The sequence below is a fragment of the Paenibacillus sp. FSL L8-0502 genome (assembly GCF_038593055.1).
GTDB lineage: Bacteria > Bacillota > Bacilli > Paenibacillales > Paenibacillaceae > Paenibacillus > Paenibacillus polymyxa_D.
Window position 1 is genome coordinate 910,001 of sequence record NZ_CP151958.1, and the last position, 115,343, is coordinate 1,025,343.

109 protein-coding genes, 3 rRNA genes, 1 pseudogene and 2 riboswitches (2 of these 115 running past the window's edge) are annotated in these 115,343 nt (G+C 45.7%); of the genes and pseudogenes, 82 read left to right on the top strand and 31 right to left on the bottom strand.

What is annotated here, in order from left to right:
• From NSQ57_RS04035 to NSQ57_RS04060, 6 genes are all read left to right on the top strand, one after another.
• Positions 1-25 (top strand): 16S ribosomal RNA (locus tag NSQ57_RS04035) (it extends 1,531 nt beyond the left edge of the window).
• 403 nt (positions 26-428) lie between these two features.
• Positions 429-3,357: ribosomal RNA gene (locus tag NSQ57_RS04040) — 23S ribosomal RNA — on the top strand.
• A 153-nt stretch (positions 3,358-3,510) separates the two neighbouring features.
• Positions 3,511-3,627, top strand: a 5S ribosomal RNA gene (gene rrf, locus NSQ57_RS04045).
• The 16S, 23S and 5S rRNA genes sit together here, the layout of an rRNA operon.
• Positions 3,628-3,839: 212 nt before the next feature.
• The gene (locus NSQ57_RS04050) at positions 3,840-4,832 is read left to right on the top strand and encodes a ketoacyl-ACP synthase III (protein ID WP_340931329.1); all 993 of its coding nucleotides are present in this window, start codon (positions 3,840-3,842) and stop codon (positions 4,830-4,832) included.
• A gap of 129 nt (positions 4,833-4,961) precedes the next feature.
• Positions 4,962-7,097, top strand: coding sequence for a DNA topoisomerase III (locus NSQ57_RS04055; protein ID WP_341038748.1), 2,136 nt, complete (start codon positions 4,962-4,964; stop codon positions 7,095-7,097).
• A 98-nt stretch (positions 7,098-7,195) separates the two neighbouring features.
• Positions 7,196-7,333 carry a hypothetical protein gene (locus NSQ57_RS04060; RefSeq protein WP_016819760.1) on the top strand — a complete coding sequence of 46 codons (138 nt, stop codon included), beginning with the start codon at positions 7,196-7,198 and terminating at the stop codon, positions 7,331-7,333.
• Between the two features lie 181 nt (positions 7,334-7,514).
• Here the strand turns inward: NSQ57_RS04060 and NSQ57_RS04065 are convergent, their stop codons facing one another.
• Complete coding sequence (locus tag NSQ57_RS04065) at positions 7,515-8,675, bottom strand: type II asparaginase (protein ID WP_342425656.1); 1,161 nt, start codon at positions 8,673-8,675, stop codon at positions 7,515-7,517.
• Positions 8,676-9,089: 414 nt separating this feature from the next.
• Positions 9,090-9,218, bottom strand: coding sequence for a DUF4023 family protein (locus tag NSQ57_RS04070; protein ID WP_013369463.1), 129 nt, complete (start codon positions 9,216-9,218; stop codon positions 9,090-9,092).
• Positions 9,219-9,411: 193 nt separating this feature from the next.
• Between NSQ57_RS04070 and NSQ57_RS04075 the strand changes: the two genes are divergently transcribed.
• The 11 genes from NSQ57_RS04075 to purF all read left to right on the top strand — a co-directional run bounded on the left by NSQ57_RS04075 (position 9,412) and on the right by purF (position 20,102).
• Positions 9,412-9,675, top strand: a complete 264-nt coding sequence (locus NSQ57_RS04075) for a DUF1294 domain-containing protein (RefSeq protein ID WP_025719814.1) — start codon at positions 9,412-9,414, stop codon at positions 9,673-9,675.
• Between the two features lie 147 nt (positions 9,676-9,822).
• Entirely contained in the window at positions 9,823-10,257 is a 435-nt protein-coding gene (locus NSQ57_RS04080) for a universal stress protein (protein WP_029516040.1), read from the top strand.
• A 350-nt stretch (positions 10,258-10,607) separates the two neighbouring features.
• A riboswitch (purine riboswitch) is annotated at positions 10,608-10,709 on the top strand.
• A 148-nt stretch (positions 10,710-10,857) separates the two neighbouring features.
• Positions 10,858-11,343, top strand: a complete 486-nt coding sequence (purE, locus tag NSQ57_RS04085) for a 5-(carboxyamino)imidazole ribonucleotide mutase (protein ID WP_014279837.1) — start codon at positions 10,858-10,860, stop codon at positions 11,341-11,343.
• Positions 11,340-12,515 carry a 5-(carboxyamino)imidazole ribonucleotide synthase gene (gene purK / locus NSQ57_RS04090; RefSeq protein ID WP_165150836.1) on the top strand — a complete coding sequence of 392 codons (1,176 nt, stop codon included), beginning with the start codon at positions 11,340-11,342 and terminating at the stop codon, positions 12,513-12,515. The genes purE and purK overlap by 4 nt, the downstream gene beginning before the upstream one ends.
• A 2-nt stretch (positions 12,516-12,517) precedes the next feature.
• Positions 12,518-13,816: an adenylosuccinate lyase gene (purB, locus tag NSQ57_RS04095; protein ID WP_029516038.1), complete on the top strand. Its 1,299-nt coding sequence runs from the start codon at positions 12,518-12,520 to the stop codon at positions 13,814-13,816.
• A gap of 16 nt (positions 13,817-13,832) precedes the next feature.
• Positions 13,833-14,294, top strand: a complete 462-nt coding sequence (locus NSQ57_RS04100; RefSeq protein WP_318628461.1) for a hypothetical protein — start codon at positions 13,833-13,835, stop codon at positions 14,292-14,294.
• A 241-nt stretch (positions 14,295-14,535) separates the two neighbouring features.
• The gene (locus NSQ57_RS04105; RefSeq protein WP_029516036.1) at positions 14,536-15,417 is read left to right on the top strand and encodes a phosphoribosylaminoimidazolesuccinocarboxamide synthase; all 882 of its coding nucleotides are present in this window, start codon (positions 14,536-14,538) and stop codon (positions 15,415-15,417) included.
• Positions 15,418-15,475: 58 nt separating this feature from the next.
• Positions 15,476-15,721: a phosphoribosylformylglycinamidine synthase subunit PurS gene (gene purS / locus NSQ57_RS04110; RefSeq protein ID WP_013308797.1), complete on the top strand. Its 246-nt coding sequence runs from the start codon at positions 15,476-15,478 to the stop codon at positions 15,719-15,721.
• Between the two features lie 4 nt (positions 15,722-15,725).
• Positions 15,726-16,415 (top strand): phosphoribosylformylglycinamidine synthase subunit PurQ, encoded by a 690-nt coding sequence (gene purQ, locus NSQ57_RS04115; RefSeq protein ID WP_029516035.1) that lies wholly within the window; start codon positions 15,726-15,728, stop codon positions 16,413-16,415.
• Entirely contained in the window at positions 16,393-18,636 is a 2,244-nt protein-coding gene (gene purL, locus NSQ57_RS04120; protein WP_039272360.1) for a phosphoribosylformylglycinamidine synthase subunit PurL, read from the top strand. Before purQ ends, purL begins: the two co-directional genes overlap by 23 nt.
• A complete protein-coding gene (gene purF / locus NSQ57_RS04125) occupies positions 18,621-20,102 on the top strand; it encodes an amidophosphoribosyltransferase (RefSeq protein WP_029516033.1) in 1,482 nt (493 codons plus the stop codon). Before purL ends, purF begins: the two co-directional genes overlap by 16 nt.
• 300 nt (positions 20,103-20,402) lie before the next feature.
• Here purF and NSQ57_RS04130 read toward each other — a convergent pair whose 3' ends face one another.
• The gene (locus NSQ57_RS04130; protein ID WP_341038756.1) at positions 20,403-20,693 is read right to left on the bottom strand and encodes a hypothetical protein; all 291 of its coding nucleotides are present in this window, start codon (positions 20,691-20,693) and stop codon (positions 20,403-20,405) included.
• A gap of 126 nt (positions 20,694-20,819) precedes the next feature.
• On the opposite strand from NSQ57_RS04130, the gene purM reads away from it, so the two are divergent.
• The 14 genes from purM (at position 20,820) to NSQ57_RS04200 (ending at position 34,113) form a co-directional block, all read left to right on the top strand.
• The gene (gene purM / locus NSQ57_RS04135; protein ID WP_209950368.1) at positions 20,820-21,860 is read left to right on the top strand and encodes a phosphoribosylformylglycinamidine cyclo-ligase; all 1,041 of its coding nucleotides are present in this window, start codon (positions 20,820-20,822) and stop codon (positions 21,858-21,860) included.
• Positions 21,860-22,474 carry a phosphoribosylglycinamide formyltransferase gene (purN, locus tag NSQ57_RS04140; protein ID WP_209950367.1) on the top strand — a complete coding sequence of 205 codons (615 nt, stop codon included), beginning with the start codon at positions 21,860-21,862 and terminating at the stop codon, positions 22,472-22,474. The genes purM and purN overlap by 1 nt, the downstream gene beginning before the upstream one ends.
• A 130-nt stretch (positions 22,475-22,604) precedes the next feature.
• The gene (gene purH / locus NSQ57_RS04145; protein ID WP_342425657.1) at positions 22,605-24,152 is read left to right on the top strand and encodes a bifunctional phosphoribosylaminoimidazolecarboxamide formyltransferase/IMP cyclohydrolase; all 1,548 of its coding nucleotides are present in this window, start codon (positions 22,605-22,607) and stop codon (positions 24,150-24,152) included.
• A gap of 71 nt (positions 24,153-24,223) precedes the next feature.
• Complete coding sequence (gene purD, locus NSQ57_RS04150; protein WP_029516029.1) at positions 24,224-25,489, top strand: phosphoribosylamine--glycine ligase; 1,266 nt, start codon at positions 24,224-24,226, stop codon at positions 25,487-25,489.
• A 436-nt stretch (positions 25,490-25,925) separates the two neighbouring features.
• Entirely contained in the window at positions 25,926-26,381 is a 456-nt protein-coding gene (locus NSQ57_RS04155; RefSeq protein ID WP_342425658.1) for a DinB family protein, read from the top strand.
• A 344-nt stretch (positions 26,382-26,725) separates the two neighbouring features.
• Positions 26,726-27,136, top strand: a complete 411-nt coding sequence (locus tag NSQ57_RS04160) for an HAD family hydrolase (protein ID WP_342425659.1) — start codon at positions 26,726-26,728, stop codon at positions 27,134-27,136.
• Positions 27,137-27,311: 175 nt separating this feature from the next.
• Positions 27,312-28,058 (top strand): SDR family oxidoreductase, encoded by a 747-nt coding sequence (locus tag NSQ57_RS04165; RefSeq protein ID WP_165149917.1) that lies wholly within the window; start codon positions 27,312-27,314, stop codon positions 28,056-28,058.
• Positions 28,059-28,218: 160 nt separating this feature from the next.
• On the top strand, positions 28,219-28,566 hold the full coding sequence (locus tag NSQ57_RS04170; protein ID WP_019685981.1) for a winged helix-turn-helix transcriptional regulator: 348 nt from the start codon (positions 28,219-28,221) through the stop codon (positions 28,564-28,566).
• Between the two features lie 513 nt (positions 28,567-29,079).
• Positions 29,080-29,757, top strand: a complete 678-nt coding sequence (locus tag NSQ57_RS04175) for a TetR/AcrR family transcriptional regulator (RefSeq protein WP_342425660.1) — start codon at positions 29,080-29,082, stop codon at positions 29,755-29,757.
• Positions 29,758-29,856: 99 nt separating this feature from the next.
• Positions 29,857-30,714 carry a transporter substrate-binding domain-containing protein gene (locus NSQ57_RS04180; protein WP_165149921.1) on the top strand — a complete coding sequence of 286 codons (858 nt, stop codon included), beginning with the start codon at positions 29,857-29,859 and terminating at the stop codon, positions 30,712-30,714.
• Between the two features lie 85 nt (positions 30,715-30,799).
• Positions 30,800-31,447: an amino acid ABC transporter permease gene (locus NSQ57_RS04185; protein WP_165149923.1), complete on the top strand. Its 648-nt coding sequence runs from the start codon at positions 30,800-30,802 to the stop codon at positions 31,445-31,447.
• A gap of 14 nt (positions 31,448-31,461) precedes the next feature.
• Positions 31,462-32,211, top strand: a complete 750-nt coding sequence (locus tag NSQ57_RS04190; protein ID WP_342425661.1) for an amino acid ABC transporter ATP-binding protein — start codon at positions 31,462-31,464, stop codon at positions 32,209-32,211.
• 54 nt (positions 32,212-32,265) lie between these two features.
• Positions 32,266-32,691 (top strand): OsmC family protein, encoded by a 426-nt coding sequence (locus tag NSQ57_RS04195; RefSeq protein WP_342425662.1) that lies wholly within the window; start codon positions 32,266-32,268, stop codon positions 32,689-32,691.
• A 183-nt stretch (positions 32,692-32,874) separates the two neighbouring features.
• The gene (locus NSQ57_RS04200; protein ID WP_342425663.1) at positions 32,875-34,113 is read left to right on the top strand and encodes a serine hydrolase; all 1,239 of its coding nucleotides are present in this window, start codon (positions 32,875-32,877) and stop codon (positions 34,111-34,113) included.
• A gap of 63 nt (positions 34,114-34,176) precedes the next feature.
• Here the strand turns inward: NSQ57_RS04200 and NSQ57_RS04205 are convergent, their stop codons facing one another.
• The 5 genes from NSQ57_RS04205 to NSQ57_RS04225 all read right to left on the bottom strand — a co-directional run bounded on the left by NSQ57_RS04205 (position 34,177) and on the right by NSQ57_RS04225 (position 39,729).
• A complete protein-coding gene (locus NSQ57_RS04205; RefSeq protein WP_039272375.1) occupies positions 34,177-35,154 on the bottom strand; it encodes an iron chelate uptake ABC transporter family permease subunit in 978 nt (325 codons plus the stop codon).
• On the bottom strand, positions 35,151-36,155 hold the full coding sequence (locus NSQ57_RS04210; protein ID WP_165149927.1) for an iron ABC transporter permease: 1,005 nt from the start codon (positions 36,153-36,155) through the stop codon (positions 35,151-35,153). Before NSQ57_RS04210 ends, NSQ57_RS04205 begins: the two co-directional genes overlap by 4 nt.
• Positions 36,152-37,132: a helical backbone metal receptor gene (locus NSQ57_RS04215; protein ID WP_342425664.1), complete on the bottom strand. Its 981-nt coding sequence runs from the start codon at positions 37,130-37,132 to the stop codon at positions 36,152-36,154. The genes NSQ57_RS04210 and NSQ57_RS04215 overlap by 4 nt, the downstream gene beginning before the upstream one ends.
• A gap of 202 nt (positions 37,133-37,334) precedes the next feature.
• Positions 37,335-38,063, bottom strand: a complete 729-nt coding sequence (locus NSQ57_RS04220; protein ID WP_165149931.1) for a response regulator — start codon at positions 38,061-38,063, stop codon at positions 37,335-37,337.
• Complete coding sequence (locus NSQ57_RS04225; protein ID WP_342425665.1) at positions 38,056-39,729, bottom strand: sensor histidine kinase; 1,674 nt, start codon at positions 39,727-39,729, stop codon at positions 38,056-38,058. The genes NSQ57_RS04220 and NSQ57_RS04225 overlap by 8 nt, the downstream gene beginning before the upstream one ends.
• Positions 39,730-39,890: 161 nt before the next feature.
• On the opposite strand from NSQ57_RS04225, the gene NSQ57_RS04230 reads away from it, so the two are divergent.
• Both NSQ57_RS04230 and NSQ57_RS04235 read left to right on the top strand, forming a co-directional pair.
• The gene (locus NSQ57_RS04230; RefSeq protein ID WP_029517143.1) at positions 39,891-40,184 is read left to right on the top strand and encodes a putative quinol monooxygenase; all 294 of its coding nucleotides are present in this window, start codon (positions 39,891-39,893) and stop codon (positions 40,182-40,184) included.
• A gap of 44 nt (positions 40,185-40,228) precedes the next feature.
• Complete coding sequence (locus tag NSQ57_RS04235) at positions 40,229-41,053, top strand: aldo/keto reductase (protein WP_318628212.1); 825 nt, start codon at positions 40,229-40,231, stop codon at positions 41,051-41,053.
• 91 nt (positions 41,054-41,144) lie between these two features.
• Here the strand turns inward: NSQ57_RS04235 and NSQ57_RS04240 are convergent, their stop codons facing one another.
• Positions 41,145-41,798, bottom strand: a complete 654-nt coding sequence (locus NSQ57_RS04240) for an SdpI family protein (RefSeq protein WP_318628213.1) — start codon at positions 41,796-41,798, stop codon at positions 41,145-41,147.
• On the bottom strand, positions 41,795-42,106 hold the full coding sequence (locus NSQ57_RS04245) for an autorepressor SdpR family transcription factor (protein ID WP_029517140.1): 312 nt from the start codon (positions 42,104-42,106) through the stop codon (positions 41,795-41,797). Before NSQ57_RS04245 ends, NSQ57_RS04240 begins: the two co-directional genes overlap by 4 nt.
• Before the next feature lie 212 nt (positions 42,107-42,318).
• On the opposite strand from NSQ57_RS04245, the gene NSQ57_RS04250 reads away from it, so the two are divergent.
• The 10 genes from NSQ57_RS04250 to NSQ57_RS04295 all read left to right on the top strand — a co-directional run bounded on the left by NSQ57_RS04250 (position 42,319) and on the right by NSQ57_RS04295 (position 52,612).
• On the top strand, positions 42,319-42,930 hold the full coding sequence (locus NSQ57_RS04250; RefSeq protein WP_069012872.1) for an alpha/beta hydrolase: 612 nt from the start codon (positions 42,319-42,321) through the stop codon (positions 42,928-42,930).
• Positions 42,931-43,002: 72 nt separating this feature from the next.
• Positions 43,003-43,227 carry a small acid-soluble spore protein Tlp gene (tlp, locus tag NSQ57_RS04255; RefSeq protein ID WP_025721177.1) on the top strand — a complete coding sequence of 75 codons (225 nt, stop codon included), beginning with the start codon at positions 43,003-43,005 and terminating at the stop codon, positions 43,225-43,227.
• A 240-nt stretch (positions 43,228-43,467) separates the two neighbouring features.
• Positions 43,468-44,760 carry an ABC transporter substrate-binding protein gene (locus NSQ57_RS04260; RefSeq protein WP_340931356.1) on the top strand — a complete coding sequence of 431 codons (1,293 nt, stop codon included), beginning with the start codon at positions 43,468-43,470 and terminating at the stop codon, positions 44,758-44,760.
• 27 nt (positions 44,761-44,787) lie between these two features.
• Positions 44,788-45,750, top strand: coding sequence for a sugar ABC transporter permease (locus NSQ57_RS04265; RefSeq protein WP_029517137.1), 963 nt, complete (start codon positions 44,788-44,790; stop codon positions 45,748-45,750).
• A gap of 3 nt (positions 45,751-45,753) precedes the next feature.
• A complete protein-coding gene (locus NSQ57_RS04270) occupies positions 45,754-46,593 on the top strand; it encodes a carbohydrate ABC transporter permease (protein ID WP_029517136.1) in 840 nt (279 codons plus the stop codon).
• A 211-nt stretch (positions 46,594-46,804) separates the two neighbouring features.
• Positions 46,805-48,091: a threonine ammonia-lyase IlvA gene (gene ilvA, locus NSQ57_RS04275; protein WP_039272546.1), complete on the top strand. Its 1,287-nt coding sequence runs from the start codon at positions 46,805-46,807 to the stop codon at positions 48,089-48,091.
• Positions 48,092-48,313: 222 nt separating this feature from the next.
• Positions 48,314-49,288 carry a glycoside hydrolase family 43 protein gene (locus tag NSQ57_RS04280; protein ID WP_342425667.1) on the top strand — a complete coding sequence of 325 codons (975 nt, stop codon included), beginning with the start codon at positions 48,314-48,316 and terminating at the stop codon, positions 49,286-49,288.
• A gap of 201 nt (positions 49,289-49,489) precedes the next feature.
• Positions 49,490-50,575 carry an iron ABC transporter permease gene (locus NSQ57_RS04285; protein ID WP_318628218.1) on the top strand — a complete coding sequence of 362 codons (1,086 nt, stop codon included), beginning with the start codon at positions 49,490-49,492 and terminating at the stop codon, positions 50,573-50,575.
• The gene (locus NSQ57_RS04290) at positions 50,575-51,600 is read left to right on the top strand and encodes an iron ABC transporter permease (protein WP_340931360.1); all 1,026 of its coding nucleotides are present in this window, start codon (positions 50,575-50,577) and stop codon (positions 51,598-51,600) included. Before NSQ57_RS04285 ends, NSQ57_RS04290 begins: the two co-directional genes overlap by 1 nt.
• Positions 51,601-51,664: 64 nt before the next feature.
• Positions 51,665-52,612 carry an ABC transporter substrate-binding protein gene (locus NSQ57_RS04295; RefSeq protein WP_342425668.1) on the top strand — a complete coding sequence of 316 codons (948 nt, stop codon included), beginning with the start codon at positions 51,665-51,667 and terminating at the stop codon, positions 52,610-52,612.
• A 161-nt stretch (positions 52,613-52,773) separates the two neighbouring features.
• Here the strand turns inward: NSQ57_RS04295 and NSQ57_RS04300 are convergent, their stop codons facing one another.
• Complete coding sequence (locus NSQ57_RS04300) at positions 52,774-53,205, bottom strand: hypothetical protein (protein ID WP_340954302.1); 432 nt, start codon at positions 53,203-53,205, stop codon at positions 52,774-52,776.
• Between the two features lie 197 nt (positions 53,206-53,402).
• Between NSQ57_RS04300 and NSQ57_RS04305 the strand changes: the two genes are divergently transcribed.
• The 3 genes from NSQ57_RS04305 to NSQ57_RS04315 all read left to right on the top strand — a co-directional run bounded on the left by NSQ57_RS04305 (position 53,403) and on the right by NSQ57_RS04315 (position 55,682).
• Complete coding sequence (locus NSQ57_RS04305) at positions 53,403-53,702, top strand: hypothetical protein (protein WP_029517129.1); 300 nt, start codon at positions 53,403-53,405, stop codon at positions 53,700-53,702.
• A 271-nt stretch (positions 53,703-53,973) separates the two neighbouring features.
• Positions 53,974-54,798 carry an alpha/beta fold hydrolase gene (locus NSQ57_RS04310; RefSeq protein WP_029517128.1) on the top strand — a complete coding sequence of 275 codons (825 nt, stop codon included), beginning with the start codon at positions 53,974-53,976 and terminating at the stop codon, positions 54,796-54,798.
• A 92-nt stretch (positions 54,799-54,890) separates the two neighbouring features.
• Positions 54,891-55,682 (top strand): class III extradiol ring-cleavage dioxygenase, encoded by a 792-nt coding sequence (locus NSQ57_RS04315; protein WP_029517127.1) that lies wholly within the window; start codon positions 54,891-54,893, stop codon positions 55,680-55,682.
• Positions 55,683-55,754: 72 nt separating this feature from the next.
• Here NSQ57_RS04315 and NSQ57_RS04320 read toward each other — a convergent pair whose 3' ends face one another.
• A complete protein-coding gene (locus NSQ57_RS04320; RefSeq protein WP_029517126.1) occupies positions 55,755-56,678 on the bottom strand; it encodes a hypothetical protein in 924 nt (307 codons plus the stop codon).
• Positions 56,679-56,893: 215 nt separating this feature from the next.
• Positions 56,894-57,412 carry a DoxX family membrane protein gene (locus NSQ57_RS04325; RefSeq protein ID WP_029517125.1) on the bottom strand — a complete coding sequence of 173 codons (519 nt, stop codon included), beginning with the start codon at positions 57,410-57,412 and terminating at the stop codon, positions 56,894-56,896.
• A gap of 248 nt (positions 57,413-57,660) precedes the next feature.
• Here NSQ57_RS04325 and NSQ57_RS04330 point away from each other — a divergent pair, with 248 nt between their 5' ends.
• The 3 genes from NSQ57_RS04330 (at position 57,661) to NSQ57_RS04340 (ending at position 60,561) form a co-directional block, all read left to right on the top strand.
• Positions 57,661-58,755 (top strand): DUF3048 domain-containing protein, encoded by a 1,095-nt coding sequence (locus NSQ57_RS04330; protein WP_342425669.1) that lies wholly within the window; start codon positions 57,661-57,663, stop codon positions 58,753-58,755.
• Between the two features lie 188 nt (positions 58,756-58,943).
• Positions 58,944-59,558, top strand: coding sequence for a DUF47 family protein (locus NSQ57_RS04335; protein ID WP_007428879.1), 615 nt, complete (start codon positions 58,944-58,946; stop codon positions 59,556-59,558).
• 13 nt (positions 59,559-59,571) lie between these two features.
• Positions 59,572-60,561 carry an inorganic phosphate transporter gene (locus tag NSQ57_RS04340; RefSeq protein WP_029517123.1) on the top strand — a complete coding sequence of 330 codons (990 nt, stop codon included), beginning with the start codon at positions 59,572-59,574 and terminating at the stop codon, positions 60,559-60,561.
• A gap of 32 nt (positions 60,562-60,593) precedes the next feature.
• Here NSQ57_RS04340 and NSQ57_RS04345 read toward each other — a convergent pair whose 3' ends face one another.
• Positions 60,594-60,737: a hypothetical protein gene (locus NSQ57_RS04345; RefSeq protein WP_155271710.1), complete on the bottom strand. Its 144-nt coding sequence runs from the start codon at positions 60,735-60,737 to the stop codon at positions 60,594-60,596.
• A 63-nt stretch (positions 60,738-60,800) separates the two neighbouring features.
• On the opposite strand from NSQ57_RS04345, the gene NSQ57_RS04350 reads away from it, so the two are divergent.
• The 3 genes from NSQ57_RS04350 (at position 60,801) to corA (ending at position 64,502) form a co-directional block, all read left to right on the top strand.
• The gene (locus tag NSQ57_RS04350) at positions 60,801-62,249 is read left to right on the top strand and encodes an amino acid ABC transporter substrate-binding protein/permease (protein WP_029517122.1); all 1,449 of its coding nucleotides are present in this window, start codon (positions 60,801-60,803) and stop codon (positions 62,247-62,249) included.
• Entirely contained in the window at positions 62,242-62,970 is a 729-nt protein-coding gene (locus NSQ57_RS04355; RefSeq protein ID WP_029517121.1) for an amino acid ABC transporter ATP-binding protein, read from the top strand. The genes NSQ57_RS04350 and NSQ57_RS04355 overlap by 8 nt, the downstream gene beginning before the upstream one ends.
• Positions 62,971-63,542: 572 nt before the next feature.
• On the top strand, positions 63,543-64,502 hold the full coding sequence (corA, locus tag NSQ57_RS04360) for a magnesium/cobalt transporter CorA (RefSeq protein ID WP_029517120.1): 960 nt from the start codon (positions 63,543-63,545) through the stop codon (positions 64,500-64,502).
• 6 nt (positions 64,503-64,508) lie between these two features.
• Here corA and NSQ57_RS04365 read toward each other — a convergent pair whose 3' ends face one another.
• On the bottom strand, positions 64,509-65,024 hold the full coding sequence (locus NSQ57_RS04365) for a tyrosine protein kinase (RefSeq protein ID WP_165149959.1): 516 nt from the start codon (positions 65,022-65,024) through the stop codon (positions 64,509-64,511).
• 226 nt (positions 65,025-65,250) lie between these two features.
• Here NSQ57_RS04365 and NSQ57_RS04370 point away from each other — a divergent pair, with 226 nt between their 5' ends.
• The 7 genes and pseudogenes from NSQ57_RS04370 to NSQ57_RS04400 all read left to right on the top strand — a co-directional run bounded on the left by NSQ57_RS04370 (position 65,251) and on the right by NSQ57_RS04400 (position 71,453).
• Entirely contained in the window at positions 65,251-65,541 is a 291-nt protein-coding gene (locus NSQ57_RS04370) for a YerC/YecD family TrpR-related protein (protein ID WP_007428885.1), read from the top strand.
• Positions 65,541-66,329 carry a CbiX/SirB N-terminal domain-containing protein gene (locus tag NSQ57_RS04375; protein WP_209949971.1) on the top strand — a complete coding sequence of 263 codons (789 nt, stop codon included), beginning with the start codon at positions 65,541-65,543 and terminating at the stop codon, positions 66,327-66,329. Before NSQ57_RS04370 ends, NSQ57_RS04375 begins: the two co-directional genes overlap by 1 nt.
• Before the next feature lie 173 nt (positions 66,330-66,502).
• Positions 66,503-67,384: a diacylglycerol kinase gene (locus NSQ57_RS04380; protein ID WP_013308843.1), complete on the top strand. Its 882-nt coding sequence runs from the start codon at positions 66,503-66,505 to the stop codon at positions 67,382-67,384.
• A gap of 222 nt (positions 67,385-67,606) precedes the next feature.
• Positions 67,607-69,322: a 23S rRNA (uracil(1939)-C(5))-methyltransferase RlmD gene (rlmD, locus tag NSQ57_RS04385; RefSeq protein ID WP_342425670.1), complete on the top strand. Its 1,716-nt coding sequence runs from the start codon at positions 67,607-67,609 to the stop codon at positions 69,320-69,322.
• A 19-nt stretch (positions 69,323-69,341) separates the two neighbouring features.
• A pseudogene (locus NSQ57_RS04390) lies at positions 69,342-69,455 on the top strand (N-6 DNA methylase); the annotation flags it as partial.
• Between the two features lie 384 nt (positions 69,456-69,839).
• A complete protein-coding gene (locus NSQ57_RS04395) occupies positions 69,840-70,829 on the top strand; it encodes a tRNA-dihydrouridine synthase (protein ID WP_342425671.1) in 990 nt (329 codons plus the stop codon).
• A gap of 54 nt (positions 70,830-70,883) precedes the next feature.
• Positions 70,884-71,453, top strand: coding sequence for a hypothetical protein (locus tag NSQ57_RS04400; protein WP_340884425.1), 570 nt, complete (start codon positions 70,884-70,886; stop codon positions 71,451-71,453).
• A gap of 194 nt (positions 71,454-71,647) precedes the next feature.
• On the opposite strand, the gene NSQ57_RS04405 is transcribed toward NSQ57_RS04400, so the two are convergent.
• A complete protein-coding gene (locus tag NSQ57_RS04405) occupies positions 71,648-73,078 on the bottom strand; it encodes an aminotransferase class I/II-fold pyridoxal phosphate-dependent enzyme (protein WP_340954325.1) in 1,431 nt (476 codons plus the stop codon).
• A 187-nt stretch (positions 73,079-73,265) separates the two neighbouring features.
• Positions 73,266-74,222: an AraC family transcriptional regulator gene (locus NSQ57_RS04410; RefSeq protein WP_342426113.1), complete on the bottom strand. Its 957-nt coding sequence runs from the start codon at positions 74,220-74,222 to the stop codon at positions 73,266-73,268.
• 204 nt (positions 74,223-74,426) lie between these two features.
• Between NSQ57_RS04410 and NSQ57_RS04415 the strand changes: the two genes are divergently transcribed.
• The 3 genes from NSQ57_RS04415 (at position 74,427) to NSQ57_RS04425 (ending at position 78,163) form a co-directional block, all read left to right on the top strand.
• Complete coding sequence (locus NSQ57_RS04415) at positions 74,427-75,446, top strand: glycoside hydrolase family 88 protein (RefSeq protein WP_342425672.1); 1,020 nt, start codon at positions 74,427-74,429, stop codon at positions 75,444-75,446.
• A 12-nt stretch (positions 75,447-75,458) separates the two neighbouring features.
• Complete coding sequence (gene gnpA / locus NSQ57_RS04420; protein ID WP_342425673.1) at positions 75,459-77,633, top strand: 1,3-beta-galactosyl-N-acetylhexosamine phosphorylase; 2,175 nt, start codon at positions 75,459-75,461, stop codon at positions 77,631-77,633.
• Positions 77,634-77,791: 158 nt separating this feature from the next.
• Entirely contained in the window at positions 77,792-78,163 is a 372-nt protein-coding gene (locus tag NSQ57_RS04425) for a hypothetical protein (protein WP_342420173.1), read from the top strand.
• A 91-nt stretch (positions 78,164-78,254) separates the two neighbouring features.
• Here NSQ57_RS04425 and NSQ57_RS04430 read toward each other — a convergent pair whose 3' ends face one another.
• Positions 78,255-79,193 (bottom strand): YafY family protein, encoded by a 939-nt coding sequence (locus tag NSQ57_RS04430; protein WP_029517106.1) that lies wholly within the window; start codon positions 79,191-79,193, stop codon positions 78,255-78,257.
• Positions 79,194-79,335: 142 nt separating this feature from the next.
• Here NSQ57_RS04430 and NSQ57_RS04435 point away from each other — a divergent pair, with 142 nt between their 5' ends.
• Together NSQ57_RS04435 and NSQ57_RS04440 are read left to right on the top strand one after the other, a co-directional pair.
• Complete coding sequence (locus tag NSQ57_RS04435; protein ID WP_340954330.1) at positions 79,336-79,785, top strand: VOC family protein; 450 nt, start codon at positions 79,336-79,338, stop codon at positions 79,783-79,785.
• Positions 79,786-79,900: 115 nt separating this feature from the next.
• Positions 79,901-81,379, top strand: coding sequence for a YdiU family protein (locus tag NSQ57_RS04440; protein ID WP_342425674.1), 1,479 nt, complete (start codon positions 79,901-79,903; stop codon positions 81,377-81,379).
• Positions 81,380-81,482: 103 nt separating this feature from the next.
• On the opposite strand, the gene NSQ57_RS04445 is transcribed toward NSQ57_RS04440, so the two are convergent.
• From NSQ57_RS04445 to NSQ57_RS04470, 6 genes are all read right to left on the bottom strand, one after another.
• The gene (locus NSQ57_RS04445; RefSeq protein ID WP_342425675.1) at positions 81,483-81,899 is read right to left on the bottom strand and encodes a DUF4280 domain-containing protein; all 417 of its coding nucleotides are present in this window, start codon (positions 81,897-81,899) and stop codon (positions 81,483-81,485) included.
• 5 nt (positions 81,900-81,904) lie between these two features.
• Positions 81,905-82,435, bottom strand: coding sequence for a hypothetical protein (locus NSQ57_RS04450; protein WP_342425676.1), 531 nt, complete (start codon positions 82,433-82,435; stop codon positions 81,905-81,907).
• Positions 82,436-83,695, bottom strand: a complete 1,260-nt coding sequence (locus NSQ57_RS04455) for a pentapeptide repeat-containing protein (RefSeq protein ID WP_342425677.1) — start codon at positions 83,693-83,695, stop codon at positions 82,436-82,438.
• Positions 83,696-83,707: 12 nt separating this feature from the next.
• Complete coding sequence (locus tag NSQ57_RS04460; protein WP_342425678.1) at positions 83,708-85,123, bottom strand: phage baseplate assembly protein V; 1,416 nt, start codon at positions 85,121-85,123, stop codon at positions 83,708-83,710.
• Positions 85,120-85,800, bottom strand: a complete 681-nt coding sequence (locus NSQ57_RS04465; RefSeq protein WP_342425679.1) for a hypothetical protein — start codon at positions 85,798-85,800, stop codon at positions 85,120-85,122. Before NSQ57_RS04465 ends, NSQ57_RS04460 begins: the two co-directional genes overlap by 4 nt.
• A gap of 165 nt (positions 85,801-85,965) precedes the next feature.
• On the bottom strand, positions 85,966-86,841 hold the full coding sequence (locus NSQ57_RS04470) for an SDR family NAD(P)-dependent oxidoreductase (protein WP_209949980.1): 876 nt from the start codon (positions 86,839-86,841) through the stop codon (positions 85,966-85,968).
• A 197-nt stretch (positions 86,842-87,038) separates the two neighbouring features.
• Between NSQ57_RS04470 and NSQ57_RS04475 the strand changes: the two genes are divergently transcribed.
• From NSQ57_RS04475 to NSQ57_RS04485, 3 genes are all read left to right on the top strand, one after another.
• A complete protein-coding gene (locus tag NSQ57_RS04475) occupies positions 87,039-87,506 on the top strand; it encodes a MarR family transcriptional regulator (RefSeq protein WP_029517097.1) in 468 nt (155 codons plus the stop codon).
• Between the two features lie 48 nt (positions 87,507-87,554).
• On the top strand, positions 87,555-88,001 hold the full coding sequence (locus NSQ57_RS04480) for a GNAT family N-acetyltransferase (protein WP_342425680.1): 447 nt from the start codon (positions 87,555-87,557) through the stop codon (positions 87,999-88,001).
• Positions 88,002-88,383: 382 nt separating this feature from the next.
• Positions 88,384-89,763 carry an amino acid permease gene (locus NSQ57_RS04485; protein WP_061831603.1) on the top strand — a complete coding sequence of 460 codons (1,380 nt, stop codon included), beginning with the start codon at positions 88,384-88,386 and terminating at the stop codon, positions 89,761-89,763.
• A gap of 580 nt (positions 89,764-90,343) precedes the next feature.
• Here the strand turns inward: NSQ57_RS04485 and NSQ57_RS04490 are convergent.
• Positions 90,344-91,384 carry an NAD(P)-dependent alcohol dehydrogenase gene (locus NSQ57_RS04490; protein WP_029517093.1) on the bottom strand — a complete coding sequence of 347 codons (1,041 nt, stop codon included), beginning with the start codon at positions 91,382-91,384 and terminating at the stop codon, positions 90,344-90,346.
• 340 nt (positions 91,385-91,724) lie between these two features.
• On the opposite strand from NSQ57_RS04490, the gene NSQ57_RS04495 reads away from it, so the two are divergent.
• The 4 genes from NSQ57_RS04495 (at position 91,725) to NSQ57_RS04510 (ending at position 97,567) form a co-directional block, all read left to right on the top strand.
• The gene (locus tag NSQ57_RS04495; protein WP_029517092.1) at positions 91,725-92,141 is read left to right on the top strand and encodes a MerR family transcriptional regulator; all 417 of its coding nucleotides are present in this window, start codon (positions 91,725-91,727) and stop codon (positions 92,139-92,141) included.
• 383 nt (positions 92,142-92,524) lie between these two features.
• Positions 92,525-93,451: a hypothetical protein gene (locus NSQ57_RS04500; protein ID WP_342425681.1), complete on the top strand. Its 927-nt coding sequence runs from the start codon at positions 92,525-92,527 to the stop codon at positions 93,449-93,451.
• Positions 93,452-93,587: 136 nt separating this feature from the next.
• Positions 93,588-94,295 carry a hypothetical protein gene (locus NSQ57_RS04505; RefSeq protein WP_342425682.1) on the top strand — a complete coding sequence of 236 codons (708 nt, stop codon included), beginning with the start codon at positions 93,588-93,590 and terminating at the stop codon, positions 94,293-94,295.
• A 422-nt stretch (positions 94,296-94,717) separates the two neighbouring features.
• Positions 94,718-97,567 carry an S-layer homology domain-containing protein gene (locus NSQ57_RS04510; protein ID WP_342425683.1) on the top strand — a complete coding sequence of 950 codons (2,850 nt, stop codon included), beginning with the start codon at positions 94,718-94,720 and terminating at the stop codon, positions 97,565-97,567.
• 101 nt (positions 97,568-97,668) lie between these two features.
• Here the strand turns inward: NSQ57_RS04510 and NSQ57_RS04515 are convergent, their stop codons facing one another.
• Positions 97,669-98,343 carry an NAD(P)H-dependent oxidoreductase gene (locus NSQ57_RS04515; protein WP_342425684.1) on the bottom strand — a complete coding sequence of 225 codons (675 nt, stop codon included), beginning with the start codon at positions 98,341-98,343 and terminating at the stop codon, positions 97,669-97,671.
• Positions 98,344-98,487: 144 nt separating this feature from the next.
• Here NSQ57_RS04515 and NSQ57_RS04520 point away from each other — a divergent pair, with 144 nt between their 5' ends.
• Entirely contained in the window at positions 98,488-98,880 is a 393-nt protein-coding gene (locus NSQ57_RS04520; RefSeq protein ID WP_068938572.1) for a helix-turn-helix domain-containing protein, read from the top strand.
• A gap of 194 nt (positions 98,881-99,074) precedes the next feature.
• Complete coding sequence (locus NSQ57_RS04525) at positions 99,075-100,067, top strand: iron-hydroxamate ABC transporter substrate-binding protein (RefSeq protein ID WP_318628234.1); 993 nt, start codon at positions 99,075-99,077, stop codon at positions 100,065-100,067.
• 119 nt (positions 100,068-100,186) lie between these two features.
• On the opposite strand, the gene NSQ57_RS04530 is transcribed toward NSQ57_RS04525, so the two are convergent.
• The 3 genes from NSQ57_RS04530 to NSQ57_RS04540 form a co-directional block, all read right to left on the bottom strand.
• Positions 100,187-101,689, bottom strand: coding sequence for a stalk domain-containing protein (locus tag NSQ57_RS04530; protein WP_341071690.1), 1,503 nt, complete (start codon positions 101,687-101,689; stop codon positions 100,187-100,189).
• Between the two features lie 214 nt (positions 101,690-101,903).
• Positions 101,904-102,539: a cyclodeaminase/cyclohydrolase family protein gene (locus NSQ57_RS04535; RefSeq protein ID WP_069012904.1), complete on the bottom strand. Its 636-nt coding sequence runs from the start codon at positions 102,537-102,539 to the stop codon at positions 101,904-101,906.
• Positions 102,536-103,402, bottom strand: coding sequence for a bifunctional 5,10-methylenetetrahydrofolate dehydrogenase/5,10-methenyltetrahydrofolate cyclohydrolase (locus tag NSQ57_RS04540; RefSeq protein WP_029517626.1), 867 nt, complete (start codon positions 103,400-103,402; stop codon positions 102,536-102,538). The genes NSQ57_RS04535 and NSQ57_RS04540 overlap by 4 nt, the downstream gene beginning before the upstream one ends.
• A 113-nt stretch (positions 103,403-103,515) precedes the next feature.
• A riboswitch (ZMP/ZTP riboswitch) is annotated at positions 103,516-103,600 on the bottom strand.
• Positions 103,601-103,813: 213 nt separating this feature from the next.
• On the opposite strand from NSQ57_RS04540, the gene NSQ57_RS04545 reads away from it, so the two are divergent.
• From NSQ57_RS04545 to NSQ57_RS04580, 8 genes are all read left to right on the top strand, one after another.
• On the top strand, positions 103,814-104,875 hold the full coding sequence (locus NSQ57_RS04545; RefSeq protein ID WP_029517625.1) for a fatty acid desaturase: 1,062 nt from the start codon (positions 103,814-103,816) through the stop codon (positions 104,873-104,875).
• A 68-nt stretch (positions 104,876-104,943) separates the two neighbouring features.
• Positions 104,944-106,077 carry a sensor histidine kinase gene (locus NSQ57_RS04550; protein ID WP_029517624.1) on the top strand — a complete coding sequence of 378 codons (1,134 nt, stop codon included), beginning with the start codon at positions 104,944-104,946 and terminating at the stop codon, positions 106,075-106,077.
• A complete protein-coding gene (locus NSQ57_RS04555) occupies positions 106,074-106,673 on the top strand; it encodes a response regulator transcription factor (protein ID WP_029517623.1) in 600 nt (199 codons plus the stop codon). The genes NSQ57_RS04550 and NSQ57_RS04555 overlap by 4 nt, the downstream gene beginning before the upstream one ends.
• Positions 106,674-106,818: 145 nt before the next feature.
• Complete coding sequence (locus NSQ57_RS04560) at positions 106,819-107,439, top strand: deoxynucleoside kinase (RefSeq protein WP_029517622.1); 621 nt, start codon at positions 106,819-106,821, stop codon at positions 107,437-107,439.
• Complete coding sequence (locus NSQ57_RS04565; protein ID WP_013308920.1) at positions 107,439-108,080, top strand: deoxynucleoside kinase; 642 nt, start codon at positions 107,439-107,441, stop codon at positions 108,078-108,080. The genes NSQ57_RS04560 and NSQ57_RS04565 overlap by 1 nt, the downstream gene beginning before the upstream one ends.
• 197 nt (positions 108,081-108,277) lie before the next feature.
• Complete coding sequence (locus tag NSQ57_RS04570) at positions 108,278-109,279, top strand: Gfo/Idh/MocA family oxidoreductase (RefSeq protein WP_029517621.1); 1,002 nt, start codon at positions 108,278-108,280, stop codon at positions 109,277-109,279.
• 248 nt (positions 109,280-109,527) lie between these two features.
• A complete protein-coding gene (locus tag NSQ57_RS04575) occupies positions 109,528-110,964 on the top strand; it encodes a metallophosphoesterase family protein (protein WP_342425685.1) in 1,437 nt (478 codons plus the stop codon).
• A gap of 243 nt (positions 110,965-111,207) precedes the next feature.
• Positions 111,208-112,434, top strand: a complete 1,227-nt coding sequence (locus NSQ57_RS04580) for an RtcB family protein (RefSeq protein WP_165149979.1) — start codon at positions 111,208-111,210, stop codon at positions 112,432-112,434.
• Positions 112,435-112,585: 151 nt separating this feature from the next.
• On the opposite strand, the gene NSQ57_RS04585 is transcribed toward NSQ57_RS04580, so the two are convergent.
• Together NSQ57_RS04585 and NSQ57_RS04590 are read right to left on the bottom strand one after the other, a co-directional pair.
• Positions 112,586-113,476 (bottom strand): shikimate dehydrogenase, encoded by an 891-nt coding sequence (locus NSQ57_RS04585; RefSeq protein WP_029517618.1) that lies wholly within the window; start codon positions 113,474-113,476, stop codon positions 112,586-112,588.
• A 29-nt stretch (positions 113,477-113,505) separates the two neighbouring features.
• Positions 113,506-114,696 (bottom strand): MFS transporter, encoded by a 1,191-nt coding sequence (locus NSQ57_RS04590; protein WP_029517617.1) that lies wholly within the window; start codon positions 114,694-114,696, stop codon positions 113,506-113,508.
• 216 nt (positions 114,697-114,912) lie between these two features.
• On the opposite strand from NSQ57_RS04590, the gene NSQ57_RS04595 reads away from it, so the two are divergent.
• Positions 114,913-115,343 carry the beginning of a LysR family transcriptional regulator gene (locus NSQ57_RS04595; RefSeq protein WP_069012907.1) on the top strand. It continues 481 nt past the right edge of the window, so 431 of the gene's 912 nt are visible here — the first part of the coding sequence; the start codon lies at positions 114,913-114,915; the stop codon falls past the right edge of the window.

Below are 115,343 nucleotides of genomic sequence, written 5' to 3' on the forward strand. Positions count from 1 at the left end.
AAGGTGCGGCTGGATCACCTCCTTTCTATGGAGAATCGTTTCCTGCGATGGAAACATTCAAATTAGCAGGTATAACGTACCTGCGACCGGATATTCAATTCGGTTCATCACATTCGTGTGAATGAAATGAATATCCTGAACTTACTCACTCGTTGCTCAGTTTTGAGAGTTCAAACTCTCAAGCTTCGACGAATACTTCATTCACACATCCGTGTGGAACCGAAATATTCATCGGGTTTCGCTTCGATGAAGCGAATTGCACCTTGAAAACTGGATACCGAAACGAAATTGCGTTTTAGAATATTCCTTTAAGCTGATCTTGTGTAAACAAGTGAAATAAAGGTAGCAGGTAAGGAAAGATCTTTTGCCTTTGGCAAAAATCATTCTTTATCGAACATCGACATTTTCTTTTATCAAAGAAAAGTCTAGGTTAAGCTACAAAGAGCACACGGAGGATGCCTAGGCGCCAGGAGCCGACGAAGGACGTGGCGAACAACGATAAGGCCTCGGGGAGCTGTAAGCAAGCTTTGATCCGGGGATGTCCGAATGGGGAAACCCGGCTGTCTTCATCGACAGTCACTTTCTGCTGAATACATAGGCAGAATAGAGGCAGACCAGGGGAACTGAAACATCTAAGTACCCTGAGGAAGAGAAAACAATAGTGATTCCGTCAGTAGCGGCGAGCGAACGCGGATTAGCCCAAACCAAGGAGCTTGCTCCTTGGGGTTGTGGGACGTCTCACATGGAGTTACAAAGGAACCGGTTAGATGAAGAGGTCTGGAAAGACCCGCCAGAGAAGGTAAAAGCCCTGTAATTCAAAACTTGTTCCCTCCGAGACGGATCCCGAGTAGTGCGGGGCACGTGAAACCCCGTATGAATCCGGCAGGACCATCTGCCAAGGCTAAATACTCCCTGGCGACCGATAGTGAAGCAGTACCGTGAGGGAAAGGTGAAAAGCACCCCGGAAGGGGAGTGAAATAGATCCTGAAACCGTGTGCTTACAAGAAGTCAGAGCCCGATCTAGGGGTGATGGCGTGCCTTTTGTAGAATGAACCGGCGAGTTACGTTCCCGTGCAAGGTTAAGGTGAAGAGCTGAAGCCGCAGCGAAAGCGAGTCTGAATAGGGCGAATGAGTACGTGGACGTAGACCCGAAACCGGGTGATCTACCCCTGTCCAGGGTGAAGGTGCGGTAACACGCACTGGAGGCCCGAACCCACGCATGTTGAAAAATGCGGGGATGAGGTGGGGGTAGCGGAGAAATTCCAATCGAACCCGGAGATAGCTGGTTCTCCCCGAAATAGCTTTAGGGCTAGCCTCGGAAAGAAGAATCGTGGAGGTAGAGCACTGATTGGGTGCGGGGCCCGCAAGGGTTACCAAGCTCAGTCAAACTCCGAATGCCATAGATTTAGTTCCGGGAGTCAGACAGTGAGTGCTAAGATCCATTGTCGAAAGGGAAACAGCCCAGACCATCAGCTAAGGTCCCCAAGTGTGTGTTAAGTGGGAAAGGATGTGGAGTTGCACAGACAACCAGGATGTTGGCTTAGAAGCAGCCACCATTGAAAGAGTGCGTAATAGCTCACTGGTCGAGTGACTCTGCGCCGAAAATGTAACGGGGCTAAACACACCACCGAAGCTATGGCTTGATGCTTTGCATCAGGGGTAGGGGAGCGTTGAATGCGGGTTGAAGGTGTACCGTAAGGAGCGCTGGACTGCATTCAAGTGAGAATGCCGGTATGAGTAACGAAAAGATCTGTGAGAATCAGATCCGCCGAAAGCCTAAGGGTTCCTGAGGAAGGTTCGTCCGCTCAGGGTAAGTCGGGACCTAAGGCGAGGCCGATAGGCGTAGTCGAAGGACAACAGGTCGAAATTCCTGTACCACCGTAATCCGTTATGAGCAATGGGGTGACGCAGTAGGGTAGTGACGCGGACTGATGGATGTCCGTCTAAGCAGTGAGGCTGGTGTGTAGGCAAATCCGCATATCATTAAGGCTGGGCTGTGATGGGGAGCGAAAATTATAGTAGCGAAGGTCATGATCTCAGACTGCCAAGAAAAGCCTCTAGCCAGGAGAAGGTGCCCGTACCGCAAACCGACACAGGTAGGCGAGAAGAGAATTCTAAGGCGCGCGGAAGAACTCTCGTTAAGGAACTCGGCAAAATGACCCCGTAACTTCGGGAGAAGGGGTGCCTCGGTAGGGTGAATAGCCCGAGGGGGCCGCAGTGAAAAGGCCCAAGCGACTGTTTAGCAAAAACACAGGTCTGTGCGAAGCCGCAAGGCGAAGTATACGGGCTGACGCCTGCCCGGTGCTGGAAGGTTAAGGGGAGTGGTAAGCCCTTCGGGGCGAAGCTATGAACCGAAGCCCCAGTAAACGGCGGCCGTAACTATAACGGTCCTAAGGTAGCGAAATTCCTTGTCAGGTAAATTCTGACCCGCACGAATGGCGTAACGACTTGGGCGCTGTCTCAACGAGAGATCCGGTGAAATTTTAATACCTGTGAAGATGCAGGTTACCCGCGACAAGACGGAAAGACCCCATGGAGCTTTACTGCAGCTTGATATTGAATTTGGGTACGATCTGTACAGGATAGGTGGGAGCCGTCGAACTTTGAGCGCCAGCTTGAAGGGAGGCATCCTTGGGATACCACCCTGATCGTATCTAGGTTCTAACTTGGTACCGTGAACCGGTGCGAGGACAGTGTCAGGTGGGCAGTTTGACTGGGGCGGTCGCCTCCTAAAGAGTAACGGAGGCGCCCCAAGGTTCCCTCAGAATGGTTGGAAATCATTCGAAGAGTGCAAAGGCAGAAGGGAGCTTGACTGCGAGACCTACAAGTCGAGCAGGGACGAAAGTCGGGCTTAGTGATCCGGTGGTACCGCATGGAAGGGCCATCGCTCAACGGATAAAAGCTACCCTGGGGATAACAGGCTTATCTCCCCCAAGAGTCCACATCGACGGGGAGGTTTGGCACCTCGATGTCGGCTCATCGCATCCTGGGGCTGAAGTAGGTCCCAAGGGTTGGGCTGTTCGCCCATTAAAGCGGTACGCGAGCTGGGTTCAGAACGTCGTGAGACAGTTCGGTCCCTATCTGTCGTGGGCGTAGGAAATTTGAGAGGAGCTGTCCTTAGTACGAGAGGACCGGGATGGACGTACCGCTGGTGTACCAGTTGTTCCGCCAGGAGCACCGCTGGGTAGCTATGTACGGAAGGGATAAGCGCTGAAAGCATCTAAGCGTGAAGCCCCCCTCAAGATGAGATTTCCCAGTATGTAAGACCCCTTGAAGACGACGAGGTAGATAGGTTGGGGGTGGAAGTGCAGTAATGCATGGAGCTGACCAATACTAATCGGTCGAGGGCTTATCCTAAAGAATAAAACGCAAATAAGTTTCGGATCCAGTTTTCAGGGTGTAACCTTGAAGGTATGTACAAGTGACATACAACAAATGCATGGCTATTCGTTCACACGATATGTCGTGAAGCGAATAACCGTACGATAGAATTTGCGTAGCAAATTCATGTTTGGTGGCGATAGCGGAGGGGTTCCACACGTACCCATCCCGAACACGACCGTTAAGCCCTCCAGCGCCGATGGTACTTGGACCGCAGGGTCCTGGGAGAGTAGGACGTCGCCAAGCAACAAGCAAAAGAGACTATGATCTTCATAAGATCATGGTCTTTTTTTGCGTTAAAAGGCAGTGGGATTTTATTTAAATTGAGCTTGTTATAAGTTTAACTGGATAAGTGGATATTAACTAGTAATAAGAAGACGGTTTTAAAATAATTTAGTACCAGGTATTAGTATCTGGTGTTATAATGTGAATAAGGATTACAAAGGAGAGTGATCAGATTGTTGAATTCAAAAGCTAAGCTTACGGCCTTTGGCACTTATGTACCTGAACGGATTTTGACGAACGCTGACTTGGAGAAGCTTGTGGATACTAGTGACGAGTGGATAGTACAAAGAACGGGCATGCGTGAAAGACGCATTGCGGCTGAAGATCAATATGTATCTGATTTATGCATACAAGCTATTACACGTATGATTAACCTGTATGACGTAAATATAAACGATGTTGAGATGATCATTGTAGCGACGAGTACACCTGATTACTACTTTCCGAGCACGGCTTCACGTATTCAGGCTCATTTTGATATTCCGAATACAGGGTCAATGGATATTAGTGCAGCATGTGCAGGTTTTTCCTATGGACTTCATTTGGCAAATGGCCTTATTACGGGTGGTCTGCATCGTAAGGTGCTGGTAGTGGGAGCCGAAACGTTGTCCAAAATTACAGATTATACGGATCGGACGACGTGTATACTTTTTGGAGATGGTGCAGGGGTTGCGCTTGTTGAATATGACGAGGATGAAGGATCATTTTTAACTTCAGATATAGGTACTTATGGGCATGGGGGAGCACATCTTTACCGTGTGGGACTATCTGATCATTTAAATGGAGAGAAGCTGCAAGACCATGGATTTATTGCGCAGAATGGACGTGAGGTTTATAAATGGGCTGTTCGCTCTGTTCCAACTGGAATCGAACGATTATTGGATAAGGCAAATATGAAGAAGGAGGATCTTGACTGGTTTGTACCTCATAGCGCTAATTTGAGAATGATCGAGTCCATATGTGAAAGAAGTACAGTACCTTTGGAAAAAACGCTGACAAGCGTAGAATTGTATGGTAATACATCGGCGGCATCCATCCCGTTGGCTTTGCAGTGTGGTTTGGATGATGGACGTTTACGGTATGGACAACATGTGTTGTTATATGGATTTGGCGGAGGCCTCACCTATGCGGGTCTGCTATTAAAATGGAGTGTGCCTGATTTGTAAGTTATCTTAACCCATGTAGAAGTAATAGCAATAGTATGTACGATCATGTTAATAAGAGCCGTTGGTATTAGAATTTATCGTAAGATGGCAGGATGGTATAATTAACACTATGAGAGAAAGGAGCGTAACATGAAGGTATTGGTATTGGCAGAAAAACCGTCCGTGGCCAGAGAGATTGCACGTGTGATGGGTAGCCGCGAGAAGCATAAAAGTTATATAGAAGGACCCCAGTACGTGGTGACGTGGGCACTGGGACATTTGGTCGGCTTAGCAGAGCCGGAGGATTACGATTCTAAGTATGCGACCTGGAATTTGGAGGACCTGCCTATTCTTCCGAAGAGTTCAAAGTTAAAGGTGCTGCGCGAAAGTAATCATCAGTTCAAAGCTGTGCAGCAACTCATGAAGCGGCAGGACATTGGAGAGCTTATCGTGGCAACAGATGCTGCTCGCGAAGGAGAATTGTTGGCACGCTGGATCATCCAAATGGCAAACTGGAAAAAGCCCTTCCGGCGCTTATGGATCTCTTCGCAGACGGACAAGGCGATTAAAGCAGGTTTCGCAAAGCTATTGCCTGGTCAGCAGTTTGATCGTTTATATGAATCGGCTCGCTGTAGAGCTGAAGCAGACTGGATGATTGGTCTCAATGTAACTCGCGCGTTGACTTGTCGTTATAACGCCCAACTTTCGGCGGGAAGAGTCCAAACACCAACGCTGGGGATGATTATGGAGCGTGAGAAAGAAATTACCGAATTCCGTTCTCAGGAATATGATACTTTGACGGCGGACTTCGGCGATTTTCAGGCAACTTGGCGGGCAGAAAGCGGGGATTCACGCATGTTTGACCGCACTCAAGCAGAGGCTTTGCGCCGTAGACTTGAGGGGGCCAAAGGCACAGTTGCCAGTGTTAAAAAGAGCGAAAAGAACGAGCCTCACCCGCTAGCGTATGATTTAACGGAACTACAAAGAGATGCTAATCAGCGCTATGGCTTTTCGGCTAAACAGACGTCTAATCTGCTTCAGCGTCTGTATGAGCAGCATAAGCTGGTGACCTATCCACGTACGGACAGCTGTTATCTGACATCCGATATGGTGGACACACTTAAGGAAAGGCTCAGCAGTGTAGCAGTAGGTCCATATGCTTCCTTGGCACGTCCGTTATTGCGTAACAACCTACCAATCACAAAGCGAATTGTGGATGACAGTAAAGTCACGGATCATCATGCGATTATTCCTACTGAGCAGACATTATTGCTTAATCAGTTGAGCCCAGAGGAACGTAAGCTGTATGATCTGATTGCACGACGGTTTATCAGTCTATTCTATCCACCTGCACGTTATGATGCTGTAGCCGTATCAGTTACGGTGGAGCAGGAGACGTTTCAGGTAAAAGGCACAACGGTAAAAGATAGCGGATGGCGTGCTGTATATGACGCGAACCATTATGATATGGATGATGAAGAAGCAGAGGATGGGGAAAACAATGGACGGGGCGTTATTTTACCTGAGCTGCAAAAAGGAGATTCCGTCCGGTTACAGCGTTGTCTTGTACGAGCTGGGCGAACGATGCCGCCGAAGCGGTATACGGAAGCAGCCCTGCTCGCTCAGATGGAAAAGCATGGACTGGGTACTCCTGCTACTCGTGCCGATCTGATTGAAAAGCTTGTCAGCTCGGATACGATTGAGCGTCAGGGGAACGTGATGCATCCAACCGGGAAAGGTAAGCAACTGATTGAACTGGCAGCTCCACAGCTTCGAACGCCTGAGCTGACGGCACGTTGGGAAGCGGAGCTGGAACGGATTGCTCGTGGTCAAGGACAACCGGAACCGTTTTTGAATTCTATTCGTGCTATGGCGAAAGAACTGGTTTCCACTGTGAAAAATAGCAGTGCGGAGTACAAGCCTCATAATGTGACGAATAGTCATTGTCCAGATTGTGGTACAAAGCTATTGGAGAAGAAGGGTAAGAAAGGCAAGTTCCTTGTATGTCCAAGTGCGGATTGCGGTTACCGTCGTTCAGGGGAAAAACGTTTGTCCAATCGACGTTGCCCGCAGTGTCATAAGAAAATGGAAATGAAAGAGGGCAAAGCAGGATTGTATGTAAGATGCCTGCCCTGCGGCATTACCGAGACGTTGGATAAGGACAAGCAACGGGTAAACAAACGGGAACAGCAAAAGCTAGTAAGACAATTTGAAAAGCAGGAATCTTTTGGCTCCAGTTTGGGTGATTTGCTAAAAGCTGCGATGGAACAAAAGCAGGGCAAATGACAGATGACCATAAGCGCTGCAGTCAACATAATCAGTAGGTGCATGTCGGTATAAAAACGATCACTCCTTGGCATGGTAATCCGAGGAGGTGAGTATTTATGCCCAAACATAAACCGCTTAAAATCAATAATCAGCAAAATAAATCAAGCATACTGGAGGAGGAAATTGCTGCTCATCCAGAGAAGCAAGCGAAATATCCTCCAAGCTTGAATGGGATTCCCAAACAGCAGTCTTGATGCTGCGTGGGAGGGACGATGGATTACTGTATAGAACCAAGACGATTGGATATTAGATGAAGTAGTTATTAATGCTAGACTTGTCTTGCAAAAAAAAGCAGCAGTTACGGTGATCAACCGTAATCGCTGCTTCTTTTTCATAATAAGGATGTAGTATTTATTTAATTTGGGATAAATGCTCTTAGTATTCATTAAAGAAGGATTGAATTTGGTTAACATCGTGTGTTTGGGTCAAAGCAAGCATGAGCAAAATCCGTGCTTTTTGCGGATTGAGTGAATCGGTTGATACAAAGTTCGATGCCGCGTCTTTTGTTGACGGGGACACTACTCCACTTCCCACTCGGCTGGAGCGGGCAATGATTATTCCTTTTTTACCTGCGGCCTCTGCGCCTTCTGAGGAGGTCTTGGACAAGGAACCATTACCGGAACCAGCTACGACAATACCCTTGGCACCAGCTGCTACGGCTGCATCATACAGATAGCGACCATTGTTTTGATATTCGTATAAAATATCTACTTGTGGCAGTTGAGTCAGGTTAGAGATGTCGAATACAGAAGAAGTCGTATGCTTGTGTGTGGATTTGTTGTAGTAGTACACTTGATCACCCACAACAGCTCCAAGGTATCCCTGCTCTACAGACTTGAACGTATCGACTGCTGTTGTGTTTGTTTTGGTAATGTATCTTGCTGCACCGATACGGTCGTTCAACAGGACGAGTACACCCTGACCTTTAGAGGCCGAAGCCCCGGCGACTTTCACTGCATTATAGAGGTTGAAGGGACCATCGGCACTGATCGCAGTAGCTGGACGCATAGAGCCAACGACAACCACAGGCTTATCGCTTTTGATAACAAGATTGAGGAAATAAGCTGTTTCTTCTAATGTATCTGTACCATGTGTAATGACAATGCCATCTACATCGTCTTTGGCAAGCAGTTCATTGGTGCGTTTGGCAAGTTTTAAGAGGATCTCATTATTAACGTCGGGGCTACCTACATTAACAACTTGCTCACCACTGACATTTGCAATACTTTTCATCTCAGGAACGGCATTGATCAAGGTTTCCACACCCAACGCGCCTGCTTTGTAGCCGGTTGTATCCGTGTTGACGGCAGATGATCCTGCAATGGTCCCTCCTGTGGCAAGTATTTTAATATTGGGTAAATGATTGGTTTGAGGATTTCCGGATTTGTCCGACGTTGTAGTAGTAGAAGTAGGGGCAGTTGTACTGGTTGTAGCTGCTGTCGCAGCGTTGGCGGTAAATCCACCACTCCATAAGGTACTTCCGAGAATAAAGCTAGCCAACAGGGGAATCATCGTCATTTTTTTCATGTTAGTCATATAAAGCTCCTCTCCAATCTTAAACCTAATATTAATGATAGATTAACTGACAAATATTTTGTCGAATTACGTTAATATCACGAATTATAGGGTGTAAAATTGTTTTTAGTCAACAGTTATGTTAGGAAATATGACTTTAGAACTTATTTATTATAAATGTAATCGCTTTATTACGTGTGGTAGGTGTATGTAGTAAGATGAACAGTCGGTTGTTTAAGGTAAAGACCACGGCTGAATAAAAAATGTTTGCAAAAACAAAACAACAAGCAGAAATCTCATAAGGAGTCTGCTTGTTGTTTTTGTTGAAAGGTGAACAACTGAGTTTACCTTTAACTTCATTCAATGAGAATGACAAGGTAAAGTTGATATTTTACGTTAATAACATGGTTCTACAGCTGAATACAGATCCCATGATCAGGGGTTTTTGCTATGCTGTTTTGTCGGCAGGCTGGCGCTGGGAGTTCCTTTTCCTTGTTTACGGTTGCGTTCTGCCTTTTTAGCATTTTCTCGCAGCTTTTCAACGTATTCATGGGTGCTTTCCATTGCAGTTCCTCCTTTAAGACGAAATAGATGCACTCGGGGATCGCCCTTATGCCACCTTACTATTTCCGCAAAAACGCTATCCAAGTCAAGGGAGGCGTTGTTTCTGTAAAAGGGGTGGGGTTATAATGAGGGGAGAACGATATATAAGGCCTAATACCTGAACTTGGTACGGTGTGCAAAAGGGGGAGAGACATTGCAGACAGGCTTGTTGGTATGGCTGCTGTTTATCAATGCAGTAGGCTATCTGGTAATGTCGGAAGATAAAAAGAGAGCACGTAAACATCGTGATCGTGTACCTGAACGGACGTTGTTTTTCCTGGCCCTGATCGGGGGAGCCTTAGGCGTGCTAATAGCCATGTACCGTAAACGCCATAAAACACGGCATATGAGTTTCAGATTAGGTATTCCGGCGTTGCTATTCATGAACGCATTGTTGTATGGTTATTTTTTAAGGTAAGGCGAGGAGTTTAGCTTCTCATAGGGAAGTTTAATGATGAGTGAGAAGACTATTCCAGCCATCCAGTGATGTCATGGAATGAACAACAACAGGAGTACATATTTCAGGCTTTGAATCAACAAACCGAATGAGGAAGAGGTGCGTATTATGCTATTTTCAAAAGTATTGCTTGCTTATGACGGTTCGGATGCATCCAACAAGGCTTTGCTGAAGGCAGCCGAATTAGTCAAGACATCATCGTCCTCGCAGCTTGAGGTGGTAACCGCATTTGATTTTCCACGGATTTTTATGGGCGAAGGTTTGGCGCCAATTCCGGCTTCGATAAATAAAGAATATTACGATTTGGCCGAACAAACTACCGAAGAAGTTAAAAAGCGGCTTGCTGAGCAAGGTGTAGATGCCAAGGTGGAGCTCATTCAAGGTTCACCAGCCGAAGTCATTTTGGATTATGCCAATGAGAATGGCTTCGATGTGATTGTGATCGGTAGCCGCGGTTTAGGTGGTATCCGTGAATTTGTATTGGGTAGCGTAAGCCACAATGTGGTGCAGCATGCGCGTATTCCTGTGCTGGTCGTAAAATAACTGAATAAGAAAGTAAAAGTCGGTTTACTGCCTGTATAGGGAGTGCCGACTTTTATTTTTGTCAGTGGAATGCGGTACGCTCGCTGTTATCAGGATAGGTAATAGATAGCTAAACGTAATACAATAGTCCTGACCTGTGGGTATATAAGGGTGTTGATTTTGTTAAACACGAACATTCTATTGCATGATTATTGTAATGTTCGTTTTCAAGTTGACATAAGGTGTAGGGAATTGTTAAACTAGGAAGTGTATTGTCGATAAAAAATGAACTTTAGGTACAATTTAATAAGGTACACATGTTTGAGCCGAAACAGACCGCGATCATACTTGTAAAGAATATCGTCGGGTATGGAATAGGCACAATGCTAACTCGTATAATGCCGGGGATATGGCCCGGAAGTTTCTACCTGGAAACCTTAAATTTCCGGACTACGGGAGACATACGGCTGAAGCCGCATTGGATGCGGTGGAAGAGGCTTGCTTTTGGCTTGCCTTTAAGAGGCTCTGTCGTTTGTTTTTTCGTAGTCCGGTGTCTTGAAAATAACGTTATTTTCGAGTGCCGGATTTTTGGCGCTTATTGATAAACAGGGAGTGAAGGACATGTCAGTGCAGGTCGCTGTCATTATGGGCAGCACATCAGACTGGGACACCATGCAGCATGCATGTGCTGTGCTGGACGAGCTTGAAATCGGATATGAGAAAAAGGTAGTTTCAGCCCATCGTACACCGGATTTAATGTTTCGTTTTGCAGAAGAGGCCGCCGGGCGTGGATTAAAGGTCATTATTGCTGGAGCGGGTGGGGCAGCGCATTTGCCAGGGATGGTGGCTGCGAAGACATCCTTGCCAGTCATTGGTGTGCCTGTCCAGTCGAAGGCTCTGAATGGTCTAGACTCCTTGCTCTCCATTGTGCAGATGCCGGGTGGTATTCCGGTTGCCACTGTGGCAATCGGTAAGGCAGGCGCTACGAATGCAGGGCTGCTGGCCGCACAAATATTAGGCGCTTTTGACGAAAAGATAAGTCAGCGGGTTGTGGCAAGACGCGACCGTATCCGTGATGAGGTGCTGGAAGGCAGTGACTCACTATGAATGAGGCATGTGAATCTGCAGGTCGCATCCGTCCTCCAGGTACAACGATTGGACTTCTAGGAGGCGGACAGCTGGGCAGAATGCTTGTGCTAGCAGGGACAAACCTAGGATATCGTTTTGTGACGCTGGACCCTGCACCTGATAGCCCGTGTGGACAGGTGTCAGAACAAATCCGTGCTGCCTATGATGATGAGCTTGCGGCCAGAGAGTTGGCTGGTCGGTGCGATGTGATCACGTATGAGTTTGAAAATGTGGACGCAGATGTGGCTGCACTTTTGGAACAGGAATCCAGCGTGCCGCAAGGCAGCAGTCTTTTGTACACAACACAGCATCGTCTTCGTGAAAAGCGTTCTATTGAAGCTGCTGGTGTCCCTGTCGCTCCGTATCGTGAAATTAGTAGTCCTGCGGATATGGCCCAAGCGGTAGCTGAACTGGGTGTACCGTGTGTGCTCAAGACAGCAGTCGGTGGTTATGATGGCAAGGGACAAGTGGTCATTCGCCAACCGGAGGAAGCCTTAGCTGCCTACGAACAATTGGCAGGAGACGGTGCGGAACTGGTATTGGAACAGTTCATTCGTTTTCGCTGCGAAATCTCGGTGATTGTAGCTCGCAGCACGAACGGTGAAGCTAAAGCCTTTCCACCTGCGGAAAACATTCACGTGAACAACATTTTGCACACGTCGATTGTACCTGCGCGCGTGCCAGAACCTGTTCAGGAGGAAGCGCGAAAGTTAGCGCTGGCTGTGGCAGAGTCGCTGGGTGCGGTGGGACTGCTCGCTGTGGAGATGTTTGTCACCGAAGACGGACAATTGTACGTTAATGAGTTGGCACCACGACCGCATAACTCCGGTCATTACACGATGGAGGCATGCGCCACGTCGCAATTCGAGCAGCACATACGTGCGATTTGCGGTTTACCCTTGGGCAGCACGAAGCTGCTGACTTCCGTCGTGATGGTCAATGTGCTAGGTGAGCATTTGGAGGATGTGGTTCGGCGGTTTGTGCAATCGGATGTTGAAGCTGAAAGGTTGGATGTTGTACCCAAGCTGCATTTGTATGGAAAAAGTGAAGCCAAGCCAGGCCGAAAGATGGGACATATTAATCTACTGTGCCAGGATGCGGAACAAGCACTGGAATGGATTGAACAAACCAATATTTGGGGGGATAAATAGTCATGATCGAACGCTATAGCAGACCGGAAATGAGAGCGATTTGGACGGAAGAAAATAAATTTAAAGCGTGGCTGGAAGTAGAGCTGTGTGCCTGTGAAGCTTGGGCGGAATTAGGGGTTATTCCAAAAGAGGATACTGTGGCTCTACGTAAGAATGCAAGTTTTGATATTGAACGGATATATGAAATTGAGCAGGAGACAAGACATGATGTTATTGCTTTTACTCGCACGGTGTCTGAAAGTCTTGGAGATGAGCGCAAATGGGTACATTACGGTCTAACCTCTACAGACGTAGTTGATACGGCACTGGGCTACCTGTTAAAGCAGGCGAATGAAATCCTGGAACGCGATATCTTGAATTTTATTGAAATTTTGAAGGAAAAGGCATTGGCTTACAAGCATACACCAATGATGGGACGTACACATGGAGTGCATGCCGAGCCGACCACATTCGGACTGAAGATGGGATTGTGGTACGAGGAAATGAAGCGCAATCTGGAACGCTTTCGTTTTGCCGCTGACCAAGTACAATACGGTAAAATGTCCGGTGCAGTTGGGACATACGCCAACATTGACCCGGCTGTAGAAGAATTTGTATGCCGCAAGCTGGGTACCAAGCCTGCACCGATTTCTACACAGACGCTACAGCGCGACCGTCATGCCGAATACATGGCAACGTTAGCGTTGATCGCCACATCGTTGGACAAATTTGCTACAGAAGTCCGTGCTCTGCAAAAGAGTGAATTCCGTGAGGTGGAGGAAGCCTTTGCCAAGGGTCAAAAAGGATCTTCCGCGATGCCGCATAAACGCAATCCGATCGGAAGTGAAAACATCTCCGGTCTGGCACGTGTGATTCGCGGGCATATGGTATCGGCGTATGAGAACGTAACCCTATGGCATGAACGCGACATTTCGCATTCTTCCGTAGAACGCATTATTCTGCCGGATGCCACGATGCTGTTGAACTACATGCTGAACCGCTTTGGCAATATCGTGAAAAATCTGACGGTCTTCCCTGAAAATATGAAGCGCAATATGGCGCGTACGTACGGCGTACCGTTCTCCGGTCGTATTATGACGAAGCTGATCGATAAAGGCTTTAGTCGTGAAAAAGCCTACGATACCGTGCAGCCGCGTGCTATGCAGGCGTGGGAAGAGCAACGCCAGTTCCGCGATATCGTCGAGGCGACCCCGGAAATTACTGCCGTGCTCAGCGCAGACGAAATCGAGGATGCTTTTAACCCAGCCTGGCATCTGAAGAACGTGGATACGATCTTCAAAAAGCTGGGATTAGGGGAGTAGGAGGGAAGGTTGCTGCGTGGTGAGGCCGCTCTGCGAACGGATCATTCTTCCGATTGCTGTTGCCCCTGGATTCCTGAATTGGAAAACCTGCAAAGGTTGGAATCCAGAGGCAAAGGCAAGCGCTAATGCTTCTCCAGAACGATTCCGTCCGCTCCGCTGCTTCCAGCACCAACCTTCGTGTGGGAGCAGAACTTGGGAAGGTGCGGCACATAAGATGCCGCACCTCCCCAAAGGCGATGGAAAAGCGCGTTCCACTGCTTTCTATCGCAGGCAACGTTCTCGGGAGGGCTGCCGAATTTGCGCAGCAAACAGCCCGCTGCCCTCCCGAGAACGCGCAGGCTCAAGAAGTGAAGCCTTGAGCCACCGTATCCGTGCGCAGCGTAACACATGCGCACAACAGGCGAAGCCAGAATGCTCGCTGCACGGCATGCCGTGCTACGGCCACGGGCCGAATGGTATTGCGGCGGCATACGCGTAAAAACGCTATTTTGTACCGACGTAAAAGCGTTGCTGGATGAAAGCTTGTGCCAACAAGCCTTCATCCGGCGAAACGCGCTCATACCACTCGAGTCACATAATAAACGCCCTCACCCGGCTCACCAGCCAACCTTGCGGGAGTCCCGAGGGCAGCAGCCCTGGGAGTTCTCCCTGAGGGGAGGATTTAGGAGGGGCAAAGGTTGATTTAGGAGGGGCAACTTCTATGAAAGAGGTGTAATGAAATGTCATTGTCTACTGCCGAAGGTCTGATCCATGCGCCGCTCTTGTACAAAGGCAAGGTGCGTGAACTGTATGATCTCGGAGAGCATTTTCTGATTGTCGTGACGGACCGAATTTCGGCTTTTGATTATGTGTTAGAGCCACCCGTGCCCGAAAAGGGAAATGTGCTGAATAAGCTCAGCGCTTTCTGGTTTGAGCAGACGAAAGACTTGTTGGAAAACCATGTCGTGCACACTGATGTGAACAAGCTCGGGCATGTGATCGACGAACAGAATAAAGAGTTGCTGAAGGACCGGATCATGGTCACGCTGAAGGCTGAACGCATCGACATTGAGTGTGTGGTGCGCGGATATATTACCGGAGGCGGCTGGCGTCAGTATGAGCAGAACGGTGAGGTGAACGGCATTCCATTGCCAGAGGGGCTACGTAAAAATGAGCGCTTTCCCAAGCCTTTATTTACACCAGCTGCAAAAAATGATGTTGGACACGACGAGGACATTTCACTTCATCAAATGAAAGAACTGGTCGGGGTGGAACTAACAGGTGAGCTTGAGGAAAAGAGCTTGGCGTTGTACGAATTTGCACGTGCTTTCTGCGAGAAGCGGGGGATTATTTTAGCCGATTGCAAGTTTGAGTTTGGTCTTGTTAACGGTAAGGTGATTCTGATTGACGAGATTTTCACGCCAGATTCATCCCGTTTTTGGGCCCAGGAAAAGTATGAGCTGGATGTTGAGATTGACAGCATGGACAAGGAGCCGGTACGAAGCTATTTGGCATCATCTGGTTGGGACAAGAATAGCGAGCCCGATCCATTGCCTGCTGAGGTCGTAGAAGAAACAACTGCAAGATATACGGATATTTGGCGGCGTCTGACGGCACAGTAAATAGTAATCATAATTCAACCAATAGGATTCACTCATTCGGAGGAGGAACTGAAGGAACATGATGAAAGCAACAGTCTATGTCACGATTAAGCAAAGCGTTTTGGACCCGCAGGGGGTTGCGGTGCAAGGCGCACTGCATTCTATGGGTTTCGGAGAAGTGGACAGCGTCAGAATTGGTAAGTATATGGAATTGAATCTGGATACAACAGACCGCGAGAGTGCTGAAAAGCGCATCATTGAGATGTGTGAAAAGCTGTTGGCCAACACGGTCATTGAAGACTACCGCTACGAACTGGAGGGCTGATTCCATGAAATTTGCAGTTCTGGTTTTTCCGGGCTCCAACTGTGATATTGACTGCTATAAGGCGGTAGAGGACACGGTCGGTGAACCTGTCGATTATGTTTGGCATACTGCGACGGATCTGTCGCCTTATGATTGTATTCTTGTTCCAGGAGGCTTCTCCTACGGGGATTACCTGCGTTGCGGCGCGATTTCCCGGTTTGCTCCAGTGATGAAGGAAGTTGCGAAAGCGGCTGCCGAGGGCAAATATATTTTGGGTATTTGCAACGGTTTTCAAATTCTGACCGAAGCCGGTCTGTTGCCAGGGGCTTTACGCCGTAATCTGTCGATGAAATTCCTATGCCGGGATACGGTGTTGCAGGTTGCGAATAACCAAACACCTTTTACTAAAGATTACGCTGCTGGTGAAAAGATCGTCATTCCGATCGCACACGGCGAAGGCAACTATTACTGTGATGATGAGACGCTGGCTCGCTTGCAGGCGAATAACCAGATCGTATTTACGTATAAAGATAATCCAAACGGTTCCATGACGGATATCGCAGGGATTTGTAATGAACAAGGAAACGTGCTGGGCATGATGCCTCACCCTGAACGCGCGGTGGACGCATTGCTCGGAACGGATGACGGCAAACGTATGTTTACATCTATTTTGAACGCATGGAGGGATCGACATGGCGCAGCAAGTGTCCGCTAAGGAACCAACGGCAGAGCAGGTTGCCGAGCATAAACTGTACCAGCAGATGGGTGTGTCGGATAGCGAATATGCGTTGATCTGTGAATTCATGGGACGTCAGCCGAATTATACGGAGATTGGTGTATTCAGTGTCATGTGGTCAGAGCATTGTGCTTACAAAAACTCCAAGCCGTTATTGCGTCGTTTTCCAACGAGCGGTCCACGAGTGCTGATGGGACCCGGCGAGGGCGCAGGCATTGTAGATATCGGTGATAACCAAGCGGTTGTATTTAAAATCGAAAGCCATAACCATCCGTCGGCTGTGGAGCCTTTTCAAGGAGCAGCGACTGGGGTAGGCGGTATCATCCGTGATATTTTCTCCATGGGTGCAAGACCCGTTGCGGTGTTGAACTCTCTGCGTTTTGGCAAGCTGGAGAGCGACCGTGTGAAATATTTGTTCGAGCATGTGGTATCTGGTATTGCGGGCTACGGGAACTGTATCGGTATTCCGACTGTAGGTGGCGAGGTTGTATTTGATGAAAGCTACGAAGGCAACCCGCTCGTTAATGCAATGTGTGTCGGACTGATTGACCATGATAAAATCCAGCGTGGTGTTGCTAAAGGGGTCGGTAACCCGGTGTTCTATGTGGGCCCACCGACAGGTCGTGATGGGATTCACGGAGCGACATTCGCATCGGTTGAGCTGACAGAAGAATCTGAAGCGAACCGGACTGCGGTTCAAGTAGGCGATCCTTTTATGGAGAAGCTGGTTATGGAATCATGTCTGGAACTGATCGACAGTGGTATTGTGCTGGGTATTCAGGATATGGGTGCCGCAGGACTCACCTGCTCCAGCGCGGAGATGGCGAGTAAGGCTGGCAACGGCCTGGAGCTGTATCTGGATCAGGTACCGCAGCGTGAAGAGGGTATGACACCTTATGAAATGATGCTGTCCGAATCACAAGAACGGATGCTGTTCGTAGTAGAGCCTAAGGATGAAGCACAGGCACTGGAAATTTTCGAGCGCTGGGGCGTTATTTGTGCCAAGGTCGGTAAAGTGACGGATGACGGTCGTTTGCGTTTGTTCCATCACAATGAAGTGGTCGGAGATATGCCAGTGACGGCACTGGTTGATGAATGCCCGATTTATGACAAGCCTTCCGAAATCCCCGCTTATTATGAGCAAAATGCTGCTATTGACACACTTCGTTATGCAGAAGTGACAGATTTGAACGGTGCGCTGAAAAAGGTGCTGTCTTCACCAAGTGTAGCTAGTAAGAAATGGGTATACGAGCAGTATGACTACATGGTTCGCACGAGTACAGCCGTTCGTCCGGGATCGGATGCAGCTGTAGTAACCGTGCGTGGAACTCGTAAGGGGCTCGCCATGACGACAGATTGTAACGGACGTTATGTATACCTGGATCCAGAGGTAGGCGGACGGATTGCAGTTAGCGAAGCAGCACGTAACATTGTATGTTCTGGCGGCGAGCCTTTGGCGATTACAGATAACCTGAACTTCGGTAACCCTGAAAAGCCGGATATTTTCTGGCAAATGGAAAAAGCCGTAGATGGTATGGCTGAAGCTTGCCGTGTACTGGATACACCTGTTATCGGGGGTAATGTCAGCTTGTACAACGAAAATACCAAAGGCTCCATCTATCCGACGCCTGTTGTTGGTATGGTAGGTCTGGTACATGATACAGATCATATTACGACACAAGGCTTCAAAGCCGAGGGTGATGTGATTTTCTTGGTGGGGGAAACGAAGGCCGAGCTGGGAGGTAGCGAGTTCCAAGCTGTCGTACACGGTGTATCCGAGGGACGCCCTCCTGAGCTGGATTTGAACGTAGAGAAAAAGCTGCTGACTGCGGTACTGGGAGCGATTCAGGGCGGATTGGTACAATCTGCGCATGATTTGGCAGAGGGCGGATTGGCTGTAGCGCTTGCGGAATCCGGGATTAGCGGCGGATTGGGAGCACAGGTCAACGTAGAAACGACTTTGCGTCCTGACCATGCCTTGTTTAGCGAAAGCCAGTCCCGTATTTTGTTATCTGCATCGCCGGATAAAGCGTCTGCGCTGGAAGCACATCTACGTGGTTTGGAAGTGCCAGTTACCGTATTAGGAAAAGTTGAAGGATCACAATTGACAGTTGAGGTGAACGGACAACCCGCTTTGAACGAGGCAGTCGCCAGTTTGAAGCAAATCTGGGAGGATGTCATTCCATGTCTGATGAAATAACAGCACGGACGTTGTGGACTGGAGATTATTATAATGAAGGCTCTGGTAAAGAGGGGCTGTTTGATAAATTAAAAGAGGAATGCGGCGTATTCGGTGTGTATAGACACTCCGATGCCGCTTCCCTAGCATATTACGGGTTGCATGCGCTCCAGCATCGTGGGGAGGAAAGTGCAGGCATCTGTGTGAGCAGTGGTGACGAGTTCCATTATCATCGTGGTATGGGTCTTGTAAAAGAAGTATTCAATAAAGATTTGATGGCTTCGCTGACAGGCGATATTGCCATAGGACATGTGCGCTACTCGACAAGTGGAGACAGTAAGCTGACGAATGCACAGCCTTTGGTGTTCAAGTATCGTGATGGCGATTTGGCAGTAGCCACCAACGGGAATATCGTGAATGCTTTGCAAATCCGGCATGAGCTGGAGCAGGGCGGGTCTATTTTTCAAACGACCAGCGATACAGAAGTAGTAGCACATTTGATCGCACGATCGTCCAAGGATTTGGTGGAGGCCGCTAAGGATGCATTGAAGCGTATTGTCGGCGGGTTTGCTTTCCTTATTATGACCAACGACAAGCTGCTCGTGGCTTCCGACCCCAATGGTCTGCGTCCAATCACGATGGGCAGACTGGGAGATGCTTATCTGTTCGCATCCGAGTCTTGTGCCCTGGAAACGATTGGAGCAGAGTTGCTGCGCGATATCGAACCGGGTGAGCTGTTGGTGTTGGACAAAAATGGACTGCATGAAGATCGTTACACGGAAGAAAAGCACCGTAAAGCGCTATGTGCGATGGAATATATTTATTTTGCCCGGCCTGACAGTGACTTGAATGGTTCTAATCTTCATGCTGCACGCAAAAGAATGGGCAGCCAGATGGCGCTGGAAGCTTTTGTTGATGCAGATTTGGTTACCGGTGTACCGGACTCCAGTATTTCGGCTGCGATTGGTTATGCAGAGCAGACAGGTATTCCTTATGAGCTGGGCATGATTAAAAATAAATACACTGGACGTACCTTCATTCAGCCGAGTCAGGAGCTGCGCGAGCAGGGTGTGAAAATGAAGCTGAGCGCTGTACGCCGCGTTGTTGAAGGTAAACGAGTCATTATGATCGACGATTCTATCGTCCGGGGCACTACATCCCGTCGAATCGTGAATATGCTGCGTGATGCGGGAGCGTTGGAGGTACATGTACGTATTACCTCGCCGCCTTTCAAAAACCCGTGCTTCTACGGTATTGACACGCCGGATCGCCGGGAACTGATTGCTTCATCTAAAACCGTCGAGGAAATTCGTGAGGAAATTAACGCCGATTCGCTTTACTTTATGAGCGCCGAGGGTTTGATTGCCGCTGTAGGTGGATATAACGAACAGGATTACAAAGGCGGCTTGTGCCTAGCTTGTTTCGATAATGATTACCCGACTCAGGTAGATTTCAAAGGCGAAGAGAAGTTCGGATGTAGTTGTTAGTATAGGGAACAAAAGAGGTACTAGCGCCATATAATGCGGTTCTGAGGGGGCTACTCCGCGTGTGGAAGGTTCTTACGATCGCTGTTGCCGCTGGATTCCTGGATTGAAATAATCCCTTACAGGGTTGGAATCCAGCTGCAAAGGCGAACGCTTTCGCTTCTCCAGAATCCTTCCACCCGCTGCGTTTCTCAGGTATGCAGCATTATTGCAGCAGTGCCTGTACCTCTTTGGTTCCCACCAAGAAGAGGATAGGTAAGGCAGTTAAAAACTCATGGCATAACTATTTCATGCCATGAGTTTTTAGCGGAGCGGTGACTCGTAAAAAGTCACCCTGCTCTTGTAAGGTTGAGCCGCGAAGCGAAGCTCAATAGCAGGCAAGGCAAAGCTGCCTGCCTCAAAGGGCAAAGAAGTAAGCCGCCCGTTGGCGCTGCTCACTTCTTTGCCCGGCACGTCCCCGCCTTTGCGAAGCAAACAGCCCGGGACGTGCCCCCGCCGCCGTGAAGGCGGCAACGCACCAAAGCGTGTCCTTGTGAATTGCGGGAATGCCCCGCAATTCACAAAGGAAAGCACGCGACTCACAGCACGAACCATACACCAAGCAGCACCCAACCCTACGCATCTGACCGACTCTTGAGAGGTCCAGGGGGAGCAGCCCCATGGAATCCTCTCTGTTAGGGAGGACTTAGGAGGGTCAATCATTTGAAGGAGTGTTCATGAATGTCCGAAGCATACAAAAATGCAGGGGTAGATATCGCTGCCGGTAATGAAGCAGTAGAACGGATGAAAAAGCACGTTAAACGTACCTTCCGTCCCGAAGTGCTGACGGACTTGGGCGGATTCGGTGCGTTGTTCGGCCTGAATAAGGATAAGTACGAGGAGCCTGTACTCGTTTCCGGTACCGATGGTGTCGGCACGAAGCTGAAGCTTGCTTTCGCAATGGATCGTCATGACACCATTGGTATCGACGCGGTTGCGATGTGTGTAAACGACATTGTCGTCGGGGGCGCGGAGCCACTCTTTTTTCTGGATTACCTCGCTTGTGACAAGGTTGTGCCCGAGAAAATTGAAGCTATAGTCGCTGGAATCGCAGAGGGATGCCATCAATCGGGCTGTGCGCTGGTCGGCGGTGAAACCGCAGAAATGCCAGGGATGTATAGCGAGGGTGAATATGATATTGCCGGATTCACGGTAGGGATTGTAGATAAAAGTAAAATCATCAACGGCAGCTCCGTTGCCCCTGGAGATACCGTTATTGGGCTGGCCTCCAGTGGAGTTCACAGTAATGGCTTCTCACTGGTTCGCAAGCTGTTATTGGAACAGCAGGGCTATGATTTGCATGATGAAATCGAAGGCTTAAACGGCAAACTGGGCGATGTACTGCTGGAGCCGACGAAAATTTACGTGAAATCCGTTTTGGCATTGCTGGACAAGGTAAAAGTAAAAGGTATGGCGCATATCACAGGTGGTGGTTTTATTGAAAATATCCCAAGAGTGTTACCGGATCACGTCAATGTGGATATTGAATACGGCACTTGGCCGATTTTGCCAATCTTCCAGCTCATGCAGGAAAAAGGTGCAATCTCCAACAGAGACATGTTCACAACCTTTAATATGGGGATTGGCATGGTAATCGTTGTAGGCGAAGAGCATGCACAGACTGCACTGGAAGTTCTGAAGGAACAGGGCGAAGCTGCCTATGTGATCGGAAAAGTAACGGAAGGCAGTTCTATCGTGACCTTTACGGGAGCCGAGGTGTAATGAACGAGTACCGGATTGCTGTTTTTGCATCAGGCGAAGGGACGAATTTTCAGTCATTGGTGGATGCCGCTGCGCGAGGAGAACTGGGCGATGCCTCGGTAGAATTGCTCATCTGTGACAAGCCTGCGGCTCCTGCCGTAGCTAGAGCACAGAAAGCTGGAGTTGCGTGCCATACCTTTCGACCCAAGGAATATCCTTCTCGAGAAGACTATGAGCGTGAACTGGTGGCTTTACTGGAGCAGAAATCAATTGATCTCATCGTGTTAGCTGGCTACATGCGTTTGCTATCCAGCGTCATGGTCGATGCCTACGCAGGAAAAATCATTAATATTCATCCGTCACTACTTCCGGCATTTCCAGGGAAAGATGCTGTTGGACAGGCATTGACCTATGGTGTCAAGGTAAGTGGCGTCACCGTTCATTTTGTGGACGGGGGCATGGATACGGGAGCTATTATTGCCCAGCGTGTCGTGGAGGTTAGCGACCATGATACTGCGGAATCCTTATCCGCAGCCATTCAATCCGTAGAACGTCAGCTATATCCAGAAGTAGTTGGCAAATTAGCCCAAGGCAAAATCCAATTAAATGGTCGCAAAGTGATTTCACTTCTCTAAGAATGATTGTAATTTGTCATATCATTGTTATATCAAGGATGCTGTACAGGCATTTTCCGATATTTCTCGGGAAATAAAATGATAAAAGAGAATTTTGCAAAATTCTGAAAGAGCTAAAGGAGGAGACAGGGTGAGTATTAAAAGAGCGCTCGTCAGCGTATCGGATAAGCGAGGGATCGTGGAATTTTGCCGCGAGTTGTCCAAATTGGGTGTGGAGATCGTTTCGACAGGGGGAACGAGCAGCTTGTTGTCGAAGGAGGGCATTCCTGTCATCGGCATTTCCGAGGTAACGGGTTTTCCTGAAATTATGGATGGACGTGTTAAAACACTCCACCCTGCGGTACACAGCGGCTTGCTGGCTGTTCGGGATAATGAAGAGCATCAGCGTCAGATGAAAGAGCTTGGATTGGGTTATATTGATCTGGTCGTTGTGAATCTGTATCCTTTTGCGGAAACGATTGCCAAACCCGGTGTAACTTATGAGGACGCGATTGAAAATATCGACATCGGCGGGCCGACGATGCTTCGTTCTGCGGCAAAAAATCATGCTTTTGTCAGTGTGGTGGTTGATGCTGATGACTATAGCACAGTGTTGGAGGAAATTCGTAAGGATGGCGATACGGAGCTGAATACCCGTAAGCGTTTGGCTGCAAAAGTGTTCCGCCATACGGCGTCATACGACGCTTTGATATCCGATTATTTGTCGAATGTGACAGGTGAGCCGTTGCCTGAGCGTTACACTGTAACCTATGAAAAAATCCAGGATTTGCGTTATGGCGAAAATCCGCATCAGCAGGCGGCATTTTACCGTGAGCCATTGGCGGCAAAGGGTACACTGACAACAGCGAAACAACTTCACGGCAAAGAGCTGTCTTACAATAACATCAATGATGCTAATGCAGCTTTGCAAATTGTCAAAGAATTCAGCGAACCTACAGTAGTAGCAGTTAAGCATATGAATCCTTGCGGTGTGGGAATTGGCGGCAGTATTTATGAAGCGTACAGCAAGGCGTATGCAGCTGATCCAACCTCGATTTTTGGCGGCATCGTAGCGGCTAACCGGATTATTGACGGTGATACAGCAAATAAGCTGAGTGAGATCTTTTTGGAAATTGTACTGGCACCGGGATTTACGAAAGAAGCATTGGAGATTTTAACGAAAAAGAAAAATATTCGTTTGCTTGATCTGGGTGAGCTTTCCCGGTCTGAACAGGCAGAGAGCCGTTTCGTCGTGACTTCCATTGAAGGCGGCATGGTCGTTCAGCAAAATGACATTCACGCTGTAGACTCGGATGCACTTATAGTTGTAACGGAGCGGGCACCATCCGAGGAAGAACTGAAACAGCTTTTGTTTAGCTGGAAAGTGGTTAAGCATGTGAAATCCAACGCCATCGTACTGGCGGCAGATAATATGACCATTGGCGTAGGCGCTGGACAAATGAACCGTGTCGGTGCGGCCAAGATTGCTATCGAGCAGGCTGGTGACAAAGCAAAAGATGCCGTACTGGCATCCGATGCATTTTTCCCGATGGGCGATACGTTGGAGTTGGCAGCTAAAGCAGGCATCACAGCAGTTATTCAGCCGGGCGGCTCCATCAAAGACGAAGAGTCCATCAAGGTTGCTAACGAATACGGCATTGCCATGGTCTTTACAGGCGTACGTCATTTCAAGCACTAACTTGTATGAGTTGAGGATGCAGCAGCATTTTCACCTGAACAATCTTAATGGGAGCGGGAGGAATCACCTGAATGGATATTTTGGTTATCGGAGGGGGCGGCCGCGAACATGCAATTGTGTGGTCGCTGAAGAAAAGCCCCAAGGCCGGACAAATCTATTGCGCACCAGGCAATGCTGGTATCGGACAGTTAGCGGAGTGTGTGCCGATTCCGGTGAGTGACTTTGACGCGCTGACAGAACTGGCGGAATCCAAAAAGGTCGGACTTGTCGTGGTTGGCCCCGATGATCCGCTGGCAGATGGCATTGTGGATGCTTTTGAAGCGAAAGGCATTCCCGTATTCGGACCGCGTAAAAATGCAGCGGAAATTGAAGGTAGCAAAATCTTCATGAAGGATTTGCTCCATAAATATCATATTCCGACAGCAACCTATCGTAAGTTTTATACTTACGAGGAAGCACATGCATACTTGAAGGAGCAACCGATCCCGATCGTCATTAAGGCAGACGGACTGGCGGCAGGCAAAGGGGTAACGGTCGCTTACTCGATGGAGGAAGCGGAAAAGGCTCTCTCTGACATTATGGTGACCAAGGTGTTTGGTGAAGCCGGGGCACAAGTCGTGATTGAGGAGTTTCTGGCTGGTCAGGAAATGTCGATTCTCTCCTTTGTCGATGGTGAAACGGTTCGTCCGATGGCCGCGGCGCAAGACCACAAGCCTATTTTTGATAATGACAAAGGGCCAAATACAGGCGGCATGGGTACGTATTCTCCATTGCCTCACATAGCCAATTCCATTATTGAGGAAGCTATTGAGACGATTATTAAGCCGACGGCCAAGGCCATGGTTGCTGAAGGGCGTCCATTCCGAGGTGTATTATTTGCCGGATTGATGATTTCGCCGGACGGCAAGCCGAAGACCATTGAGTTTAATGCACGTTTCGGGGATCCGGAAACTCAAGTGGTTCTGCCTCGTTTGAAATCCGATCTGCTCGATATTTTTCTCGCTGCTGTAAATGGCACGCTGGATCAGGTGGAGATTGAGTGGAAGGATGAAGCGGCGGTGTGCGTGGTGCTGGCATCCGGAGGTTATCCTGCAGCTTACGCCAAAGGCGTACCTATCCACGGATTGGAACAGGTAGACGAAGCTATTGTATTCCATGCTGGAACGGGCATCAACGAACAGGGTGAGTGGGTAACGAACGGAGGACGCGTACTAGGCGTGGTTGGCTTGGGGCGTGACATTGCCGAGGCACGTGACAAAGCTTACGAACAGGCGGATCGTATTACCTTTGAAGGTAAACAAAACCGTACGGATATTGCGGCAAAAGCATTGCTGTAGCAGCAACATATAGGATAAAGAGAACCTCTGTGGAGGTTCTCTTTTTGTTTAAAGAAAATAAAGTTGTAGACTGAGCAAATAAAGCGTTTTCTTAGTGCTTGGATTAATATAAGGCTCCTTTAGAAGCACTACATGCTACCCGCGTATGTTCTTTAAATAATATTTGGCGCTGGAGCTTCCTTTTTTATTGAACTCCCATGAAAGTTAAAGCAGCTAAAAACCCGAAAAAGACAATAACAAAATAGACCTAGCCAAATGATTTTTTTTAAAAAAGGCACTGCCTGAGAAGAGTTATGAAATTAAAGTATCAAAGATTTTTCAAGGCTGAACGTAAAAATGAGGCTGGTGTAAAGGTTGTTTTAGTTCATTTAAATGCTTAAACTAACGGTTAATAGTAGGTTCAAGTAATCGATGAGACGAAGAGGGGGAAACCGAAATGAAGACGATCAAGTGCATGATGGACCACCTGTACTGGGCGGACGGACGCATCCTGGACGCGCTCGAGAAGAGTGAGACGAAGAACAAGGACCTTCTGAAGCTGGTTCGGCACGTCGCGGTCGCGGAACGAGTCTGGCTGTCCCGATTGCAGGGCAAGGGCAGCGCCCAATATTCGTTGTGGGAGGAAGCAGAAGACCTGACGGCGATCCGGACGATGTTCGAAGAAAATGCCGAGCAATATCGCGTCTATATTGAAGGACTTGAGGAATCCAAGTTGGACGAGATGATCGACTATGCGAATCAGAGCGGGGTTCCGTTCCAAACGTCCGTCCGGGACATCCTGTCACAGGTCCTCTTACATGGGCAATATCACCGGGGACAGATCAACCGGGCGCTTCGGATCGAATCGGCAGAGCCTGTCCAAGTCGATTACATCACGTTCGCGAGGCTCTAACAGGGCCTAATAATCACCATTACTCGGAATGGGATTGGCATGAACGACGGGTACGATAGCTCAACAAATTGCTTTTACCATATAAGAGCAACATGCTAATGTATATTAGCAGACGATGATGTTTTATAAGTGATAAGAACGTACACTGCCTTATTTAGGATCAAAGAGAGCCCATACCCTTATAAATTGGAAAATTCATTTGCTTCCAAATACGGTTATGGGCTTATTTACTTTTCATAAGCACTACACCACATTAGACTGCCGGTACTTGTTTAAGCTAACGGGCAGGATAGTTCAAATACGTGGTATCATGTGGTGAGTAATTAATGGAGCCCTCTTTTACAATGTTGAGAATGGGGGAAATCGTGGTCGGCTTGGAATGGGAAGGTTTGTATAGAGAATTGTTGGGAGATGGAAACCAATTGCTTATGGAAGGCGCAATGGATGTCTGTCATCGCTTATCAAAGACCCATCGAATGTTCGTAATCACGAATGGTATCACTCACACGCAAATCAAACGCTTGAAGCAGTCTGGGCTATATAAGTTTTTCGAGGATATCTTTGATTCGCAAAGCATTGGTTATCAAAAACCGAAGGGAGAATTTTTCAATTACGTCATAAGTCATATTTCAGATGGTGGTCTTCAGTCGGGCATTGACACCTGTTGGGTCAACAGAACCGGACAAAGAAGTCCGGCAGAAATTAAAAGCACATATACAATCTCAAACTTAATGGAGCTCACTTCCATCTGTTAGGCTGTAAAAACAAACGCTTGTGCCGCCTCAATTATCACTTTTTGGTGACTATATCACAAAAAAGTGGGTACTGTTTTTCTTGTAACTTTTCCCCCATACTATCGTTCATAGGAGGTTCATGAAGCAGACAGAGCATCCTATACCATATAAATCATTATAAAAGGAGTGTAATAGAATGGGGAAATTTGACGGGAAGGTAGCAGTTGTAACCGGAGGTACAAGCGGCATCGGTCTCGCGTCGGCACAACAGTTCGTAAAAGAAGGGGCTTACGTTTTTATCACGGGACGCAGACAACGTGAACTGGATGAAGCAGTAAAGCAGATCGGAAAGAATGTTACAGGTGTCCGAGGTGACATATCTAAATCGGAAGATCTAGATATATTATTCGAAACAGTTAAGCGAGAAAAGGGACACTTGGACATTCTCTTTGCAAATGCCGGACTAGGGTCATTGCTTCCATTAGGAGAAATTACAGAAGCACAATACTACAAGACTTTCGATGTCAACGTGAAAGGAACCATCTTTACAGTACAAAAGGCATTAGCTTTGTTTCCAAATAAAAGAGGTTCGATTATTCTAACGGGATCCACTGCTGGCTCGACGGGGATGCCAGCGTTTAGTATCTATGGTGCATCCAAGGCAGCGATCAGACAGCTCGTCCGCAGCTGGATTCTTGATATGAGAGGGACCGAAATTCGTATAAACATCCTTAGTCCGGGAACAATCGTAACGCCGGCGTACGATGAGTTATTTGGCTCTGAACTAGATCATTTACTGGAACAGGCAAAAAATGATATTCCGCTCGGCAGAGTGGGGCAGGTTGAAGAGATCTCCAATGCTGTCATGTTCCTAGCCTCTAATGAAAGCAGCTATATGAACGGCGTTGAATTATTCGTAGATGGCGGAGTAGCTCAAGTTTAACCAGGACATAGTAATTTTCAAACGACAAAGATTTTTAAATCAACTTAAAGGCGATTGTATTATCCCCTCCATGTAACGTTCAATTTTTCCTTCAGTGATCCTTGAAGGATCAAGCGATACATGAAGGGGATATTCTTAGATCGGGAGATGGTGTATTGATATGAAAACATTTTTCTGTGAACTGGAAGTTACACTAGAGGTTATCGGAGGAAAGTGGAAGGGGCTTGTTCTGTACTATTTAATAAAAGGACCTAAACGGACGGGAGAGCTTAAGCGACTCGTTCATAATATATCGCAAAAGATGCTGATTCAAACTCTTCGGGAACTGGAAACAGACGGATTAATTCGCAGAAAGATGTACAATCAGGTACCGCCTAAGGTGGAATATTCAACGACGGAACTGGGTCAATCACTTGAACCCATTTTGAGATCGCTTTGTGATTGGGGGGGGAATTACGCAGAGCAATCCTTCGCTCCGGGCGAGATTGAGATTTTGTATCTGGATTAACTGTCGGGGGACAAGAGCATAGTCCCATTTGAAGTCGCTATTTTAGCGGCTTTTTTGTTTTATCATTTTACGTTGATGTTTTCGAGTGATGAGCAATATTCTAGTACAGGTTACTTCGTAATTAACAAGGTGCACTACAAAACTAAGGACACAAAACTTGTCTCAGAGATTAATAAGTACGTCTTGGATTATGGCAAAAGCATCATGCCCCAGCTGTTGCCAGGAGTCTGAGCAAACAAGTAAGCGGTTGAGGCTAATGACAATGAACCCATTACGCTAACGAGAAACGTTAGTTTAATAAGACAGCGGTAGTCTGAGACTGCCGCTGTCTTTTTTGTTGGCGCCAGTCTAATACTTATTTTATGGGATCTGTCGGTTTTTAAAATTTAAAAGCCGCTTGGAGCAGCAAAACTTTATTTTCTTCTGACACTTTTTTCTTTGACAAAAGTATACTTATCCTATAGGATTAAAAATACAAAACTGACTGACTGATCAATCGGGAGGAGGAAATCCATGCAGCCACGGAAGGCGAAGCAGTCCGAGATTGACTCAAATGACCAACCTGCTGAGCATGCGGGAGAAGAAACAGACCGCAGAACACAGCTTCTTCACATTGCATTAAAGCGGTTCGCCGAGCAGGGTTACCACCAAACGAAGATTTCAGATATCGTGGTAGAGGCGGGAGTAGCCCAAGGCACGTTTTATTGGCATTTTAAAAGCAAAGAGGCACTGGCGCTGGAGATTATCGCCACCGGTCGTGAACAACTACTGTCAGCGATTGGACAGGGATATCGCCGTGATGCGGGAACGCTGGCTGATATGGTTAAGGCTTCGGAAGCGCTGTTTGTTCGATTATTTGATTTTGCATTGGAGAACCGCTATCTGATGGGGTTGCTGCTGATCGGCAGCGGTGTCGATGAACCGGTGCGCCAGAGTATCCGAGAGACAAGGGCTGCGATGGAGCTGGCATTCCGGCGCAATATGGAAAGAGCGATGGAGCTGAACATGTTGCCTGCTGAATTGGATGTCGAATTAAGGGCGGCACTACTCATGAGCATGATCGAAGGTGTCATTACACGCTGGCTATTCGGTTCAGAGGGAACACATGACCACATCACGCAGATAACTGCTAAAAGATTGGCAGAAGAAGCGGCTAATTTTGAATTTTACGGATTATTAGGTCAAAGCTAGAGGGTCAACATCGCATGAATGGGTAGTTGGCAACAAATAATATAGCCAAATCACATATATGAACTCAATCATTTACATCCAGACAGGAGAGAAGGATACATGAAAACACGTAAAAAAGGGTTCTTGGTAACTATACTTATGGCTCTGGCATTGTTCAGCCTTGTGCTGAGCGCTTGCGGTACTAAGCCAGAAGCTTCTAATACTAGCAATGGAGCGGGTAGCAGTAATGTGGCAGCGAGTAACCAGCTCGAAGCAATCAAAAAGGCTGGTGTAATGAAGGTAGGCATGATGGGCACCTATCCGCCGTACAATTTTTTGAACGACAACAAGGAATTGGACGGATTTGATGTAGATATTGCCAAAGAATTGGCGAAGCGGATTGGAGTGAAACCGGAGTTCACGGCACAAGAATTTTCGGGACTGGTTCCAAGTTTGCAAAAGAAAAAATTCGATGCAGTGATTAGTCAGGTGACGATTACAGAGGATCGTAAGAAGGCCATTGACTTCACAGAGCCTTATATCACAAACAATGTAAACATTATCGTAAACAGCAAAACAAATGATATTACCAAGCTGGAGGACTTTAAAGGCAAAACCATTGGTGTCGGCTTGGGAACGAATGATGAATCTTATCTGCGGAATGAAGTACTGCCGAAGGTAGGCGATTTTGAGATTAAAACATATGATGATGTCATTACTTCCTTAAAGGATCTAAACTCTGGTCGTATTGACGCAACCATCAACAATCTGTATGCTCTCAAGCCCATTATCGATAAAAACGGGTTCCAAATTAAAGCCGTAGGCGAGCCGATTAAATCGGATCAAGCGGGTGTAGCCATTAACAAGAAAACTCCTGAGCTCAAAGAAGCCTTGAACAAGGCTTTGAAGGAAATGAAGGAAGACGGCACTTATAAAACAATTTTCAAAAAGTGGTTTGGCGAGGAGCCAAAAGAATAACGTAAGCCTGTTAGAGGCGTCTGGCTCCAGTCTTGGCTTTTATGCTGACATGGGGCCACTCGTCTGAAAGAAGGGAATATAACCGATGCTTGAATTAATGTGGGAGAACGTCCCTTTTTTATTAAAGGGTGCTTATTATACGCTATATATTACGATTGTCTCTATGTTTTTTGGCTTAATCCTTGGTTTGGTTGTTGCTGTGGCCCGGTTGAAGGGGAATCGACCCGTGCGATGGCTGGCGCGCATGTATGTATCGATCATCCGGGGGACGCCGGTTTTGGTGCAGATTGCGGTCATTTATTATGGACTGGATGATTATGGAATATCATTCGGATCGCTGACGGCTGCTTGTCTGGCACTCAGTATTAATACAGGTGCGTACTTGTCGGAGACGTTCCGTGGAGCTATTTTGGCCGTACCCCAGGGTCAGACCGAGGCAGCTTATGCGACGGGAATGTCGCCCGGTCAAACGATGTGGCGTATTATTCTTCCTCAGGCGGTACGCATTGCAATTGCACCGATGGGGAATACATTTGTGGGTATGCTTAAAGAAACATCGCTGGTGTCGGTGATCGGGGTCAGTGAATTGATGCGACAGGCCCAGCTTTTACAAGCACAGTATTTGCTCTACATGCCGTTTCTGCTCGAAATTGGCCTGATGTACTGGATTATGAGCATTGGATTCTCCGCTATACTGGAGCGGGTGGAAAAGCGTCTGGCTCGAGCTTATTAAGGTGGAGATGATAGATGATGATAACAACAAACGGTTTAGGTAAACGATTCGGACAGGTAGAGGTTCTGAAAAGCATTGATTTTCAGGTTGCCGCTCGTGAAATCGTCGTATTACTCGGCCCGAGCGGCTCAGGTAAAAGTACCTTGCTGCGCTGCCTGAACGGTCTGGAAGAGCTGTCTTCCGGCAAGTTTGAGGTAAATGGGATTGAGGTCGATGCTACAGCTCCCGTTCGTGTCCGCCAAGCAGCCATTCGTGATATTCGCAAACAGACGGGGATGGTGTTCCAGCAATTCAATCTGTATCCGCACAAAACCGCCATCGGCAATGTCATTGAAGGACTGCTGACCGTAAAAAAAATGCCGCGCGACAAGGCTATGTCCATCGGACAACGGTTGTTGGAGCGGGTGGGGTTATCGGACAAGCAGGATGTACATCCTTCACGTCTGTCCGGTGGACAGCAGCAACGGGTAGCCATTGCGCGTGCGCTGGCGATGGACCCGACGATTATGCTGTTCGACGAGCCGACATCGGCGCTTGATCCCGAGCTGGTAGGGGAAGTGCTGGGTGTTATGCGAGAATTGGCTCAAGACGGGATGACGATGGTCGTGGTTACCCATGAGATGAAATTTGCTCGTGAGGTGGCGGACAAGGTCGTATTTATGGCAGATGGTATCATTTTGGAGGAGGCAGCGCCACAGGCGTTTTTTGATACTCCCCAGCATGAGAGAACACAGAAATTTTTACGCCAAATCAGTGAATTTTAAAATAAGATCGAGGATGAATCATAGATTATTAAAATGGAAAGAAGGCCTTTGAACATGAAAGTATCTACAACTTGGCACGGCAAACGCGCGTTTACTTCGGAGGGACCATCCGGTTATTCTGTAGGGATGGATGCTACGGCGGCTTATGGCGGTGATGGTAAAGGAATGACACCCATGGAACTGCTATTGGCAGGTCTGGCAGGATGTATGGGTATCGATATCACAATGATTTTGGATCGTTTCTTGTCAGACATTACTCGCATTGATATTGACGCAGAAGGTAGGCGCAAGGAAGAAACGCCGACAGGCTTTACAGCGATTGATCTGACATTCCACGTAGATGGAGATATTCCGGATTACCGCGTATGGAAAGCAATTCAGATGGGTAAGGAAAAATATTGTGCCGTATCCGATTCCTTAAAAGCGGAAATTCGAATGCACCTCATTTTGAATGGAACCGAAGTACCCTATCCAGCATAAGTGTTGAAGAATAATGAAAGAGAGTCAGCCTGTGTTATATACAGGAGACTCTCTTTTTTATGTTATTTGAAAATATGACACGTAATGAAACTTTTTGTACTGTGTTTTCGTTTAAAATAGAAATTGAAATATAAAAATGGGAAAATAAACCTATGTATGAAATGCATACAGGGGGAGGTTATAGTGAAACGAAAGTGCCTTATCATAATAGCAACTATTGTGGCTACAGTGCTCATCGTTATGGGTGTGACAACAGGATTACTATCTTTCGTGCAGAATCAAGTGGCTAATCCCCCGAATACCGTCCGACCCACAACTGCGATTGCAGCTGACGTTAAGGAAGAAACGAAGGAACAGGATGCTGCCACGCGTTTACTTCATTTTGTGGAGGCGAATGCAGAAAAGGTTTCGATTACGATTCTGAGAGATGGAAAAAAGCTGGCAGGCCAAGAAGAGAACCGTATGATGCCTTTGGCGAGCACCGTCAAAACGATCATTGCGATTGAATATGCCAAGCAAGCGGCGGTGGGTCAGATTAACCCGGATAAGAGAGTGAAGCTGATTTCGCTGGAAAGGTTTTATTTGCCGGGTTTGGATGGTGGTGCTCATGCGGCGTGGCTACAGGATATGGAAGCTAAAGGGCGGATACAGAATGAAACTGTATCTGTACGCGAGGTTGCCAAGGGGATGATTCAATTCAGTTCCAACGCCAATGCGGAGTATTTAATGGACAAACTGGGGTTGGAAGCGATCAATCGGACGAGAGCCAACTTGGGTTTGCAAAATCATGATCCTATTTATCCTTTTGTATCCTCTATTCTGATTCCTTACGAACGTATGAAGGAGAGCCAAGGTGAGAATTGGAATAATACAAAGAATAATATTTCTGCCAAAGAAGCCATCCAGGCGATGTCTGACACGGAGTTTCGCCGATATGCCCGTGTGATTCATAACAAGCTGCGCCGTGATGTGAGTGGTTCTTACAAGAGAAACGCAGATATTAAGACCTGGTATGATCAGGATTATGACCGTATCAATACGGATCGTTTTATAGCTTCAACGACAGCCGATTATGCCTTTTTAATGAGTAAGCTGAACCGCCGTCAAGGGTTCACAAAAGCTGAGCAAAAGTTATTGTCCGAGGTCATGGAGAAACCTCTTATGGTTCTTCCTGAAAACCAGCAATTTCTGAAACATACTGGGCAAAAAGGTGGCTCCACAGCTTACGTTTTGACACTGGCCATGTATGCGACAGATAAGGAAGGGCATTTGACAGAGCTAGCTGTCTTTTTTAACGATTTGGATCCTAACACAAATGCCAGCTTGCCTGAAATGATAAATGATTTTAAAAAGAGATTACTACATGATAAATCGTTTACAAAAGAAATTAATCAGCGTATCGGTGTACAGGTGAGAAGGTAACGCAGCTAAACGCTACGGTATAATGCAGCGTTTAACTGCGATGCGCAACTCCTGATCCTCATCCTATCCGCTGCCTTTCTGTTTGCGTTCCCGCAGTAATAGATACAAAAAATATGGCGCGCCAATGACGGCTGTCACGATGCCAGCGGGAATTTCGAGCGGCGGCTTCAGACCCCGTCCGAGCGCGTCGGAGAGGACGAGAATCAGCGCGCCGATCATCGCCGAGCCGGGCAATAGATAGCGGTGGCGATTGCCAAATAACCGTCGTGCCAGATGCGGTGCCAGCAGTCCGATAAATCCGATGGAGCCGATGGCAGCGACACAGGAGGCAGCCAAGGCGACTGACACGGCTAGCAGTCCTGTACGCACACGCTTCACGCTAAGTCCCAGCCCAGCAGAGCTTTCCTCATCTAGGCTCATAATATCCAGCTTGCGCTGTAGTGCATAGGCGAGAGGTAGTAACACGATTAACCACGGCAGTAGCCCATACACTTCGTCCCAGCCTTTGCCCCACAGACTTCCAGCTAGCCAAGTGAGCGTGTCGCTGGCTTCGAGTGGATACTTGACCAGTATATAGTCGGTCGCAGCCTGAAAAATAGCGCCCACCGCCAGTCCGGTCAAGGCTAGCATGTTGGGACGCATGCCTCCCTTCATCGAAAGCTGTACGAGCAACAGTGCTGCTAGCCCGGCACCGACAAAGGCGGCTACAGGCAACAGCGCCACTGGGGATGAGGGGAGCAGTACGATGACGAGAACCGCCGCAAAGCCGGCCCCTTTGGATACACCTACCACATCTGGTGAGGCTAGCGGGTTGCGGATCATGCCTTGCAGCAGAACACCGGCCACTGCCAGCCCAGCTCCGGCCATGATGGCCAGCAGGCCGCGCGGCAGCCGATAATGGTGAACGATGAACCAGGAAGAGGCATTCCGGTCAGTCAGAGCCGCGATCAGCTCAGAGGGCGTAATGTAGGTGCTGCCTACGCCTATAGCTATAAAAGCAACACTCAGCATGAGCGCGAGTAAAATCCACAGTTTTTTCATCGTGAAGCCCTCCCGTTCTTATGCGCTAGATATAAAAAGAAGGGCGCGCCCACCAGTGCGGTTACAATGCCAACGGGCGATTCATAAGGAAATGCAATAAATCGTCCAAGCACGTCTGCATAGGTCAGCAGAAGACCTCCGCAGATTGCAGACAGGGGGATGATCCGTCTGTAATTGTCGCCTGTAAACATCTTGATGATATTCGGTACCATCAGGCCCAAAAAGCCGATGGACCCGGCTACCGCTATGGCAGAGCCTGCCAGCATAATCACTGAGGCCGAGGCCAGTAGACGGACAAGACGTACGTTTTGTCCCAATCCCTGTGCGACCTCCGTCCCGAGGCTCAGCACAGATAGCGAAGGGGCTAGCGCCAGTGCAAGAATCATACCCACGGCAAACCATGGCAGCACCAGACGCGTGTCGGCCCATGTGGACCCGTCGATGGCTCCGGCGAGCCAATACAGCACATCAGATATTTGCTCGTTAAACACGAGCAGTCCCTGGGTGATGGAGGCCAGCAGCAGATGCACGGCCATCCCGGCTAGGGCCAGCTTGACCGGCGTCATGCCCGCCGTTCCGGCCAGCGCATATACGAAGGAGCCGCCTGCGATGGCCCCGGCGAAAGCAAAATAAATGCTGCCGGACGATCCGATATTCGGCAGCAGCACGACGGACAGCACGACAGCCAGCGAAGCGCCTGAGCTGACCCCGAATACCTGCGGCGAAGCCAGCGGGTTGCGTGTGATGGCCTGCATCAGGGCTCCTGCCACGGCAAGCCCGGCCCCGACGATTAGGCCAATAACGGCACGCGGTAGGCGTACCGTCAAGACAATGAGCTGATCCTTGGACGGGTGCTCGGTGAACAGCGCAGTCAGCATGGTGGGGATGTCCATCCTGACTGGGCCAATCGCCACGCTGAGCAGCAATCCAGCCAGCAACGCAGCGATAAGTGCAAAGAAGACCGGCTTATTCAGCCGGTCGCGTGAGGCTTGTCCGATCAATGGGAGCCGTCTCCTTTACTTTGCGCGGGATACAGAAGCGAAATGGCTTGCTCCAGTATTTTCTCGGCTGAGCCGAGTCCACGGTACCGGGTCCATAGTGCCCGGTTCACTTCGTAAACTTCCCCTTTTTTGACGGCCGTAATGTTTTGCCAAAGCGGGTTTTGCTTCCATTCCGCAATCAGCTTTTCGTCGGCTTCCACCAAAAAGATCACATCAGGATCCGCTTGTGAAATCTGTTCCAGCGTCAGCTTGACGGTAGGTTCGCTTGTATTTTGAAGGGCGTTGTGGATACCTGCTTGCTCCAGCAGTTGTCCATCAAAGGATGAAGCGCCGTGAGCCGATAGTGAATCAGAACGGAATACCCCTAGCAATACGCTGCGTGGCTCACCCGCTTGGATGCCTTCTTTCAACTTTTTCATTGTAGCTTTATGCGCCGCGAGAATTTGCTTGCCTTTTTCCTTCTCACCCAACGCATCGGCGATGACACTGAAGGATGCCAGGTTTTGTTCATAGGAGGAATTGCGGCTCTTTAGAACAATGGTCGGAGCAATCTCGCTTAGTTCTTTGTATATGCTTTTATGACGATTCAGATCGGCAATAATCAAATCCGGCTTCAAGGAGCTGATCGTCTCCAGGTTTGGCTGTTTGCGCGTGCCTACTGGTGTGAAGTCGATTTTCTTGCCGAGCAGCCCCTCAATATCATCGTCATTTTCCTGAGCTATGCCGACAGGTGTTACGCCCAGTTGGGTTGTAGCATCGACAAAAGAGAATTCCAAGGTTACGATTCTTTTGGGTATACCCGTAACTTTGGTTTCTCCCATCTCATGTTTAATCATTCGAGTGTCGCCTGTTGCTTGAGGTGCTGCTGCGCTGTTATCTTGTGACTGGCTTCCACATCCCGCCATAATGACCGTCAGTAGTGCCAGGATCACTGCAAGCAGCATGCCTGTGCGCAGTGGTTGTTTCGGTGTTGCCATATATTATCCCCCGTTCCAAGTATGCTTACCAGAGAAACTGATAATCATTATCAATCAACTAACTGATGATCATTCTAGCAATCGGGAAGGAGGACGTAAATAATGTGGTCATTTAAACCGTTTTGATCGATTAAATGAATTAAATTCATTAAAATTACGAATGGGAGGAGGGGGAAGTACCAGGACATCAGATATGTAAGGTTTATGCATCCCCCCGTTGTCGGCGATAGATACGCTCCGGTCTGCCAACGGTTCCGTACACCTGATCGTGGTGCGCATCGCCACTTTCCACTAAGTACTCCAGATACCTTCTGGCTGTAGAACGGCTCATACCCAGCTCAATTCCCACTGTACCTGTAGTCACCTCACCCCGTCGATTCAGGAGATCTAGCACTTTGTCGCAAGTCACTTTATCGATGCCTTTGGCCCATAGATCTCCAACTACGTTCCCTGCCATCCGACCGGTGCCCGCGCTTTGAAGCAAACTGTCAATTTCCGATTGCTCCACCGTGGATTGTTCTTCCTGCCATGTTGTGACTTGTCGCCGAAACCGGGCGTATTCCTTCAAGGTAGCACGCAATCTCTCAAATACAAGCGGCTTCACGATAAAATCAAACACACCTGCACGAACGGCTTGTACCACTGTTTCAGCTTCTTTGGCGGCAGTCAGCATAACAACATCTGTACCCGGATAGTGTTGCTTGATGAACGATAGCAGGGTTAGACCATCCGTATCAGGAAAATAAACATCCAGCACGACTAGAGGAGGACGGAGTACGTCCAGTTGAAGTTTTGCCTCAAATTCGTTCGTCGCGATTGCACATACGGTGAACCCATCCACCTTTTCAATAAATCGGCGGTTAATCTCCGCAATTCGCGGATCATCTTCAATAATAAGAACCTCAATGTCCGATAAAACCCGCTCATTCATGGGCGTAATCTCCTTTTGCATCATTACTCGTATCAGTTCTTTGTAAAGGAATGTATACCTCAAAAATACTTCCACCACCAGGCCGTTCGTGTACTTCTATAGAGCCGCCCATTCGTTCAGTGTACTCCAGCACGAGAGCAAGGCCATATCCATGTCCAGCTTCTGCTTTGGTCGAAGCTCCTCTGACAAACAGCTTTTCTTGGATATCGTCCGAAATTCCCAATCCGTTATCTGCAACTTCGACGATGATGGCTTCAGTCGTTTCTTCAAGCCGGAACCAGACCTGTCCGTCAGAGATGGAGGACATCGCAACAGCTTCCATGGCATTGTCCAGCAGGTTTCCGACTACGGAAGCGAGAAAGGACCACTCCAACGTAGGAGACTGGGTTGAGAATGCTCCTTTAATATCAGAATGGAGTAAGATCCCTTTTTCCAGCGCCTGTTTCTTCTTGCCGATCAGTAGGCTGGCGATGATTGAATCGGGCAGGAGAGCAGTGGCAATCGGCCTGTGTACACGATATTCCTCTGATTCCTGGGTGATAAAGTCCACCGCTTCGTCATAACACTCCAACTGAATCAGGCCGGATATGAGATACAGCCGATTGGCGTATTCGTGTGTTTGTGATCGCAGTACTTCCGCATAATCTTTGACCTCTGTCAACTGTTGTGTCATTCGGAGCAGTTCGGTCTTGTCACGCAGACTGGCAACTGTTCCCATGATGCGACCGGAACGATCCTGGATCGGCACACGGCTGACGACTACAGTTCGCTGCTGGACCTCAATTTCCTTATTCCATATGTACTGTCCCTGATTTGGCCCCATCGTTGAATGCTCTACTGTGTAATCGGCAACAAGCATATCAACCAGTACATCCGGAACACCAGTCAAGTGACGAAGGTCGCATCCGTAGATAGAGGTTTCCGGTAGGAGTCCGATCAAACGAGCTGCCTGTGGATTGGCAAGTGTGATTTGTCCGTTACTATTTACCGCGATAATCCCTTCGCCGATGGACTCAATAATGGCTTGCTTTTCCTGGTACAACCGTCCGATCTCCACTGGATCCAGTCCATGCAGTGCGCGGCGTACCCGTTGCGCTATAATCAGGCTTCCCAATATGCCGATCATCAGAGCACCCACCATTAACCAGAGCCATGCATATGTGTATGTACGAATATTTTGCTGCACATCTGTCATTAAAAAACCTACAGAGACGAGCCCGATGGCCTTACCTTGCTGATCATAAACGGCTGTTTTGGCGCGTATTGACGGTCCAAGAGAGCCCGTCGATTCAGTGATCAAGGACTGCCCTTGCAGTACCTTATCATTCATGGGGTCTATCATAGGCGTGCCGATGCGCTCCGGGTTTACATGCCACTGCCGGATGAGATGACGATCAGCAATAGTAATAAAATCAGCTCCGCTGCTGGCTTGGACGGGCTTTATGGCCTCGTTGATACGCGAACGCAATTGCGTCGTCTCGGTCCGCTCCAGAGCGTCTCTGACCTGCGCATCTACGGCGAGGGTATTGGCGACGGTTAGCGCCCTTTTTCCGATTTCATCATATAGAGCGGAGGTGATCATATATCGAAAGGATAATCCCAACAGCCCGGTAACTACCAGTACTAAAAGGGATATAAATACTATAAGTTTTGTCTGAAAACGCACATGCCTTCACCGCCGTTAAACAAAATATAGGAGGAACGAATCAGCCGATAATCTCCTCCATACGATCCATTTTACTGCATTACAGAAACGCCCGCACTTTTATTCTATCGAAAGAATGGTCTATAATAGAAATAGTTACATAATACGAGGAGGAACATAATATGATTATTATTCATGCCGATATGAAAGTTTTACCTGAGAAAAGAGAAACTTTTTTGCAACAAACCAAAGGGCTGATCAGCGCATCCCAAGCTGAAGAAGGCAATGTACGTTACACGTTAATGCAGGATCTGAATGATCCCAACGCATTTACGATGGTTGAAGAGTGGAAAGATGCTGCTGCTGTAGATTTCCATAATAATTCTGCCCATTTCCAGGCATTTGTTGCCGCCGCTAAAGAATTGTTGGCTGCTCCGCTTCAAGTGAATGCTTTTCAGGATGCAACTAAACTGTAACCATCCCGTTGGATAATTCATAATCAGGAACAGGAGGAATAGACATGGGGAACATTGCAGATACAACTGTACTGAATAACGGAGTTCAGATGCCTTGGCTTGGTTTTGGTACCTACAAGGCGGAAGGTAATGAGGTCTACGAAGCGGTCAAAACAGCTATTGAGGTCGGTTACCGTCACATTGATACAGCGGCGATCTACGGCAACGAGGAACTGGTTGGACAAGCCATTCGTGATAGTGGAGCGGCTAGAGAAAATCTGTTTGTAACCACCAAGCTATGGAATCAGGATCAGGGCTACGATTCAACACTGCGTGCCTTTGAGGAAAGTCGTAAACGGCTGGGTCTGGATATCATTGATCTGTATCTCATTCATTGGCCTGGTAAGGATAAGTACAAGGAAACTTGGAAAGCATTTGAACGCTTGTATGAAGAAGGAAGCGTACGCGCTATCGGCGTTAGTAACTTCCAAGTTCACCATCTCGAAGACCTCCTCCAAGATAGCAACATGGTTCCTGTCATCAATCAAGTGGAGCTTCACCCACGTCTGACACAACAAGAGCTGCATCAATACTGCCGGGAGCACCAGATTCAGCTAGAATCGTGGAGCCCGCTGATGAAGGGGAAATTAACCGAGCAAGCGGACATCGTTGAGATTGCTGCCAAATACGGTAAAACCTCTTCGCAGGTCATTTTGCGTTGGCATCTGGATCGGGGGATTGTGACGATTCCCAAATCGGTAACCGCGCATCGTATTCGCGAAAATGCTGATTTATTCGATTTTGAACTAACGACTGAGGATATTGACCGAATTAATGGTCTTCATCTGGATGAGCGTGTAGGCACCCATCCCGATAAGCTGTTGTTTTAAATAAATATTCACTTGTAAAAAGAACCTCCCATTCTGCGTTTATCGCGGTTTGGGAGGTTCCTTTTTTAGGTTCAGGTGTGGCTTTGTCTATTTACTTGCTTAGCTTACGATACAACAAGTAAGAATAGAGTACAGGAGAGATAACGGATATGATCAGTACGGTTAGGAAAATGACTACTCCCGCCATTCCACCGATCCATGCCGCCACCAACGCTGAAGCACCGCCAAGCATCATCATAGGCCCCCCGAAACGGTGCGTTTTACGCCATACCTCGGGGTTAGACAGAGTCCACGGCGTGCGGATACCGAACGTATAGTTCGGCTGTACCTGAGTCATATAATTCCCCATCACCATCAGCATCAGGCCTATTAACCCTAAAATTATAGCATTCATTTGCAGTCGTATATTCAGGTTATACAGCAGCATTCCCCATCCAGCTACAGCGAGAACTACAGAAACACCTGCACGCGTAACTTCATAGGCTTTTGAAAATTTCTCATAATTAGCTCTGTTGGGGTCCATGTGGCGTGCCAATCGAATGACCAGCGGGACTAGGCCCAACAACACGAGCATGATAATAGAACCACTTTTGCTCGTATACCCGTCTGCTGTATTGTTAAAGTTAATATGCGAGGCTAGAACATTGGGAAGCCGGTCGTACAGCAGTATAGCGCCTATGGCGGGTGATAAGGCAATCAAAGTTGTCAAAACATCCGTCAAGCTCCAAGGTGTTCGAAATTTCATTCAGATTCCTCCCCATCCTTAATATGATTCACATTTTTCCTGGCAGGGGTATCGGAGTGGGCTATACTGAACATCCAACCGATGACATCCGCCACAACCGTTGTATGCAGGGTGTATATAATGTTTTGCCCCTGTCGTTCATCCAGCACCAGCCCAGCCTGCTTTAGGATATTGAGATGGTGGGAGATGCTGGGTTTGCTAATTTGAAAATGTTCAGCTACTTCGCCTGCGCTCATGCTTTTTTCCTTTAAAAGCTGCAAGATTGTACGCCGGGTCGGATCAGCCAAAGCTTTGAAGGCATCGTTCAAAATACATTTCCTCCTTTAGATATTTAGATAATATTCTAAATATCTAACACCATAGTAAAATATAGCTATACTACATGTCAATGGAACAAGACATCATTTTAGAAAAAATTAACGAGGTCAATTATGTTTGTATAAAGTAGTGAAATGGGCTATAATCAATTTATACAAAAATAAGATTCTTAATTTAAAGTTAATTAGAGGAGGGAATAGATATGAAACACGTCTTTCGTAAAGGAAATGATCCGCAAGCCCCGGTTATTTTGCTGTTGCATGGTACAGGCGGGAATGAACAAGACTTAATACCTTTGGCTGAGATGGTAGCACCGGGAGCTTCTGTGTTAGGCGTAAGAGGAAATGTGCTGGAAAATGGGATGCCGCGTTTCTTTCGCCGTTTGGCAGAAGGAGTGTTCGACATTGAGGATCTCGTATTTCGTACCAAAGAACTGAGCGAATTTGTGGACACAGCTGCAGAGCAATACGATTTTGACCGTAATAACGTGGTGGCTCTGGGCTATTCCAATGGTGCAAACATAGCCGCCAGCATGCTCTTTCACGATGCAAAAGCGTTACGCGGAGCTATTTTGCACCATGCAATGGTGCCGTTGCGTGGGCTGGACTTGCCTGAATTGAACGGTGTCCCTGTATTTCTGTCTTCCGGTGAAAATGACCCGATTGTTCCGACTTCGGAATCCCGGGAGCTGCAAGCATTATTGGAGGGAGCCGGAGCGCAGGTGGAAGCATATTGGGAACGCAATGGTCATCAATTGACCCGTACAGAAGCTGCCGCCGCAGGCCAATGGTTTGGAAAGCATTTTAATGTATAAAATAACTCGATAACGATCAAGCTACGGTTTAGCGCTCCCGTGAGCGATTCTATATTAGGAGGCGTCAAACCAATGGCAAAACCGGATAATCGAGCCGATAATGTTGAACACTTGCAACAAAGTATTCAGAACACACAGCAGAACCTGCGTGAAGCTGAAGGATATCTAAATGAATTTTCCTCTGAAATCAGCAACGAGGAGCGTCAGCAGATCGAAGAAAAAAATAATCGTCGTAAAGAAAGTATTAGATCATTTCGCGAAGAAGTGAAGGACGAAGCAGCTCATTCCCAAGAGTAGTAAAAATAGAGAGGCCCAACTTCGAGTTTTAATTCGGGTGGGGCCTCTTTTTTATGCAAAAATCATCATAACTGTATTCATTTCAATTGCCCCCTATAATGCAGTGGAGACGCTAATCTTCGTTGAAAATAAAAATTTTATAAATAATGTTGTTGTAAACTAATTTGTATTGATGTTAAATAATAAAAGAAAGCGCAATCATTTATGAATTAGGATTTCATCATGCGAAGGGGGAAGGATATGCTGCTGCGAAGAAAAAGCATGGCTTTGATACTTATGGCGGTGGTTTTGATGGCTGGACTGCTGCAAGGCTGTTCTTTCAAGACCGATGAAAAGGAAGGGCCGGGAACAGAACTTGTATTATGGACGTTCAATGAACTGCATGAGAAGTTTTTTCTGCAAATGGCTGACCAATGGAACCAACAGCACCCTGATGAATTGATTAATTTGAAAGCGAATACATTTCCTTATGACAACCATCACAGCAAGCTGTCGATTGCGCTGCAATCGGGGGTGGGAGCGCCGGATATCGCGGATATCGAGGTGAACAAGATCGGTAATTTCCTCAAAGGGATACCGCAACTGGTCCCGCTCAATCCGGTGATTGACCCCGAGATCAATAACATTGTACCTTCCAGAGTACAGATTTACGGCAAAGACGGTAAATATTACGGCATTGACTTCCACGTTGGAGCCGAAGTGATGTATTACAATAAAGAGATTATGGACCAGGCGGGGGTAAACCCGGATTCCATCGTCACCTGGGCAGACTATGCTGCTGCAGGCAAGCAAGTACTTGCGAAAACAGGCAAGCCAATGGCGACCTTAGAAACGAATGACCTGTGGAGCTATTGGCCGATGATCTCCCAGCAAAATTCAGATTTTCTGGATGACAAGGGCGAGTTGACGTTGGATAACGAAACCAATATTAAAACACTTGAGTTTCTTCAACAGATGGTAAAAGACAAAGTCGCTATTCCCTCACCGGGCGGCGGGCATCATATGGAGGAATACTACGGGTTTATGAACAAAGGCGGGGCTGCTTCGGTATGGATGCCGATGTGGTACATGGGGCGTTTTACGGATTACATGCCTGACCTGAAAGGTAAAATTATCATCAGACCCATGCCGGCGTGGGAAAAAGGCGGCTATCGCTCAGCGGGTATGGGCGGAACCGGAACGGTAGTCACGAACCAATCAGAGCACCAGGATCTGGCGATGCGTTTTCTAGCCTTTGCCAAGCTGTCCAAGCAAGGGAATGTGGAGATTTGGAAGCAGCTAGGGTTTGATCCCATCCGCAGTGAAGTGTGGACAATGCCGGAAGCCAAAGCCAAAAACAAATTTACGGAGTATTTCGGAACAAATATTTTTGACACGCTGATCGAAGTCAAAGATGAGATCAATGCGGTGCATATTGGACCGAAAACGCCTGACATCGCCAGTGCTGTACGCAATAAAATACTTTATCGGACACTACAGAGTGGCGAAGATCCAGCCACGGTGCTGCATGAGCTAGCAGATGAACTGAGATAGACCCCAACAGGAAAGGGAGTGAGATTCATGGCAACGCCCGTTCATACGAACGCTAATGTACCGACAGGTCAGCCGCCAAAAACTCAGCGTCCGGCCAGAAGCCAATGGAGCCGATTTATTCATTCCAGTCGTACGGCACCGTATGTGTTTGTCCTTCCATTTTTACTGTCCTTTGCGTTATTTTTTGCCTATCCGGTCATCTCGACGGTCATTATGAGCTTCCAGGAAGTCCTGCCAGGGATAACAACTTATGTTGGACTGGAAAATTATAAGGACTTAATCAATCCTACGTTTGGAAAGGCGATATTGAATAGCGTCCTGTACACGCTGCTTACACTGGTCGTGCTGATTCCTCTGCCGCTGGTATTGGCAGTATTGCTGAATTCGCCTAAAATGCCGGGCAGAGGGTTGTTTCGCTCCGTGATGTTTATACCTGCACTAACCTCGGTGGTGGTAGCAGGAACGATCTTCCGCCTCATGTTCGGGGAATTGGATGGTTCGCTGATGAACTCCCTGTTGGGGGTCTTCGGTCTGGAGCCGTATAAATGGCTAATGAACGCCAACACCGGCTTTTTAGCGTTGATCGTGCTGGCCTTGTGGAGATGGTTGGGCGTAAATATGCTGTACTACATGTCGGGACTCCAGAACATTCCCCCCGAGTTGTATGAAGCTGCGCAGATTGATGGAGCCAGTCGATTCGATTCATTTTGGCGGATTACGATTCCTATGCTGAAACCAGTGACGATCTACGTATTTACGATTAGCATTTATGCGGGGTTGTCCATGTTCACGGAAAGCTACATGTTGTGGAACGGAAATAACTCCCCGAACGATATTGGTTTAACGATTGTTGGCTATCTCTATCGCCAAGGTCTGGAGCAGAACAGTATGGGCTTCGGAGCTGCGGTGGGCATTGTATTGCTCGTATTTACACTCGTGCTGAACCTGATCCAGCTCAAATTTTTCGGCATGTTCCGGAAGGAGGATTAAGCGATGGCTCAGAAACAAAAAGGCTCATTATCCGCATTGCTCGTTGTCCTGTTCATTCTGTTTGCCGGGTTTGCCCTGTTTCCGCTATTTGCCGTGACGCTTGCCTCGTTCAAGCCATCGACGGAGCTGTTGCGCTACGGCTTGAATCTTAAGCTGGAGTGGGACATCATGTCCTTGAAAAACTATGCGTTCATCTTTCAGGGGACGACGGATTATTTTCAATGGTACTGGAACAGTATTGTTATTACCGTCTTGTTTACGGTGTTATGTCTGATATTGTCCGCGATGGTGGGCTATGGTCTGGAGATGTACCGTTTTAGATTGAAAAATGTGATTTTCACACTGGTGCTGGTTGTAATGATGATTCCGGTAGAAATTATCATGCTGCCGCTCTACAAGCTAATGATCGGCATGAAGCTGATTAATACAGTATGGGGTGTAATTCTACCCTTCGTCGTCGCGCCGATCCCAATCTTTTTCTTCCGTCAATATTTGAGTGGAGTACCCAAGGATTTTATGGATGCTGCGCGGGTTGACGGCTGTTCAGAATATGGCATTTTCGTACGCATTATGATGCCTCTAATGGCGCCTGCATTTGCGGCAATGGCTATTTTGCAGGCGATGAACAGTTGGAATAACTTCCTGTGGCCGATGATTGTATTGCGGACCAACGACATGCTGACACTGCCCATTGGACTGTCCAGTCTGCTGACGCCATATGGCAACAATTATGATGTGCTGATCGCGGGCTCCGTTTTGGCTATTTTACCGATTCTGGTCGTGTTTCTATTCTTCCAGCGTTACTTTATTGAAGGAATGACGGCAGGTGGAGTAAAAGGGTAATCGGAAAGGTATTCAATGGAGCGAATGAATACAAGAAATGTGCAACGTCAGAAAGGGCTGGTCGGGCTTTGTCCCGATCTGCCTTTTTTTTGGTTCGATTGATTTTCATTCTCATTTTCATGTCTATCATCTGCACAAGCTATGGGTAAACGTGGTATGATATTTGAAAGATTTCAAATACAGAAATATTCAGGCGGAGCGTGGAGAACCTATGGAACCAACAGAAACCCAGAAAACTGACCCGGCCATGGCGTCAACCGTTGGCATGGAGGATATTGTACGGGCGCATCATATGCTGCGTGAGGTGATTGTACGTACACCTTTACAGAGGGATGCCGTCCTATCGGCCAAATATAACTGTAATGTGTATCTGAAAAGAGAAGATCTCCAAGTCGTGCGGTCCTTTAAAATCCGTGGTGCTTACAACATGATTCGTAGCTTGACTCCCGGACAAATGGAAAAAGGCATCGTGTGTGCGAGTGCAGGGAATCATGCGCAAGGTGTGGCTTTTTCATGTAATGCACTTGGTATCCACGGTAAAATATTTATGCCGAGTACAACGCCTAATCAGAAAGTGAAGCAGGTTCGTCGCTTTGGGGGAAACAGTGTAGAGGTCATTTTGACTGGAGATACGTTTGACGATGCCTATGATGAGGCCATGAAGGTGTGTAGCGAGCAGGCAATGACCTTCATCCATCCGTTTGATCAGCCGAAAATTATTGCGGGCAATGGTACGATTGCGATGGAAGTGATGGAGAGTCTAGATACACCTATGGACTATGTGTTCGTAACGATTGGCGGCGGCGGTTTGGCGGCAGGCGTAGGTACGTATGTTAAAACCGTGAGTCCATCCACCAAGGTAATTGGTGTGGAACCCCTTGGCGCGGCGTCGATGACGGAAGCGATGCGTTTACACAAGGTGGTTACACTGGATCAAATAGACAAGTTTGTTGACGGAGCTGCGGTGAAGCGTGTGGGTCAGCTGACATACGATATTTGTAAACATACCTTGGACGATATTGTGAAGGTACCGGAAGGTAAAGCATGTACCGCGATTCTGGAGCTGTATAATGAAAATGCGATTGTTGTGGAGCCTGCGGGTTCACTGCCTGTTGCAGCACTTGATCTGTACCGCGAGCAGATTCAAGGCAAAACGGTTGTCTGTATCGTCAGCGGTGGTAACAACGATATAGATCGAATGCAGGAGATTAAGGAACGGTCCCTAATTTACGAAGGACTGAAGCATTATTTTATGGTGAATTTCCCGCAAAGAGCTGGGGCACTGCGTGAGTTTCTACAGGATGTGCTTGGACCGGACGACGATATTACTAGGTTTGAATATACGAAAAAGAATGATAAGGAAAATGGACCAGCTCTGGTCGGCATTGAGCTGTTCCACAAGGAAGACTATTTTCCTTTAATTGAACGAATGAACCGCAAGGGGCTTAAATATACGGAACTGAATAAAAACGAAAATCTATTTAATATGCTAATTTGAAAAGGAGCCTGCGGGCTCCTTTTTTTGTATCAGGATTTTGCAAAATCCTCGTATGTAAAGCGTTATGCGTAGTTTATAAATTTCTTTTTATTTGAAATAAAGCGTTTACAAAACAGAATGTGATAGGTTAATATATGGGTAACTTCATAAGTATAAACACTAATGTAATAGGTGTGTCACCTGAATTTCATTATAAGATACTCATTCGGAGGTGCGAAAGAAATGTTGAAAGCATGGAAAAAATCAGTACGGAGTAAATTGACCCGAACGGCGTTTGCTGCTGTAACCTCGGCTGCTTTGTTACTTTCAGTGATGCCATCTGCATCCGCAGAGCACTGGGCGTTAACTGGTGATGTGGCAGTACATGATCCGTCCATTACGAAAGAAGGCAACGCTTGGTATATTTTCTCCACAGGGCAGGGGATACAGGTTCAAAGATCGGACGACGGACGCAATTTTTACAGATTGCCGCAAATATTCCTGTCGTCGCCATCATGGTGGAAATCGTATGTACCTAAGCAAAAGCCTAACGATGTGTGGGCACCGGACGCTCAGAAGTACAATGGACGTGTCTGGGTTTACTATTCCATTTCTACTTTTGGGTCACGCACTTCGGCCATTGGATTGACTTCAGCAACAAGCATTGGCGCGGGAAGCTGGAGAGATGATGGACTCGTGCTGCGTACGACGGATGCCAACGATTATAATGCGATTGACCCGAATCTCGTCATTGACGCTTCCGGTAACCCGTGGCTTTCCTTTGGTTCATGGAATTCAGGCTTGAAAGTGACTCGATTGGACAAGAATACGATGAAGCCTACGGGGCAGATCTATTCTATCGCCAAGCGTACGGCGGGTGGTTTGGAAGCGCCCCATGTTACATACCGTGATGGGTATTATTATCTGTTTGCTTCCATTGATAACTGCTGCAAAGGCGTAGACAGTAATTATAAGATTATTTACGGGCGCTCTACTAGTATTACCGGACCGTATGTGGACAAGAGCGGCAAAAGCCTGATGGACGGCGGCGGAACGATACTGGATGCGGGGAATGACCGTTGGAAGGGACCTGGCGGCCAATCCGTCTATAATAACAGTGTCATTGCGCGTCATGCCTATGATGCCACTGATAAAGGAAATCCAAAACTTCTGATTAGTGATTTGAAATGGGATTCGGCAGGCTGGCCTACGTACTAAAGAGAGGACCGTTTGGAGTCACCTATGTAGTAAAATCATATAGATATATTCAAAAACTGTTCCTCTTATGGGGAACAGTTTTTGGCTTGCAATGTCATAGAAACATGCTATTATGTATCAAGTTGATAATAATTATCATTATCGTTATCATTTTGGAAAACGTAATGATTTTTTCAGGTACGGAGGGAGTGACCTCATCAAATGCAGTCTAAAGACAGCATGGACAAACATACAGCTCGGACAGAGAGGGCAGTTCCTGAAGTAGTCATAACAGCACGTCCAGTACTTCGAGCGGGTAGGATTCGGCAGGCGTTGTTGTTCACAGCTTCGGCTGTATTGTTGGGTTTGGCCATATTCGCCGCCATTTCTCTCGGAGCCAAGGACTTGACCGTAAGCACCGTGTGGTCGGCAGTATTTCACTATGATCGTTCGCTGATGACACATCAGATCATTCATGAGTTGAGATTGCCGCGTGTACTCGGTGCAGCTGTTATTGGAGCTGCGCTGGCGGTTGCAGGTTCTCTGATTCAGGGCATTACGCGCAACCCGCTGGGAGATACAGGTGTGCTGGGCATTAACGCAGGAGCGATGTTTGTAGTTGCAGTGAGTTTTGCCTTTTTTCCCGATCTTCCTTATGGGACGTTAATAGTATTGTCGTTCCTGGGGGCGCTGATGAGTACCTTACTGGTATTTGGTCTGGGAGCATCTGCGCCTGGTGGATTGACACCTATGAGACTGACGGTGTCTGGAGCTGTGACGGCTGCCCTGTTAGGTTCCATGACTTCGGGGATTGCGATTTATTTTGATTTAAGTCAGGATTTAGCCTTCTGGTATGCGGGTGGTGTAGCCGGGATCAAATGGTCGCAGCTTGAGATTCTTGCACCGATTTTGCTTATTGTGATCGCCTGGTCTATGGGGCTGGCACGTTCTATTTCGCTGATTTCGATGGGCGATGAGGTGGCGTTAAACCTTGGGTTGAATCTCAGGCGCATTCGGCTTTTGGGTCTGCTGACCGTAGTGGTACTGGCGGGACTCTCTGTATCGGCTGCTGGAGCCATCGGCTTTGTAGGTTTGGTTATCCCACATATCGCTCGCAAGCTAATCGGTGTGGATTATCGCCAGATCGTGCCGCTGTCTGCGTTATTGGGAGCCGTGTTACTGGTGCTGGCAGATTTGGGAGCGAGAATGGCAAATCCGCCAGAGGAGCTAGCTATTGGAATTATGGTGTCTTTTATCGGAGTACCCTTTTTCCTCTTTCTCGCCCGTAAGGAAAGGAGGGATTTATAGTGAGTCGCTCTTTAGGGATTGGGGACACGAGAACGAAAAAGGCTTGGCTCGTTTGTTTGGTATTGGCGGGAATCAGCTTTGCCGTCCTTGTTTTGGGTTTGAATACCGGAACGATTCGTATTCCACCGCTACGCGTGCTGGATACGTTGTTTGGCGGTGGCAGCGGACGTGATCATATCGTTCTGTTCGAGTATCGTCTGCCTCGTATTGCTGTAACGGTGCTGGCTGGAGCGGGACTAGGCGCAGCCGGGGCGGTCATGCAAGGCTTGTCGCGGAACGCACTTGCTGATCCGGGAGTGCTCGGTCTTCATGCAGGGGCTGCGTTGGGACTGGTAATGTTCGTTAGCTTTTTTCGCGACTTGGACGGTTCGGCCGCCGTCCTGATCCCCTTGTTTACCTTTGCAGGAGGTGTCATTGCGGCGATGCTGATTGTTTTGTTGTCCTATAGCCGTAACAGAGGAATCGTGCCAGTGCGTCTGATTTTGTCCGGTATCGGTGTAGCCTCGGGCCTTAGCGCTATAACGCTGTATTGGTCCTTACGGCTGGATGAGGATACATACGCATTTACCGCACGTTGGTTGGCTGGCAGCGTTTGGGGCCGGGACTGGATACATGCAGCAGCTTTGCTGCCTTGGTTAGTCATTGTATTACCCTACGTTCTGTCGCAGACGCGCAGTCTGAATAACCTGTCGTTGGGTGACGAGACCGCGGCTGGAATCGGTACAAGTGTGAAGCGCCAGCGCCTATTACTGCTAGGCGCAGCTGTGGCTCTATCTAGTGCCAGTGTATCTATGGCCGGAGGCATCGGCTTTATCGGGCTGATTGCGCCTCATCTGGCTCGCCGTCTGGTTGGGCCGATGTACCAGCATTTGCTGCCAGTAGCCTGTTTGGTCGGGGTCGTCATTCTGGTCACCGCCGACACGATTGGGCGTTCGGTGTTTCAGCCAAATGCGATTCCCGCAGGTGTGGTGGTTGCTGTGGTAGGAGCTCCGTATTTTCTATTCTTGTTGTCCCGAACAAAATGACAGAAGAAGCCTTCTATAATGATCATTATAATGTAGAGCTTCTATAGCATAGGAGAGAATAAACATGAGAAAACACAAATTTGAGGGTTCAGGTTTTAAACGTTCATGGGTAGTCACAACTCTTGTTGTATGCATGATCATGCTATCTGCTTGCGGACAAGCAGCCGACAAACAGACTGCCGATACGAAAGCGGCGGACAGTGCGCAGACAACCATTAGTGCGGATTCGCGTATTGCTTCGATGTCAATTCATTTGACGAACAACTTGCTGGCATTGGGCATTACTCCGGCTGGTTCGGTCATTGGCGGAGATGTGAAGGATTTTCTACCGCATGTAAAAGATCGTCTTCAAAGTACCCGTAAGCTAGGTGTTGTCACTGATCCGGATATGGAAGCGGTACTGGAGCTTCAACCTGATCATATTTTCTTAGACAAAAAATATTCGGGAACCGATGTGGCCAAGTTTGAAAAAATTGCGCCGACCGACGTTTTTGATCTGGATGAAGGCACATGGAAAGATCAATTGAAAAAAATAGCCGTTATGGTCAAACATGAAGCACAGGCAGACGCATTTCTAAAAGACTATGATACACAGAGGGAACGAGTCAAAAAGCTGATTCATTCAAAAATTGGGGACGGAACGGTTATGGCTGTACGTGTGACGGCGAAAGAGGTTCGTGTTATGGGGATGAAGCGTCCGGTAGGACCGCTGTTATATCAGGATTTGGGCTTGAAGCCAGCCAAAGGTGTAGAAAAGATCAACAAGGCTTATCAGGTGGTTTCCCAAGAGGTTTTACCGGATTATGATGCCGATGCGATTCTTGTTATCATCAGTAAAGGCGCGGATGCCCAAAAGGTATACAAGCAGCTGAAAGGAAACACAGTATGGCAAGGTCTCAAAGCGGTGAAGCAAGGGCATGTCTACATGTTGGACGGACAGCCTTGGCTGGACTATTCCGCAATGGGACACAAAATGGCTCTGGATAATGCAGAACAACTATTTTCCAAATAAGTTCTAAAATATATCAAGCCGTATTCCTCCATGCAGCTTCTTGCAGGCCAGGAATACGGCTTTTTGGCGCACACCCCAGCTGTAAGTCGATTGCCTGATCGAAATGAAAAGGAGCTGCTATGACCCAAAATGGGGCAGCTCCATATAATGAAAATTGCGGGCTATGAACGTTTTTTACGCAGAAAAATTGGTTTGAGTCCAATAAAGCCGATGGCGGCGAGAATTAAATTTACCCAAGGTGAGATCCTGAATACTGGCAGTACACTGCGCAGCGCTAGTCCGGCGACAAGAATCACGACAACTAACACAACATACATCAAGATGGATTTAAGATTCATCTGGGGCTTTACGGGGACGGGGTTTGGATGTTGTATCTCCTCGCCTTCTTCGGGACGATCCATAAAATTCATCAGGGCTTCAACGAGTAGAATGGCTCCTGCGGCGATGATGATAAGAGTGGATAGGCTGATTTCTTCAAAGGGTTTGAGATCTCCGCCTGTAAAGGTGACAAACCATCCGATAATCGCCTGTGTCAAAAAAAACATGGACAAGGCAACCCATGCAATAAGCGTATAATTTTTTGCTTTATTCATTGCTTCCTCCTGCTTTATGAGCGTATTCCAAGCTGATGGAACCGCCATTTCGTAACAAAGACAGTATACGTGAGGAAGCGTCGGATGGCAAAAGACTTTATCTATAGCATGTATATTACCGTTGCATTCTCCTCAAACTGGATAGAGGGTGAGCACGTGGAGCAACCTGAATATAAACGTTGAGAGGATGTGGCATCATGAAACTGGAGAACCAGGCAGATTATTTAGTCCAAAAACGACTGGGAAACGCTTCGAATGGGAATAGCGGGGCGGCCTCGTCTACAAATGTGAGTCACCGGAGCGTTCAAGGAACATCTCCAACGTACCGTATAGTGGACGATATCGAAGTGGCTGAGGATACAGAATTTGCAGGTGAGCTAGGTGCACAGAACTACCGCAGCCTGTGGCATGAGGATGAACATAACGGCGACTCTTGTAAACTGCAGTGGGAAGGACGAACGGAGACCCACCAAATGTTCAGGAACAGCTACGAATAACGAATGTCACTTTAAATGTAGTGGATTCACTCACATAAGTGTAGTATAGCGTTCTCCGGAATCGCATCGGGGAGCGCTATTTGTTTACTTTTTTAACGATGTGAACTGACAGGTTGACAAGGAAGCAGGGCGATGATAGACTGACTTTACTATAAAACTTATTAAACTTATCGGAATTAAAGTGAATAAATATCCTGGATGGATATTCCACGTTACTATATGAGTTCGAATTCATAAATGTGTAGTGAAGCTTGAAACAGGGGGAATCAGGATGGAACGGCAAATTGGAATTCGTTTTGAACATGAAGAGCTGGCCGCAACAATTCATTATCCAAACCGTACAAATGAGGGAGAGCGTCAGAGACGAGTTCCCCTCGTTGTTATATGTCACGGTTTTGTAGGCAATCGTATCGGCGTAGATCGATTATTCGTCAAGACTGCGCGTGAACTGGCCGAAGGGGGATATTTTGTCCTGCGCTTTGATTTTGCCGGTTGTGGGGAGAGCACAGGTGAATACGGCAAGCAGGGGCTTGAGTCCATGATTAATCAGACACGTACCGTATTGGATTACGCCGTCAATTGTGCGGACATTGACCCGACCAAGGTGACGCTGATCGGTCACAGTCTGGGGGGCGCGGTTGCTCTTCTCACAGCCGTACGGGACAAGAGAGTACAAAATCTGGTCCTTTGGTCAGCAGTGGGCTATCCGTTCAATGACATCGTCAAAATTACGGAGCGAAGCGTGTACGATGAGTCTGTTAAAACTGGTCATGCCGATTATTTGGGCTATAAGTTTACGCCTGCTTACTTTGAGTCGTTAGCTCAATTTCAGCCGTTCCAGGAGGCCGTTAAATTTAACGGGGATGTGCTCGTCATTCATGGAACCTCGGATGATATTATTCCTGTCGATTATGCATTTCTGTTTCAAAAGATATTCTGGATGCGTCCAGAGGGACGCTGTGATAAAGAGATTATTTTCCAGGGAGATCACACTTTCTCGTCAGGTAAAGAGCGGCAACGGCTCATTGATCGGACGCTTGAATGGCTGGATGAACAGGAAAATATTCAACGTGATTGGCAGCACTGGATGATCTGATTTCAGTGTGTAACGGATTGTATTGGAAATTGCGCCTCCGCCGGAGTAAAATGGAAGAGTAACACTATACTGGCGTGTGGAGGTTGGCAGCGATGACATTACCCTCAATTTTTGTTGCGCATGGTTCACCGACACTGGCTGTAGAAAATAACGCATATACCAGCTTTCTTGCAAAGCTGGGCGCGAGCCTGCCCCGACCCAAAGGAATTGTCATTTTTTCCGCGCATTGGGATAGCCCCGATCAATGTATTGGCGCCGATGATCAGCATGCAGCGTTGCACGATTTCTATGGCTTTCCTGAAGAAATGTACTCAATCGATTACCCTGCACCAGGCGATCCAAAGCTGTATGAGGAGATAGAGCATCTGTTCAGTCAGCATAACTTGTTCCACCAGCCGGTTCGGAACCGGGGACTGGATCATGGAGCATGGGTGGTTTTGCGGCATATATATCCTGATGCGGACATACCGGTCGTACCGTTATCTATTGATTCTCGGCGCGCTCCTCAAGAGCAATACGAGATTGGACGGATGCTGGCGCCGTTGCGAGAACAAGGGATTTTGATTATCGGTAGCGGCGGATTGGTCCACAACTTGCGGACACTCAAGCAGACGAGTGAGCCAGCCGATTGGGCCGTTCAATATGATGACTGGATTGCACAGCAGCTTCAAGACTGGAATTTACGTCACTTATTCCAATATGACAAGAAGGCTCCATATGCCAAACAAGCGGTACCTTCTTATGGAATAGAGCATTTTTCACCTTTGTTTTATGCGATGGGGGCTGCGGATCAGGAGCGCTCCGCGCATAAGCTTTTTCAGTCGTATGTCCTTGGCTCGCTGAGTCTCAATTGTTGGGCTTTTGGTCAAGAAAGTGATACGTAAATGTAAAAAAGAACTTCCGAATCCACATGCTGTGTGGGAATGGAAGTTCTTTTGTGTTTTTTGCGTCTTCGATTAATTAGAAGGCACGTTCTTTTTTAGCCAAGTGGATACCTGCGAAGTACGTTGATCTCCATTTTGATCCAACAGTGTCATAAATGCTTTCAGCTTTTGAATATAGGTGCTCTTCGAATCCATATTACGTTGAACGAACCATTGATACCCTTTTTTGGCATACGGATGAATCTTCCCGGTATCATGATCGAATAATGGCGTATTGTTCGTGCCGTAGAAAGTATAGAAAAAGTACAGATCGTGCAATTTTTTTATAGCTTGTGTACGATTGGAATGTGGATATTGGTTTAAAAACAATTCCTGTGCCAGCACTCGTCCGGCTAACTGTTGATAGCCGATACGGAGCGCGGCATCTTTGGTAGCAGCCTGTCCGGATTCCATCGACATGATGTCAATATAGCTGCGGATATCTGCCGTGGTGTGCTTCCCGAATACTTTATATTTTTCATAGTTGATGATTGGGTAATACATGCCTTCTGCGGTTTCAAGTTTGTAGCCGGCATCTCTTGTTTGAGTTAGCAACTTTTTCAGGTTCGCATCGCTTGTACGGCTGATTACATTTGTGAACGAATCACCGGGTTTATAGATTTGATTTATTTTGGTTTGAACAGAGGTCGGGTATAGGGTCTGTGCATAGGAATCCAATTGCTGGTTCTGTGCATTTTCCAGATGAAGCACCATGAGGGTAGCTTGAGAAGCTGGAATGGATTGAATATGCTTTTGCAAATAAGTGAATGCCTGAGATAGCTTGCCGGGTTGGCCTAGTAGCTGCTCGAAGGTCTTGGAGATATGTTGTACACTTTCTGCCTGAGATGTCGTAGTAGACGTCGCCGCTTGGGCTGATGCCGTATATCCCGATCCCATAGTCTGCACTGTGAAAGTTACTGCTGCGAGCATGAGATAGGCTTTGGTGATTTTTTTCATGATATAACCCTCCATTACGTTCTTTGATGTAACTGTAGTGTATAGGGTAAATGTATCGTGAGCATTCCATGTTGTATCCAACTTGTAAACGTTTGGGGAGGATAATGAATCCGATAAAAGAGTCCGAGTTAGGAGGAGCTAAAATCCTCCTTGTGAGCATAACAGCGCAAAAAAATAACCATTATCCCGGAGGATAACGGTTATTTGGGGGATGTTTAAGCGATTTTTCGACTAGGGTCCGCTGGAAAGGTATCTTTATTTTTACCAAACAGTCCACGCAGGAAGGGCAGTACCCAACGGTCAAAGCCAATTCTTCCGGCATTTGCGCCAGCAACTACGAGGAAGATTTCAAACAGCAGGTAGATTGCATTGGTGCTTACTGTACCCGAGAACAGGAACGAGAAGTTCATAACCATGGCCATCAAAGCAGCCAGTGTAGTCAATGTACCGAGAAGCAGGCCAACCCCGACCAAGAACTCACCCAACGGGATCAGGACGTTGAACAAACCTACATTCGGCAGGGCAAAGGCTTCGAGGAACGATCCCCACCAGCCTTGTACAGCGGGATGGTCTCCACCTGTTTTAGCAATGGCCCCCGAGATAAATCCGCCTGCATCGAATCCACCTGTCAGCTTTTCAAGTCCGTGAGTCATCCATTCATAACCTAGATAAACCCGTACGACAGTCAGCAACCACATTGCGACTTTGTTCTCACGTAACCAGCTATTAAACATTCAAACCACTCCTCTTTCTTAATCTATAATGTTGGTTGTATTTCATTTTGTTGGGATGATCATCTTTGCTACACCTTTATTGTAGTAGGTTCAGTTACAGTTATTTGTGATAAAAATCACAAAGTCTGAATATTTTTAAAATTTTAATGTCTTCAGATAAGTATTCTATAGAGAGGTCATGCTTCAATCAAGACAAAAACAGGAAATAAAGCTTATAATGAGAAAAATAACGAAGTGGAGGGATGAACTTGTCCGGGCCCATTTCCCAACGAAATCATTGGTTGCGTGTAATGGCCTCAGCTCTGTTATGCATGACGCTGATGTCTTGTTCTGCTATGTCCAATACGGGAGATACTGAACCCGTTCCTCAACCGACCAAGCATAAAACAGAGAAGGAGGCGCTTGAACCGCCGAAGGAGCAGTCTACTCCGGCATTTACAGCTCCGCTTACCGGTCTTCCGGTGGAGCAGCCAGTTTTGGAGCGACCGCTCGCTGTCATGATTAACAATGCTCCAGCAGCACGTCCGCAGGCAGGACTTAGTCAGGCAGATATGGTATATGAAGTTCTTGCAGAAGGCGGAATTACCCGTCTGGTCGCTTTTTTCCAAAGTCATGGCGGAGATGTAAAGGTTGGTCCGGTCCGTAGCATTCGTCCGTATTTGATTGAGCTGGGCGAAACTTATGGTGCGTTGCCGATACACGCAGGGGGAAGCACAGATGCCTATGCGATTTTACAGCAGCAGCGGAAGGAACATTTAGATGAGATTTCAAATGGAGGGGCATACTTCTGGCGAAGCAAAGATCGTCGTCCTCCGCATAATCTATACACGGACGTGAATAGACTGCGCAAAGGAAGCGATAGTAAAGGGTATGCTACGCATACGGACGTTCCAGTATATACTTACCTTAAATCCGGCGAAACCCCAGTTATGGTGGACGAGACTGCAACATCTTTACAAATCCGGTTTTTGCTTAAAAGCTACCGGGTATCTTATACCTATGATCCAGCGGATCAACAATATAAGCGTTTTGTGAACGAAAAGTCACATGTGGATCAAAATAATAACCAACAGCTCTCAGCAGCCAATGTCATTGTGATGAGCACCAGGCATCGAACGTTGGATGATGTAGGCAGATTAAGTGTTGAACTGGACGGCAGCGGAGAGGCCATGGTGTTTCAACAAGGACAGTTAATACAGGCTGAGTGGCAACATACGCCAGGTGATGCGATTCGTTTTATGAAGAAAGGGGTTGAAATTCCGTTAACGCCAGGTACATCCTATATACATGTGGTGCCTGCAGATACACCACTAAAGGAACATGTAACCATAGAAGTGAATTAGAAAACGAATTACACCTTTTTAGGAAAAAATTGTCGGATAATGAGCTTATATGTCGGGCACTGTATACGTATATCATGAAATTTGCTTTTACAAACATTACAAAAACATTGATGAGTGTGATAAGATAGCAAAGGTTGTCTATTGCAGTCGAAACAGGTTGCGGATATTTTCGTAAAGGGGTAATCGTTATGAGATTGAAGAAAAAGGATATATTCTTCGAGACGTTGGAAAATATGGCAGATACGATCGTGCAAGCAGCCGATTATTTTGCCCAACATACTTCAAATCTTCAAGATGTGACTTTGTTTACAAATGAAATGAAGAAGTATGAAAATAAGTGTGATGATTACACACACACGATTATTACTGAACTGAACAAGACCTTCATTACGCCGTTGGAACGCGACGACATCATGGAACTGACAACAACCATGGATGATGTGTTGGACGGTCTTGAAGCGACGGCTTCCCGTTTTTATATGTACAACATTACGGAGCCGGACGAGTATATTGTGCAGTTCGCTGATATTCTGCGTCAATCAGCTTACGAAATTCAGAAAGCTGTACATCTGCTTTCACAGAAAAAATTGCTGGCCATTCGTGAATACACTATTCGTCTGAATGATTTGGAAAATCAGGGGGATGAATTGTTGCGTATTTGCATCAAAAACCTGTTTGCAACTGTAACTGACCCTATTGAACTGATTAAACGCAAAGAATTGTACGAACGCCTTGAAACGACAACGGATTCATGCGAGGATGTTGCAAATATGCTGGAATCCATCATTATGCGTAACTCGTAAGGAGTCCTTTTACATGGATACAAGTTTACTGGTATTGGGTATTGTTATTTTTCTTGCTCTGGCATTTGATTTTATTAATGGGTTTCATGATACGGCGAACGCGATTGCAACTTCGGTATCGACCCGTGCATTGACCCCGCGACGTGCGATTATTATGGCTGCGGTCATGAACTTTCTCGGGGCAATATTGTTTACAGGGGTTGCGAAGACGATTGGTGGAAGTGTGGCTGATCCAACCAAGCTTACGAATGGAATTGATATCGTCATTGCGACGCTGATCGCTGCGATTATCTGGAACCTCTTAACCTGGTGGTTCGGTATTCCTTCATCCTCTTCTCATGCATTGATTGGTGCATTGGCTGGAGCGGTGTATGTAGGTGCAGGATCGGAAAAATTAAACTGGAGCGGCTTCATCGGGATTGTCGAAGGACTTATTTTCTCCCCGTTGATTGCTTTTGTTGTCGGTTACATCGTGATGATGATTTTAAAATACATCTTCGCTCATCGTAGTCCGCATACGGTGAACAAAGGGTTCCGTACAATGCAGGTCATTACAGCAGCGCTTCAGTCGTTCACGCATGGTACGAATGATGCTCAAAAGGCGATGGGGATTATTACATTCGCACTCGTTTCGTCGGGGTATCAGGACCATTTGGAAGTACCCATGTGGGTAAAAATTTCAGCCGCAACAGCCATGGCGCTAGGTACATCTATCGGGGGCTGGAAAATCATCAAGACGATGGGAACCAAGATTTTTAAAATCGAGCCAATTAACGGATTTGCAGCCGACATTTCGGGAGCCTCTGTTATTTTCACAGCTACATTGCTTCATTTGCCCGTAAGTACCACTCATGCCATTACTTCGGCTATTTTGGGTGTGGGTTCTGCGAAGCGTTTTTCCGCTGTGCGTTGGTCGCTGGCCGGTCGAATTATTATTACTTGGGTGATAACGATACCGATTGCTGCGCTGTTATCTGGATTGATTTTCAAAATTCTTTTCTAGTTCGTTATTATTTCTTGAAAAATAGGTACACACTATAGAACACACAATAAGCTTCCGTCCGCTTTTTGCGGCAGGGGCTTATTGGCATTCTGGGGCAAAACGGCTTCTTCAAAGTTTACACCTCCAGATAGTTCCATGAAACGTTTTTCAAAAATACCTGACATCAAAGTAGTCAATTTTTAATAACTCCTGTAAAATAAACAGAAAACTTTGAACCGTTCAACTGACTGGAGGAAATTATGCAAAAATCTAGAAAACTAATAGCACTTATCATTTGTTTGTTTTTTGTGGTTGCCCTGGCCGGTAATTTCGGTGTAGTGGCACATGCAGAAAATAAAACAAAGTATGATATCGGCACGGATACAACGTTCGCGCCTTTTGAGTTTGAAGATGTAGATGGTAAATTCGTCGGAATTGATATGGATTTGCTGGCAGCTATTGCCAAGGATCAGAATTTTGAATATACCATTAAGCCTCTTGGCTTTAACGCGGCAGTGCAGGCCCTTGAAACGAATCAAGTGGATGGTGTCATTGCCGGGATGAGTATTACCGATGAACGCAAGCGGAAATTTGATTTTTCTGAGCCTTATTTTGATTCAGGCGTCGTCATGGCGGTCCGTAAGGATAATGATACGGTTAAACGCTATGAGGACTTGAAAGGGCAGCGTGTCGCTGTCAAAACAGGAACGGAAGGTTACACATTCGCAGAATCCATTAAGGCCAAATACGGCTTTACTACAGTACCGTTCGACGATTCTTCTCAAATGTATGATGAAGTTAAAACAGGTAATTCGGTTGCCTGCTTTGATGACTATCCGGTACTGGCATACGGTGTAAACCAGAATAACGGCCTTAAGCTGGTAACAGATAAGGAAAAAGGTGCTTCTTACGGGTTTGCTGTTAACCAAGGCAAAAACAAGGAGTTGCTGGAGAAATTTAATGCAGGGCTTGTTAATCTGCGTAATAGCGGGGAATACGATAAGATTTTGGCTAAATACCTTGGCGAATCGGGCAAAGGTGTGGCGCCTGTAGAGACCAGCCGCTGGGGACTGATTTCCGCTTCGCTGCCTTCGCTGATTAAAGGCATGGGAAATACGTTGCTGTACACACTTGTATCTTTACTCGTAGCCTTTATCTTAGGGTTGGTGTTTGGCTTTATGAAAGTAAGCCATAACAAGGTTTTCCGTGGTATTGCAACTGTTTTCGTCGATATATTCCGCGGTATTCCGCTGATCGTGCTTGCTTTCTTTATTTACTTTGGTATTCCACAGGCACTGGATTTCAAAATGCCGCTTTTTGTCGCGGCTGTACTGACATTATCCCTGAATGCGGGTGCGTATGTAACTGAGATTATCCGTGGTGGTATTCAGTCCATTGATCCGGGACAAATGGAAGCAGCTCGTTCGCTTGGTCTACCCTATCGGACGGCTATGCTTAAAATCATTTTGCCACAAGCTGTGAAAATCATGATCCCGTCGTTTATCAATCAGTTGGTTATTACGTTGAAGGATACGTCCATTTTGTCTGTTATCGGTCTGGTCGAGTTGACCCAATCGGGTAAGATCATTATTGCGCGGACATTCCAATCCTTTGATATTTGGCTGGTAGTAGCGGTGATGTATCTTATCGTCATTACAGTCCTGACCAAAATTTCCAACCGTCTTGAAGGGAGAGTTCGCCGTGGGTAAAATTATCGTTAAAAACCTGAAAAAAAGCTATGGTAGTAATCAAGTGCTAAAGGGCATCGACATGCAAGTACGTGAAGGCGAGGTTGTATGTGTCATTGGCCCCTCTGGTTCGGGGAAAAGTACGTTTTTGCGTTGTATGAACATGCTTGAAGAAATTACCGCAGGTGAGGTCATTGTCGATGACTACAACTTGAGTGACAAAAACGTGGACATTAACAAAGTCCGTGAAAATATAGGTATGGTATTTCAACACTTTAATCTGTTTCCGCATATGACCGTGCTCAAGAACATTATGTTCGCGCCGACTGAACTGGGGAAGCAGTCCAAGGCAGAGGCCCGGGAAACGGCCATGAAGCTGCTGGATCGTGTGGGGTTGGCCGATAAGGCAGATGCACTGCCAGGACAGCTTTCCGGCGGTCAGAAGCAGCGTGTGGCGATTGCACGTGCGCTGGCCATGAACCCAGACATTATGCTGTTCGACGAGCCGACCTCGGCGCTCGATCCTGAAATGGTGGGCGAAGTGCTTGGCGTAATGAATGATCTGGCGCGTGAAGGCATGACGATGATGATCGTAACGCATGAGATGGGTTTTGCACGCGAAGTAAGCGACCGTGTTGTGTTTATGGACGGTGGTTACATCGTAGAAGAAGGAACGCCACAAGAGGTATTTGGTAATCCGAAAAACGAGCGGACCATTAGTTTCTTAGAAAAAGTATTGTAAGAGGATTAAAAGTGAGCAGGGTTTGTGGATGTAGGCGGGGATCTCGTTGTAAGACGCTCCGCGTTCCATTTGATCTTTCGATCGCTGTTGCCCCTGAATTTTTTTGGATTGTATAACACATGAAAAGGTTAAAATACAGGGGCAAAGGCGAACGCTCCGCTTCTCCAGATTCAAATGGACCGCTACGCTACGGCTCGCTGATTGCCCTTTTCGTGCCATGAGCCTGCCTCACTTTTGAATGAGTGGGTGCAGGGGAAGAGGGCGCGACGCAGCTCGGTGCTTGCTGCGCCGAGGGGGATATAGCGAGGTAAGCATCCGACCGCTTTGTGGCTTATGATGTTTATTTTCATAAGTGAGAATTTTGCAAAATTCTGAAGTGGAAGGCTTGCTTTGAAGATAAGAACTGCTCTGCACGAGGATAAAGGATATCTTGGGATGGCTTGTTGACCCTGAGATATCCTTTTCTTATTTAGTGTATGGAAATGTAGAGCGTGAGATTTGTATAATGCTGATTGGCTTATATAAAATATAAATAACATATCAGACGGAAGTGTAAGCGAGGGGGACGTACGGTGATACGTACATTGGCTATAGGCCATGATCATCAGGTAACAGTGGGAAAACCATTGGATCAGATCGTCATGGAGGATTACATATGGATGTGGGTAGATTTTAGCGAGCCTACAGATCGCGAGACGGAGCTGCTGACAAGTTATTTTCATTTTCACCCATTGGCTGTGGAGGATTGTATGCATGTTCTGCAACGTCCCAAATTGGATTATTACGAGGATGTGCAGTTTCTGGTCGTGCATGCGCTCGATGTAGATACGTTAGCTGCGGAAGAAGTGGATATGTTTATCAGCGCTCGTTTTTTGGTAACATATCACCATCATGAGTTAGAGGAGCTGGATCAAGCCTGGGAGCGGATTGTCCAGCATGCGAATGAACGCAAAATATGGTCGCGAGGACCGCTGGCTGCAGCCTACACAGTGATGGACAAGCTGGTAGATAACTATTTTCCGAGCCTTTTTATGATTGAGGACGAATTGGCTGAGCTGGAGGGCTTGGGCGGTCGCGAATCCGTAGAGGAATTAATGAAGCAGGTGTTTGACCTGCGTGGCAGGCTGCTCAAGCTGCGCCGTACCATTGTACCCATGCGTGATCTGATGTACCGAGTTTTGAATTCGCAGCATGTGCAGGGCCAAGGAGATCATATGGCTTATTTTACCGATATATATGATCATTTATTGAAGTTGACAGACATGCTGGAGGCCGACCGCGAGATGACAGCCGACCTGAGAGACAGTTATATATCGCTCAATTCCAACCGCATGAATTCAATTATGAAGACGCTAACCGTAATTACGACCGTTTTTATGCCCTTGACGCTGATTGCAGGAATCTATGGTATGAATTTTTCGAATATGCCCGAGTTGGGCTGGAAATATGGATATTTTGGCGTACTGTTCTTCATGTTTTTGTTGAGTGTTGCCATGGTGGTCTGGTTTATGCGCCGAGGCTGGTTCAAATAGTATAGTCTACTTTCTTGTGCGTTTGCGCGGACGTCTGCGCGGGGTAGTGGTACTTTTGCGCTGTGTCTTTTTCCGGCGTCGGCGTGGTGGTGTATATTCATCCAGTTCCTCAGTAATTTGTGTTGTAGATTTTTTGCTTGCGTTTTTGTTGAATGCTGGGAGCGAGCCCATAATCAGTTTTGCCATCGGAGCAAATTGCTGTACGCTAGACATGATCTTTTGTACCTTGCCGACCGTAGCAACAATCCCGTCAATACCGCCCATACGGTCAATAATACCTTTAATATCGTTGAGATTACCAAGATTGCCAAGGCCGCCAAGCAGTCCTCCTTTGGCAGGGGCGGGGTCTGGCGTAACCACGGCAGAGTCTGTTATACTCGCTGGCGCCTCGTAAGGAACCAGTGCGGAGGAATCGACTTGCGGAACCTCGCTGTATGGATCGAGTCCAGGATAAGGAGATGAACTATACGGATCGGAAATGGCACGCGTTTGCGCCCTCCGATGATAGTAATGTCCAGGCATGAGATCACATTCCTTTGCAGGTTGATACTCTACTGTATGTTACAAACGCACAGTGGGTTTAGGCGCGTGTCCCGAAATCAGGTATAAAAGCGGATTTGGGCATTCGTACGGTATGTTTCTATGATCATAATGTTGTTCTGTAATGCGTGAAACCGTTAATGCTTGAAAAACTGACTATTCCTCAGGTACAATGAGGAGAGATCGTAACCTTGGGAGATGATAATCCATGCAGCTTAAAAAGCTTAATGATAAAAGTATTGATCAATTGTTCGAAGCTATTTTAACTCTTAAAAATTTGGAAGAATGCTATGTGTTTTTTGATGATCTGTGCACGATTAACGAAATTCAATCCCTCTCCCAACGTCTGGAGGTTGCCCGTATGCTAGGCAAAGGCAGCACATATAATCAGATTGAAGCAGAGACAGGAGCCAGTACAGCTACCATTTCACGTGTTAAACGTTGCCTGAACTACGGCAATGACGGGTACAAAATGACTCTGGAACGTCTGGGACGCTAATGCGGAGCCCTGGGATACTGGTCATCAGCCATGGCTCTAGGGAGCCATATTGGGTAGAACAGGTGGATCAGGCAGTTGCAAAGCTTCATTTGCCGGAAGAAATACCGGTAGAGGTTTCATTTTTGGAAACGGTTAAAGAAAGATTGATTCAAAATGGTATTGACCGTCTGGAAGCCTTGGGTGTAACAGATATATTGGTTATTCCTTTGTTTGTGTCATCAGGCAGTACGCATGTAGATGAGATTAGCTATGCGCTGGGTGTCAAAGATGCGCCGGACAAAGAAACAGATTTGGAGCCGTTTCGATTGAAAGCCCGAGTGCATTTTGGTAGCCCGCTGGATGACGGAGAAGATGTTGCTCACATGGTGTGGGACAAGGTTCGCCTGCTGTCGGCCGATCCTGCGGGAGAGGTTATTTTACTCGTAGGTCACGGCAGTGTGCACAACGGCTTTTTTCAGCGCTGGGAGCAGGGGATTTCTTCGTTGGCCCGTACGGTGCAAAACGTGAGTGGTATCATCACGGACTACGCTTTGCTAAATCCCGAGAGTGTGTACGACAAGGCAGCGTACTGGAATCAGGATCGGGGTCATGATGTTATTGTGGCGCCGCTATTTTTGAGTTCGGGATATTTTACAAGTCACATAATTCCTAAACGCTTGCAGGGGCTCGAATACCGTTATTCGGGAGATCCTTTATTGCCGCATCCTTTGCTCACAAGCTGGATAGACAGGCAAATTCATGAATTATTGCAAAGCATGCAGAAGCAAGCGAGGTCAAGTAATAGATAGTCTGGTTCGGCTATAACGTCATTTAAGCCTTAAATTTCCTTATTTGGGCGAAGTCTGGCTTCTTTTATTGTAAAAGAGGTCTTTTTCCAGTATGATGATATTTTGTACAGACTGAATATGATGAACTGCGATGTGAATATAAATATCATTAAATATACGGGTGGCGTAACGGAATGAAAAGAGCTAGATTAATCTATAATCCGACCTCTGGGCGTGAGGAAATGAAGCGTCGTCTTGCGGATGTTTTGCAGCGCCTGGATGAAGGTGGTATTGAAGCCTCTTGCCATGCAACTACGGGTGAAGGGGACGCAACACGTGCCGCAATAGAGGCCATTGAGCGTGGGTATGACATGATTATCGCCGCTGGTGGCGACGGTACATTGTATGAGGTCATTAACGGGATGGCTGAAAGAGAAAACCGCCCGCCCCTAGGTGTGTTTCCTCTGGGGACGACGAATGATTTCGCCAGAGCACTGGGCATCCCCAAGCACTGGGAGGATTATTGCGACCTCGTTATTCGTCAAAATCCGAAGCCACTGGATATCGGAAAAGCGAACGACCGCTACTTTATCAACATTGCAGGCGGGGGAACTTTAACCGAGCTTACGTATGAAGTTCCGAGCAAGCTCAAAACGATGATTGGCCAGTTGGCGTACTATTTTAAAGGTATGGAGAAAATGGTCAGCCTTGCTCCACAGGAGCTGATCATCAAGGCATCGGGTCAGGAAGTGATCCACGACGAATTTATGCTTTTCCTGATTGCGAATACGAATTCGGTGGGCGGGTTTGAAAAGCTTGCTCCTGGGGCGACAATAGATGATGGACTGCTTGACGTCATCGCTGTGCGGAAATGCAATCTGGCGGAAATGATCCGATTGGTAACACTCGCGCTGCGTGGTGAGCATTTGCAGGACAAGAAGATTGTTTATTTCAAAACAGATTACATGGAAGTGACCTCACCCGGCTATGTCCAGCTTAATCTGGATGGCGAACTAGGGGGCACTTTGCCAGCGACCTTCCGGAATTTACCTCATCATTTGAATGTTTTCCGGTGAGGAATGATGAGGAAATATTTCTGCTTCCGGACGGCAACGCAATATAGTATATGGAATGCAGAGTAGGTAGTTGTTTTTTTGTGTGAGCATATTGGTTCTTGCCGTTCTCCGTGGGGAGTAACGGCATTTTCGAGTTGATGTTTGTATGTTTAGATGACCATTCAAATTAGACGTACGAAAGAAAATACCGCATAAAAAGAAGATCAGAAAGAAGTGACATTCATGACGAATAACCGTAGCGGACGTGGAAAAAGCCGCCGGAATGCAGCAACAGCAACTCCTGTTCAAGGAAATCAGCACCAAAACACTATGAAGGCGACAAGAGAGAGCGAACCAGAACAGTCTCAAGTTAGAGCTGGAAATGGGCTACTTCAAGCCGAAATCAAACATAAAAATGGAAATGTGAATGAAAATGTGAATGATTCGGATCGGAAGAAGAGAAAGAACGGACGAGATACTCGTCATTCTTCCAACGGTAGACGAAGTCATGATGCTTCCAATCGTAACCGGTCTAGTGTAGAGCGTAGCGATCTGCCTGTACAAAAGAACGATGAGGCCATGATAGACATCATCGGCATGAACCACGATGGCGAGGGTGTAGGACGTGTCGAGGGTTTTACGCTGTTCGTTCCGGGTGCATTGCCAGGTGAAAAGGTACGAGTAAAGGTGTTGAAAACGAAAAAGCAGTACGGCTATGCCAAGCTGCTGGATATTGCGCAGGCTAGCCCTGACCGGATTGCAGCTCCGTGCGCCATCTACGATCAATGCGGTGGCTGCCAGATCCAGCATATGAGCTACGAAGCGCAGCTCAGCTGGAAACGCCAGCATGTCGTGGACGTGCTGGAGCGTATCGGGAAGCTGAGTGTGACTAGTGACGACGGCACGTCCGTTGATTTGTCGAGTGTACATGGCGTAGTCGTGCATCCTACACTCGGTATGAGTGAGCCTTGGCGATATCGCAACAAAGCCCAGGTGCCGATTGGTGTCACAGAGGGCGGGCTTGTCGGCGGTTTCTATGCACGTGGCAGCCATCGCATTGTGGATATGAATACCTGTCTCATTCAGGATGAACGCAATGACGAAGTTGTCGCACGTGTGAAAGAGATTGGCCGAATGCTCGGCATCAGTGCATATAATGAAGAAACCGGACGTGGGCTACTGCGCCATGTCGTTGTAAAGACCGCTTTTCGCACGGGTGAAATGATGCTGGTGCTCGTCACGAATGGACGAGATATTCCGCATGCAGATGCGTGGATCGGCAGTATCCGTGAGCATATTCCCCACGTGGCAAGCATATGCCAGAACGTGAATACAAAGCGAACGAACGTTATTTTTGGCGACGAGACTCGTGTACTGTGGGGACGTGACGTGATCTATGACTACATTGGAAACGTCCAGTTTGCGATTTCTGCGAGATCCTTTTATCAGGTGAATCCCGTACAAACGGAAGTGCTGTATGGCAAAACCGTCGAATATGCCGGGCTCACAGGCAAAGAAACGGTGATTGATGCGTATTGCGGCATCGGTACGATTTCTCTGTTCCTCGCTCAGCATGCGGACCAGGTGTATGGGGTGGAGATCGTCAAAGAAGCCATCGACGATGCACGAAGTAATGCGCTATTGAACGAAATGCGTAATGTGAAATTTGAGGTAGGCGCGTCCGAAGACGTCATTCCTGCGTGGAAAGAGCAAGGCATCACCGCCGACGTTATCGTCGTCGATCCGCCCCGTAAGGGCTGTGATCCACGCCTGCTCGACACCATTCTGGAGATGAAGCCAGAACGTGTGGTGTACGTATCCTGTAACCCAAGCACACTGGCGCGGGATTTAAAGATACTGGAGGATGGCGGGTATAAAACAGTGGAAGTACAGCCTGTAGATATGTTTCCGCATACGGTTCATGTGGAGAGTGTTGCGCTGTTGGTCAGAAAAGACTAATAGTTGAGGTGTATTGGCGTTTGAAAAAGGTGAAAATCAAAACAAACTTACTGATAAAAACATCAATAAGATTATCGAAACGTATCGAAATCGTGTAGATGTTGATAAATATGCTCATGTGGCATCAGTTGAAAATTTTGGGTATTCATGTGTAGAAATTGACGAAAAGGGTCAAGGATATTATTCCTCGGCTCTTTTTTTAAGCCATTCGCTTGGGAACGGCGTAGGCTGGGAGGGAGTTATGCCGGTCAGTATTTCTATGAACTGCGGCGCAGTACGTTATAGAAGATGGCAAGGAGGGGCGGGCGCTCTTCCTTTTTTTGCGAGTCTTTTGGGGAGTATGCTCCTCTATTGAGTATGATATACTCATTTAGATGTCTATGCTTAACATATACTGCCGTTTGAACTACGTTGCTTAAACATGTTATATGTGAAGAAGAAGCAAGGACATGAACAGGTTAGCTTTACCATTTTGGGACCAAAGATTTGTCCTGGTATTTATAGAGGAGTTTTTGATATGACGAATAATTTTTGGCGTGATTTGCCACGACCTTTTTTTATACTGGCACCGATGGAAGATGTGACGGATGTTGTGTTTCGCCATGTCGTAAGTGAAGCAGCCAGACCGGATGTGTTTTTTACGGAGTTTGCGAATACAGAGAGTTATTGTCACCCGGAGGGGAACAAAAGTGTACGCGGGCGTTTGACTTTTACAGAGGATGAACAGCCCATGGTGGCCCATATCTGGGGAGATAAGCCGGAATATTTCCGTGAAATGAGCATCGGTATGGCGAAAGAAGGCTTCAAAGGCATCGATATTAATATGGGTTGTCCTGTAGCGAATGTAGCCGAGAATGGGAAGGGAAGCGGCCTGATCTGCCGTCCCGAAATCGCAGCGGATATCATTCAGGCCGCCAAAGCCGGGGGACTGCCCGTCAGTGTAAAAACAAGGCTCGGTTTCACTACCGTAGACGAATGGCGCGACTGGTTGACCCATATTTTGAAACAAGACATTGTGAATTTGTCCATTCATCTGCGGACAAGAGAGGAAATGAGTAAAGTAGACGCTCACTGGGAACTAATTCCGGAGATTAAGAAACTTCGTGATCAGGTGGCACCAGATACACTGCTGACCATTAACGGAGATATTCCGGACCGTCAGACCGGCTTGAAGCTCGCTGAGCAATATGGTGTGGATGGCATTATGATTGGGCGTGGTATTTTCCAGAATCCATTTGCGTTTGAGAAGGAGCCGAAGGAACACAGCAGTGAGGAATTGCTTGAACTGCTACGGCTTCATCTAGATCTCCATGATCATTATTCAGCGCAGGAGCCACGTTCGTTCAGCCCTCTCGCCCGCTTCTTCAAAATATATGTCCGTGGATTCCGAGGGGCAAGTGAACTCAGAAACAGCTTAATGAACGCCAAATCAACAAGTGAAGTGCGTACATTGCTTGATGAGTTTGGAAGCAAGGATCATGATGAGGTAGAGGAACGTGGAAATTAAATTGCCAAGTTGGGAGACGGGCTGTTAGTAGGCATTGAAAACATAGGAGGATATATGTCCTGGAGTAAATTGAAGCAACAACTGGAGAGCTTCCGCTGTCCTGCGTTAGACGGAAGAGTCGAATACCGAGCGACCAGTTACCGTTATTTGCCTGATAAGTCTGGAATCTGTTATATAACTGTAGATAAGAAGAACATACTCAATATGAATGATATCACTAGTTCGATCAAATGGTATCAGACGGAGTTGGAAATCAAGAATGATCCAGATATCCAAGTTCCTATCAGCAATGAAGACATTGAAACGGTCAGAAAAGATACTAATGGTAACGTTCCCGAGGAGCGTCTACAAGTAATTGCAAGAGGTAGAAAAATATCAGAACATGCAAAGGAGCTTTTCTCAGCACAGGCCTCATTAAGCAAGTCTAATTTTAATGTTGTAGCTAATAAATTTTTAACTACTTCTATAGAGGAAAGCTTAGAGAGTAATGATATCTTATTGAATATTTTAGCTTTAGTGGACAGACGAGTTGGAAAAAAACGAATATTAAACATGACCGAGAAGATGAAGTTAAAGCATCCCATTGTGCAGTATTTTTATGAACTACGGCGTAGTACGTTATGAAAATAAATAACTTTCATTGATGGGGGCACGTCGTGTCAGGATTAAGTGCTGTTCATTGTTGCTGCATTGCACAATGGCAAATAATTTGGATGTCTGGGAAAACAGCAAAGAGGGGCGGCGTGCCCCTCTTATTTGTGTGATGCTGAATATTTTCGCTTATTTACAGAAATCGTAGCAATTAGTTTCAAAATTTTTCATCGCAAAAAAACTTTTCTCTCATTCAATGATCTTGCTATATTCGATAAAAGCTGAACTGTATTTCTTATCTCATCTTCCGTAGTGTCCGGGTGAATTGCGCAGATTCTGAGAACCGTTTTTCCATTGAGTTGTGTCGTAAGCACTGTGGCGTACCCGTTCGTCACCATTTCTTGGGAGATCCTTTTATTGAGTGGATCTAATTCCTGGTCGGATAGCCCAGGTGGTGCATATCGAAAATTAACAATCGCTAATTGTGCGGGGCATACAATTTCCCAATGATTATGTTTTTTGATTTCATCTTCAGCCCATTCTGCGAGTTGAACTCCATGCTCTATAACTTCACCGACAGCATTCGTGCCTAAAGCTTGCAGTGTCACCCATAGTTTCAGACTTCGAGCAGGCCGGGTTAACTCTGGACCCAAATCCCAATAATTAATATATTCTTCATTAGTCTCGGCATCCTTCAAATATTCTGGGCGTGTGCTGAAGCAGTTTTTGAGTTGCTGCTTATCTTTGGCTAAAACCACGCTACAGGAATAGGTCTGCATTAGCCATTTGTGTGCATCCCAGGTGATACTATCTGAACGCGATATCCCGCTCAAAAGAGACTTATATTTCGAAGAAGCCAAAATTGACGCACCGTAAGCTCCATCCACGTGCAACCAAATATTATGTTTTTCACATAGGTCAGCAATTTCGTTTAGCGGGTCAATGCTTCCTGTATTGGTTGTGCCTGCCGTGGCAATGATCGCAAAAGGTTTCATGCCAGCCGTCTGATCATCCATTATTTTTTTCTCTAAGGCTGAAACATCTATACAAAAATTTTTATCACTTGGAACCTTTCTGATTTGATCACTACGGAATCCGAGGATGCGTAGCCCTTTGGCGACCGATGAATGAGTTTGATCTGAAACATAAGCAGTTCCAATGGCATATTCCTGCTCGGATAACCTTGCATTGCGTGCAGCCGCTAAAGCGGTCAAATTCGACAGTGACCCGCCCGACAGAAATAAGCCTCCAGCAGTATTGGGATATCCTGCTTGGTCACACATCCATCGGATCACTTCCCCCTCTAAAAGGCTTGCGCTCGAACTCAGCATCCAGCTTCCGGCGTGGGTATTATAAGCGCTAGTCATGATATCTCCTAACCACGAGTAAAGAGACATTGGACCAGGAACCAATGCGAAAAAGCGAGGGTGTTGCATGAAGGTTTGGTGAGGATAGACGTTTTTTCTCATTTCATCGACGACCTCTTGTATCGGTCTTCCTTTTTTCGGAAAACCAATTCCCCTTAAATGAGCTATTGTATCCCCATCTGCAGTGTTGATTACTTTTTGAGATCGAATGTTATTGTTTTCTGCTATAAATGAATGTATGAACTGCTCAATAATCTCACCTAATTGTTGATTTAGTTCTTGATTCATCATAAGCATCTCCTTTGTTTAAACTTCAACCAAAGTATAATATAACATCTGTTGTCATATTGTGAGATTCACCGATTTCATCATTACGTTTATTTTTAGGCTCCACATGCAGACTATATTTATATGGCTCAGGTTTAATCCATATTCATGAGGTTGAGTTCGTTTTATCAAGTTTATTTCTGCTGTTATGCTAAACCCATCCCGTAAACTCCAGTATAGACGCTTTCGCAGATTGCGCTTCAGATTGTGCCCCTTTACGCCATTCTTTTGGCGGCTTTCCCATAAGCCTGGAGAAGCAACGGTTGAAGCTGGAAATGGAGTGAAAACCGACTTGTTCGGAGATCGAAAGAATAGAATCCTCCGTGCTTTTTAACTGCTTGCAAGCCTCTTCGATTCGGGTGCTGTTTAGGAAATCGAGAGGCGACGTCCCCATAATTTCATGGAATTTTCTTCGAAAATGAGTTGTACTTAAATGGCACAGATCGGCTAAAAAATCCATCGTAATGGGGTTCATATAGTTTTTGGTGATGTACTCCAGAACTGGAGAAATGACAAAATCGCTTTTCAGGCTATGCTCTGTTTCTTGATCTGCCAACAGTTCATTCCTGGAATGAATTCTAAGGAGTTCTATGTAAAGGGATAGCAATAAGCCGTAGGCACTTTCCTGATAGTAAGGATTCTGTTCTTTTAACTCCTCTACGATCGAAGTTGCAAGTGTATAAACCTTGGGATACTGCTCCTTATTCAATATACAGTTTTTTCCCTTTACCACCCACAAATTTGGTTCGAAGTTGCTGTAAGCACTTTTAAATGAATGTTGAAAGAGATCCTCTGGTGAAAAAAAGATATAAGACCACAGACTGGCTGTATTTGGCGAACTATACGTGGTATGAGGAAGATACCTGGGGATGAAGGTCACATCGCCGGCTTTGAAGGGTACAGATTCTCCTTTGATCTCCATGATGCCGCTATCTGAATAGCATATACCAATCTCCAAATGGTTATGGAAATGGAGATGCTCACTTTTAATATCAGAAATCTTCCAACGTTCACCGCTTAATAGCAAGACAGGGAAATTTATGGGCAAGCTATAGTGTCGATATTCTATAACGGGCTTCTTTTTTCTGGGCATATTCAATACCCCCATGACTTTGGTTTTAACCAGCAGATATACATCAGGATTTTGCAAAATCCTCACATAAATGATTGGAAATGCGCAGTTTTGTTGCGAATAAGCTTAGATGGAGACTATTTTACTGCGTACAATGGAATAAGTAAAGCGTTTTCAAAATAGTGACGAACAGCTCTCAAGCGCTTTTGGGGGCGTGGGCGCTAAGAGAGGGGAATAAAGATGCTTCAATTGATTTGTGACAAGGAAGAGATATTAAAAGTTATCGACAAAGTCGTCAGAAAAACCATGGCGATGGATTTGACGTGGGACTGGCCTTGCGGTGTGGCTTATTATGGTGTATCCAGAGCCTATACGAAAACAGGAAATAAAGAGTATTTGAATATGCTTGTGCAGTGGGCAGATGAATATATCGAGCTGGGTCTGCCGCACTGGACGGTAAACACATGTGCTATGGGCCATATGCTGATCACGTTGTATGAAGAAACAGGAGACCCAAAATATTGGGATATTGTGATGAGCAAGGTGGATTACATCCAAAACAATGCTCTCCGGTTCGGAGACCATGTTTTGCAGCATACGGTATCCGTGGCTAATGATTTTCCAGAACAGGCATGGGCGGACACATTGTTTATGGCGGCATTTTTTCTGCTGCGTGTAGGAACCAAATTAAAGGATGAGGCCATGATCCAGGACGCCTTAAATCAATATTACTGGCATATCAAATACCTGCAAGACCCGAGTAGCGGTCTCTGGTACCATGGCTACAATAATGTCAAGCAGGATCACATGTCCGGATTTTTCTGGGGGAGAGCGAATGCTTGGGGAGCATATACCATGTCGCAAGTCAAAATTCATTTAAAAGACTGGTACTTGTATCCGCAATGCATGGACGTAGAGTGTTCGCTTCGGGATCAACTGGCGGCACTAAAGGGTGTTCAAACGGAGAATGGTTTGTGGCGGACGGTACTGGATGACGAGGAGTCCTATGAAGAAGTGTCGGCATCTTGCGGTATCGCGGCGGCCATGATCAATAACGGTAATCCGCTGCATACCAAATACGTGCAAAAGGCATTGGAGGGCATCTTGAACCATATCAGCGAGGACGGACGGGTACTAGGTGTGTCGGGCGGCACAGCGGTTATGAAAGATCGGGATGGGTATCGCAATATTCCAAAAGACTGGATTCAGGGCTGGGGTCAAGGCCTGGCATTGGCCTTTCTATCCGATATGTTGAATTAGGAGGGAACCAAGTTGTCCAAACAAACAACGGGGGGCTTTACACTACCGGGAGAATCTGGTTATGAGGCGCTGACCCTGAAATTAGCTGAACGGTGGGGTGCCGATGTCATCCGTGATAGTGACGGCACGCAATTGTCCGATGAGATTATAAATGCTGGGTACGGCATATATTCGACAATCTGTATCATCAGAGATCATAATGAGTGGGCGTCCCACCATCTGGATAAGCTGCAGCAGTGTTTTTTAATTACAAATCCAAAGGTAGCTGTACAAGATTATGTATCCATCTATCTGATGGAGGATTTTTTTGCTGAACAGTTCAAAGTGAATGATTCCAAAGAGGCGTTTAACTATTGGCAGGTTTTTGACAGAACGACCGGAGAGGAAGTTCCAAGAGAACAGTGGAATTATGAAAGGGAATCCGGAAACGTGGTCATTACCGGAATTGCTCCTTGGCATAAATACACGGTGAGCTTCATGGTCTACCGGATCTGGGAAGAGATTTCCATGTACAATCACACCACGAATCATTGGGACAAAGAGCATTTGATGCAGATAGATCCTATCTATGCAGAAACGCAACAGTATCTGCTGGATTGGATGGAAGATTGGTGTCTCCATCATAAGGAAACCACGGTTGTTCGGTTTACTTCCTTATTTTATAATTTCGCCTGGATCTGGGGCAGCGATGAGCGCAATCGCCATCTGTTCTCTGACTGGGGTTCATACGATTTTACGGTAAGTTCAAGAGCGCTTGATCTGTTTGCCAAGAAATACGGGTATTCGATGACTGCCGAGGATTTTGTGAATGGCGGGAAATACCGCGTCAGTCATATCCCGGCTGAGCAGCGCAAGCTGGATTGGATGGCATTTATCAATGATTTTGTAATCGAATTTGGCAAGAAATTAATTGATATTGTGCATAAGCACGACAAGCTGGCCTATGTGTTTTATGATGACAGTTGGGTTGGTATGGAGCCCTATAATGACCGTTTCCAAGAGCTTGGTTTTGACGGATTGATCAAATGTGTGTTCTCAGGTTATGAGGCGAGGCTGTGTTCAGGTGTGAAAGTGAATACGCATGAGATTCGGCTGCATCCATACTTATTTCCGGTTGGCTTAGGCGGGCTTCCTACCTTTATGGAGGGGGGCGACCCCACGCTGGATGCCAAAAAGTATTGGATTAATATCCGGCGCGCCTTGCTGCGGGAGCCTATTGACCGGATTGGATTGGGCGGATATTTGCACCTTGTAGAGCCTTACCCGGATTTTTGCGATTACATCGAAAAGATTGCCAATGAATTCAGAGAAATTAAAGAACTGCACCACGAAGGCAAACCCTATCATATGAAGACGAAGGTAGCTATTCTGCATAGCTGGGGAAAATTGAGATCGTGGACCTTGTCCGGACATTTCCATGAAACGTATATGCATGATTTGATTCATGTCAATGAAGCTTTATCTGGATTGCCGGTTGAAGTTGAGTTCATTAATTTTGAAGATATCCGTCAGGGAATTCTACAGGATTGTGATGTAGTGATCAATGCCGGCTCTGCTGGTTCAGCATGGAGTGGTGGGGAGTACTGGAATGACAACAAGTGTGTGGACTTACTGACCCAATGGGTTTATGAGGGGGGTACCTTTATTGGCATCAATCAGCCTTCGGCGGTAGAAGGTCACGACAGCTTTTTTAGAATGGCGCATGTTCTCGGACTGGATGAGGATACAGGCTCCAGGGTAGGTCATGGAAGATGGACATATGAGGTTAGGGATGAGTATGGTTTGGTGCCTGAGGGGGCAAGTATAACGCCAAAGAATAGCATTTATCTTACGGATGGGTCAGCTGCGGTAGTGGAGGAAGCAAGTGGTATGATAACACTGTCTACACATGCCTTCGGTAAAGGAAAGGGAATTTACCTTCCTTCATTCGAATTCAGCTGGGAGAACACAAGATTGCTGCTGAATATGATTCGCTTTGCGGGCAATGAGTTACATGAAACGAAGTATATTACGGATAACCTATATACAGAGTGTGCTTATTATCCAGAAAGTAAAATGTTGGTGGTTATTAACAATAGCGATCAACTTCAAAGAACGACGGTTGATACGGAATATGGCAAACAAACGATGGAATTAGATCCGTATGACACCATGATCACTCGTATTGGCTTAACAAAATCGGTATAGAAACGGAAAATAATAAGAGTAGCGGTGTCAAGCCCTCCTTTATTTAAGGAAGGGCTCTTTGTTTTAGCACCTCCAGAAAATCCAGCCAATTTACCGGGGATTTTGTCCATTCAAAAGTATCTACTCCATCATTAACTATAAGTAAAACAATGAAGGAGATGATTTCTTTGAGAAAGGCAACCTTAGTTAAAATTAGAAAAGCGGAAGCAAAACTGGGGAAAAAACTGAAAAAAAGAAGTCACGTGGTTATGAATCTTAAAAAAGCCATTCGTGTAACTCAACTTGGAGATGGATTTGCGCGTTTCACTTTCGCTGCGGTTACTATCCCCCCAAATAGCTTTAGAAGCACTACGATTAACGGTAACGACTACAATCTGATTAGTGGTTCATGGATTTTCTCTGGAAATCAGCAAGGGTTTCTTCTCGATAACTATTCTGCGGCGGAAGACAGATGGTTCTTTACTGCATGGAATCCAACTGGATTCACAAGAACGGTCTCCTATGCTGTTATCGCCAAACGGAAGCCATAATTCAAATGTCATCGTTAGCAAGGAAAAGGAGCTTGATCCTTCTTTTCCTTGCTAAAAGGTAGAGGAAATGTTGAACAAACCTTCGATGATCTTATAATTTTTGATAGTGGTTCAAGAGATGCTCAACTTTTTCTTTAATAATCTGTTTTAAAGATTCAGGCTTCACAGATCGTACATAATGACCATATCTCATAAAATAATGAGCGATAAACTCTTCTTCTCCAGGATTATAGAATCCCTTAATGACTGTCTTATCACCATTTTCTATTTTCATAGAGGGATAATGTTCTTTATAGAAAATGTCCTTCGCTTGTTCTACAATCTCTACTTCAAAGTCAATGCTCTTCTCGGATTGATACATTTCTAATGAACGATTAAGGAGCTCATCTATAGAAAAGTCAGAATTGCTCTCCTCTTCTTCTATTAAGGTTATTCGATCACATCTGAAAACTCTATATTTATTCGTATTTAACTCTATGCCAGTAGCATACCATTGACCAAACTTAGCGGAAATTTTGAAAAATTGAATATAGTAACTTTTTTTCTGATTATTTTTTACATATTTAACTTTACAGGTACTCTCATTAAGAATGCTTGTTAGAATTTTATCTAAATAACGACTAACATGAGTATGCTGATATACTTCAAATTGTAAGACCTTTTTCATTTTATGAATCTGGTCTATTTGTGTTTTAGAAAGACAGTGTTCAAACTTTTCATTGAGTTTATTAATACTTAAATGAAAGGGGGTGGATTGATAAGCTTCTAACGTCAACATTGCAAAGTACAGAGCATATACTTCATCCATCGTGAAAATAATGGGAGATAACAACCTATTTTTTAAGATACCATATCGCCCATGTCTGCCATGTTCCGAAAAAATAGGCATACCTAATTGTTCTAATGAATGAATATCACGTAGAGCTGTACTTTTTGAAATATGGTATTTATCCATCAGGTCATTTAAATTAAAGAACTCTCGACTGTTTAAGTATCTGATCATATCATTTAATCTTTCTGATTTCTTCATCTAAACCTCCTTATAAAGGTGTCATGTTTTGATACCTTTTTATATGATAATAAGCTTAAGGGAATATATCAAATTCATAAGATATCTACCTGAGGATTTTACAAAATCCTGACTAAGATTATATATAAAGGAGATTGATATCATGAGTGCAACACTGGAAGTAGCTATTTTCTTATCCATGAACGGAAAGGCAAAGGAAGCTATACATTTTTACAAAAAACACTTCAACGCAGAGGAATTGTTTCTGGTTACCTATCAAGACATGGCCCAACGTGACAGTTCCATACAGATTACGGATGAAAATGAAAATTATATTTCTCATTCTGTCTTATCCATCGGAAAAACAAAAGTAATGATAGCAGAAGATACAATGAATCCCAGTGAAAAATATACAGTTGGTAATAACACTTCATTATGTATTCAAAGTGCTGACTTAGAAGAAATTAAACATTTTTATCATAGCTTAATTACAGATAATCGCGTGAAAATTATCGTGCCTTTATCTAATAATATGTTTAGCCAAGCCTACGGTATTATTGAAGACCCGTTCGGTATTCAAATACAATTAATGTTTGATAATCGATTACAATAAAAAGGTTGTTAAAAGCTAAAAAGCACAATAGCATGGTGAAAAGTGGATAATAAATGGACAGAGGTAAAAACTAAAAGGGGAAAATCCAAGATACCACAGCAGAAAAGGAGACACTATGACGGAGAGAAAAGAAATAGCAGATAAAATAGGGTGGAACTTCGACAACAGTTACTCTCGTCTGCCGGAATCCATGTTTACAAAGCTCAACCTAACTCCTGTCCGCTCACCAAAGCTGATTATACTTAATCATCCGTTGGCAGCATCACTGGGGTTGAACGGCACGGCGCTGCAAAGGAATGATGGCGTAGCGGAGCTGGCCGGCAACCAAATTCCTGAAGGGGCTACGCCTCTTGCTCAAGCTTACGCAGGACATCAATTCGGGCATTTTAACATGTTAGGAGACGGTCGTGCTCTGCTGCTTGGCGAACAGATCAATCCCTTGGGTGAACGGGTTGATATTCAGCTCAAGGGCTCTGGCAGAACGCCATACTCCCGTGGTGGTGACGGGCGTGCGGCACTTGGTCCGATGCTTCGTGAATACATCATTAGTGAGGCGATGCATGCGCTAGGTATTGCTACCACCCGCAGCTTGGCGGTGGTATCCACAGGTGAGACGATCATCCGGGAAACCGAGCAGCCCGGTGCCATTCTGACCCGTGTGGCTGCCAGTCATCTTCGCGTCGGAACTTTTCAATACGTCTCAGCATGGGGCACGTCCGAAGATCTCCGTGCTCTGGCTGATTATACATTGGAAAGACACTACCCGGAAGTTGCCAATGACGAAAACCGTTACCTTTCACTGCTTCAGGAAGTGATTAAGCGTCAGGCCGAGCTGATTGCCAAATGGCAGCTGGTTGGTTTTATTCACGGGGTGATGAACACCGACAATATGACCCTTAGCGGAGAAACCATTGATTATGGTCCTTGCGCCTTCATGGATACCTATGATCCTGAGACGGTATTCAGTTCCATCGACAGGCAGGGACGCTATGCTTATGCCAATCAGCCGCATATTGCTGCGTGGAATCTCGCGAGATTTGCTGAGACGCTCTTGCCACTGCTGCATGACAACAGGGAGCAGGCTGTCACACTGGCTGAGGATGCAATTTCAGATTTTGTGAAAATGTTTCACCATCATTGGCTTGCAGGAATGCGAGCGAAGCTGGGGATCTTTAACGAAGAGCAGGAGGATGAATCTCTTATTGAGGAGCTTCTGAATATCATGCAGAAGCATCGTGCCGACTACACCAATACATTCCGTGCCCTAACTTTGAGCAAGCTGGAGGATATGGTTCTGTTCAGCACTGCAGAATTCACCCAGTGGCACGAGCAGTGGCAGGAGAGACTGGGCAGACAGCAGGAATCACAAGCCTCCTCGCGTCAGCAGATGCGCAGCAGTAATCCTGCAATCATCCCACGCAACCACCGGGTAGAAGAAGCACTGGAAGCTGCGGTGGAACGAGAAGACTACCGTGTGATGGAGAAGCTTCTTGAAGTTCTTTCGAACCCTTATGCCTACTCTACCGAACAGGAAATGTACTCTACATTGCCTGAGGAATCCACCTGTCCTTACCGCACCTTTTGCGGTACCTGATGCGGGCGAACGATTTGAAGATAACCTATATCATGCGTTGGTGGTGAAGATAGCCAATCTCTCACCAACGCATTTTGTTTTTATTTTGGTAGGCTGCAACTGATTAATCCAGCTCCTGACCGTCATTTTCGATCTGTATGTGTCCGCAATAAAGACATTGATGCGTACAGTTCTGCGTAAGAGCGGGCTGGCCTTCGATGCGAATGTCACTTTTCCCGTTCAGCCAAGGCATCGTAAGGACAGGAATACACGGGGCCTTTTTCACCCCATAAATATCGACCATCTCACTGGCTTGCACAGCCGGATTCAGCGGACTGGAGCAATTCCCGAAGGATTTTATGTTCACTCCAGGCACATAATCTCCAATATTCATCTGTGCTTTATTTTTGACATACACCCCGTGGCTAAAAGGGCGCTTCAAACGCGTAGGCTGTGTACCGTAACTACAGCTTAAAATCGCACCTGCCACGACATAGCTTTTTTTCGCACCTGTTCCAGGCTGCACACTTGCTTCTTCCATACGGATTATTCCTCCTCATTAGCCATCTCCACTTTTTGCACACGAACACCTGTAAATGGACGACGCAGCAGACTTTCCGCTACCGCGAGATTGATATAGATATGTGCTTCCAACAAGCCAGCAATCCGAAATATAGACGATTCGATTTTCCCGTGTTTAAGTACCAATTGCTTCAAGGTATGGTCGGGATACCACTCGGTTTGTGAGGAAAGACAATCTACCACAGGTGGACGCAGTACCCAGTACACATCCTGCCTGGCTTGCTGGAAATCGGTAAGTATAGCTGCTTTCCATTCCAGTCCCGGCATATATTTTTCCAACAGGGCTTTCATGGAGTCTGAAACTAGCGGCAAAGGGAACTCCAGAAAATCTGGATATACGGTTCGTGAATCTGTATGTACAGCTAAAAACAGGGGAGTGTCCTCCGTCTGGATTCTGTGATCCGCAAGGAGTTCTTCCACCTGTAAGGGAGACAGGGAAGCAGGCTCCACCCGATACTTGACGCGCTCGTCCACCATGAGTTGAAAATATCTCATTTACCCCCACTCTCCTTTACTCACTGTATCTGTTACCTGTGTAACCAGGGGTGCTTCTACAGCAGCAAGGCCAATGGCTTCGCTTAGTTGGATATCTGTAAAGCTTGCCCGGTGTAGTTTTGCTCCTGTAAAGTTAGCTTTTACTAAACATGCACCTATAAACGAAGCGCCAGTAACATCGGCTCCTACAAAGCAGGCACCTGTTAGATCCGCGCCGTTAAATAAAGCTCTTTGCAGCGTGGCATCTTGGAAAGTAGCTCCTTGAAGCTGTGCATGTTGAAAACTAGCTCCCTGTAAATTAGCTCTTGTAAAATTCACTCCATCCAATCCTAACGGTTCCCAATCCAGCCAAGCATCCGATCCATATTCGCTATTGCTTAAAACTTCGTCCAGCACAGCCTCTTGCAGGGAACAACCACGGAAATCGGCTCCGTGAAGCAGGCTGTGCGAAAAGTCGGTTCCATCTAGCTGAGCTTCTTGCCATACCGTGCCTACGAGGATACAGTGATGCAATCGACTTTGTTGCATCTCGATCTGGCGAAAGACTGTATAGCGAAAATCCAAGGAACTGTAATCTCCATCCGACAGTTGAACTTGAGACAGTGCTTGGTAGCTGTAGGCCGATTCTTCTTTTTCCTCCAGCCAAGACTTTATGATGTTTGCATCCATGGGTCTTCGATCTTCCCGATACACAGAGACACTATGATCCATATACTCTCCGACGCGAATCTCAAAAGCTTCTTCACGATCCAACGCCTCAAACTCTAGTAGGTCGACTGCTTGCTTCATAGTCTGACGAACCAGACTAACGATCATCGTATGAAGATATCCCGCTGCTTCCAGCATGATCTGTTCCAATTCAAGTTCGGAAAGGGAGACTTGCTGCTTCAAAGTTTCAGCCCCAAGTTGTTCACGTAATTGAGTCCAATAGGGAAAAATCCAACTTGCATCGTACTCCAACTGAACGGGCTCAGCATCAAGCATCCATAAGGCATCCGTAGCTTCAACAAGATAAACGGGCTTCTCTTCAATCCATGTGGTGCGCAGCATGGAGTAGGTGATGTAACCGATATGACCTTTACGACCTGTGAGTTGCTTTTGCCGAATCAGCTCACAAAAGGCCCGAAAATGTTCTACTATATGCTGTAATCGTTGTGTTTGTGTTGATTTACATTTCAACGCCCATTCTTTGCGAATGAGAGACCAAGCCTGTTGAAGAGCTGCTTGTTGCTGATCTAACACATCTGTTTGCTTTTCCATTGCTAATCATCCTTAATTTGACTTCACTTCGCTGCCTTTCATATCCGCCGACCCGCTTAATTCAATATGACTGCCGTTACAATCCATACGGAGCTGACTACCTGCGGACAGGCTCATCGTCTTTCCCGCAGACAGGCTGAGATTGCCTCCTGCCGAAATATTCACTTGCTTGCTGCTGGTGATATGAATACCTTCTCTATCATCCAGTTTGATGTAAATAGCGCCGTCCTTGGCTGTAACGACCAGTTCATCTGGTCCCAGTCGAATTTCCTTGCCATGCGGGGTACGCCATATTTTCATTTGTGGATTGGAAAAATGGTTATACGTACTCTTGCGATCTGCCCGTCTCACGGCACTACCTGCCACGCCATCTTCTTCCCGACTACCGGGGAAATAGAGGGAAACTGAATCGCCTTTTTCTGGCATGACGTACCAGCCGGTATGGCCACCGCCACTGTACACAGTAGAATAGTTGAACCAATGTGCCTTGCTTGCGTCCTGTTGTTCGTCACAATCCAGATGAATGCGCACCTGATCCTGACGTACGTCCAGCACAGTACCGCTTAATGAGGCTCCTGCCAGCTTATCCTGGTAGTAGCTTTTTTGCCTAAATCCCTGGTAAGAACCCAACACATACTGATGCCGCAGCAGTCCTTGACTCATGGCGGTGTAGGCTTCCATCACATACAGATTATGCCCCTGAAAATTCAACTGAGCGCCCAAGTCGAGTACCTCATCCGTTTCTACCTCATAAAAAATAAAATCGTGTTCACTCAGTTTGGTCTGTTCATTCTCCTGAAAATAACGAAAAGGAAGCAATTGCTTACGTACGGTATAACGGGTATGATCCAGTATCGCCTGTGCAGGGCTGTCCTCAATACCAAAATAAAATTTGGGACTGTCAAAACGGGCTACAGGCATCAGACTCGTATGATAACGGGAGGCTATGCGTCTCAGAAATTCCCAGTCTGTCTCCTGATACTGAATGGCAAGCCGCCCGATGGCTTCTCCGCCAGTAGCCCCGTCGATCACATCCAGTCCTTCATAGTCCTTACCTATGTGCTCCAGCATTTGAGGAATCGTCATTTTCGTATACTGAAAAGAGCGGGTACGCTGCTTGATGTCCATCCGGTACGTATGAGAAATAGCTTCCACTTCCAGATAGTACACACCTCGCACGACTTTTACCTCGACTGAGAGGGCAATGCCGCTAAATAGCGGTTTGCTTGTACCAGATTCATCTTGTTGACTGACTTCAATGATGGTTTTTTTTTCTGTCGTCTCTACATAACTGTCTTGCAAGTCTTCAGGGATAACACCTGTGAAATAAAGCCGAGTATGCTCGTTAATTTTTTTCGTTAAGGTGAGCTCCTCCAGATCCATTTGTTCATAAGGGTGAATTTGAATTTGATCGTATCCCAGACTCATGGTGTAGTCATTCCTTTCTCATTTATAGAATAGGCGGAGGGTGGAAGGACAGAAAGGGATTGAACCCAGTATTCTGCTACAGGTAACCATACTTCGAGATCTGCCTCCAGACAGCTAAAGGAACCTATGACAACTCGTTCATTGTGGATAAAGAGCAGCATTTCGTTGTATAGATTACCGTCGATCCCAGCCGTCACAAAACGAATCTGCCCAACTGAAAGTCCTGAACGGTTAGTGACCATTTCGGTACCTAACCAGTTGCGAATCGGTTGTACAGACCGTAAAATATCCGCCATTTGCTCTACAAAATCGGGCAGTTCTTTCGCTTCCAGAGCGGTATCTGTAGGATTAAAAGTAATATTGATGGTCTCCTCAGATGAGGTATAAATGACCTTTGGTCGATGCTCTGAAGGATATTTGATTATAGCTTGCTCCATTGGCATAGGAGTAAAGGACTTGGGAATGTAGAAACCAATTTCTCCGTGTAGTATTGTAATGGGCTCCAATGCGAGATAATCGTTTTCAATATGAAGTAGCTTTGTTTCTTCAAACATGGAACCGTCCTGTTCCGATTTCTGAGTTTGAGCTGGAATGGATTTCACATTATCGTTATTAGCTGTCTTCCGATCCACCATTTTAGCTTTGAGGCTAAGTATATGCTCGTCTAGATAGTTCATAGGAAGCCCCCTTTTAGGAAAAATACACGTTTGTACTTGAATATGTAAAGATGGGAGGAGATATTTAAGTACAAAACCAGCATATGTATTTATCGGTTAAAAGAGAGATTTAGTTTACAAAATGAACCATTCGTTGGGGGGCATTATTTGATAATAGCTCCTATTTCATGCCATAACCCCTTTTTGCCGTAACAATTCGGTAGTAGTACTCCAAAGTAGGCGTTGCATCTTGCTATCCCCACCAGGATATGTCGGCACAATCGGCTTACCAGTGCCAACATTAAAATATCCACCTGTCACTTCTCGATATTGAGATTCTGTTGCTAAACGAATAATAATTTCTGCTCCTCTCCGTGGGTCTCCAATATGCAAAGTGTTCAATATTTTTGCAAGTACTGAAGAAAATCCCAACTCACGGCCAAGGCCAGTAACGTTAAATCCTGGATTAAGTGCGTTAACTACGATTCCGGTTCCATCCAACTGGCGTCCAAGTTCTTCTGTAAACATGATATTAAGAAGTTTAGTCTTTCCGTATATCTTAGATGAACCTCTTGCGGTAAATGCAGATATATCTGTTAAATCCTCCGGTAATTTTAATTCGCCATGGTTGCGTGACGCTTCAGAAGCCACATTGACGATCCTAGCATTTGTGGATTCCATTAGTGAATTGAGTAGGGTATGCGTTAACAGCCACGGGGCAAGATAGTTTACGGCTATCATTTCTGCCAAACCCTCTGAGGTTATTCGCTGTTCAAATCCATGTAATCCAGCATTGTTCACTAATACATCAATCTTTGGATAATTAGCTTTAATTTCATCACCAATACGCCTGACATCCTTCATAAGAGACAAGTCCCCGAAAAAAAAGTCTACCTTTGTACTTGGCGCCAGATCTTTTAGAATATTTTTAGTCGTTTCAGCACGCTTTTCATTTCTGGCTGTTAAGACTAGATGCGCTCCGCGTTGGGCTAATTCAATTGCTACTAATTGTCCAAGACCGTTAGTAGCACCAGTGATTACAATAGTCGGGTATGTCGACATATACATCATCCTCCTAATTCTCGATCCAATTACATTCTTATTCATGCTTACGCTTTACGGTTGTAGATGCTTTATACTGTAGATCTTCTGCTTGACACTTACCAAAGCCGAAAATATGATTGATATATATCAAGTATATGTATTTTAATTGATATATGTCAAATATATTCGAACTCATTCAAATAAGGTGGAGACATATGGATCATAAAACTCAACATTCAAATTCTACAAGAGAGCAATTAGAACTGAATCTTGGTGAACAACTTAATGCACTTATAAGCGCGTCACATGCACTCAATGTAAGAACAGCGGCACTTTTCGATCCATCATTACAACCTGCGGCTTTTCTGATCGTACGCTGCCTTCTTTCGTACGGTCCGGCAAGCGCTACATTTTTGGCGGAATCCACCGCTATGGATCGAAGCTCTGTCAGCCGACTTGTTACTCAGCTTAAACACTTGAATTATGTAAAAAGTGAAACTCACCCTGAGGATCGTCGGGGAGTGTTAATATCCCTGACAGCTAATGGTCGTGAAAAAGCCCTAGAAGCTTTAAAAGAAAAAGAAAATGAGTTTTATCAACGTATTTCAACATGGGAGAATTCCAAACTTGAAGCGTTTATTGGTATGCTGAATTGTTTTAACGGTCAAGATTGCGAGGAGTAATGATTCGACATAAAGCATCGGATGATGAAAATAGGGGGCTTTCAAAAAGTGAAAGAAAAAAATGTTAGGGAAATTAGGGCAACTGATTATCATGATATTTATTTGTTAAACCAAGACTTTAATCCCAATCTAGATCTATTTCCTGAAGTAAAAGTAAAAGAGAAGATTGAAATGATTATAAAGGAATCAAAAGATGTAATCTTTGTTTATGAAGAAAACAACGAGGTATTAGGATATATTCATGGAAGCCCACATGAATTACTTTTTTCTGAATCTTTGGTGAATATACTAGGATTTGTTGTTAAAGAAAAGTATAGAAATCAAGGTGTAGGTAGCATGTTGATTGAGCGTCTTGAACAGTGGGGAAAGTCCCATGGATTTTCCGGGATCAAACTGTTATCTCACCCAAGTCGGATACAGGCTCACAGGTTCTATGAACGACGTGGCTATATGTTTACCAAGGATCAGAAAAATTTTATAAAAAGTCTCAAATAAATACATAGGCTTAATATCGTGATATTTATCATTGAAAAACTAGTTATGTTTAGCACTCTAATGCATCGCATTAAATTGACCATTGTTCAGAAAACATGAATCACCTTCCTTTCCATTTCATGCCTAAATATGTCTGCGAATTAGCAGTTGTATTTAGGCGTTTTTTGTCATACAATGCATCTAATGCTACGGATTCGGTCTTAGAAACAGTAAGGTTTGGACGGTAAATAGGACGTGGTTTCCTTGTATATTTAAGAATCGTGGAACTACTTTGTAGTCGTTCACTCACGACCACGTCAGTCTGAAAAATTAATAATGTTTGGGGGCAGTTTTCCGGATCATTAGCGTTTGATGATGAACATATACGAAGGGGAGCGTTCTTTTGGAATCGAAACAATTAACGAGAGGGCTAAAGCCACGGCACGTTGAGTTGATTGCGCTTGGAGGCACGATTGGCGTCGGTTTGTTTATGGGGTCGGCAAGTACGATAAAATGGGCAGGTCCCTCAGTACTGTTGGCTTATCTCTTAGCTGGGATTATTATGTTTTTTGTCATGCGGATCATGGGGGAAATGCTGATTCTTGAACCGGTGACAGGCTCATTCGCTACATTTGCTCATAAATATATCAGCCCTTTAGCCGGTTTCTTGACCGCCTGGAGCTATTGGTTTTTATGGGTTACCGTAGGGATGGCAGAAGTCACTGCGATTGGGGTATATGTGGGCTACTGGTTCCCGGATATCCCGCAATGGTTGCCGGCTTTGGCAGGTGTAATTATTATTGCATTGGCCAATTTGGCGGCTGTGAAATTTTATGGGGAATTTGAGTTTTGGTTTGCGATGATTAAAATTGTCGCCATTATCTTCATGCTAGTAGTGGGTACGGGGATGATCTTCTTTGGTCTCGGTAACGGTGGACAACCGATAGGTCTATCCAATCTGTACAGCCAGGGCGGCTTCTTTGCAGGTGGTTTGAAAGGGTTTCTATTTGCACTCTGCATTGTAACAGCGGCTTACCAAGGGATAGAGATGGTGGGTATTACGGCAGGTGAAGCAGAAAATCCGAAAATGACACTGCGAAAAGCCATTAAAAACATCATCTGGCGTATTCTGATTTTCTACGTGGGTGCAATCTTTGTCATTGTTACGATTTATCCTTGGAACCAAATAGGCGAGATCGGTAGTCCATTTGTTCTAACTTTTGCCAAGGTAGGAATTGTGGCTGCTGCGGGTATCATTAACTTTGTTGTACTTACAGCTGCGATGTCTGGTTGTAACAGTGGTATTTACAGTGCGGGCAGAATGTTATATACATTGGCTAAGAACGGACAAGCTCCTAAGTTCTTTGGGAAAGTTTCTCCAAGCGGCGTCCCTAGAAATAGTATAATAACGACCATTTCCTTGCTACTGGTAGGGGTGTTATTTAACTATTTAATGCCTGATTCCAAACTGTTTCTGTATATTTACAGCGCCAGTGTTCTTCCAGGCATGGTACCGTGGTTTGCATTAGCCATCAGTCAATTTAAATTCAGGAAAAAGTGGAAGGATGAAATGAAGGATCACACCTTTAAATCTCGTTTTTTTCCAATCAGTAATTACATCACCATTGTCTTTTTGTTGCTTGTGATCGTTGGAATGTGGTTTAATCCAGACACACGCTTGTCGTTGATTGTCGGGGCAACATTCATGGCGATCGTCATTGTTGGATATTTTGTCTTTGGCATAGGAAAGCGGCAGAGAATTGAAGAATTAGAGGAAAACTAAAAGATTGCTAAATACGTAACATTTGCCGAGCGCAATTCAGATGACCTGAGTTCGCTCGGCTTTTCTTTTACATGACGAGGGAGGGGCTATGGAAAGGTTGTTACTGAGGTATAGAACCGTGTGGTTATCCAGTTCGCACTACAAGTGTAAATACAAATACAAAAAAAGTGAGAACGAAAATGGAGAAGTTGATTATTGCCATACTCTTACGGTTAGCCTTAAACTCTGTAATTCCCGAAAATAAAAATATAAACCCTAGAAAAAATTGTGAGACTTTGTACAAATCCTCGTAGGTGTTTGGGTATGCGAGTGATAAAGAGGAAGAGATCATAACAACTACAGCAAATATTAAAGTGAGGATTTTGTAAATATCCATTTTCTTAAACATAGATAAGTTCCACCTTCCTATTTATTCCTAATGTATTATATTCTAAGGGTGGAATCTTTGGATTACAAATAAATACAAAAAGAGGAAATGGACAATAGGATGGTACACAGAATAAAGTGAAGGTGTCCCAAGTAATACTTTGGGGACACCTTCACAATTAAAATCACTTGTACAACTTATGATTTACATAGCTTACATTGTGCTAATGTCAATCACGAATCTATACTTCACATCAGAAGCTAACACTCGTTTGTAGGCTTCGTCAATCTGGTCGGCCGAAATTACTTCAATTTTAGGAACAATATTGTGTTTTGCACAAAAATCCAACATTTCCTGTGTCTCACGGATGCCTCCTATCATTGAACCAGCAAATGAACGGCGATGTCCGATAAGGGACATCACATTTAGTGACAACGGCTCCCCAGGGGCACCGACATTCACCAAAGTTCCGTCTAGATTGAGTAGTGCAAAATAAGCATCCATATCGATGGCAGCACTTACCGTGTTAATGATCAAATCAAAGTGCCCAGCAAGTTTTTTAAATGTTTCTGGTTCGCTTGTAGCATAATAGTGGTCCGCACCAAATTGCAAGCCATCATCTTTTTTCTTTAATGTTTGGGATAGAACGGTTACCTCAGCACCCATAGCATGTGCAATCTTGATAGCCATATGACCAAGGCCTCCCATTCCCACAACGGCCACTTTTTTATCTGGACCAGCACCCCAGCGGTTCAACGGTGAATAAGTCGTAATACCTGCACAAAGTAATGGAGCAGCCACGTCAAGCTCAATGTTATCTGGAATTTTCACTACAAAATCCTCAGTTACGACAATGTGGGTAGAATATCCGCCTTGTGTAGGCTCGCCGTATTTGTCAACACCAGCATAGGTAGGGACATTTCCTTTAAGGCAGTATTGTTCCTCTCCTTTACGACAGTTCTCACATTCGCCACAGGAATCAACCATACAGCCAACCCCTACCCGGTCACCAACGCTGTACTTTGTAACCTCAGATCCTACCTCCGTGACAATCCCTGCAATTTCATGTCCAGGTACGAGAGGGTAGTTCACTGGGCCCCATTCGCCGTGAGCAGTGTGGATGTCAGAATGGCATATGCCGGCATATTTAATTTCAATCAGAACATCGTGTGAATCAAGATCCCGTCGTTTAATTTCAGCCGATCGAAACGGTTTGTCTGGGCCATCGACAGCTCGTGCTTTAGCAGTTATCATAAATAGCCTCCAATTATTTTTATTTTTCAAGAGAATGCAGTTATATCGGTATAAATTGAAAACTAGCTGAAGTCGGTTGAAGTTCCCCTTCATTCATTTCCATTTATACTTTTTCTCTTGCAAATCAATGTTAATCCTTATAGTTAACTCTAAGTCAAGCGCAGGTTTATAAGCGTCTATTCAGTAATGTTGTTTTCTTGCTAATTATATTTCGTTAGATAGCATCTGATTCTACTTTTCCTATAAGGGGACTTTGACATTCTACAAATAACTTGATAGAATCCCCCTTATATCATAGAGTTAACTCGAAGTCTATGTCATTAAGAATAGGAGATACATGATGAAGACGTATTCTATCAGCGAAGTTGCAAAAGAATTGAATCTTACAGCATACGCTTTGCGTTACTACGACAAAGAGGGACTTATGCCTTTTGTAGAACGGACATCTAGCGGAACAAGATTATTTAAAGAATCCGATATCGACGCTTTAAAAATAATTGAATGTCTAAAATCCACCGGGATGCCGATCAAAGAAATTAAAAATTTCATTGATTGGTGTTCTGGTGGGGATTCCACACTACAACAAAGATATGACATGTTTATGGAACGAAAAGCTACTGTAGAAGCACAAATGGAAGAACTTAAAAAAACAATGGAAGTTATTGAACATAAATGCTCATATTACAAAACTGCATTGGATGCCGGAACGGAAAATATTCATAAAAACAATAAAATAGGGAGTCTCATTACGAACTAATAGATAAGCATCTGTAATTCATCCATTTCTATATGAATTACAGGTGCTTTCGTTTGAAATATTCGATTTACTACAACCTACTGATTTAAAACAGCACGATCGGTTTTAGAAAACTAGGAACCAAATATGATGTAACTTGAACAGGCAGGAGTAGTACCGAGGATCAAGTATTCCGAAAGTCAACGGGCAATTTGCCCATTATATAGGTTGAGAGCCACGACTTTAGTTCAGAAAACAACGAATTACTATAGAATCATCGAAGATAATCAGGAGTATGGTCCAGTATTCTCTCATTTTTATTTTTGATAAGATTAATTCCATATTATTGAAGTCTACTATCAAACCACGAAAGAATGATACATAAGGAAATGAGGAAGATACTGATGAAGGCAAAAGCGTATATTATTTTTTTGACTGCTGTAATAAGTTTAACTGCTATGCTGACCGCATGCGGTGACTCCAAGAAGCAAATTGAAGGTGAATCTACGACTGGAGCAGCAACGGCAACCACTACGACTACACAGAATGCCAAGGCGGACAATGCGGAACAGGCTGGTGTGGATGGTGTTGTGAGCAATACTACAGACCAAGCTACAAAAAGTAATGGAAAGACGTATTCCGACGTGGCTAAAGAAGCAACGAAACCCGATCAGCCAGCAGGACAAATAGGGTTAAATACGACGCAGGAGCAGCTTCTTACCTTTGCCGATCGTTATGGACTGGTACGAGTGCAGGATCATCCGATTCGGCGGGTTTCCGATCCAACTGGGAAACATGTAAACATTGCAAATTACAGTGATTCTGTCGTGAATTTATATACAGAAGAACCCATCCACCTGAATACAGATGAATTTATTCATGAAGCTTATAATTTTTTTACAGAGGGAGTTGCTCCAGGTGAGTCCTACAAGAAGTGGGAGGAAACCTCTAATACAGAAAGAGGACTCGTCAAAATGCTCTATTTGTCACGAGAGGGACTTCATATTTTAGAAGAAGCGATGAAGACGCATGATTATTCTAGTCCATCGGTCCAAAATACGCTGGGATTTTTTAAGGTTGCCTCGAAATTTGAGTCTATGATGCCTGTTGCCCAGACACCTACAGACATCAGCTTGTACGATATGTACGATCAACGCGTTAAGCCCGAGTGGAAGAAACTAAGTGACATTAAAAACCCTGCCGCGAATGAAAAAGCCTTCGCTGCGGCCTATCAAAAAGCAAGAGATGAGACCAATAATCTTATGGGGCTATTAAACATTATGGTGTCTACAGAAATGGAAAAACGTCTCAAAGCTGCAACCGATCAGTAAAACACAGGCAAATAGTAAATTATCAAGGACATAATTTATCCACACTTTCTTCTAATATTTAACTGTCGATAGATTTATTGAAAAGCTATAATGCTAATGATGATTTGAGTGTACTTGGAGAAAAGAGGTTGAGGGTATGAAGTTGAAAAAATGGCCGTTAGTATTCATGATAGGTATTCTCATGCTGTTATCCGTAGGCTGGAACAGTGGAGTATCTTATGCGAAATATTATTACGAATACACTTGGGATCAGTACAAGGGGACTGAAATCAAGACCTACAGGCTGACACCGGTAGCTGGTAGAGCTGGATTTATGGATCAGGAAAAGGCCTTTGCTGCGATTAGCAAAACCCCGAATGTGTATGGAAAGTTCAGTGGCTACCGAACAGAGAAAACAACTGAATTTGCAACCAAGAGTGTAACAGATGAGGTTTATAAATATGCAGTTGTTGATTTTATTAGCGACAAGGAGCCAGAAACTGTAGAATACGTTAATCCAAAAGGTGGAGTTCCTCATACATGGAACGGAACCGATGAGATTCGAATTTTTATGAGAGGGTCTGAGGCAGCTTCTTTGGCAGAGCTGTTTTATGAGGGAACTCCAAGTGAAGGACGCTATCATTTTAATGCTGACGATGTCTACTTAGTTACATTCTGGTCCAACACAGTAAAATCAATCACTGGAATGTCTGCTGAAGCGCTAGTTGAGGAAGGCCCCCCTGCGTTTATAAATCGAGAGTTGGTTGGTCAAATAAAAGGCAAAGATCCTGCTGCCTATCCACAAAATGGGGCTTTAAACGGCTACTTTTATGTTTATAAGGGTTCTGAGTTTAAAGAGAATTAAAACAGCAGACAGGATTTTATAAGTATATATGTACACGAGAACGAGATAACATTTTGTATTCTTCAAGCGAATGCGGATACAGATGTTATCTCTTTTTTTATTTGTATACGGGATCAACATAGTAACACAAAAAGATGATAAATATTTAATTACCAATGAAAACCATTGTTTAGTGATAGGGAATTACGGCTTAAAAAAAGATGGTGAATAAACAGGATAGTAGATTGCCAAAACTACTTTTTTTACTGGCTTTATTCAATCCTAGGGAGATTATTCCGATAATTCAAGTATATACAGTTTGGTGTTAACAGTAATGAAAAACCGATTGAAAACAAGAGAGACTAATTTTCAAAGTTGATATGAAAGTACAGGCGAAAGTGGCTCAGTGCTATCTAGTAAAGGAGGTGTAATGATTCCGAATAATGAATTATGAAAAAAAGTTAAAACAAATTAGGCATTACATGGCTGGTTTACTGGCTGTCTGGTTGTTCTGTATACATAGTGCGCCTGTTTTTGCGGACAGAGCCTTTAACGATATCGAACATTCCTATGCAGCTGATGCGATTGAGGCCATGGCTGCTCAAGGTTATGTTACGGGTTATCAGGATGGGAGCTTTCGACCTTTACATTTTATCTCGCGACAGGAATGGGCAAGCATTTTCGCTAAAACCTTAAAGCGAACATCGAATAACAGAGGCGTAACTTCTTTTCGTGATGTGTCACCATGGGCTCTACCTTATGTACAGGCCTTACAGGAAGAGAGCATTACGAAAGGAATTAGTGATCAATTATTCGGTGCCAAGCACAATATGACTCGTCAGGATATGGCCGTTTGGTATGCCCGCTATTTTGGTGTTACTGAAAATACCCGATCGGCTGGTATATCCAGTTTTGTGGATCAATCTGATATATCAGATTATGCACAAACGAGCGTATGGCTGATGGAACGGCTGGAACTGATCGAGGGAGATACGAATCACTATTTCCATCCTAAAGAGTCTGTGAGACGGCAGGATGCCACGCTGGTTGCTTATCGAATATGGTTAGGCGGTGACGGTCTGAGAGAACGTGCCAAGCGTTTGCTAGGGTCATTAGGAGATGGAACTGCAACGATGCCTCAGACGACCAGCCAACAAGAATCGAAGAAGATCGAGGTCGATGTGACACCGGAAATTAGTCAACAACCTGTGAATTCGGAAGTCGAGGAGCCTAAAAGGCATCGCCCAAGCCCTGATTCACCAGCATCTCCGGTGACACCACCAGAACCGAAGCCGGAACCGTCGGTGACACCGCCGGGACCTAAACCCAAACCACCAGTAATTCCGGTAGATCCACCGGATCATTCTTCGGATTTTCTGGTAGATGAGGTCGTAATCAAGGCGCAGGAGCTGGTAAATCAACCGGAGACATACCCTTCGTATCAGCTATCTTTTCAGCTCTACAATAAAGGGCGACCCGTAAGCATTCCTGCTGCCAGCGTCACAAGTGTTACGTACACATTTAGTGATGGGTTAGGTATTTTTGATGAACAAGGGAAAATTGCACATCCCGAAAATATTCCGGTTGCGGACAGCTTCATTCCTGTAGAAATGAAGGTCACCGTTGCCAAACCTTATCAGGTCCTTACAGCTCAGGCCAAGCTGATCGTGAAAGGGAAGACTCCGCCGGCAGAGCCACCGAACGTAATCAGGTCCGTATACTTGGCTACGTATACCATTTCAGAGGCTGCTACTTTAGATCCTGCTGCTTGGAATATGTCCTACGTATTTCATAATGCTAATGGAGAGGTTATAGCTCCTGGATTGCTGCCCTCAGACTTGATACTTCGGGTAGAGGATTCCAGAGGAATATTTGATGAGGATGGGAAGATTGCCAACCTGCATTTGATTCCGACAGTAAACTCGGTCATTCCATTAAAGATCACGGTTGAGTCGCCATCTCAAGGGGTTCACTTCACATCTGATGCGGAATTAACGGTAGAACCCGGGGAACGCAAAAAGCAATACTTTGCTGTCTCCATCATGCTGCAGGGAAGCGCGACGACGGTAGATCAAATCAAGCAAGCGCGTCAATTGCTGATGGACCACTTTGGTCCCAATATCAAAGTGACGTGGGCGATGGAAAACGGATTTGTTTTTGTAGAAGCAAATCGCCCGCAGCTTAAACAGGTTTTGGCATTCGTCGATCAGTATGGAGATGAAGTCGGAATGTTGGATGGGTATCCGAACCAGTTAAAGTTTCCTATTTGGGAAGCTCGAATGGACGAGTGGATGTATATGTATCGTTACAATGCATTCAATGAGCTGCACCAATCCGGTACAATGGGATCACCATCGGTGTTTGAAAGCATGGATACAGACCAATATCGGAAGTATCTTCCGAAATCATTGACCAGCTTTACGGTAAATCCCGAACAGACTCAATGGCTTAAAGATCACTATCGGATTACTTCCGCGATGGGATGGTCGGCTACACAATATAATGTGAACGGTATGTATGGTGAGGGCTCTCCATTGATGCCTTACTGGTCCCATAAGGACAATCCAATTGTTCCCGCACAGGGACTAGCAGATAATAGCGGTACCGTATTCATGAACTCGGTTACGATTGATCCGATTGGATCACGCTATACGAAAGATTCCTCACGCTGGACTCTTCATCCGCTTGACCCATATGTGACTGAGACGGATGCAGCACCACAACTGTATATAGTACAGCAATATTTGGATAACCCTTATCAACGTATAAATACGGTAAACTACTTGTCCATTATTTTGGACATCAACGCACTTGCCAACACCCATAACATGGCTCCAATATGGGAGAATTTTGTGAACCACTTCCCTGTTGATCGCAAGGTTGAGATTGTAGGCGTGGACGGGCTGAAACAGATTTATGAATCGGTAGCAGGATCCAATAATGATCATACGGAGTTTACGCTCATGTTTAGAGGCTCAGGTATTAAGACGGCTATGGATTCCAATAATTCACCAGCGAATCTGCGCTATTTGTGGACCGAAAATGCCTCACAGCGGATTATTATATCCAAAGAGGATGGAGATGCGGCATGGTCCATTATTGACTTTACCGATTATACCCGAAAACCGGTTCCGAAGATGGACTACAACTTGGATGGTCACACGGACGTAAGCTATGTCACCGGAAGGAACTTCAAGCTATGTCCAACGGCTCCTTTAACAGCGGATGAAATTCAACGCGTAAAGGATCGTTTGAAGGATATTTACTTTGCAGAAGAAGTGAATTATCAGTAAGTAATTGGAAAAAATTAAGAGCTGAGGTTTTATGAAAAGGGGGTGTCCCCACAGCCATCGAAATGGCTGTGGGGACACCCCCTTGTTTTAGAGAAAAGGTTTTACACCCACTCAATAACCTGATCTACAGGTCGCCGAGTTTTGCCACGCGGCTCGTTGAGACGGTAGCCAAATGCCACCATACAAGAAATACCGAAATGCTTGGCATCCATAATGCCTTCTTCAGAGAGGATGCGTTCGATTTCCTGTTTATTAAAACCTTCGATAGGGCAGGAATCAATGCCGATTTGAGCTGCGGCAGTCATCATATTGCCCAGTGCGATGTAGGTTTGCCGGCAGCCCCACTCGAACAAGGCTCTTTTGTTTTCCTCCAGCCCAAAATCTGATTTTAGGAAGGCGTCATATACTTTCTCTTTGCCTTCCATCACTTCAGCAGGTAATTGCTGCACGTTCTCCATCATACTCTTGATATAATCGGAGGAGGCTATCATATCTTCAGGAAGTCTAGAGAGGATGAGTACAAAATGGCTGGCTGTTGGCAGTTGTTTTTGGGCCCCCCAAGAGTAAGGCAGTAGCTTCTCACGCATAGCTTTACTCTGAACGACAACAAATTTCCAGGGTTCAAAGCCAAACGAGCTTGGAGATAAACGACCGGTTTCAAGAATAAAATCAAAATCGGAATCGCTAATTTTCTTATGACTATCAAATTCCTTCGTTGCATGTCTGAACTCGTATGCGGATAAGATTTGATCTTTAGTAGTAGCTAAGGTTTCCATCGTTATTCCACTCCTTATGGATGTTGATTAAAATTGACGCTTACCAAGTGACATGCTTAATATTAGAATATACATGACCGTTTTTGAAGTACGCACATTAATGTGCTGTAGTATATAAAATGATACTAAGGAGGAGAAAAGCCTATGCGTAATCGGAAAGGCGGCTTTGGGGAATGTACCGCTGGAAATGATCAGGCGTGTCCAGTTGAGTTCACGCTGGACGTGATTGGGGGCAAATGGAAAGGGATTATTTTGTATCATCTTATGTATGGGACTAAGCGATTTAGTGATTTTCGGCGGATCTGTCCGGGGATCACCCAGCGTATGCTGACACTCCAATTGCGCGAGCTGGAAGAGGATGGTGTCGTTCACCGTGAAGTATACCAGCAGGTTCCGCCTAAGGTTGAATACTCTCTCACCGAATTCGGAAAAACGCTCATCCCGATTATTAACTTGATGAAAGATTGGGGAGAAGAATATAAAACAAAACAGCGATCACCAGAAAGCAGCCTTCAGCAACCTAGCCCCAATGTGTAGGCTTTTGAATACGGCTCCACGAAAAAGACCTGACCATCATTTTGGCAGGTCTTTTGATTTATTAAGGAGGAATGTACAAAGTTCGTTTTTCAGTTGACAGCAAGGACGACGCTTGATATATTTCTTACGATATTGATAATCATTATCATGTGTATCAGGGAGATCATCTCCACAATATATAGGGGGCTAATCAGTTGAGAAGAAAATCGTATTTTATGATGACAGCTATGTTACTTGTATTGTCTGTATTCATCAGCGCTTGCAGCGGAAATAATAATGGGAGTAATCCGGCTTCATCTTCAGGAGATAAGCAAGAGTCAGCTACTACTGGAGAGACTAGAAGCTTTAATACGGTTAAAGGGGATATTCAAATTCCTGCTAAGCCACAGCGTATTGTAACGGATTTTTACGGCGGAGAACTGCTGTCCGTGGGTGCTAACGTGGTGGGTGTGGAGCCGACTGCGTTTCAAAATCCTTTTCTGACCGATTTGCTGAAGGAAAAAGGAACCAAAGAGGTGGGTGATCCGACCAATTTGGAAAAGACGCTGGAACTCAAACCCGATCTGATCGTGGTTATGAAGGATACGAATTATGAGGCTTTGTCTAAAATTGCACCTACCCTGTACATTCCGTACGGCACGACGACTAATATTTATGATACGGTCAAGCTGTTCGGCGATATCACCGGGGAAAAGGAGAAGGCTGAGCAATTTATTGCTGCATTTGATAAAAAGGCCGCTGAAGGTCGCGCACGTCTTAAAGGTGTGATTGACGAAAAGGCAACTTTCGGTCTGTATGAGCTGACGGACAAGCACGCACTTTGGATCTTTGGCGACAATGCGGGTCGCGGCGGACAAGCCGTATACAATGCGCTCAAACTGAACATGCCAAAGAAAACAGTGAACTCCAAGGAACAAACGGTACAGCTTTCGATGGAGGTATTGCCGCAGTATGACGCAGATTATATGTTCCTGACTACGTATGACCCGGAGAAAAAGGGTGACGCGCTCAAGCAACTGAAGTCGTCCGCTGTATGGGGGAATCTTCCTGCGGTGAAGAACAATAGAGTGTTCTTTAACGATTTTGATACGTATTATCGCTATGATCCAATCGCTATTACAGGACAGATTGATATGATCGTAGATATGCTGATCGAAAGAGAAAAAGAGAATAAAGCTAAACAATAGGTGTGAGATTCTGCGTTGTGACGAATTGTTGAAATAGATAAGAGATCGCATATTATACACAGTATATAGCATTAAAAACCAGTCCAACATGAATCATGTTTGGACTGGTTTTTGATTTACTATTTTGTCGTAATTTCAATAGTATCTTCTTTTTGTATCCAATCTACCTTGGCCCCCAGCGTTTCGCTGATCAGCCTTAATGGAAGATAACCAATACCATTCACCATGAAGGGCGGATTGGTAAGCTTTACAGCCTTACCGTTCACTTTTGCTTGGCTGGTTTTGAAATTTATTTCTAGAAAGACAGGGTGATCTTCTGCCTTGGACTGATCTATTTTTGCTATTTTGCTGTTGAAATCATAAGCGATCTCGGCCCCCAGTTTATCAAAAACAGAACGAAGGGGAATAAACGCTTGCCCGTTGCGGGTAATGACACCATTACTCAGAGAGACAGGCGAACCATTGAGACGGACAAGAATCGGTTTTTGTACAGGAACTGGTGAACTATACAGAAACTCATAGTCTCCTATACCTAGCTGCGCGTGTTTGTTGACACCCCAGCCCCATAAGGCCCCATCTGCTTTTTGCATGATTACGTGCCGTGGACCTGCTTTGATACTTTGAATATTTTTAGCAAGCAATGTAAAGGGGGCGTTGGATGGTAACTTTTCACCATCTAGAGACGCAACATATACATTCCCAGCTGTGGTGAGGGCGAGTATGGAGCGTTCGGCGAAAAAGGCGTCTTTAACATCTTTTACTCCTGATAATAGCACAGGGGTATTTTCATTGTGATAGGTTGTATTATCTGAGTAACCTGTGACCGTTTCACCCCAGAACCATAACCGTCCTTGTCGATCAATCGCGAGATTGGAACTTCCATTGGTCTTAATTATTTTGATGTCCGATAAGGCTTGAATCTGCGATACGGATAAAGTTTCGGACGGAGTTACATTTTTATCAAATTCTTTGGGCCATGTCCATACAGTACCGTCTTTCTTTAAGGCTATGTTTTTGGAGATAGCAGTAATATCCTTTAATGATGGAACAAGCTCGAAGCCCTGCAAGGACCTTGTATTTTTCCATACACTTCCGTCCTTCTTCAAGAAGATCCAGCGTTCCTCATATTGCGGTCTTTTTTCATAGTAACTATCCAATTCTGTAACATTTTCGATGCCGGATAGGGTTTGAAAAGGAGCAAAGTTGCCACCATTTTCGATTCGATCAGCGGATAATACGGTTCCTTCGGCGTTTAGGGCGAGCACATGATCATTCATAATACGCACGTTTATGATGTTTGGTAGTCCTTCCAGAGAAATGAATTTCACGGATTCAGAAATGTTGTTTCTTGGCACATACCAGGCGGAATGATCTTGTAAGGTAAATATCAGATCGCCTTCCTGGATTATATTCGAAAATGTTCTTACAACGTTTGGCTTATCCTCTACACGAGTCGGTACGGATTGATTATAGCCCCATAACCACAAGCTTCCATCGGATTGAATCAGACTCCCGGAATCATATGAACGAATACGGGACGCCGATTCATCACCGGCCGCCCATGCACTGGAGCTGAACAATAACAGCGTGATCATACTGATTAACAGAGTACGTCTTTTCATGCGTTTTTCCTCATTTCTTCATCAATGTATATAAGGTTAAATAACGACTTGGGGAATATCTCCTTATCAATAGACGAAGAATATATAGAAAAGTTTTCCACAAATCGTTGGATTCCAATAAAATAGCCTCCAAACCCACGAGCAGAGGCGGGTTTGAGAGGCTATTTTTTGAGCATGGAAGCAGAATATGACTTGGGACGGGTTCTTCCAATGGTCAGCCCGTTATTCGGCTGCGCACCATCAATAAGGTTTGTTCTTTGATTTGTCCGATTTCACGGAGGAGTGCGGCTGTTTTAGCTTCGTAGGATTGTTTGACATCCAAATCTTTCAGCGAAGCAAGGTTAATGTCGACGGTAAGCAGGGCAGATTGAGCGGCGGCTTCGAACAGGATCGCGCCGATGCCAAGATCCGAAATCACATTTTTATTGGACACTTCCACAATGTTATAGGCTTGCGACAATCCGTCTCGGCATACTTCCAGCAGGCGCATGGGTACCTCAATGGCAGCGATCACCGCTGTCTGTAAGGAATGGGTACGATAGCGCTTTTCTTCGTCTGTTTCCTTGGGCAAACGCAGGGCAGTCATATACTGTTCAAAGGATTGGATGTCTGCGACCATTAATTCCTCACAATGTGTAGACAATCTTTCCATGCTGCTAATGACGTCCGTGATTTGTTCATGGATGTGCGCGTATTTTTCTCCTTGTGAAAGGTTGGCGGTCATGGAGGTCATAGCCGCGCCTAGTGCCGCAGCCAGTGCGGATACACTTCCTCCGCCAGGGGTAGGAGCTGCACTTGCAGCCTCTTTCAGAAAATGTCCGATGGAATGATTCCACGACAGTTCACTCATGAGTAAACCACCTCTCTGGAGTAGTGTTGCAGATGTATCGCTTTAAGCAAATTTTTGTACAAAATCGCAGTCGTTAAGGTGCCAACACCGCCGGGAACCGGAGAAATAGCATGTACTTTTTCCCCCACGTCTAAAGCGGCATCTCCCACTATTTTTCCCTCTAGCGTCTCATTAATTCCCGCATCTACCAAAATCAGACCGGGATGAACCATATCTTGCGTAATCACATCAGGGCATCCGACTGCCACGAAGGCAATGTCTGCATGGCTCAGATGCTCTGCAATATCACGCGTACCTGCATGACAGGCGGTAACGGTGGCGTTTTCTCTTTGCAACATGTGGAAAAGGGGAAGTCCCACTGTCTGTCCGATGCCCACGAGCGTGACATTTTTGCCTGCCAATGTGTGACCGTAATGCTTGAGCAGCTCGATACAGGCTTGAGGTGTTGCGGGATATAGTCCGGCGTCACCTGTTACAGTAGCCAGCTTGTTATCGGGTGTAATCCCATCAATATCCTTGTAGGGGGCAATGGATTGTTTAATAACGGAGGCGGAAAGATGTTGGGGAAGCGGCAGTTCCAGCATAATGCCATGTACATGGGATGCATCGTTCAGACTGCCGATCAGGTGCAGTAGCTCGGTTTCGCTAACATGACGATCAAACGTATGGAGATGAAATGAGATGCCCAGCTTCTCCGCTATTTTTTGCTTGGTCCGTGCATAGTATGCAGATGCCGGATCACCTTCTACCAATAGGGTTGCCAGATGGGGACGGTGTCCTTGCTGCTTCATTTCTTCTACCTGTGAACGGATCGTTGCATATACTTGCTCAGCTGCTTCTTTGGATTTCATGATAATAGCCATAGTCCGAGCCTCCTCTGAATTTATTGCATAATGGAATCAACAGGGTGTCATGGTCTTGTAAAACGAAAAAAAGTATTTGCACAAGGTCGTCAAGACAGACGAATCCTCTGCAAATACTTCTCCCAGGCGAACGGTACGCTTTTTTTGTATGCTCCCTCGTGGTTCATTCCACTGACTTCGCCAGTCACATACAGCGTTATTATACCTTATATTTTAACAAACAATCATCAGAAAAGAAACCCGCGAACATTTGGAAAACGGGTTATGTTACTTGTCTATATGACAAATGTCATATACACGAACTGACGTTTATGACTACAGCGCCTAGAGCGTTCTCCTTATACTGAGATTAGATCAACATGTACGCCTAACAGGATCAAGGTATAGGCGTCATCTTTAAGGAGGATCATAATGAGTATGACACAACTCCCATTAGCCCAATTGAAAAAAAATATGGCTCCCTACGAGAAAATAAACACGAAATCCAGCGTTCTGCAACTTATCAATACCTTGGGTCCACTGATCCTATTGTGGTATGCTGCTTATCTTAGCCTGTCGGTTTCGTACTGGCTGACGCTTCCCATTGCCATTGTTGCATCGGGGTTTGTGGTACGGACGTTTATTATTTTTCATGATTGTGGTCATCAATCCTTCTTCAAAAGCCGCAAGCTGAACGACATTGTGGGAACGATTACAGGTATTATTACGCTCTGCCCTTATCACCAATGGAAAAATAGTCACGCGATCCACCATGCAACCAGCAGTAATCTGGATAAAAGAGGCACAGGTGACATGTGGGTGCTTACGGTAGAAGAGTACACAGAGGCTTCCACATGGACACGGTTGGCCTATCGCATATACCGAAATCCTTGGGTTATGTTCGGACTAGGTCCGATCTATACTTTTTTGATTTCCTATCGCTTTAATATCAAGACAGCCAAACGCAAGGAAAAAATGAACACTCATGTGACGAATATATCCATCGTTGCATTGTATGCACTGTTGTGCTGGGCTATTGGATGGCAGGCCTTCCTTCTCGTACAGGCACCTATCTTTTTTGTATCCGGTATGTTGGGAATCTGGCTATTCTATGTACAACACCAATTTGAGGATTCTTATTTCGAGCACGATGAAGAGTGGAGTTATATTAATGCAGCCGTAGAAGGCAGTTCTTACTACAAGCTTCCTAAAGTATTGCAATGGATTACGGGCAATATCGGATTTCATCACGTTCATCACCTGAGTCCCAAAGTTCCAAATTATAATTTGGAAAAAGCACATGAAGCGACACCGTTACTTCAAAAGGCGACCACGATCACAGTGAGTAGCAGTCTGCAATCGTTGAAGTTCCGACTTTGGGATGAAAATACGAAAACCTTTTTGACCTTTAAACAAGTGAAGCCGCTCCTCAGCAAACGTGTTGCAGTTACGAAACCCATGCCTACACCTGTTGTAGGCACAGAAAGAAAATAACGTTGAACAAAACCTGGTATGATAAGATAAGGAATATAAGTCATGTGAAGTAGAAGAGGGTGGGCAGGATGCAAAAATGGTATCAGATCTTCCAAAGAAATACAGGGCTTAGCCCTTATGTTTGGGTCGTCTTTTACATCCTGCCCTTTTACTACTTTAGCTCTTCATCTACAGGTCATATTATTTTGGGTACTGCTATTATTTTGGTATTCTTTGCATGTTATGTACTGGCTTTTGTCTCAAAAGGCTGGCTCATATACTTTTGGACCAGTGTACAGATTGCCATATCGATTACCATGACACTGCTGTTCAGCTATATGTACTTTTCCATATTTATCGCCTATTTGATCGGTAATATTAAAAGTAAGGCTGCATTTACGACGCTGTATATTATTTTAATGGTTATTACGATTGGATTGATCAATTATGGTTTTGTTTCTCAGAATCCCGTTTTTATTAAACAGATTCCTTTTATCCTGCTTAATCTGATCGGTGTGATTCTCCTTCCGATTACGAATTTTAATCGCAACAAAAGCGATCGGCTCCAAGTTCAATTGGAGGATGCCAATAAGAAAATATCGGAATTGATTAAGCTGGAGGAACGGCAAAGAATTGCGCGTGACCTGCACGATACCTTAGGTCAGAAGTTGTCACTCATTGGGCTGAAGAGCGATTTGGCGGGCAAACTGATGGATCAGTACCCGGAGCGGGCGCATGTCGAAATTAACGATGTTCGTCTCACGGCAAGAAGCGCGTTAAAAGAGGTACGGGAAATGGTTACTCAAATGCGCGGTATGCGACTAGAGGATGAGCTGCTACGTATTCGGCAGATTTTAAAGGCTGCTCACATTGAATTAACTCTAGAGGGAGACCCGAAGCTGGAGCATACATCATTAATGAATGAAAATGTTCTTAGCATGTGTATGAAGGAAGCCGTAACCAATGTAGTGAAACACAGTGGAGCTACCGCTTGCTCCATCACGATTGAGCCGTCTCGTAAGGAATTAACTCTTCGGATTCAGGATAATGGAGTCGGTATTACGAGAGAAAATGGAACCCTTCGTGGAAACGGCCTGCAAGGTATGAAGGAAAGGCTCGAATTCGTGAACGGATGTATGGAGCTGCGTTCAGATCAGGGAACGACCTTGGTCATTAAAGTGCCCAATATCCCTGAAAAGCCGAACGAGGAGGTGGGGCCATGATTCGAATTGTCATTGCAGAAGACCAGCGTATGCTGCTGGGTGCTCTAGCTTCTCTGCTAGACTTGGAAGAGGACATGAAAGTAGTCGGAAAAGCAAGCAACGGGGAAGAAGCTATAGAACTGGTGAAGCTGCATCAACCGGATATATGCATTATGGACATCGAAATGCCAATAAAGAGCGGATTGGATGCGGCTGAAGAACTCAAAGGCTTGAACTGCAAGATGCTGATTTTAACTACGTTTGCCCGCCCGGGGTATTTTGAACGAGCGATCAAGGCGGGGACACACGGTTATCTACTCAAGGACAGTCCCAGTGAAGAGCTGGCTTCCTCCATTCGCAGTATTATGGCAGGTCGGCGTATCTATGCTCCGGAACTGGTCGATGATGCTTATGCCGAAGTCAACCCGCTAACAGAGCGTGAAAAGACCGTCTTGGCGCTCATCGCTGACGGAAAGAACACAAAAGAGATTGCTGGTGAACTGTATTTAACGACAGGGACGGTGCGCAATTATATTTCAGTCATTCTCGATAAGTTGGGTGTCAGTAACCGGATCGAAGCGATTACACGTTTTAATGAAAAAGGTTGGTTTAAATGAGAAACAGAGACGCTATGAAGCAAAATATAGCGCTCTGTTTTTTTGTTTTATCCATAGATTTGGCATGCCTTTAGCGTACTACCTTGTGATACAATAGGATAGTTGTCCACAGGATGGACTGGAGTACAAGGAGGAGCAGAACCGCATGAAACAAGCCCCATTTATAGCCGTTGAAGGGCCCATCGGAGCAGGCAAAACGACGTTAGCTTCGATGCTTTCAACCGAGCTACATTGGCCGATAATCAAAGAGATTGTCGAGGAGAACCCATTTCTCGATAAATTTTATCAGAATATAGATGAGTGGAGTTTCCAGTTGGAAATGTTCTTCCTCTGCAATCGGTATAAGCAGTTGGAGGATACTGGTCTGCAATATATCGAGAAAGCTCAGCCTGTTATTTCTGATTATCATATCTACAAGAATTTGATTTTTGCTGAACGTACGCTTAAGGGTGTGAAGCTCGAAAAATATCGTCAAATCTATCATTTGCTCACAGATGATATGCCTAAGCCGGACATTATCATTTATATCAAAGCAGATTTGGATACCTTGCTGGGGAGAATTCGCAAGCGTGCACGCTCTTTTGAACAGGAGATGGACCCTGCCTATCTGGAGCAATTGATCATAGATTATGATAAAGGCATGCAGTTTCTCGCTGAACAGTCCCCTTCCCCTCGTATATTGACCGTGAACGGGAATGAAATTGATTTTGTAGAAAATCAGGCACAATTTAAACAAATTGTTTCCGATGTAAAGGAGCTTATATAGTGAATAATTACAACATTCCTGCAAATGCCTTGATTACGGTAGCGGGCACAGTGGGTGTAGGTAAATCCACGTTGACCGGTGCTTTGGCCGGACGCCTTGGTTTTAAAACCTCTTTGGAGCAGGTCGATCATAATCCCTATCTGGAGAAATTTTATCACGATTTCGAAAGATGGAGCTTTCATTTGCAAATTTATTTTCTCGCGGAGCGCTTCAAGGAACAAAAGAATATTTTCCTGTCTGGTGGAGGCTTTGTGCAGGATCGTTCTATTTATGAGGATACAGGCATTTTTGCGAAAATGCATGCCGATCAGGGAACGATGAATCCTACCGATTATGAAACGTATACTAGCCTGTTTGAGGCGATGGTGATGACACCGTTTTTCCCTCACCCTGATGTGCTGATCTATCTGGAAGGCAGTTTGCCCTCCATTCTGAGTCGGATTGAGGAGCGCGGTCGCGAGATGGAGATCCAGACCGAGCGTTCTTATTGGGAGCAAATGCATCGCAGATATTCCAATTGGATCAACGAATTTGATGCCTGTCCTGTACTGCGTCTGAACATTGATGAGTATGATGTACATGACCCTGCTTCCATGGATGCTATTTTGGAAGAAGTAGGAAAAGTAATATCAAAAAAATAGAGATATAACCCCAAATAACTGACAGGGACTGTGGTACAATCAGTATAAATTAAGCTGATAGACCGCAGTCTTTTTTTGTCGAATAAACATGTTGAAGCACGAGATATGACTAACGGTATAGTGGACAAGTTTAGGCTGGAATGCGAGAATAGGTACATATGAATTGTAATGACTCACGGGAAGGATGGGATACTGTGATGCGTTTTGGTATTGTTGGAACCAACTGGATAACAGAGAGGTTTATTCAAGCTGCGATGGAGACGGACGAATTTTCCCTGACGGCGGTATACTCACGCACAGAGGATAAGGGCAAAGCTTTTGCTGACAAATATAACAGCCAGCCGGAGGTTTTTACAGACCTGGCGCAAATGGCCGCAAGTGACCAGGTCGATGCCGTATATATTGCCAGCCCCAATTCCTTACATGCGGAGCAGGCGATCTTATGTATGAATCACGGAAAGCACGTGTTGTGTGAGAAACCTTTTGCGTCTAATGCAGCAGAGGTGAAGAGTATGATCGAAGCCGCGCGCAACAACGATGTTCTGCTGATGGAGGCCGTTAAATCCACACTTATGCCTAACTTTAAAATAATAAAGGATCATATGTATAAAATAGGCCGGGTTCGGCGTTATTTTGCAAGCTACTGTCAATACTCCTCCCGCTTTGATGCTTTTAAGCAAGGTAAGGTATTGAATGCGTTTAACCCGGCCTTTTCCAATGGTTCCCTGATGGACCTTGGCGTGTATTGTTTGTATCCTATGGTGACTTTGTTCGGCAAACCTGAGGAGGTTCGGGCGGTTGGTGTGCTTTTATCCTCTGGTGTCGATGGCGAGGGCAGTATCGTGATGAAGTATCCTGATATGGATGCTATCGTCATGTATTCCAAAATTACAGATTCCTATCTGCCTGCTGAAATTCAGGGTGAGAATGGAACGATGGTGATCGACAAAATCAGTCAGCCCTATGAGGTGAAAATTCATTATCGGGACGGCACGATTGAGGATCTGACCAAAGCTCAGACGCGTGAGCCCATGTATTATGAAATTCAGGAATTTATAGATCTGATCAAGATTGGTGAACGCAACAGTTCCATTAACTCTTTGGAGTGTTCACTTACAGTCGCTGAAGTGATGGAGGAGGCAAGACAACAATTCGGCCTTCGTTATGAAGCAGATTTGAAAAATACTTCTGCACATTAGTCAGTGGAATGATCGAAATTGCAATGCACAAAGGGCTGCCGATTTTGCAAACTTTGCAAATATACGGTTAGCCTTATTTGGCTTTGTAGCCCTAAAAGGGTAAAGCAGTTATCCTTCTCCTCAATCGCTAGGTCACTTAACACCTCGTTTTTACAAATTACTATATTTCCTAAAACAACGTATTAACATTTGATTGATATGATCATATTTATAACTTTTACATATTAACTACACAGAGGAGTGTACACATGTTTGAGAAGTTTCAAAAATGGTCAGCAACATCTATGTCTGTTGCTCTTGCACTAGGTTTGATTACGGGCATGTCAGCCTTGCCTGTCCATGCTGAGTCATCAGGGAATACAGATCATGGTATTAGTAAAGTTACAGCTACATTTTATGGAGACACAAAAGGTTCCAAAGGATTTACCTGGTATACTTCAAAACTTTCCACGAAGAGCACTGTTCAAGTAATCAAGAAAACGGCTTCTGAAGCTGATTTTACGAGTGCTCTTACATTTGAAGGGACTTCTTCTCCATCGACCAATTCTCCAGAAGAGCTTGTCCATAAAGCTGTAGCTACAGGTCTTCAAGCGGACACAGCTTATTATTATCGTGTGGGTGATGCAGCGCGCGGGATATGGAGCGAAACAGGTACGTTTCAAACGGCTCCTAAGAGCGGCGAATTTACCTTCATTGATTTAGCTGATACACAAGCGAAAAGCGAAGATGAAGCCATATTGTCTTCACAGACGCTCGAAAAAGCACTTCAAACTGTAGGTAATGCTCAGTTTGTAGTCCACAACGGAGATATCGTAGACACCGGTACCAAAGAAGAGCAGTGGGACTGGTTGTTGGGACATTCACAAAAAAGTCTTTTGAATACAACCATTGTTCCTTCAGCAGGTAATCATGAGGATGAGAACTACGCTTTTTATGATCACTTTAATATTAATCAACCAGCTGGTTCTGCTACTAAAACAGGAGCGTACTACTCCTTTGATTACAGCTATGCTCACTTTATCGTACTGAACTCCAATGAGGACTCAGAGAAATATGCCAATTTTTCTGAAGATCAAGTTGAATGGTTAAAGAAAGATGCTGCGGCAGCCAAAAGGGCAGGTGCAAAGTGGATCATTGTTAACATTCACAAAGGTCCCTACACTACCTCTAATCATGCAACAGATTCTGACATCATGGATAACAATGGAGTTCGTAACCAAATCGCTCCACTCATGGACAAACTTGATATCGACTTTGTCGTGCAGGGGCACGATCATATTTACGCTCGTACGAAGCCAATCAACCAAGAGGGTAAAGCAACAACGCCAACCAAATTAAAAGATAGATTAAATGAAAAGACGATTGAATATAGTGTGAATCCGGATGGAAGTATCTATGTCATCCCAGCAACTGCTGGCCCCAAAGTCTACTACAAGAACCCGAGTGAAAAACTTGGAGATAAGTACTATAATCTCTTTGAACTAGCTGAAGAGAATCATGCGGCAGTATATGGCCCGGATCCGAGTGACAATCGTAGACCTGTACGAGGACAGGTACAGAATTTTGTTGGCATCACCGTAGACGAAAATAAACTTACAGCCGTAACGTACGAAATTGATCAAAACAAAAATGATGCCAAACCTTTTATTGTGGATCAATTCGGAATCATCAAAAAATATCAGTAAAATTGATTAATGGTTTCTAAATAATCATAAAAGGATATCCTACAGTCTGGTCGGCTGCATGGATATCCTTTTTCATTTTCTTATAGGGACTTTCTTATAGAGACGTCTGATGTTGTGCTTGTAATACTTACGCCCTGTTCGGAAGCGGGTAAACCGTACATAATGCTATTAAGAGATCCAAAGTTCAAAAGTAGTCAATTTTACATATAGAAATTTTCTTGCAAAATATGGAGGGATAAAGCGATGGCTTATCAAGAAATCAATGGAGTACGCGTATGGGGATCACCTGACCCGGGAGCACTATCTCAAGCCCGCACATGTGCCGAAAATGGTAATGTGATTCAGGCGCTACTGATGGCAGATCATCATAAAGGCTACAGTCAGCCGATTGGCGGTGTGATGGTGTATGACGGACAAATTTCACCTTCAGGTGTAGGGTATGATATCGGCTGCGGGAATAAGGCGGTAAGATCCAAGCTGTTTGCCGCAGATATTATGCCACGTATTTCAGCCGTGATGGATGAGATTGCACGTCATATTTCGTTTGGCGTAGGCCGTGTGAATGCAATTCAGGTAGACCATGAGCTGTTCGATGACCCGGATTGGGCAGTATATGCGGCGATTGGGAAACAAGAACATGACAAACTGAAGTCCTTGGCGAGGGAACAGCTGGGTACAGTAGGGAGTGGTAATCACTTTGTTGATGTATTTGTGGAGGAAGCGACAGGACAGGTCTGGATTGCCAATCATTTCGGCAGCCGAGGCTTTGGGCACAAAACAGCAAGCGGGTTTCTAAATTTGGCTGCAGGACGGGAGTTTCTCGGAAAGGCGCCGGGAGAACATATGGATCAGCCGCCTGTACTGCTGGATATGAACAGTGAGCTGGGAGACATGTACTACCGTGCGATGCGCCTTGCCGGACGCTATGCGTATGCGGGACGTGACTATGTGATAGAACAAGTGCTTGGTATTATGGGGACCGAAGCGGATTTTACGGTGCATAACCACCATAATTACGCGTGGAAGGAACAGCATGATGGACGCGACACCATTGTAGTCCGCAAAGGCGCAACCCCCTCGGCCCCTGGCCAAATGGGCTTTATTGGAGGAAGCATGGGCGATATCTCGGTGATTGTGCGTGGGAAAGATTCGGTAGAAAATCGGGATTCCTACTATAGTACAGTCCATGGCGCAGGTCGTATTATGAGTCGTACCCAGGCAGCCGGTAAAATGAATTGGAAAACCCGCACACGGAGTGGTGGACAAATCACGGATGTACAGATGAAGGAGGCTGTTCGGAACTACGGTGTCGAGCTGCGCGGAGCAGGTACAGACGAAAGTCCGTTCGTCTACCGCAAACTGCGCGAGGTACTGGACGCTCATTCCGAGACCGTGGAAGTTATGCATGTGCTGAAGCCAATCGGGGTATGCATGGCTGGGGCCAATGAGTTTGACCCGTATAAGGATTAATGAAAAGAGAAGGAAGAACGGGGCTGTACCCATAAAAAAGACGATGCCCGGCAGAAGTGTTCATTCGCCGAGCATCATATTTAAAGTACATATATGCGTATATAATAGAAGGAACTCATGGCTTGATGTGCTTGTTGAGCAGCTCTAAATCTTACAGTTGATCAGCAAAAAGCTGTTCTTTAATATAAGCGACTGGCATCTCTTGGCCTGTCCACAGTTCGAAGGCTAATGCGCCCTGCCACAGCATCATGCCCAGACCGTTAATGGCGGTTGCACCTACGGATTCAGCTTGTTCCATCAGCTTGGATTTAGCTGGGCTGTATACTACATCGGTTACAATCAGATCGGAACGAAGCATGGACACATCCTCAATTACACTTTTGCCTTCCAGCGGTTTCATACCCACACCTGTACCATTAGCGAAAATATGACTTGTAAGAATCTCTTCACGCAGCTTCTCCTGATTCTCTAATGCATAGATATTCGCCTTGACTTGGGCATGTTTCATCTCTTCATTAATCATACGGACATTTTCTTCCGCCCGGGCAAAGAACTGGTCATTACGAGCGAAAATTGAAATTTCAGCGAGACCAGCTCGAGCGGCTTCAATAGCAATCGGCGTTGCAGCACCGCCTGAGCCGACGAGTGTCATTTTCTTACCTTTCAGATCAATGCCGTTCTCCTGCAAGTTACGAACATAACCTGATCCATCTGTACTGTAGCCTTTCAGCTTACCATCCGTATTCACGACAGTGTTGACGGCACCTGTAAATTTAGCGCTGTCGTCTAGCTCGTCAAGATACTGGAGTATAGCTGTTTTGTTAGGCATGGACACGTTATAACCGCGTATGTTCAGAGCGCGCATCCCCCGTACGACCTCTTCAAGCTGTTCATTGCCTACTTCAAAGGCCATATACGCGTTATTTAGGCCCAGCTTTTCAAACGCAAGATTATGCATAGCCGGGGACAAAGAGTGTCCGATCGGTGTAGCTAGCAGTCCGATTAATTGTGTTCTTCCGTCAATACGTCCAGCATTTTTCATGATATAAGCCTCCAAGTAACGTGTGTAGTTTAATGAAACACTTTTTTATATCGATAAGCAACAAACACGGCCAGCAAAATACTGACTACAGCAATCGCAATATCCAGAATGAATACGGAGGTAATTCCCAGACTTTTGGACATGCTCCCGGTAGCCAAAGGCATCAGGATGAACGATAGGCTGGCTGCTATGTTTACGAGAGAAGTCGTAGTTCCTTTGTTCTTGCGGAAAAATTCCGTCATTACCGTAAGGGCAATTTGGAATATGCCTGCGGTAGACAAGCCGATTAAGAATGAACTGATCAAGGTAGCGACAGGATTGTGCCATACAATTAAAGCCAGCAAAGAAAGCAGGGCAATAAGCGGATACACAATCATGACGGTAATGGGCTTAATGAATCTACCAAGTACCATAGCCAACAAAATAACGGAAACTAATGAACCTATACTATAGTAGCTAAGCAGCTTAATGGCGCTGGCTTTGTCCATGCCAAGAGCCTCTTGTCCAAAGGTAGGAAGCCATAGCTGCACGATCATGAACAATACAGTTGAAGTAAAACCGATAATAATCAGAGACAAACCTTCTTGCCAAAACTTAGGCTCGCTGTGGAACGAATCCGTTGATTGACCAGTCTCGGCTGGAGCCTTTTGTTCCTCGGCTTTGTGGTTGGGGAAAGCGGTCATTGACAAGAAAATCCCGTTCAGCAGATAAATTCCTGCTGGAATAAAGAAGGAATATCCATAGAACATATCGTGATTAATAAAAAATGCAATCATGAAAGGAATAACAATGGCACCGATCGAGATGGATGCTTTGACTAGGACGGTTGCAGACCCGGCTTTTTTTCCGAACCCTTCAATGAGTGCGGGATAAGTCCCCGCATCCATCATCGAGTTGCAGAGCCCTGCGATAATGGCAAACACGAATGCCAAGGTGTAGTTAGGTGCAAGCGGAATACCGATTAGGAAGATTAAATAAGCAAATGATGCAATAACAATCAGTGGTTTCCTTCCGTATTTATCTGACATTTTTCCGGCTACTCCGAGAGCGAGCAGTTTACCGATTCCAATCGCTGACACCAGATAGCCGATGGCTGCTTTATCCGTGTTCAATTGCACGGTCAGAAAGCTCATATTCGACGAGAGAATAACATTAATCATACCCAGAAGAAAATAGTTGATATAAAGCCCTGTTGCCATTCTGATATAAGGATTTTTCATAAGTGTAACTCCCAACATAAATTTTAGATCAATGGCCTAGGTAGGCATCGTCCAGGTGTATTAAAGTACGCCCACAAACAAGTGAAAATATTCACATAATGTCTATGTCTTAATTATATAAGGGGTGATATTATAAATCCAATGCATATTTTTATCGTTTTTCATAGTTTGGGTCTATAATTTAAAATATGAATTAAAGAAGGGAATTACATAATTATGAACCTGAAGCACTTACAATATTTTCGTGTACTTGCGGAGATGGAGCATTTTACTCAGGCAGCTATGCGGCTATGTATCACTCAACCCAGTTTAAGTCATGCGATTTCAGAATTAGAAAAGGATTTGGGCGTTCATCTGTTTGAGAAGCAGGGGAGAAATATTCGGTTAAACAAATACGGACGATTTTTTCTGAAGTATGTGGAGCACGCGATGGATGAATTGGAAAAGGGGGAGCATAACTTACGGGAATTAGTGAGTCCAAGTCATGGTAATATAGATTTGGCGTTCATTTACACACTAGGTTCACACTTCATTCCAGCAATAATCCAAGCCTTTTCAGCTCTGGATGCCCGTAAAGACATTTCCTTTTCGTTTCACCAAGGGAATACGAACGATATTATTCAAGGCCTGAAGCAGGAACACTATGA

Coding starts and splice junctions, on each gene's coding strand:
- NSQ57_RS04195 (WP_342425662.1), top strand. CDS start 32,266: ATGAAAGTATCTACAACTTGGCACGGCAAACGCGCGTTTACTTCGGAG.
- NSQ57_RS04340 (WP_029517123.1), top strand. CDS start 59,572: ATGGATACAAGTTTACTGGTATTGGGTATTGTTATTTTTCTTGCTCTG.
- rlmD (WP_342425670.1), top strand. CDS start 67,607: ATGACGAATAACCGTAGCGGACGTGGAAAAAGCCGCCGGAATGCAGCA.
- purD (WP_029516029.1), top strand. CDS start 24,224: ATGGATATTTTGGTTATCGGAGGGGGCGGCCGCGAACATGCAATTGTG.
- NSQ57_RS04350 (WP_029517122.1), top strand. CDS start 60,801: ATGCAAAAATCTAGAAAACTAATAGCACTTATCATTTGTTTGTTTTTT.
- NSQ57_RS04065 (WP_342425656.1), bottom strand. CDS start 8,675: ATGACTAACATGAAAAAAATGACGATGATTCCCCTGTTGGCTAGCTTT.
- NSQ57_RS04405 (WP_340954325.1), bottom strand. CDS start 73,078: ATGATGAATCAAGAACTAAATCAACAATTAGGTGAGATTATTGAGCAG.
- NSQ57_RS04325 (WP_029517125.1), bottom strand. CDS start 57,412: ATGTTTAATAGCTGGTTACGTGAGAACAAAGTCGCAATGTGGTTGCTG.
- NSQ57_RS04375 (WP_209949971.1), top strand. CDS start 65,541: ATGCGGAGCCCTGGGATACTGGTCATCAGCCATGGCTCTAGGGAGCCA.
- NSQ57_RS04510 (WP_342425683.1), top strand. CDS start 94,718: ATGAATTATGAAAAAAAGTTAAAACAAATTAGGCATTACATGGCTGGT.
- NSQ57_RS04400 (WP_340884425.1), top strand. CDS start 70,884: ATGTCCTGGAGTAAATTGAAGCAACAACTGGAGAGCTTCCGCTGTCCT.
- NSQ57_RS04585 (WP_029517618.1), bottom strand. CDS start 113,476: ATGAAAAATGCTGGACGTATTGACGGAAGAACACAATTAATCGGACTG.
- NSQ57_RS04280 (WP_342425667.1), top strand. CDS start 48,314: ATGTTGAAAGCATGGAAAAAATCAGTACGGAGTAAATTGACCCGAACG.
- NSQ57_RS04175 (WP_342425660.1), top strand. CDS start 29,080: ATGCAGCCACGGAAGGCGAAGCAGTCCGAGATTGACTCAAATGACCAA.
- NSQ57_RS04505 (WP_342425682.1), top strand. CDS start 93,588: ATGAAGTTGAAAAAATGGCCGTTAGTATTCATGATAGGTATTCTCATG.
- NSQ57_RS04270 (WP_029517136.1), top strand. CDS start 45,754: ATGGCTCAGAAACAAAAAGGCTCATTATCCGCATTGCTCGTTGTCCTG.
- NSQ57_RS04160 (WP_342425659.1), top strand. CDS start 26,726: ATGTTGAGAATGGGGGAAATCGTGGTCGGCTTGGAATGGGAAGGTTTG.
- NSQ57_RS04205 (WP_039272375.1), bottom strand. CDS start 35,154: ATGAAAAAACTGTGGATTTTACTCGCGCTCATGCTGAGTGTTGCTTTT.
- NSQ57_RS04215 (WP_342425664.1), bottom strand. CDS start 37,132: ATGGCAACACCGAAACAACCACTGCGCACAGGCATGCTGCTTGCAGTG.
- NSQ57_RS04315 (WP_029517127.1), top strand. CDS start 54,891: ATGACATTACCCTCAATTTTTGTTGCGCATGGTTCACCGACACTGGCT.
- purM (WP_209950368.1), top strand. CDS start 20,820: ATGTCCGAAGCATACAAAAATGCAGGGGTAGATATCGCTGCCGGTAAT.
- NSQ57_RS04500 (WP_342425681.1), top strand. CDS start 92,525: ATGAAGGCAAAAGCGTATATTATTTTTTTGACTGCTGTAATAAGTTTA.
- purE (WP_014279837.1), top strand. CDS start 10,858: ATGTCAGTGCAGGTCGCTGTCATTATGGGCAGCACATCAGACTGGGAC.
- NSQ57_RS04580 (WP_165149979.1), top strand. CDS start 111,208: ATGGCTTATCAAGAAATCAATGGAGTACGCGTATGGGGATCACCTGAC.
- NSQ57_RS04180 (WP_165149921.1), top strand. CDS start 29,857: ATGAAAACACGTAAAAAAGGGTTCTTGGTAACTATACTTATGGCTCTG.
- NSQ57_RS04550 (WP_029517624.1), top strand. CDS start 104,944: ATGCAAAAATGGTATCAGATCTTCCAAAGAAATACAGGGCTTAGCCCT.
- purB (WP_029516038.1), top strand. CDS start 12,518: ATGATCGAACGCTATAGCAGACCGGAAATGAGAGCGATTTGGACGGAA.
- NSQ57_RS04190 (WP_342425661.1), top strand. CDS start 31,462: ATGATGATAACAACAAACGGTTTAGGTAAACGATTCGGACAGGTAGAG.
- NSQ57_RS04520 (WP_068938572.1), top strand. CDS start 98,488: ATGCGTAATCGGAAAGGCGGCTTTGGGGAATGTACCGCTGGAAATGAT.
- NSQ57_RS04495 (WP_029517092.1), top strand. CDS start 91,725: ATGAAGACGTATTCTATCAGCGAAGTTGCAAAAGAATTGAATCTTACA.
- ilvA (WP_039272546.1), top strand. CDS start 46,805: ATGGAACCAACAGAAACCCAGAAAACTGACCCGGCCATGGCGTCAACC.
- NSQ57_RS04545 (WP_029517625.1), top strand. CDS start 103,814: ATGAGTATGACACAACTCCCATTAGCCCAATTGAAAAAAAATATGGCT.
- NSQ57_RS04560 (WP_029517622.1), top strand. CDS start 106,819: ATGAAACAAGCCCCATTTATAGCCGTTGAAGGGCCCATCGGAGCAGGC.
- NSQ57_RS04470 (WP_209949980.1), bottom strand. CDS start 86,841: ATGTCGACATACCCGACTATTGTAATCACTGGTGCTACTAACGGTCTT.
- NSQ57_RS04410 (WP_342426113.1), bottom strand. CDS start 74,222: ATGGGGGTATTGAATATGCCCAGAAAAAAGAAGCCCGTTATAGAATAT.
- NSQ57_RS04060 (WP_016819760.1), top strand. CDS start 7,196: ATGCCCAAACATAAACCGCTTAAAATCAATAATCAGCAAAATAAATCA.
- NSQ57_RS04185 (WP_165149923.1), top strand. CDS start 30,800: ATGCTTGAATTAATGTGGGAGAACGTCCCTTTTTTATTAAAGGGTGCT.
- NSQ57_RS04250 (WP_069012872.1), top strand. CDS start 42,319: ATGAAACACGTCTTTCGTAAAGGAAATGATCCGCAAGCCCCGGTTATT.
- NSQ57_RS04455 (WP_342425677.1), bottom strand. CDS start 83,695: ATGGAAAAGCAAACAGATGTGTTAGATCAGCAACAAGCAGCTCTTCAA.
- NSQ57_RS04415 (WP_342425672.1), top strand. CDS start 74,427: ATGCTTCAATTGATTTGTGACAAGGAAGAGATATTAAAAGTTATCGAC.
- NSQ57_RS04515 (WP_342425684.1), bottom strand. CDS start 98,343: ATGGAAACCTTAGCTACTACTAAAGATCAAATCTTATCCGCATACGAG.
- purQ (WP_029516035.1), top strand. CDS start 15,726: ATGAAATTTGCAGTTCTGGTTTTTCCGGGCTCCAACTGTGATATTGAC.
- NSQ57_RS04165 (WP_165149917.1), top strand. CDS start 27,312: ATGGGGAAATTTGACGGGAAGGTAGCAGTTGTAACCGGAGGTACAAGC.
- NSQ57_RS04475 (WP_029517097.1), top strand. CDS start 87,039: ATGGATCATAAAACTCAACATTCAAATTCTACAAGAGAGCAATTAGAA.
- NSQ57_RS04055 (WP_341038748.1), top strand. CDS start 4,962: ATGAAGGTATTGGTATTGGCAGAAAAACCGTCCGTGGCCAGAGAGATT.
- purF (WP_029516033.1), top strand. CDS start 18,621: ATGTCTGATGAAATAACAGCACGGACGTTGTGGACTGGAGATTATTAT.
- NSQ57_RS04575 (WP_342425685.1), top strand. CDS start 109,528: ATGTTTGAGAAGTTTCAAAAATGGTCAGCAACATCTATGTCTGTTGCT.
- purS (WP_013308797.1), top strand. CDS start 15,476: ATGATGAAAGCAACAGTCTATGTCACGATTAAGCAAAGCGTTTTGGAC.
- NSQ57_RS04300 (WP_340954302.1), bottom strand. CDS start 53,205: ATGAATAAAGCAAAAAATTATACGCTTATTGCATGGGTTGCCTTGTCC.
- NSQ57_RS04425 (WP_342420173.1), top strand. CDS start 77,792: ATGATTTCTTTGAGAAAGGCAACCTTAGTTAAAATTAGAAAAGCGGAA.
- NSQ57_RS04450 (WP_342425676.1), bottom strand. CDS start 82,435: ATGAGATATTTTCAACTCATGGTGGACGAGCGCGTCAAGTATCGGGTG.
- NSQ57_RS04370 (WP_007428885.1), top strand. CDS start 65,251: ATGCAGCTTAAAAAGCTTAATGATAAAAGTATTGATCAATTGTTCGAA.
- NSQ57_RS04540 (WP_029517626.1), bottom strand. CDS start 103,402: ATGGCTATTATCATGAAATCCAAAGAAGCAGCTGAGCAAGTATATGCA.
- NSQ57_RS04335 (WP_007428879.1), top strand. CDS start 58,944: ATGAGATTGAAGAAAAAGGATATATTCTTCGAGACGTTGGAAAATATG.
- NSQ57_RS04365 (WP_165149959.1), bottom strand. CDS start 65,024: ATGCCTGGACATTACTATCATCGGAGGGCGCAAACGCGTGCCATTTCC.
- NSQ57_RS04285 (WP_318628218.1), top strand. CDS start 49,490: ATGCAGTCTAAAGACAGCATGGACAAACATACAGCTCGGACAGAGAGG.
- NSQ57_RS04490 (WP_029517093.1), bottom strand. CDS start 91,384: ATGATAACTGCTAAAGCACGAGCTGTCGATGGCCCAGACAAACCGTTT.
- NSQ57_RS04230 (WP_029517143.1), top strand. CDS start 39,891: ATGATTATTATTCATGCCGATATGAAAGTTTTACCTGAGAAAAGAGAA.
- NSQ57_RS04465 (WP_342425679.1), bottom strand. CDS start 85,800: ATGAACTATCTAGACGAGCATATACTTAGCCTCAAAGCTAAAATGGTG.
- NSQ57_RS04380 (WP_013308843.1), top strand. CDS start 66,503: ATGAAAAGAGCTAGATTAATCTATAATCCGACCTCTGGGCGTGAGGAA.
- NSQ57_RS04445 (WP_342425675.1), bottom strand. CDS start 81,899: ATGGAAGAAGCAAGTGTGCAGCCTGGAACAGGTGCGAAAAAAAGCTAT.
- tlp (WP_025721177.1), top strand. CDS start 43,003: ATGGCAAAACCGGATAATCGAGCCGATAATGTTGAACACTTGCAACAA.
- NSQ57_RS04170 (WP_019685981.1), top strand. CDS start 28,219: ATGAAAACATTTTTCTGTGAACTGGAAGTTACACTAGAGGTTATCGGA.
- NSQ57_RS04080 (WP_029516040.1), top strand. CDS start 9,823: ATGCTATTTTCAAAAGTATTGCTTGCTTATGACGGTTCGGATGCATCC.
- NSQ57_RS04260 (WP_340931356.1), top strand. CDS start 43,468: ATGCTGCTGCGAAGAAAAAGCATGGCTTTGATACTTATGGCGGTGGTT.
- NSQ57_RS04265 (WP_029517137.1), top strand. CDS start 44,788: ATGGCAACGCCCGTTCATACGAACGCTAATGTACCGACAGGTCAGCCG.
- NSQ57_RS04320 (WP_029517126.1), bottom strand. CDS start 56,678: ATGAAAAAAATCACCAAAGCCTATCTCATGCTCGCAGCAGTAACTTTC.
- NSQ57_RS04395 (WP_342425671.1), top strand. CDS start 69,840: ATGACGAATAATTTTTGGCGTGATTTGCCACGACCTTTTTTTATACTG.
- NSQ57_RS04535 (WP_069012904.1), bottom strand. CDS start 102,539: ATGAGTGAACTGTCGTGGAATCATTCCATCGGACATTTTCTGAAAGAG.
- NSQ57_RS04590 (WP_029517617.1), bottom strand. CDS start 114,696: ATGAAAAATCCTTATATCAGAATGGCAACAGGGCTTTATATCAACTAT.
- NSQ57_RS04530 (WP_341071690.1), bottom strand. CDS start 101,689: ATGAAAAGACGTACTCTGTTAATCAGTATGATCACGCTGTTATTGTTC.
- NSQ57_RS04430 (WP_029517106.1), bottom strand. CDS start 79,193: ATGAAGAAATCAGAAAGATTAAATGATATGATCAGATACTTAAACAGT.
- NSQ57_RS04235 (WP_318628212.1), top strand. CDS start 40,229: ATGGGGAACATTGCAGATACAACTGTACTGAATAACGGAGTTCAGATG.
- NSQ57_RS04220 (WP_165149931.1), bottom strand. CDS start 38,063: ATGAATGAGCGGGTTTTATCGGACATTGAGGTTCTTATTATTGAAGAT.
- NSQ57_RS04310 (WP_029517128.1), top strand. CDS start 53,974: ATGGAACGGCAAATTGGAATTCGTTTTGAACATGAAGAGCTGGCCGCA.
- NSQ57_RS04570 (WP_029517621.1), top strand. CDS start 108,278: ATGCGTTTTGGTATTGTTGGAACCAACTGGATAACAGAGAGGTTTATT.
- NSQ57_RS04305 (WP_029517129.1), top strand. CDS start 53,403: ATGAAACTGGAGAACCAGGCAGATTATTTAGTCCAAAAACGACTGGGA.
- purL (WP_039272360.1), top strand. CDS start 16,393: ATGGCGCAGCAAGTGTCCGCTAAGGAACCAACGGCAGAGCAGGTTGCC.
- NSQ57_RS04155 (WP_342425658.1), top strand. CDS start 25,926: ATGAAGACGATCAAGTGCATGATGGACCACCTGTACTGGGCGGACGGA.
- NSQ57_RS04295 (WP_342425668.1), top strand. CDS start 51,665: ATGAGAAAACACAAATTTGAGGGTTCAGGTTTTAAACGTTCATGGGTA.
- NSQ57_RS04555 (WP_029517623.1), top strand. CDS start 106,074: ATGATTCGAATTGTCATTGCAGAAGACCAGCGTATGCTGCTGGGTGCT.
- purK (WP_165150836.1), top strand. CDS start 11,340: ATGAATGAGGCATGTGAATCTGCAGGTCGCATCCGTCCTCCAGGTACA.
- NSQ57_RS04105 (WP_029516036.1), top strand. CDS start 14,536: ATGTCATTGTCTACTGCCGAAGGTCTGATCCATGCGCCGCTCTTGTAC.
- NSQ57_RS04460 (WP_342425678.1), bottom strand. CDS start 85,123: ATGAGTCTGGGATACGATCAAATTCAAATTCACCCTTATGAACAAATG.
- NSQ57_RS04070 (WP_013369463.1), bottom strand. CDS start 9,218: ATGGAAAGCACCCATGAATACGTTGAAAAGCTGCGAGAAAATGCTAAA.
- NSQ57_RS04435 (WP_340954330.1), top strand. CDS start 79,336: ATGAGTGCAACACTGGAAGTAGCTATTTTCTTATCCATGAACGGAAAG.
- purN (WP_209950367.1), top strand. CDS start 21,860: ATGAACGAGTACCGGATTGCTGTTTTTGCATCAGGCGAAGGGACGAAT.
- NSQ57_RS04240 (WP_318628213.1), bottom strand. CDS start 41,798: ATGAAATTTCGAACACCTTGGAGCTTGACGGATGTTTTGACAACTTTG.
- NSQ57_RS04440 (WP_342425674.1), top strand. CDS start 79,901: ATGACGGAGAGAAAAGAAATAGCAGATAAAATAGGGTGGAACTTCGAC.
- NSQ57_RS04130 (WP_341038756.1), bottom strand. CDS start 20,693: ATGGTTCGTGCTGTGAGTCGCGTGCTTTCCTTTGTGAATTGCGGGGCA.